Origin of the sequence: uncultured Bacteroides sp., assembly GCF_905207245.1 — a bacterium.
Classification (GTDB): domain Bacteria; phylum Bacteroidota; class Bacteroidia; order Bacteroidales; family Bacteroidaceae; genus Bacteroides.
Genome location: NZ_CAJLKP010000015.1, coordinates 1 through 85457, shown reverse-complemented (window position 1 = coordinate 85457; position 85457 = coordinate 1). Strand labels below are relative to the sequence as shown.

Below are 85457 nucleotides of genomic sequence, written 5' to 3'. Positions count from 1 at the left end.
CAGCGGTCTGCAAAACCGTGTACGGCGGTTCGAATCCGCCAGGAACCTCCAAAAGCAAGAAAGGATTAGAATGAAAATTTCTAATCCTTTTGTTTTTCAACTACTTACGTCCTCTGTGGTGGAAGGACTGGAAGAAGAAATTTCATAGTTTTCAGCTTTTGTTTTACAATTGTTTTACAGTAAAACAGCCAAGAATTGTAATGAAAGCTACGATTAAGATTGAGTTGCGCAAAGATTACGCAACCAAAGAAGGCAAACAAATGGTTTGTCTGCGCTACACTGCTTACCGCCGTTCTACTTTAATAAGTATGAATATAGCGGTTCTACCCAAACATTGGAATAAAGTATCTAATACGGTACGTAGTTCTGAACCTCGTTGTTATTACTACAACAAAGCTATCAGTGAAGTTTATCAAAAGGCTGATTCCATTGTAATGGAGAATTTTTTCACTCCATTACCTATCCCTCAATTCTTGGAACGCCTGAAAGATAAACATCACGGCAATACGGATTTCTATGTTTTCATAGAGAATGAGATAGAGCAGCTAAAACAATCTCGTGCAGCCGGAACGATTTCCAACTATTACAAGCTAATCAATACCATGAAGGAGTGGAAACCTACTCTTTCTTTTGGCGAGATTACTTTGGACTTTATTCAGCAGTTCCACAATCACGAACTGGAAGTTGGCAATATCCTTTCTACCGTCTACAAGAAGCACTCTAACCTGAAATTCCTGATTGGTATCGCTGTCGATAAGGAGAAACTGGCAAAGAACCCCTATGAGAAGTTTGAAATCAAAAAGAATATCAAGGCTCAAAACAATGATGTGCTTACAGAGGAAGAACTCAAAAAACTACAAGCTGTGTACGATAAGAAAAAATACAGTAAAGGAAAACAGGAAGTATTGAGAGAATTTCTGTTTAGCTGCTATACCAGCTTATCTTTTGCAGAGTTCTCTGTACTAACTTACTCGGACATCAAACCGATAACGGTTGATACAGGCGAAACGTACCTTATATTATGTAATGAGCGCACCAAAACCAGCGTGACTTACAAAATCCCCATCGTATCGCCTATAGTGGTGGCTCTGCTTGGGAACGGTGAACCGTGCCAAAAAATTTTCTTGCCTATCTCCAATCAGCTGACAAACCGTTATCTGAAAGATATAATGGCAGATTTGAAGATTGATAAGACAATGACCTTTCACCGGGCACGGCATAGTTTCCGAACTATTGCTGCAAAGAAAGGTATTCGTGACGGGATAGCAGAACGAATAATGGGGCACGCAGAAGGTAACGACATCAAGGATATTTATACGCACTTGCATGATGAGGATATTGTAAAGGAGATGCGAGATAAGTGGGTGGTGTAATATGAGTGCATTTTCCACACTTTCCGCATTTTTAATAAATAATATGCTGTAAATCTGTTACTTGATAATGCAAATGAAGTGCGGATAAAATAAAACTGACGAAAAAAAAGTAATAGTTAGTCTTTTTCTTTTCGTCAGTTTTTCATCTCAAAGTAACAATCTAACATATTGATTGAGATAAGAAATACAAGATTTTTTGTATTTTTCCAAGTTATTTCAAATATAATTCTTACCTTTGCAACCGATAATTTAAAATGTTCACGATTTATGTGTTGTGCTTCCGTGTAAATACCATATTGCGAGTTCGCATCTCTAACCTTTGAGATGTCAATGGTACTAAATAGGCATCCCTTGTCTATCAGAAGTTTAGTGCCTTGTCGGAATATGGGCAATCTCAGTTTTATTTAATTTATTTTTTATCAACTGTATATTGGTCTATCAGTTTACTGATGGCTGGTAGCTGATATAGTAATAATATTTGAGATTATGATTTACCCGAATAATTTTGAACAGAGAATTGGAATTGATACAGTTCGTCAATATATTATAGAAAAGTGTTTATGCCCTCTTGGAGAAGAGAAAGTAACAAATATGAGTTTCTCAACAGACTTTGCCACTCTTGAAAAATGGTTAGAGCAAACAGGAGAGTTTGCGCAGATTATACGAAATAAAGAGGATTTCCCTACAGATAATTTTTTGGATGTCCGTGATTCTTTACACAAGATAAAGAATGATGTTACCGCTTGGCTCTCAGAAGAAGAAATTTCAAACTTAATGAATTCATTGCAAGCAATCAATAATATAGTAAACTATTTGCATGCGGCAAAGACAGACAAAGGGGAGTTTAAATACCCTGCTTTAACTATAATGGCAGACAATATCAAAATTTTTCCTGTAATTATAGATAAGGCAAACTCTATATTAGATAAATCATCACACCAAGTTAAAGATAATGCCTCACGTCAGCTTGCAGATATCCGCAGAAATAAGATAGAAGCAACAAAAGCTGTATCACGTAATATGCAAAATGCTATACGTGATGCCCAGAAAGCTGGTTTGTTAGGAAAAGATGCAAGTATCAGTTTGCGTGGCGGACATATGGTAATCCCTGTTGATGCCGCTAATAAACGAAAAATCAAAGGACGTGTACATGACGGCTCAGGGAGTGGAAAAACTGTATTTATTGAGCCCGAAGCTGTTGCAGAAGCCAACAACCGACTTCGAGAATTAGAAGCCGATGAACGTCGTGAGGTTGTGAAAATTCTTATAGAATTTACAGACCTTATCCGCCCGCATTTATCAGACCTTTCCCATTCATACAACTTTATGGGAGATATTGATTTTATTCGTGCAAAAGCATTATTTGGAGTACGTATAAATGGCATTAAACCGATTTTTGAGAACAAACAGCAAGTAGAATGGGCACAAGCTATACATCCCTTATTGAACATACAGCTATTTCAACAGGGAAAGCAAGCGCATCCTTTAGATATTGTTCTAAACGAAAAAAATAGATTACTAATCGTTTCAGGAGCAAATGCCGGAGGAAAGTCTCTTTGTCTGAAAACAGTTGCACTCCTACAGTATATGTTACAATGTGGATTACTTATTCCTGTACATGAAAATTCACGAACCGGAATATTTGACCATATATTTGTGGATATAGGTGACGGACAAAGCATAGAGAACAGTCTTAGTACATATACTTCACACCTTACAAATATGAAGTATTTTGTGGAGCAATGCAATAATAAGACGTTAATCTTAATCGATGAATTCGGAAGCGGAACAGAGCCACAAATAGGTGGCGTCATTGCCGAAACTTTGCTTGACAGATTTAATCGAAAAGGCAGCTTTGGAGTTATCACTACACATTTTCAAAACTTAAAACATTTCGCCTATGAGACTGATGGTATTATTAATGGCGCAATGCTTTACGATGCTGAACGTATGCAACCCCTTTATAGACTTTCTATTGGTAATCCGGGTAGCTCTTTTGCCGTTGAGGTCGCAACACGGATTGGTTTACCGAAAGATATTATTATCGAATCCTCCGCAAAGTTAGGAGAAGATTTTATTAATATGGATAGTTTTTTACAGTCTATAGCCCGTGATAAGATTTTTTGGGAAGATAGAAGAAAAGAGATTTTAGGGAATAGTAATTCAGAACTTGGGAAAGAAGCAACTTTATCTGCTACAATGAAGGTCGGTAAACTGACTAAAGAACAATCCTTGAAAAATACCATAATCGAAAAAGGAGATATTGTTAGATTGAAGGGACAAACCGCCACCGGAAATGTCTTAGAGATACAAGGTAAGCAAGTGATAGTTGCCTTTGGATTACTTAAAAGCACTGTTGCTTTAGACAGATTAGAATTAATAAGCAAAAGAAAATCTTAAAAAAGAAAAGATAATAGCGACAAGGGGGTATATTCAGTTTTGAAATTTAGCCCCTTACTATTATATCTCAAAAGAAACATTTAGCTATGTGGGATATTCTTGACACCAAACTATATGCAATATTATCAAATCCTTTGTATAAAAGTAGCTCGGATTCTGAAGGGGAATTAAAAGATGTATATAAAGAATTTATGGAAACATTAATTTTATATTTAGATACAGAAAACGATAATAGAAAACGTATTCGTACGCTCAATATAACACAAGTAGAATTTGAAATGATAAAATCTTTGGAACTATCATATGGAAATAAAGGAGATATTTTAAAAATAGTTTATTCAGATAAAGTATTGTTGTTGATTAACAAAGAATTAGAACTAATATATCGCCAAATGCAATATCCAAAATATTTCATTAATATAGAAACAAAATGGCAATCTCCTTTATATCTGAATCCGAGTGTTATTAATTACACCGATGTTATGGAAAATATTTGTGGGCTTTATTATTCAAACAGCATTAATGGTATTGATGGAAAAAATATTCCTTTTAGTATGTTAGCTAATGGTTTTGAACTTTTATTTAATTTCAAATTTGCGGATATATACAAAAAAAGAGATGAAGTACTTAAGCGGAAACCCGATAAACGTACTGGCTTTTTAAGCCGTATAAGTATGGCTATTAGTCAGAAGAGCAAAGAAAACGGTTTTTTATGAGATATGATTACCTGTTGGTTTTCAATTATATATAAAATATTTATCAGGGAGTAGATGGTCTATTCCCCGTCTTTTTTCAACCCTATTTTCTGAACTTTGCTTCATCAATCGATTGACAAACAAGTATGTATAATCAGAAAAATGAAGCAAATGTATATAGAAAACTACGATTTCAAGGAGTGGATGCAGAAGCTGTTCGATAAGCTGGATGAACTTTGCAAGGATGTGCGTGCATTGCATACTGCCGATAAGGTACTGCCCGAAGATGACAACCTGTTGGATAATCAGGACTTGTGCCTGCTTTTCAAAGTGAGTATCAAGACCTTGCAGCGATACCGTGCCATTGGTGTACTGCCTTACTTTACCCTTAGTGGAAAAGTGTATTACCGTGCTTCGGATGTACGGGCATTCATTAAGGAATGGTTCAATGCTGTTACGCTGCGCAAGTTCGAGAAAGAACACTGCGCCAAAAAGAAGAAGTGAAATAGACAAGCCGAAGTGGTGGGTATCAACCGCTCCGGCTTTCTGCTTCTTATGGCTTCCCTAACTTGTTCGCCTGTTCCTTTAGATGTTTGGCTTGCTCGTCCAGTAGCCTTGCCCTTTCCAGTGCTTCCGCTTGCTTTCGACTTCGGTATTCAAAATCAATCACCGTATCAGTCAGGCTTTGGATAAAAGCGTTATCTCGTTCCCGGCTGAAATTCATTTCCAGCAAATTGATGTCGCTTCCTTCTGCTTTTCCTTTCATCAGGAGATAACGGTATTTTATATCATTGTCCTGTAACTGCTGCATACGTTCTACAAAACGAATGTTCAACGCCAGCGATACAAGGCAAACGATACATCCTGCTGAAAAAAGAAAGAATTTCGGTTGCAGGAACGGAGTTATCCGGCTTAGAATTCTATCGTAGCGTGAAACGGGTTCCGCCTTTTCAGGCTGCTGCGCATCTGCCGGAAATAATACCTTTAACCGTTCCTTAAAATACCTGTGCGAAGTCACAATCATTCCCTTTATATCTTCAAGGTCTTGTTTCTGATTTTCAGACTGCCCTTTCCTGATACTGCCGATTTGGTTTAGAATCTCCTGCACTGCGTTTTCAGGAATAGTGGGCTTGTTTCGTATCTCCAAAATGCGCTGCTCGATAACATCCAACCGGTTTATCGTTTCCTCCCGGCTGGCAGGTGTAACCTGCTGTTCCTGCTTCTCTTTCAGTTCCGTAACCATAGAGAGAAGCCCCTCTAAAATCAAATTCTCTTCCATACGTCTATAACTTAAATTGTCGTTTCTTTTTCTTCTTCTTTTTTCTTAAATCAGGGTTGTCGGGTATTTCATCAGCCGGAGAGGATGAAGCGGAAAACAGACCGCCCAAACCTGTGACAAATGAATTATCTGCTTTGCCGGGCATGGCTACTGGCTCCCGAATGGATTCGCCAACCGACTGCCTGTTGCTTCCGGCAGTAGTCAGTCCTGCATCACCGAAATATTTATCTAATTTGTAATAGCTGAAATTCCGGTCTATCTCCGACCCCTTGAACGTATATTCACCTTTGGAAAAGGAAATGCCTTGTACTTCATCCGTCTGCCCTTTGTACTTGAACTGAATGCCAATACCTTTTTCAGCTAACTGCCGTTGTAGCTGTTGCCAGTTCCGGGATTTGCCGATTTCATTCTTTACTGCCGTGTAAATCTCGTATTTTGATTTGTCCGGTTCTTTCAAACGGTGCTGCTTTACCTGTTCCTTTCTACCTGCAAAGTAAAGCCCGTGTTTGGTTTTCAGCTTCTTGCAAACCTGCTCGTTCCGGTACATATCGTTTTTATCCGAAATTGTTTTTCCGTTGTTGTCTATCCGGTTGAATATGATATGCACGTGCGGATGCTCCCTGTCTTGGTGGCGCACGATGATGTACTGCGTATCGGTGATTTTCATTTCACGCATATATTCCTGCGCCAATTGTATCATCTTTTCGTCCGTCAGCTTTGGCACATCCACTGCCGAATAACTTAGCGCAATGTGTCCGACTGGCTTCTTTAAGCCGGGGTTCATTTCGGTTTGCATACAGAAACTGCGTATGATGTGCCGACTACTTTCCGCTAACACTCCCTCGGCATGAAGTAAGGCTGCCTGTTCCTTACCCAGCACATAGTTTACACAACCCTTAAATCTGCTTCCCTTTTTTATTTTTCCAATCATCCGAAAGTTGGTTTATGATTTCAACGATTCTATTTTTCAGTTTCACCAGTTCCACCGCCACCAGTGCGAACCCTCCAGCATTGGCACGGTGTGCCAGTTGGTTGATGTTGTTGGCTTCCCCTGCCAGCTTACGGATAGTGTCGGCATCCTGCCTGTTCAACCGGGGTGTTATCTCTGCCGAAACAACCGCTTGCCGGACGTACTCGCTGACAGGTAGACCGGATTCTCCGGCTCGCTTCTTGATGGCGTAATATTGAAGTTCAGTCAGCTTCGTGCTGACTACTCTCTTTTGTTTGTCTATCCGGCTCTTTGCCGGGCGACCTCCTAACTTGTTCCTTATCTCTGTCATACGTTTTGCTTATTGAATGGTATCTTTAAAATTGCGACCAACGGGAGAAATTTTCTTTGCTGTCAGGCAAAGCAAGGGGTTTCGGTCTACCGAAACATAACCTTGCTCTCCTAAATCACACCGCTTGCCGTTGGTACGCCTTGCCTATTCTCCTGCCTACAGCCGTCTGCTCCTTTTTCTTTTTTCACTGGGAGATTGTTCGTTTTTCTCTTCCTGCTTCGGTTGCTTGGCAGACTGCGTTTGCTTCTCCGGCTGCGCTGGTTTGTTCGGCTGCTGCATCCTCTCTGTCGGTTGGCTGGACTTTTGGCATAGGTAGTCGTTCAAGTCCTTGTGTCCGCTGTACAGGTGTGAGGCATCACGCACACGCCAGCCGTATTCCTTTTGTATGGCTTGGGTGGCTTTTCGTCCGGCTTCGTCATTATCCAAAAGGCAGTGGATTTTCTCGTACTCGCCTAACGGGTACAAAGCCTTGTCCACATTGGCGGTCGAGTTCAGGATGATGTAATCCTGCCAGTCGATACAGGGATAATCCGGGCTGTTCTTGTGCCGGATAGTCAGGAAAGAAAGGTAGTCCATAGACCCCTCGAACACGAAACAGGCATCGTTCTTCTTTCCTGCGAACCGTATGCGTGTAATGTCTTTGGGAGAGGTGCAGCCTTTGTAGCCGGGATTGCGTAGTTCATACCCTCCTGCATCGTTCTTGAAAGCGAGTGCAAAAAGCGGCTTCCCGTTTACACGGTAATACATTTCCTGCACATAGTCTGACACTACTTCGGGCGCAATGTTCCGGCTTTTCAGATAGTTAATGAGTGCCGGATTCTGTAACGACTGGATTTTACGGATTTCTATCGGGCTGGTAGCCTTTTTCTTTTCTTCCCTTGAAGCATTCCTTTCTGAAATACTTTTCCCTTGAAAAGAGAAAGTATTGGCAGAGTAATAGCCCTGTTCCAGTCGGCTGATAGCCCCGTAAGCATTGCAGCCGTGTTGTTTCATCACAAGGTCAATAAGCGAGCCGCCTTTACCCGTTCCAAAGTCACACCAAAGGTTTACACCGTAATCCACCTTAAAACTGGGTGTATCGTCCTGCCTAAACGGGCTGTGGTACATACTGTAATAAAGTTTATCCACTACGGGCAAGATACCCAATGATTCTAAATAGTCTTTGATACTTATACTGTTAGCTTCCTGATAAGTCATAATCATTATATTCGCCATTTTTTACAGTGGCATAAAGTGTGGCGATTTCTACTTTTATGCGCACATATACATTATTGATAATCAATTAATAATAAGTCAAAATGTGGAAAGTGTGAGAAATGCGGACTCTATTAAATCAGCTTCTTATATCTTCCATGCTTGACATTTTCAAATAGTTTTCCTTTTTTGTCCGCTAAAAAACGTTTGAATGAATCTGCTGAGATATTTTGCTTTTGAGCAACTGCAATGCCTTCGCTTGTAGTGAACTCCACAGGTAAAGCATTATATAACGAAAGTTTATCTGTCGGTAACTGTTCTAACATAGCCGATGAGTTTGTTATACCTTGTACCCTTTTGGCTGTAATGCGGAAATATTCAACGATTGATATTGCACCTTCAACACTTGTACTGTCTATTTCCTTTTTATCGCTTTCATCACAAGCCCATCGTGAGAGCTGTAATATCAAACTAAAGTGGATAACATATATATCCAGCTTGCTATATACGCCAACTAACACTTCATCCATTTCGCTATTGCATAAATCTGTATTCTTATGTTGCCAATGATAAAGCAGTGTACGGGCTTCTGTATTAAAAGGAAGTTGGGTAGGTACAAGTTCCCCGTCTTCATCAGTCACACATTGGATGTCTGTCAGTTTCTTTACAATGGAGTTCCAAAGAGGGACTATGTGTGTGGATAATTCAAGCTCGTTCCAGTACTCTTTTTCAGATTGGGTGAGAAGACAAACAGAATACGGTCGATAAAACCGTTCTCGCTCCTTTCCCCTTTCGCTAGTTCTTTGAGCAGTCCTTTTTGTATCGTACCAATTACAGATATAAAAGAATGTTTGATGAATGCGGAGTTCTTATTTCCTTGTCTATCAAGTATAATAGGTTTTTCACTGAATACGGATAGCCAAAATTGTTCTTCCGAACCGCTATTATAGCGATTGAAATTTTTTTAGCCATGACATCAGTTCGTCCACATACAGGCAGATTCCTCTTTTATTATCCTGATGAATGGTGATAAGCCGTTCAGGAGTAATATCCGACACAATAAACTTTTTCAATACGGGTTCTGTCGCTTGCTCCTTATCTTCTTTCTCTTTTTTACAAGCAAGAATGTATTTTTCATATTCTCTTCGCTCTTTCTGATATTTTACAGATGATTTAATATCCAGTTCAAACAATGGCTGCATGGCAAAACTAAGCGGATGGCTCTTGTTTACTCCTGAACGTCCGATGATTGCCATGTACAAGATGGCACGTTCATTCCAGCCTTCCTTTACCTTCGCTACAAAATTGTTGCCTATACCTACGGATAAGGTAAAGTATATAGCGGAAGCAATAAAGTCTGTAGGATAGTTCAGAGTGGCTTTCGTTTCGTTTATAATTTCCCTTATCAATTTAGGAAAAACAGAAAAGCTATCCTCCTTTTTTAGCTCTGATATGCAGATATTTGTTTCTTTGGGTATTGTCATGTCAGTTCGTTTGTTGGGTAGCGTCCCTTTGCAGAAACGCTACCTTGCTTTTTCAAGTGGTGGATGAAAAAGAATCTTCAATTCAACTTTTAGTTTAGTAAATAGCTTTACTTGTTGTTGTACTCTTTAATAGAACTCTCAAAAATACGGTTATCAGCAGTAGCCTTTAGTACGCCTGCTGCCACAAGGTCTGAAATTTTCTTGTGTGAGCGTCCCATCATTCTGGCTACTTGATTAATACTATAAGTCTTCTCTACATCCGATTCAGGAGGCTTTGGCAACTTCTTATCCAATACTCTTTCCATTATCTTTTCGATAGCGGATTCTGTAGTTACAATTACCGTTTCCATACTTCTACTTTTTTAGTTAGAAAATCTGTTTATTATTTGAACACTAAATTTTATTTCTTATCTTTGATGCTGCAAATATAGAAATAATATATTTAAAGCTAAACTAATAGTTTGGTGTTTGACTTTTAAATACACTTATATGGTTCATCTTGAAAGAATAAAGGAGTTGTGCGAAAAGAAAAACGTAACAATGAAACAGGCTGCTGTTGAATTGGGTATGACAGAGCAGAGCTTGCACAAAATCATCAAGGCAAACTCTACTAAAATAGATACATTATTAAGTATGGCTCAATACTTTAATGTAGAACCTGCTTATTTCTTTGATAGCTATTCTACTGGCACATCAGATGGCGTTTGTATCAGTAAAGAAGAAATGGAAGGGCTTATTAAAAAGGTGATAGCTTACTCGATTCATGGCTTTGGAATGGTGAAACTTGAATGGGATGCTAAAGAACAAAAGTTTAATTCCTATTTCGATGTACTAAAAAAACAGTATAGTCCTGATGCTTCGGATTTAAAATATATATCTTCGATGCTTGAAACAGATATTCATATCACCGACAAGACTACTCCTAAAGATGTGGCACGGGTATTGATGACTAAAGATGAATTTGATTTCACTTCTACCTATTATTACGGCATCCGAAAAATGGAAGTACAGGAAGAACTTCAAAAGCTCACAGCCTTTTTGGATAAGCATAATATTCCTATCTCTGATTCCATTAAGAAAGATATTGATGAACTTAAAGGCAGGATTAAGTATTATGAAAGTAAGAGTATTATAGGAAATAACAAGATTTGACCATAAACTATGGAACAGATATTTAATAAAGAGCAACAGGAAAAAGCGCAATTCATTTTGAATCATCCTTTGGCAAAGCTATCGGATTTGCGCTCAAATGAAATAAAGGACTTAACCGTTGTATGGTGCTACTATTCCGGTAAAATAGAAGGCAATACCTATACTTATGTAGAAACAGAAGCATTGCTTAAAGATGGCATCACCTCTGAAAAGAAATATGAGGATGCCAAGATGTTGAAAAATTTATATAATACTTTCATCTCTGAATTGGAATATATCAATAAAGGGAAAAATCAGGAAGTGATAGATGAGCGTACTTTATTCAGAGTGCATCAATCTATATCTACAGGGTTGGTTTCTGATGAAGAATCAGGCTTTTTAAGAACAAGGGCTGTCCGTATTAGCGGCACGGAATATATACCGCCAAAGGATTTGCATGATATTCGGGCAAAGTTGAATGAAATACTTTATCAACAAGAACAATATACAAATCCATTGGAGCGAGCCGTTTATCTTCATTGCAACATAGCCAAACTACAACCCTTCATTGACGGAAACAAACGTACCTCCCGAATGATGGAAAGCATTGCATTGATGAACGCTGATATTATCCCTGTTTATTCTTCAAGGGATGCTGATATACTGAACTACAGGAAAGGGCTGATTGCCTTTTATGAAGCAGGAAATTATTCTCCGTATGCCGATTACTTCCTGAATAAGCAAGTAGAACGAATTAGAGAAATAGAATAATCATGAGTGAAGATATAAATGTTATGCTGAAAGAGGTAGATGTTCTTAAAGAACAGCTATCGGCTTTGCGTCCATTGCCCGAAGAAGCTTTGAAAAAGATTCAGGATGCTTTGGATATTGAATACACCTACGAAAGTAATCGTATAGAAGGTAACACACTCACTTTACAGGAAACAGCCCTTGTAGTGAACGAAGGCGTTACTATTTCGGGGAAGTCTATGCGCGAACATTTAGAAGCTATCAATCATGCGGAAGCTATCAGCTACATTAAAGATATTGCCAAACAAGATATAGAGATAAGCGAACGAACCATCAAAGAAATACATGCCCTTATTCTTCATGGGATAGACCGTGAGAATGCCGGAAGGTATCGCACTGTTCCGGTTATGATTTCAGGTAGTACGCATATGCCGCCACAACCTTATCTGATAGGGAAGCAGATGGAAGATTTCATTCTCCGTTTCAAGCAAATGGAAGCAGAAAAGGTGCATCCTGTTCTTATTGCTGCCTATTTACATGATGAATTGGTGCGGATTCATCCGTTTATAGATGGTAATGGGCGTACCTCTCGTTTGCTGATGAACTTGTATCTTCTTCGTCATGGCTATGTTATTATCACCCTAAAAGGTAGTAATGATGCCAAAGTTAGCTATTACAAAGCATTGGAAAAGTCGCATACAGAACATTTGATAGAAGACTTTCAAAAATTAGTTATTGATGCGGAAATTACTGCTTTGCAGAAGTATTTGTCTATTATGCTTTGAGTTGATTTGAAGTATGAGACAAAGAAATTAATTGTATAGCGTAGGAGGGAGTTAAAATATTAATATACTATTTTTCAGATTGCTAAGTACTATCTAATTTAATAAGTGAAAGTATGAAATACAATATTTCAGGAGTAGACAGAGAGCTTGCTAAAAAAATGCAAGGTAGGGAGGGAAAAGAGCTAAAATTAACTCTTCTAAAAAAGATTGCAGAACAAGAGGTGATGCTAAATTTGTTTGAGCAAAGCATTAGTCACTGTAATCAACAAATTCAATATTGTATTGATAAGGTTAATAATGAGAAAGATGCTTCAAAGAAACAATGGTATGAAACCCAGAAAATTGTATTTGATGACAATAAATTGATTTGGAACATTTCCGGATTTGTGACTTTGATTTCGATAGATGTTAAAACGATACAGGTAGGAATGTACTTTGCGGAAACAGAATGGCATAAAAGATTCTATGCAAGGCAAATATGTACTATTATGTATGAATCATCTAAAGATATATTTGAATTATTGGGTAAAAATTTTAAAGATCTTATATCTAAGAGGATTGATATAACATCGTTTGAGTTAGAGCTTAAAAGTATTCGTTCTCGGTTAAACCTGTTTCAATCGACGAATTCCACATACTTACATACAGTAAGGAATAATACTGCTGCTCATAAAGATCAAGATGTTTTGAATCAATTAAATATTATCACCAATATCAACTGGTCGGATATAATGAAAACAACTATGGAATTTGAAAGCATAATTAATGACTTAGGAATTTTTCTGCAGAAACTAATAAACTCTGGATTGGATAATCTTAAAAAATCCCCTTTAGGACAAGATCGAATCTAACTAAAATTAAAAAATAGAATAAATCTTTCCATTTTTTCTTTGCAAATCAAAATTATCAGTTTATCTTTGTGATAATTAATAAACGATTTAAACAGAGTATTTGTTTTACAATTGTTTTACAGTAGCGGAACTGTAAATATTCTAATCAATTGAAAATAAAAGGATTATCTTGTCAGTTTAAAATCCGCCAGGAACCTCAAAGAAAAATCCGAAATCTTCTCGAGATTTCGGATTTTTTGTTTTAAATCATAGTGAGCTGAATCTTTCAGTTCTGAACGAACTTCACGTATGGTAGAGAGTATCATCCTGATGAATGCTGATATTATTCCTGTTTATTCTTCCAAAGATGCTGATATCTTGAACTACAGAAAAGGATTGATAGCATTTTACGAAAAAGAAGATTATAGCCAATATGCTGATTGTTTTCTGAATAAGCAAATAGAGAGGATTTATGAGATTGAAAAATGAAATCCTATGCCATCCATGAACTTTAATCATTCATGGATACCATTCCATCCGTATGCTTGAATATTCCTCTATCAATCAGAATTTGTATAGCCTGTTCCGTTACCATATCTAAGTTTGCACCTTTTCTGCTGAAACCCAGAAGTTGGGAAGTCAGCCGTTTTAAGTCCTCTATCGGCATCGAAATCTGTTGCTCTATGGCATAGCGAGCGGCACTCATTACCTCTAAAACCGGAATGTCAAGAATATCACGTTTGGAATTGATGCGGTAAAAGTCAGCGTCTTTCGCCTTCTCTTCGCTTTCCCAGTAGATAATGGAATTTCCCGATAAAGGGTCTTTGTATGTATCTTTGAGAAGAGAGTCAATAAATCCTTGTAACCGGATAGTCACTCTTGCTAATTTCCAGATACGTAAGATTCTTTTATATAACAAAGTATTTGTTATAGGCTGTTCAATCCGTACTATTTGCTCAAGCTGCCTTTTTACCTGATAAGATGAGGACATTACCTTATCAATATCCGTACTATAGCTTATTTCAGGCAAATCAGCAAAAACATACTCTTTCTCACGGCTATTCACTAATTCTATAACAGGTTCGTTTTCTATGCTGAATGCTTTCAGAACAGCAGGTTGTATCGGAAGGGGTGGCTTTTCTTCTGCTTTTACATTCTTTACATCCTCCAGCTTTTTGATAATTCGTTCTATTACATTCTCTTTATGTTCGAACCAATCGACGGACCACACCCGCATGATATTCCAATGAAGCGTCTGCAAGACGGTGGGTTGCACAATCTCGCGGTCTCTGGTAGTTTTTGTTTCATAATAATTCTTGCCGTCACACAATATTCCTAAGATATATGTATCTGGTTGTTCCGGGTTTACAATAGCCAAGTCAACCTTAAAGTTTGAATGCCCAACAAGAGTGTCCACTTTATAACCGCGTTGAGTGAGCTCCTGAGCTATTAAAGTTATCAGATTACTTTGTTTTTGATTTTGAAGTTGGACTGCCGGAATAGGAGATGTGCCACGTTCTGCAAATTCCAGAAACTTTTTTAATCCTTCCACACCTCTGGACTTGGTACGTTTCAAATCTATTTGCTCGGAACGCAAAGTAGAGAAGATAATCATCTCATAGCGGGCACGGGATACAGCTACATTCAGGCGGCGCTCACCACCCTGATTATTTAGTGGGCCGAAATTCATAGATACATTACCATTTTTGTCCGGTCCGTATCCTATAGAGAAAAGTATGACATCCCGTTCGTCACCTTGCACATTTTCCAGATTCTTAATGAAGATAGGTTCATTACTTTGGAAAGCCTTCTCTTCTAATTCCGGATATTTGTTCAATTCCTCTATCAGCATGTCTTCTATCAGATTCTGTTGTACCTGACTGAAAGATACTACGCCTATGCTTTTTTCGGAGAGCTCCGGTGTTTGCAAGCGATGGAGTATTTCTTTCACAATAGTTTCCGCTTCCGCATAGTTACTGCGTGTACGTCCCTTGTCATACGCTCCGTTGACCTGAACCAAACGTACTTTTGAAACCCTGTTGTCTACGGAAGGAAAAGTATATAATTGCCCATTGTAGTATTGGGAGTTACTGAAAGCAATCAGGCTTTCATGTTTGCTACGGTAATGCCAGGTCAGATAACGGGATGGAATTGATAGTGAAATACAGTCATCCAGAATACTTTCCATATCATCAAATTCAGCTTCTTCTTCATCGACCTGCGAAGAGGAGAAGAAACTCGTTGGCGGCATTTGTTTGGGGTCTCCTACCACCACTAATGCTTTACCCCGGGCTATCGCGCCGACAGCTTCACTGGTGGGCATCTGGGAAGCTTCATCAAAGATGACAAGGTCGAACTTTTCTGCATCCAGGTCAATATATTGTGCTACTGATATCGGGCTCATCAACATGCATGGACACAGTTTGGGCAACAAGGTTGGTATCTGGTCTATAATTCTCCGGATGGACGTACCACGTCCTCCATTGGAGATGTTTCTTTTCAGGATTCCTATCTCGGAACTGGATGCAGCTTCCATTGTTAGAGAAGGTATCTTTGCTGCTAATCTGCAATATAGTTCTTTTTTGCTCAGCTCCTGGAATTCCGTAGTCAGCGACTTATACTTATTAATCATTTCCTCAAATAGCAATCCGTTGAAAAGTCGCAAAGTCTCGTCTGCATCAACCGTTCTGATTGCTAATTGATGATAAACACCTTTCATATATGCATCTGCCGCCTCTAATCCTGTTTTATGCTGATCGGTAATATAGTTGATAACTACGGTAAGATATTGGGACTCCAGTTCCCTTTTACGGATGCACCATTGTCCCCAATCCTTAATCAGATTGAAATGTGCCAGCCATGTATTAAGCAAGAACGGTAATTTTATTTCAAGGTCGTTGTCGGGCATTTGCATGTAGCACAGACTTTCCATTTCATTAAGAGTGGTATTTAGTTCACTGGAGGTGTTGACTGCCTGCTTGAATATGTGTTCATTGGATTGCTGGAATGTGCTCCAATCCACGTCAATCTTGCTCACAAATTGACTAAGGACTTCTACAAATGGCTGTTGGGTTATTTCTGCATACTCTACTAAAGTACTGTAAACCATTGGAAGAATCTCCAATGTGGAAGTAATATCATCCCATTTTTCTTTATTTTTTCTTCCTAAGAAACCAAAGAAGGATGACAACTCGGAAGACTGTTCCTGAATTATCTTATTATTTTTTTGATAGGTGTCGAGTTTATCTAAAAGCCCGGGTATCTGTTCAGCCTGCAAATTCGTATTGTAGAGCCTTAGCCTCTTGAGATAGGAACGTTTTGCGAAGAATCTGGGTAAGAACCATTTCGTCCCAATTGTTTTCCATTCTTGTTGAAGAATAAACGCATTCTCTTCAAGGATTTGAGGTGCATAGTCTTTACTCAACTCTGCTTGTGAAGCGTCTCGTTCACGACCTGATAAAACGATATCTTTCCACTCTTCTATCAGGTTGGTATTTCCGCCTATCTCTAATAATGATTTATTCAGATATGGAACCGAAAGAAGTAAGTCGCTTATTTTGCCCATCCAGTTGATTCCTTCCCAGTTATCCGGTATTGAGATTCCCAGATTACTTGAAAGAGATTTTCTGTTGGTTGTAATTAGATTGAATAAATCTATGAGATGCCTGAATCCATCTTGCAGCTTTTGGCAATTTTCTAAGGAAGTATTATGCGGTTCTAATCCTTTTAGTGGATGTTCCTGCGGATGCCCTGTTATCTGAAAGACCGTATCCAATTCCTGTATCTTTTCGCAAAGTGCTGTAAGTTTTTCTTTTGTAATACCATCCAATAGGGAAAAGTCAATGGGGAGTTCATCCCCTTGTATAGACAGATAGTTTGTTATGCAGTCGTAAAGAGAAAAGCCGGATATATGAGGATGATGTAACGCCTCCATGTAGTCAATCAGCTTTCTTCTTCGCTCAAACAATTGTGTTGAAGTACTTTCAAACTCAGCCGGAGATTGGATATGAATAGCTTCTATGGCTTTTTGAAGTTGAGCCAGGAAGTGAGATTTAGTAACCTTATTGGAGTGTAATTCCAGACAGAACGGATCCAATCCTATTCTGGTCAGACGGTTTTGTACAACAGAAAGTGCCGCCATTTTTTCTGCAACAAATAGTACGCGTTTTCCTTTGTACAAGGCATTCGCTATCATGTTGGTGATAGTCTGCGATTTTCCGGTTCCCGGAGGACCGTGCAATATAAAACTCTTCCCTTCTCCTGATTCTATGACAGCCTCCAGTTGGGAAGAATCCACATCGACAGGAATGGAAAAGGTGGTAGGTTTGCAATTCTTATCTATCTCTCTGGCGTCAACTTCCGGAGTTACGTCCTGCCATTGGATACGGTTTTCCATCAGGCTGGCTATGATGGCATTCTCTTTCAGCTTGTCCGCATTGCTGTGAATATCATTCCACATGACAAACTTGTTGAATGAGAATAGCCCTAACATGGATTCTTCTACTACATCCCAGCCTTTCATGTTACGGATGCAGGTGCGAATTGCGGCAAATATTTTTTTCAGATCTACGCCGCTGTCGTCTTTTGGCAACGGGTTAAGTCCGGAGAGATTTATTTCAAATTGTTGCTTCAATAATTCCACCAGGGTTATGTTCAGTATAATCTCTTCATCTCTTGTGCGGATGATATATCCGTTTGTACCACCACGTCGTATGATGTCTACCGGCAGTAGCAGGATAGGGGCAAAGCGAGGCTTCACACTCTTTGTGGATTCGTACCATTTCAGGACACCTAAGACTAAAAACAACGAATTGGCACCATTTTCTTCAATGGCAGTCCGTGAAGTTCGATATACGAATTTGAGTGAGTTTTGCAGTTCGCTTTCGGTCAGATAGGAGCGAATCTTTTTGTTTTTCAGTTCACTGATTACTAATTCCTCCAGATTCTCTTTCCAGAGTGAAGAGTCATATAATCCTGTCTCACCGGGTTCTATTTTACTTTTGGCGGGGCTGGCTAATATCTGATAATTCTCTCCGGCTTGAAGGTGGTCTTCCAGATGGTCGATAGCAAAAGAGATGAAAGGTATGACCCTTCTGCCAAGCCTGATGTTAATCAGATTATTGCGAAGGGAGAAATCCAGCAACTTCCTTTCCCATATAACCTGCTTGGTAATTTTATCCTTGCTGTCGTCCAGCTTTATTTCATATCGGTCCAGTTGATTTACTTTTCTGGTTGCATTCTCATGTTCTATTCCGTTGTTTTCTATTTGCCACTCACCGTTATGGTTTATGCGCTGTGGCAGTGGACGGATTTTATCGAGCCTGCACCTGTATACATCAATGAATAGTTCAAACTTACTTTCTTCTTTGAGTTCCCTTTGAGCTGTTGTTACCGCCTCTTCAAACGAGATGTTCTGAGAAGATGTAATTGCGGTTGTTTCTACCAATACAATATCGCTGATGCCATTTGCACTTCCTTTTAGTAAGAAAGAAGCATCGTCTCCCACAGTCTGGTGATAGATATCGTCTGTCAGCCATGCACCTACAAATATATGCCCTTTCAATAAAATCAGAAGGGGATGAATGCCGTTTGCTTCCAGGCAAGAAGCATAAAGCAAAGTCAGGTCTATGCATGTACCCAGTTTACTGGTGAGTACATTATCTACTAAACGAATACGTTGTCCCATCGTTTCAAAACTGGCCGGAACCGTGGAATATATCAAAGATTCAGAGCGTAGAGCTTCATAGATGGCAGCCACCTGAACCCGTACGCGATTGGGATCTTGTGTCTGATATTCATCTAAGGCAGAGTTACCCGTCCATTTCTCAAGAAATTGTGAAGCCTTTACGCTTATTCTTGAAAGTATAGGGTGATTGGGAGTGACAAAAGTGACTAAAAGTTCGGGCATAATACCGACGCCGGTCCATTGGTCATAAGCCATCAGTTTGATGGGAAATGTTTGTTGATGGGCTATTTTACCGGAAATGGTAATGGTCAGGATGAAGTGGGTATCGATGCCTTCTGTCAGTTCTATCAACTTTTCGTTTTCGGGGGATATTTCCAGACTACTGATTTGTACATTTTGTCCTTTTGGAATTATCTCCAGAATGCTTTCCGAGTGCTTTATCAGTTCTCCGTCTATTGAAACTTTGATGTGGTTCCAGTCAACTGCATCATTATTCATTAGTTCGCAGAAATTGCATGAAGGCACATGATTGTGGATCATTGCATAATTAATACATGGCAGGTATTCTAAGTGAATTGTCCCATTGAAGGTGCCTGTAATTGTGTTGCCGTTTTCCATTATTGTTATAGAATTTAACTGATAAAAGGGGTGAGCCCATACTATCACTCCCGGATTCAAAGGTATGAATATATTGTTAATAATCCAGCTTTTATTATGAATTTAGTGAGATATTTTCCGTTTATTTAGTTCAAAAAGGGTTCACCCTCTTGTCTATCGTTCTGATTTTTGTGATATTTGCAACTCCATAGAACAAAAGACACTGTTGAAGTGTTTATAAACATACAAATTTTATATCTATATGTATATTACCCTCATTATTTTATTTCTTTCTGCAATATTTTTTATGAGCGGCAAAGTACGCTCAGATTTGGTGGCGCTTTGTGCCTTAGTGTTGTTAATCATATCCGGCATTCTGACACCTGAGGAGGCACTGACCGGGTTCTCCAATTCCGTAGTGATAATGATGATAGGACTGTTCGTTGTGGGCGGTGCTATTTTCCAGACAGGATTGGCGAAGATGATAAGTAGCCGTATCCTGAAATTGGCCGGTGACAGTGAGTTGAAGCTTTTCGTCCTTATCATATTGGTGACTGCCTTTATCGGTGCCTTTGTCAGTAATACCGGAACGGTGGCTTTAATGCTTCCTATTGTAGTCAGTATGGCTATGAGTTCACAAATCAATGTCAGCCGCTTGTTGATGCCGCTCGCATTTGCCAGTAGCATGGGGGGGATGATGACGTTGATTGGTACGCCACCTAACCTTGTTATCCAGGAAGTGTTGACTTCTGCGGGATATGCACCGCTCACTTTCTTCTCATTTACCCCTGTAGGTCTGGTTTGTGTAACTGTCGGATTGATTGTATTGATTCCGTTGAGTAAGATGTTCCTGACTAAGAAGGGAGATAAAACCCGTAAAGGGAACAAGAATAAATCACTGAAAGAACTGGCAGGAGAGTACCAATTGTTCCAAAATTTATGTCGGGTGCAGGTAGAAAGTCAATCACCTTTAGTCGGAAAAACCATACAAGAGTTGAACATTCCGCAGCGCTATAATGCGGGAATTATGGAGGTTCGCCGCCAATCTTCTTCTTCCCGCCGTCATTTCTTCAAGACGATGAGCCAAGAGATGGCTGCTGCCAATACGGTTATTCAGGAGAATGATATTCTTTATGTGCTGGGCGACTTCTCTAATGTAGAACGCCTTGCCAAAGAAAATGCACTGAAATTGCTGGATACACATACGGCGGAAGGTTCAGTAGAATCTAAGAGTGAAGAACTTGAGTTCACAGAAATCGGTATTGCTGAAATCGTATTGATGCCTGCTTCCAATTTGGTAAACAAACCGGTGAAAGATTCCGGTTTCCGTGAGAAATTCGGTGTGAATATTCTGGGTATTCAGCGCAAACGCCAGTACATACTGAAGAATCTGAAAGATGAGAAAATGCATTCGGGAGATGTATTGCTGGTGCAGGGTACCTGGGAGAATATAGCCCGGTTAAATGATGATCCTTCAGATTGGGTAGTACTCGGTCAACCTCTGGCTGAGGCCGCAAAAGTGACGCTTAACCATAAAGCACCTGTTGCTGCAATTATCATGTTGGGAATGGTAGTGATGATGATGTTCGATTTCATACCTGTTGCTCCTGTAACGGCGGTGATGATTGCAGGCTTGTTGATGGTGCTTACCGGCTGTTTCCGCAATGTGGAGGCGGCATATAAGACCATTAACTGGGAAAGCATTGTCCTGATTGCCGCTATGATGCCCATGTCGTTGGCTTTAGAAAAGACCGGAGCATCCGACTTAGTTTCTAAATCATTGGTGAACGGGCTTGGTAGTTATGGACCATACGTGCTGCTGGCAGGCATTTACTTCACTACTTCGCTGATGACAATGTTTATCAGTAATACGGCTACGGCGGTACTTTTGGCTCCGATTGCCCTCCAATCCGCGATACAATTGGAGTTGAGTCCTTTCCCGTTCCTGTTTGCTGTTACTGTGGCGGCAAGTATGTGTTTTGCCTCTCCGTTCTCTACTCCGCCCAATGCGTTGGTGATGCAGGCGGGACGTTATACATTCATGGATTATGTTAAAGTAGGTTTGCCTTTACAGATAATTATGGGAATTGTGATGATATTTGTGCTCCCGTTATTGTTTCCGTTTTGAGTAAAACTTAAAAAATAGATGATTAATGAAAACAGTAAAAAGTTTGATTTTTATTCTGTTCGCCCTTTGTAGTCTGTCAGGCAAGGCGCAGGAGGTGGCTGCCGATGATGTCGGCTACATAGTGAAAGTGGGGGAGATGGCTCCCGATTTTACCATTACCCTGACAGATGGTAAGCAAGTCACACTTTCCGAACTTCGTGGTAAGGTGGTGATGTTGCAGTTCACGGCCAGTTGGTGTGGCGTTTGCCGTAAGGAGATGCCTTTCATAGAAAAGGATATCTGGTTGAAGCATAAAGGCAACTCAGACTTTGCCCTTATCGGCATAGACCGTGACGAACCGTTGGATAAGGTGATTGCGTTCGGTAAATCAACCGGTGTTACTTATCCGTTGGGATTGGACCCCGGTGCAGATATCTTTGCTAAATATGCGCTACGCAAAGCCGGAATCACCCGCAATGTACTTATTGACAAGGATGGTCGCATTGTGATGCTGACCCGCTTGTATAATGAGAAAGAATTTGCCTCACTTGTGAAGAAGATAGACGAAATGCTGGCAAAGAAATAAAGAAACAGCAAGCTAAGTTGACCTTATTTTAAGGTCAACTTGGCTAAATAATCGTAGTGTTTTCCCTCTTTCACCAATTCTGTCTGGAAACCATTCTCGGCAGCATAAAGACTAAGAGTCTGGAAGTCAATGTAAAGCCAGTCAAACGGCTCTCCCTTAATATCTTTATATTGCATCTGAAAATCTACTTCTCCATAATAATCCCCTGCCAGGTCAATAACAAAACTTCCGTCCTCTTCCTCAAACAGATATCGCAAATCACTGGAATCCATAAGAATGCAGCCACCAGGGCGAAGCAGCAACTTCATTTTCCTGAAAAAGGTGGGCAGATTCTCCAATTTCCCGATGATACCCGAACCGTTCATCAGCATTAATATGGTGTCGTAGGACTCATAGAAATGTTCGTCGAACAGATTGGTCTGTGTGACATGCCATATACCCCGTTGCTGCATCACTTCTACTGAAAGAGGTGAAATATCAATGGCATGCACATCTTTGCCTGCCTCCTGCAAAGCAAGGCTGTGACAACCGCTTCCGGCACCCACATCCAGAATTTTGCCCGTAGCCAATTGCAGGGCGCTCCGTTCCAGAACGGGCATTTGTTTTTCCGTACGGAATAATTCTTTCACCGGTATTTCGTCTTCGTCAAATAGCGAAGAGAAGACTCGCAGGCGGTCGGCCTTATGTAGTTTAAAGTAATCAGCGATGGCAGCGCCCATCGGGTCTTTGCCAGCAGAAAGCAGAGCGGTATTCATTCTATTCAATCTTTAAAAGTTGGCGCAAAGATACGAAAAATGCCATCCATTGGCTGAAAAAAACTATCTTTGTCCCAGTTTATAACAGAATAACAAAAAGAAGCCGAATATATGAGTGTAGAAGATGCAATGATGGGCGGTATTGTCTTTAAAGGAAAGAAAGACAAACCAAAGGAAGATGGAAAAGTAAAGACTAAAGCCAAGAAGAAAGCGTATGTTACCGGAAAACATGGTTCCGGTGCTGCCAAAATGAAGGCGGATATACGGAAGAAGAGGGCGAATCGTCATAAATAAAATGATAAGATGGTAAGATGATAGGATTACATTCCCTCGTCTTACCATCTTATTATTTTACCATTCTATTTTATCATTTCGTTGGTAGTACTTCAATCCAGTAGTCATCCGGGTCGTGAATGAAGTATAGTCCCATAGATGTATTTTCGAAACATACCCATCCCATCTCTTTGTGATATTGGTGGATAGCATCATAATCACCTGCTACGCGAAAGCATAGATGGCTTTCGTTCTCTCCGAGTTCATAAGCTTGCGGATGCCCTTTGAGGCATGTCAGTTCCAGTAGGAAACCTGTGCTGCCGTCCGTCAGATAAACCAGTGTAAAAGAACCGTCTGAGGCTTCTTTGCGATGATGCTCTTTTAGTCCCAATGCCTTTTCATAGAAAGCAATGCTGCGTTCCAAGTCGGTGACATTAATATTGAAGTGGTCGAATTTAGCTTTTATTTCCATGTTGATTAATATTTAATGATGAATGAAGAATTGCTCTATGCAGCATAACAGCGCAGCTCAATTCTTCATTCTTCATTTATCACTATTTCACGAACGCTTTCACAATCTCACCCACATACATGCGTGGCTGACCATCCATAGGAGCTTGTGAAGGCATTTTCTTACATTCCAGAACAACAGACGGTTCTGTCTGATTGGCCGGATAGAAGCGTACTGTATATGTTTCGGCTTTTTCCATTTGCTCGTAAGGCTGATCGGGAGAGAGGAAGCTGAATATGACAGACTTGCCTGACGATTTGCCCAATGAACCACCGGCATTAGCCGTCATCATGGTCATGTTGAATGCATCCGATCCGATTACGAGTACTAACTTGCCTGCACCCATCTGGATAGCATTGGTGGGTAATTGGTCGGGAGCTACTTCCTTGTAGCCCGGTGTTGCATTTGAAGCAACAGGAGTAGCCGGAGTAAGCGGAGTGGCAGGGATAACCGTAACTTTTTCAGCCTCTGCCGGAGCTTTCACTTCAACTGCCGTCTTGGGTGCAATGACTATCGGACCGGAGTTGATAACACTCTTTTCTTCTTTCTTTTCTTCCGCCTGGGCCGTTTCAGTTGCTTTCTTAGCGGTGGAAGCACTCAGAGCTTCGGCTGCTCCCATAGCAAGGTCGTCTACAAAGTCAACTGTTTTTCTGCGCCATTTGGCAAGTCCGCGTACTAATTTGGTTTTTGCCTTGTTCAGCGCATATTTGTCTACAATCCATTCTTCCGCCGTATATTTTTCTTTTCCTTCGCGGTAGACATAGCGGATTTTCTCTACTTCCATTGTACACTTTTCGGGCGCACAGACAACAGAAAGCTGATAGAGAACCTTTGTACGGTCCAGTGATAGAGCGCTTGAACTGAACACAATCCATTCATCGCCCGTACCTACAATTTGTCCTTCTTCGAGGTTGGTATAGACTACGCGACTGGTGTTTTCATTCTTTTTCAACCGTGCTTCCATCCAGTTCTGCATGCGTTTGAAGATTTCTTCCTGAGACATGCCGGGAATGCTGAATTCTTTGGTGAATACTACTTTCCCATCTACTTCGGGCACTGCACCCGCCAGATACTTGCTGTCATCATCTTTGTCTTTATTCTGGTCCGCAAACACGGTTGCCGGCAGACAGACGCATAACAGTACTAAAAGAAATTGTGTCAAATTTTTCATAATAGGTATGTTTTATTGAGTTATATCGAAACTTTCGCCCCTGTGGGTTATGGACAGGAAACGGCAACCTTTGCTTTCGGCAAATTCCCGGAAAGCATTTCCGCCCTGATATTCCTCGCTGAAGTGCATAGGTACAAATATAGCGGTTTTTATCTGTTCCACGAATTGTTCCGCACCTCTCATATAATCTTTTCCGATGCGGTTGTCCACAGGAAACATGGCTACGTCTACCGAAGGGGTGGTTTGCCGGAGGTATTTCACTTCGGCAAGGAAGTCGCCTTCCGCTTTCCGGATTTCCTGTGGGGTGGACTCTTCGCTCCAATGCCAGTTATTCAAGTCTCCGGCATGAAACAGCCGGATGCCTTGCAGGTCAATCAGGAACGAGATTCCTACGTCTGTGGAACCGAATGCTTCGATACGGATATTCGGGTCTTCGTACACATCACCTTTATTAATATAGGTGGCATCCTCACGCGCAGCGCGGCGATGTTTCAGGATGTCTTTTGAGAAGATGTAGTGAATATCCGGGCGTTCGGCTTTCCATAAAAGAACTTCGCGATTAAAGTGGTCGGGGTGAAAGTGGGAAGAGAGCACATATAGTTCTCCCGGTCTTCCCAACAGATAGTCATGAACGATACCTTTATTATATTCCGTTTCAGAGGAATCTTTATAGTAATCGATAATGACCGTCACTCCGTCCGCTTCAATCGCGAAGCCGCTATGGTAAATGTAATCAAGTTTCATGCACAGGTTCAATTATAGCGCAATATTACGAAAAACACTACACAAACCTTGGCTTTTAGCTGTTATTTTTATCTAAAAGACTTACATCGGCACTTCCATCAGCAGGATATGCGAGTCTTTCAGTGTTTCCAGCTCAAAGCTGTGAGTGTCATATACACCCATGCCGTCGCGGCGTGAGAGCACTGTATCGTCCACCTTCACTTCACCTTCAATCACGAAGATGTACACACCCGCATGCGACTGGTGCATGTGATAGCCAATCTTTTTGCCTGCTTCTATCTCTCCGATGGAGAACCATGCCTGTTGCAGCATCTTGGCAGGAGCGTCACCGTCCGGTGAAACAATCAGTGTCAGTTCGTTCTTGCGCAGCAACGGTCGGATGTCATAATCCTGATAGGCCGGTGGTGTGTTCAGCTTCTCCGGCATTACCCAGATTTGCAGGAATTCTACCGGTTCGGTGTCACTGCCGTTCATTTCGCTGTGATAAATACCGGTACCGGCACTCATGGTCTGTATATCGCCCGGTGTGATGGAGCGGCTGTTCTTCTGGCTGTCGCCATGTTTCAGCTTTCCTTTCAGAGGGATGGAGATAATTTCCATGTTTTTATGTGGATGGGTACCGAAGCCTTTGCCTGGTTCTACACGGTCGTCGTTTAGTACGCGCAGGGCACCGAAGTTCATGCGGCGCGGGTTATAGTAGGTGTCGAAGCTGAAAGTATGGTGGCTGTCGAGCCAGTCATATAGAGCACGTCCACGGCTTTCCGCTTTGTCTATTACTTTTTTCATAATTAATTCCTTTCTTTTAAATGGTTGATATGTATAGATAACAAACTGGTTTTGAAAAAGTTTTGTGAGCTAAAAGCTACTTGAGCTACAAGCTACAAGTAGCTACGCTATATGGGCGCGATCATACCGCAAGGACTTGTAGCTTGTAGCTTTGTAGCTCGTAGCTATATCACTTTATTTTCCAAGGCTTTTCCGCTTGCAAAGTCTTTGATATTCTGAAGTGTGGTAGTGGCGATATTCTCCAATGCCTCACGGGTGAAGAACGCCTGATGTGAAGTGACGATGACATTGTTGAAGGAAAGCAGGCGTGCCAGTACATCATCATCGATGATGCGGTCCGACTGGTCTTCGTAGAAGTATTCGCCTTCTTCTTCGTACACGTCCAGTCCGGCGGAACCGATCTTCTTGTTCTTCAATCCTTCTATCAGTGCGTTGGTATGAATCAGTTGTCCGCGTCCGGTATTGATAATCATTACGCCCTCTTTCATCTTGCTGATGGAGTAGTCGTTAATGAGATATTTGGTCTGCTCGGTGAGCGGGCAGTGCAGGGAGATGATGTCCGAACTGTGGTAAAGTTCGTCCAGCGTGGTGTACACCACTTGATGCTCACGGGCAAAGTTATAGTCGGGGTATAGGTCATAAGCCAGTATGTTCATGCCGAAACCGCGCAGAATCATGATAAGTTTCTTGGCAATTTTTCCCGTACCGATGATGCCGACTGTCTTGCCATACATATCGAAACCAAGCAGTCCATGTAGGGAGAAGTTTCCGTCACGGGTGCGCCAAGTAGCGCGTGGAATTTTCCGGTTCAGCGACAGCATGAGAGCCACGGTATATTCTGCTACGGCATAGGGCGAGTAGGCGGGTACACGTACCACTGTGATACCACAATCGGCAGCCGCTTTCAGGTCTACATTGTTATATCCGGCACAACGCAGTGCCAATAACTTCACGCCATTGTCCGCCATCATGCGGAGCACTTCCGCGTCTGCGGTGTCGTTTACAAATATGCAGACGGCATCCACACCCTGTGTCAGTATCACATTGTGTTTGTTCAGGTGCCCTTTATAATAGCGGAGCTCAAAATCGTACTCTTTATTCTTCTCATTGAACGAAGCCTCGTCATAGGGTTTGGTGCCGAAAAAAGCAATTGTATATGCCATAATTTCTGAAATTTTTAGAATTTAATATATAGTAAGTATGTTCTCCCAATTACTTTATATATTAAGAGTATCTGTCATGCTGAGCGTAGTCGAAGCATCTACTCTCTTTGTGTTTCTATAGGGATGAGATCCTTCGACAAGCTCAGGATGACAGATACTCAATATACGAATTAATTATGCTCATTTACTTGGTATAAGCTAATGATGATGGCATACTTAGTATAAATAACACGTGTGTGAATGATAAGGTTCAGAAGTAGCAGGGGGGGACGGGTAGCCTTCCCTGTCAATTGCACACTTGCGGCAGACTAATTCTGCTCTTGCAAGAAACTAATTTCCGCGCCGCAAGAAACTAATATTTTCCTTGCATCTAATTATTCGTACATCAATTGTGTTTGTTTCTTACAATAATTATATTAGTTTCTTACAACAGATATTGTAAGAAAGTTAAATAGTTATAGTATGAATAGTTAGATGCAAGGAAAATATTAGTTTCTTGCGGCGCAGAGATTAGTTCCTTGCATGTTTGAGATTAGTTGGTTGCGAGATTGTGATTCGTTGTTTATGATTACGCGATTGTCTCCTTCCGGTTCTGTTATACATCCTCCATATCTTTTCTTTATCAGTTTCATTAGAAACAGTTTCTTTTTTCAATTAAATTTTGTCTGTGATGCATCTTTTTGCACAAAACACTTTCTGATGTGCAATATTATTGTACCTTTGCGCCCGCTAACAATTAAAAAAGATTTAGATGAGAAAAATTAGCTTGATTAGCTTTATGATGCTAATCGTTTCAACTTCAACTTTTGCAGGAGGGCTGCTGACGAATACAAATCAGCATGCTGCTTTTCTCCGCATGTTATCCCGCGGTGCTACAACAGAAATAGACGGTGCTTTGTCCAATCCGGCAGGTCTGGCATTTTTACCGGCTGACGGCTTTCATATGTCTTTGAGCATTCAGAGTGCTTTCCAAACAAGAAATATCGATGCTTCGTGCGAAGGTTTGGGGCTGAATAAGTATTATGAGGGTAAGGCATCCGCGCCTGTTATTCCCAGTTTGTTTGCTGCTTATAAGATGGGTGACTGGACACTTTCCGGCTTTTTCGGCATTACTGGCGGTGGTGGAAAAGCCTCGTTTGATGATGGTCTTCCCATGTTCGATGCTATGGTGATAGGCGGATTGGGAGCCCAAAAAATTCCGAGCAATGCCTATTCGCTGAAAAGCTATATGGATGGCAAACAGTACATCTACTCTGTACAGTTGGGTTTGACTTATAAGGCAACAGACTGGCTTTCTGTTTTTGCGGGTGGTCGTATGAACTACTTTACCGGTGGCTATCAGGGTGCATTAAATGCCAGTGCTGCTATGGATTTGCCTTCGCCTGCCGGAGGAACAATACCTGTCGGCACGGAACTTATCGGCATCGACTTGGATTGCAGCCAGACCGGATGGGGATTTACTCCGGTTATCGGCTTGGATGCTAAGTTGGGCAAGCTGAACATTGGTGCAAAGTATGAGTTTATGACTAACCTGAACATTGAGAATTCCACTAAAGAGAACTCGCTTCGTATGATTGGTGCCGCTGAAAGTGAATTGGCGGATTACAAGCATGGTGTGAACACTCCCAATGATATTCCTTCCATGCTATCTGTAGCTGCTGCTTATGAATTTCTTCCGGTGTTGCGTGCATCTGTAGAGTATCACTTCTTTGATGATAAGAGTGCGGGAATGGCCGGCGGCAAGCAGAAGCATCTGACGAAGGGAACAAACGAGTATCTGGCTGGTATTGAATGGGATGTAGTCAAGCGTCTGACTGTGAGTTTCGGTGGTCAGATTACAGACTATGGATTGTCTAACGACTATCAGAGCGACACCAGCTTTTCTTGCGATTCTTATACTTTGGGCTTTGGAGCAAAGTTGAAGTTGAGTGAAAAAGCTAATCTGAACGTGGGTTATATGTGGACAACCTATGAAGATTATACGAAAACTTCTCAGAATTATAATGGCACCGGATTGAGCGGTACGAACGTATACAGCCGTACTAACAAAGTGTTCGGTCTTAGCATCGATTACAGTTTCTGATTTCATAATTACTTATTTATATAGCAGAAGCCGTCTTGGGTATATTATACTTGAGACGGCTTTGTCATAAAGTATATCCCGAATATTTCTTTTCAATAAAACTTTTAAGGAAACGAGGATTTTTTACGGATAATATTATGTACTTTTGTTGTTACAATATCAAAGAAAGGAGTGATTATGAAAAAATATCCTGATTCCGAAGAACAAAAGCAAACGGTGAATGAACCTGCTGCGGCTTACGGGCCCGATTTAAATAGCCTGAAAGTGGAAACAGTGCAATCTGTAATGCAGATTGAGAACCCGAGAATCGTACAGGAAATACGGGACTATGCCTTGCGTCTGATGCAAGAGGAGGAAGAATATGATTATCGGAACGCTCCCTGCCAGTTTACGGTAGAGGAGTTGAAGGAGGAGTTGAGGAAGTCACGGGAAGATAGTAAAGCGGGGAGAGTATACACTACAGAAGAGGTTCTGGCGCGTAGAAGGCTATGGTAATGAATGTAGTTTGGACTGAAACTGCTCTAAATAGTTTAAAAGCAATTTATTATTACACTCTGTCGTGGAGCCAGAATGAAAGAATGGCTTCAGTTTTGAACGACTTACTTGTGAAATCATGCTTAGTTCTTATTAAGAATCCCTACGCCGGTCCTCTGGAATCATCTTTAGAAGATCAGGTAGAAGTTTATCGTTCCCTTGTTGTGCATAAGTATTATAAACTAATCTATAGGGTACTCGAAGAAACTCAAACTGTGGAAATTGCCGCAGTATGGGATGTTCGTCGGAACCCCAAAACATTGAGTGTTTAAAGATAAAGAAAGACAAAACATATGGTGCAAATCTCTTAGTTACTATACTATTGATATTTGCACCATTCTTGTTTCTTTTGCTATTTTAATCAATACTTTATCTTAGAACGAATACTGCACCAACAGATTCATTCGGTTGGCATGATGCGTAGAGTTACTGAAATCCGTGCGCCAGCCACGTAAGTATTCCGCCCCTACCTGCATATTGGGAGTTACATTCCAAAATACATTCGCTACAAGATACTGTCCGTAACGGTAGCTGCTTGGTCGGTCGTTAGGATAACCATTCTCAGAATAAAGCCGTGACATACTGTAAGTGCCGGATACGAATACCTTCGGACAGATGTTATATTGTGCTCCCGCAAACCAGCCTAACATAGGCAATGCCTGCATCTTACCCTCTTTTTCCGGGTCAGGAACAATGTCCACATTCAGGTTGCTGATGTCATTCAGATATTGTCCGATACCTTTTCCGTAAGTGGCTTGCCCGAAAATCTCCCACTTCTTGCTGAGATTGAAAGAAGTGGATGCCTGTACACCCCATCCGGTCACATCGGATGCTTTGTCGCTGAGCGTGCTGGTATAGGTCATGCTACGAACAAGGCCGCCTACACGGAGATGACTGTTTGCTCCCCAGCCATACTGGGCGTAAGCTGTGAAGTCCGGCATGCGTTGCTGGGCAACAGTAAGCTGGTCGTTGGTAGTGCCGTCTACGCTTGGTACTTCTATAGAAGCATGAAAACGCCAATTCTTCAGGCCTTTGTACGTGTAAGCAAGTTGGGTGGCACGGTAGAAACTGGCGCCGTTAGGACCTTGGTAGTCGATGGTGGAAGGCAAAGCTGCCAGGTCCATGAAGCCGCCGTATGTGTAACCTACGGTGAAGTTAAGGAACGACATGTAGGCATTACGCAATTGAAACGCTTTGTCGCCACCCCGGAAGTTACCGGCTGTGTATACCACAAAATCACCCAGCAGCCTGGTGTGACCCACCAGTTTCAGGAAGATAGTGGAAGTGCGCGCATCCATCTGGAACTGATTTTTCACTTTGCTGGAGTTGGGGATGTCGGCAGGGATAAAGTCTATGTTATCCACAATGCCCCCAAAGTCATACTCGGCTGTGGCGCGTACATATCCACCGATACCGAGGGCAAACTTCCCTTTCTTGTCCATCAGTAGGAAGCGGGGAGCTTGTGGGTCGTGGATATATCTGAACTGCGACTCGTTCATGATGCGAACGATTTCGTCACCTGCTTTGTCGAGGGTGACCATGACGATCCCGTTGGGAGCTTCGTCATCAATAACTACTTTTTCTTGCGCTTTGGCTGCGGAGGGAATAAGTCCGGCACCGCATAACAGAAACATTACTTTTAAGATTGTCTTCATTTAAGTTAGGTTTTGGTGAATGCCCATTGAACAACTTAAATGAAAAAAGGTTGAGAAGAAAGTCGAATTTACGATTTCAACTTCGGGCGGCTACTGCTCTTTATACCGGAGGTTTTCCGCCTCTTTGCGGTAGTAGAGTTTTTGTAGTTCGTGGGCATCGTATGTCTCTGCCGTATTATAAATTTCTGGTATATTATAAGATTTGAATGTGTTAAGATACATTTCCGGATTTTCTTGTGGAAGAAGGAAAGCTTTGCTTACGTTGCCATCTCGGGATACGTGGGCAAAGTAGGGACGTCCATAAACCCGGTCATCTCGTTTGGAGGCAAACACTATCCAGTGGGAATTGCTGCTCCAGGAATGATAAGAGTCGGAATAACGTCCATTGGTCTGCTTCATTTTATCAATCTTTCCGGTGGAGAGCTCCAGCATCCAGAGGTCGGTTTCAGGATGCCAGATAGGGAAGGTGCCATAATCGGACACGGAGAATAGCAGGTGTTTTCCGTCCGGTGAGCATTTGGGGAAGCTGACGGATTTACCTTCGGCTGAAGCTCTGAAAACCTCATGGATACTGTCGCCCAATTGTCCGGTTTGGGGATTGAAAGAGATGGAGTAAAGGTCATAACGCATTTGGCGTGTACTGTCGGGCTGAGGCAGATAGGGAGCACGGCAGAAATAGATGGTATGGTTATCGGCAGAGAAGCACGGAAAGGTTTCCTGATAGTTTTTTCCGGTGATGCAGGGATTATCGGTTACGGTTCCTTGTTCAAAGTCTATCAGGATGAGATCGCTGCATTTGTCAAAAACTTCCAGGCGTTCGGTGCGGTGGCTGTGCAGAATAGGGATGATTTCGGCAGTGGTGAAGATGCCGAAACGACCGTCCTGGGATATTTCTCCATAGACGGCACCGGCTGTGCGGTCTGTTTTTGTATTGATTTTGCGCAATTGTCCGTCGCGACTGTAGACCGTACCTCCTTTGCTGCCACGCACATGCATGAATGTGGTGGGATTGGCAGCACGGTTGGATGTATGGCAGTTTATGCAACTGTGGTCGGTTATATTGTTATCGGCCAGCAAGCGAGTACTGAAATTCTCTACATTGCGTTCGCAGATTTGCAGCATGTTCCATATTTCATAAGCCGGCTCTATCAATCGGTAGCTTAGACAACGGTCGATGCTGTCGGGCGAAACGTACCAATAGAAATCTTTGTAATGTATCTTTTGCTGGGAAATCTCTGCATAGACGGATATTGACAAGGTATCGCCTTTTTCATCCGCAAGCATCTGTTTCCATCGTTTCATGGGGAAACATAACTTGTGTGAGTGACTGTCATATTGATATTCTTTCTTTCCCCGGACAATGACGGAGATGGTTACTGCATCTTCCAACAGGAAATTCAGGGGGGCGATGTTGCAAGGCAGGGTGATGTCTGTATAATCAGGAAACAGGGGTGGCTGTACGGGACAGTCAGTATAGTCCTGTAATGAACGTTTTTCGCAAGAGAAAAGCGTCAGGGCTGTTATGAGTATGATGATAGTTCTTTTCATGGTTTCAGTTGTGCATAATAATAATAGAACCAATATGTTTTTCCGAATTGCTTTTCCAAAGCGCGTCCGTCTCCTTGGGCTTCCTCATGTATGGAAAGGTATTCCAGACAGTCTCTGTACACTGGGGCAGAGATGCGATAATGTTTTAATTGTTCCTGCGGATTTGCATTCTCGTCCATACACGCTATCAAGGCTTCCTGATAGAGGCGGGGAGGGGTTAAACCGAAAGTCGGATAATAATAACAGTCGTAATCTTTCTTGAAATGTTCCAGATCTTTGTTTAGCAAATGGAAACATAGCAGGTAGTCGGCAGCCATCTTGTTCTGAGGATTGTTTTCAATCAGATTAGCCAGTGAGGTGCGCCATTGGTTGGCGGAAAATAGTGTATCCTGTTGTGGAAGCATCTGGCGTTTGTGGGTCCAGTAGGGGATGGAATCACACTGTCCGGAGTTGATGATTTCCAGCCGTTCTTCTGCCCATTTCCGGTGTAAGGATGTGTGGGACAGCATACGCAGGTATTTATGGGCTACGGCATAATCTTCGTTGATTATAGCTATTTCTGCCAGTCGCCGCATCATGCGCGAGGAGCGTTGATGAGGAGTGAAAGTCATGGCAAGCATAGCTGAATGTTGGGCTTGTGCCATATCACCGCATTCCATAAGGGCATCGGGGCTTGCCATGCTGTATATGTAGCCCGTTGATTCGTTGATTTGCAATAAAAGTCCGTATGAAGCGGGTTGATAATGCTGCATGAGTTCATCGCAGAGCTTTCCTTGGCGGGCATAGGCGAGATTAGTATAATAAGCACTGAGATAGGTGGGGTGGGCATTGTCCTTATTGAGTTGGAGGACTTTATCCCAATGGCCGAAGTAAGCTTCGGAGGAGAAAGCAAGTGTTTTCTCTTCGGAAGCATTATATGCTTTGCTTAAGGTAGCTGCACTCAGGACAAAGATTACGGGCAATGCAATCCATCGCTTATCCAACCGGGGGACGAAAGCCGGCAAAATGGAGAATAGCAGAAAAAATTCCGTCAGGAGGAAGGCAAAGGGTTGGCGTAGCATGTAGTTGCTTATCAATGGATAAAAATAGGACTGTCTGGGGGTAAGGTAGTAGAAGTAACTGCCTCCAATGGGTATGAGGATGGAGAGTATCAGTAGAAAAAGAGGGAACAGACTGCTGTTGGAATGTTTGCGTTCATAGGCAATGGCTAAAAGGGTATATGCAAGGAAATGGGCACCTATGGAGCAATAGAGCAAGATAAGCATGGCTGAATGGAGTATGCTTCTTGTTCGTGCTGATGTGCTCAATGTTGGCAGTGTGAATGTCCAGATGCTGAATAGCAGTCCAAGGGACATAGAGAGCGGATATTCCAGATGACAAGACAAGGCCCATTCGGCGATGATGGGTAATAAAGCCCAAAGGGATGTGTGGCGGGTTATACCTGTCCGGGCTAATGCTATCCGGAGTCCCGACCAGGTGAGCAGGAATGTGAGGGTCAATATGCTGCTTCCTCCTCCTGTCCACAAGAAAAACTGGGTGAGGTAATCACCACAGATTTCAGTAAGGAATGCCGGTTTTTGCAGGTACGTTTGCAGGAAGTCGGATTGAAGTATACATAAAGTTATCTGTTCTTTATAGTACAGATGGTATGGATATAGCCAGAAGAAGAATATCCAACAGGCTATAAAGAATAGGGAGACGAGGATGATGTCTGTTCGTTTTCTCATGGTGCGGGCCTCCATTTTTCTATTCCAAGTTCCTTTAATTCACCGGTTTGCTGTTCATTGAACATGCTTTCGAGAGTCACGAATAAGTATCCTCCCAATGGATTCATATTCTGTTTGATGAAACAGAAGGTAGAGTCGCCAAAACTTTCGTAGATGCTTTCCCGCTGTTTCTTCAAGGTTGCTGTAATTGTATCGTTTCCTTTATGCTTATTGATTTCTTGTGATAGTAGGGCCGCTTTTTCCCCGGCGGTTTCCATTAATTCTTTCCAATGTTGCAATTGGTTGTTGAGTGGAGTGCCGGTGCCGGAACTGTTTGCGCCCATGTTGACGTGTAGCGTTCCTTCTTCTGCTATGATGAGCAGGCGTTGTACGTAAGCATTCGCCCGCCGGCTGATAGTAATATCATAGATGGAAGAATCTGCCGGAATGGAAAAGGAGAAGGTGCCGTTTGTGATATAAGCGGAATCTACTGTCTCGGGAATAGGATGAGGACGGGGAACCAGATAAATGATCTGCTCGTTGTGATCCGAAGAAATCGCTCCTTCGATATTCATCATTTTTCTGTCCGCCGTGTGGCAGCCGCTGATGATAAATAATAATATCGTAAGATAAAAGAAATGTTTATTCATATCGGTATGTTTTTCTGTTATCTTTTGGAATAAGGAGGTTGTTCCTTTTTTATATATTTCTTTTCGCTTATGAATGAAGATCGCAAAATCATTCGGATAGCGGAACAACCTCCTGTATTGGTGTTAAGTTAGAGTGTTATAGGTTGGCCTTGGCCCATGCTGTGATGAGTTTATTCTCACCGGAGTTCCAGGCTTCCTTATAGAGATCGCGGACAACATCGAGCCACTTCAGATTGCGGGTTTCCTGTGAATCGCTCGTCCCTACGGCAACGGTACCGCCGTTTGCTGTATATTCTTCGCGGAGGGTGCCGCAAATGCGGGCATATTTACCGGTATATGTATTTAAGTCACTGTTGGTTACTTTGACAGCGTAGTTGAGTTGGTCGTCGGTGCAACTGTAGTTTCCGGGGTGTGTCGGGTCTTCAGTAGCCCATTTGGACTTGTCTGCTGCATATACGGTTACACCGTCCTTGAAGAGGTAAGGGTAGTATCCGGTACCACTCATATCCTCATATACAATGCCGCAGACGGGGAACTGAGCTCCCGACTGGCCTTGTATATGTTTCAGCACGGTTGCCATTGCATCTGTATCAGCGCTGTTCTTGGTTTTCCATACTGCGGTGGCAATCCAGGTTGCAAGCTTTTCGGCTGTGGGATTGAGCATGTACACCATTCCTTTTTTGGCTACGCCGGTTTGAGCGTCTTTACCGGTTGTATATTCGTATAGTTTCACTGGGTATCCTTCGTAATTGGGATAGGATGTGGTTTCCTCTATCAACGTACCCGCCATATACTGGCCGCTACTAATCATCTTTTCACAGTTGGCAACGAGTGCTTTGTAGCCTTCTGAATTGTTTAGGAATTCATTCAATCCGGGGTCCGAATCGTTTTTCATCACTGCATTCCAAAGAGCGTTGCGCAATGTTCCTTTGCTGTCATCGCCGTCGTAGTCCCAGAACATCATGCCTTTCATGCCTAATCCTAAAAGCCATTCGCCTTTTGCGGCGATGCTTCTGGGATTGTCATAGCCGCAATAGAATACTCCGTCTTTGGTGACGTATGGAACGCTGCCTTCTGCATCCCAGTTGTCGATGACATATCCGCTGCTTTCGCTTAAGTTGACGATGTCTTTGTAGTTGACGGAACCACCGCTGTTGAAATGCGCTCTTCCGTAGAATGGGATACCGAGAACTAACTTGCTGGCTGGTACGCCGGCATTCAGGTATTCGTCAACGGAACGTTTGCAATCCCAGGAGGCGCTTGGTTTGTTCAGTGGTGATTGATGCCCGGGAGCTCCGACGAGGTCGTACGTCATGATATTGACGAAATCCACATAGGGGTCTACAGCTTTTACATCAATGTATTTCCATCCTGCTCCTTGGGGTTGCTTGTTTTTGCAATATCCGGCATAGGTCAGCAAAATACTGCTTCCCAACGTCTCACGCAAATCTTTCATGAGCAGAGTGAAATTCTCCACATCAACCAGTTCGTCATAAGCATTGCTACCGAAGGTCATACCGGGAAATTCCCAGTCAATGTCAATGCCGTCGATGCCTTCTTGCTGGACAAACTTTTTGCAATCCTGAGCGAATTGTTTGCGCATCTCCGGACTCTTCGCCAAGGCGGAGAAACCTCCGTCCTGAGAATTGCCGGAGTTAGAAACGCTATTTGTAAAAGAGAGTAATATCTTTAAATCGCTATTCCTTGCCTTCAGTTTCTTCACCTGATCGAAACGTTCTCTGTTACCTTGCAAGTCAAACTTCTGATAGACATTGCTCTTCACATAAAGTTCGGCGAAAGCATAATTGATATGTGTCATGTAAGTTGGGTCGGGAAGCGCTGTACCATAGTAGGTTACATAGCCTAATGCAATGCGCCCATTTACTTTCTCGGCCATGGTGTTCACTTCCGGAGGACCAAAACTTGGTACACCGGTTATATAGTCATCGTCGTGACAGGCACTAAGGCCCAACATAATAGCTATTGCAATAAATATTATCTTTTTCATAAGGCATTATTCTTTGGATTCATAATATACATACCAACCATAGTCGTCCCAGTCACCTCCACCTGTATATTTTTGCGGATGATACAGTGTGATATACTCATCAGTCAATGTAAGTATCCAGAAGACATTTTCGCTGCCTTTTTTCTGACCAAGATCATCATAATTGCTTCCGATAACGGGGATATTGGTTGTCAGTCTGCCTTGAACCAATGTTTCTGGTTGGTCGCGGTCGAAGCCAAATGTTCCTTCGTTCATCAGATTGCCACTCTTGTCATAAGTCTTCACTTTGGTTCCCTGTATTTCGAATACTATCTTCTGATCTCCTGCCTGTGCAAGATTTACTGATCCCCACCATGCAAAATTAGATTCCGGAGTATATCCTGAACTGGTATATTTCCATCCGCCATGTGCTCCCATGTTGCAGACTGAACCCCATTTTACTTCACGGAATCCCCATGCTTTGGTTGCATCAGCGTCCGCTTTGTCTTTGGCTCCGGTAAAGATGCCCATCCACTCGTCAAATACATTGGTTACATTCACGGTGAAAATATCGCTGGTTACAATCTTGCCATTGGAGATTGCTTCATAGTATATTTCATAGGTTCCATTGGCACCATATATGATGGTATCATTGTCGCTACCGGTGATTTTGGTGCCGATTCCATAGTGCCAGACTCCTCCTAATTCGGGACGACTGTTTTTGAGTACCACATATTGATCTCCTTCTACAGCATCATCTTGATTGGGGATAGGCTGTGTGACAGATAATATAGAGGTTAATTCTTCTTTACTGATAGGATCTCCTGCATTCGTGACGTATTTATCGCGTAAAGATTCATCTTCCATAGGATCGCAAGCTGTGACTATAGCCATTGCTGCGAGTAATAATAGTATTGCTTTTAATGTTTTCATATCATTGAGATTTTAAATGGCATTACATTTTTGTCCAATCACTGAATTGTGCTTCAGGGCCCCAGCCGGGATTTTGTTCCAGCATACCATTGGAACGGTCGATTTCAATTTGGGGTATAGGCCAATAACCTTGAGTTGCCTGCAAACGTTTCTTATAGTCGTATTTCACCATTGGTACGATAGCTGCTGCATTGATGATATCAAATCCTGTCTGACGGTTTAAGGCATTTCCCGCCTCTTCCAGAGAAGGTCCGGACCAACGGAGCATATCCCACCAACGTATTGATTCAAAAGCAAACTCCCAGCGGCGTTCCTGCTTAAGTGCGTCCAATGTGTATGAAACAGGAGCCAGGTGTGAGCGCTGGCGTACTTTATTCAGACCTGTTGCATCGCCCGTCAACTCGGAGTGCATCAGCAGCACATCTGCAAAACGGATGTGGATGAGGTCGGCAATGTTCAATAACTGTGGAGACGTTTGGCTGGATATGCCCGGATGTAATGTTTTTCCGAAAGCTTCGAGCACTCCATTGCTATTATACGCATTAATATTGATGTATTTCTTGTTGAAATATCCGGTTTGCTCATAGTAACGGTAAGAAACGGTATACGCAGGTTCAGAATCATCTAACCGGAAGTCGCCTAATATATTGCCTTCGTTGTTGGGGTCCATAGCTTTGTAGGACCAGATAGAACCGGAAATTCGAGGGTCTTCAGTATATCCATCCAGGAATGTTTGTTTATTGGACCACTCTTTCCAATCCTGTACCATACCGGGAGATACCGGACCTGCTCCCCAGCCAAAGTTAAATGGATAACTTTCATTTTTCCAGTCAGCGTCATCACCCGATGGGGAGTAGAACATTGCACAGGTATTGGCGAACCATGTGTACGTCCATGTGGAAGTCAGATTATGCTTATTGGCGAATAGTGTTTCAATAGAAGAATTACCCTCCCAGGCAAGTTTATGTTTTACTGCATATGAATATTGCTTCTGGGATGTACTGCTATTGGTGGCGGAATTTGTGTAAGCCCATAGATTGCGTTGATCGGAAACAAGGGCGTGTCCGGAGTTATTTATGCAGTCTTCCAACCATTTGATGATCTGCTCCTTTGTGATTTCACCTTCCGTCAAAGGCAGAGTCTTTTTATCGTAACGTCCGGTATAGAATAAGAATACCCGTGCGGCAAATGCTTCTGCTGCGTATTTAGTGGCATGCCCCGCCATGGCATTTCCTGCTGGATATATCCGGTTAGGCATCATTTCAATGGCATTTTTGATATCTGATGCAATCAAGGCATAAACTTCGTCAACGGATGCTCGTGGAAGATTTACTGCTTCGATTGTGGTGCGGAGTGGTACGCCGCCGAATATTTTTACTAATTCATAGTAGGCCCATGCACGGAGGAAATAAGCTTCACCGAAGTGGCGTAGGCGTTCACTTTCACTTGACCAACTTTTTACATTGTCAAGGGTGTTGATTGTATTGTTTGCATGATTGATAAGTTGATAACAACGGTCCCATATGCCAAGCCTGCTATTCAGGTTGCCCTGATAGAGTAAGAAGTTGGTGGCACAGTTGCCTGAATAAGAGAGGTTGCCACCTAAGCAATCATCACTGGCCAATTGAGCAGTATAATACTCAGAGGAAGTTTCCGGATCTTCAAATAATAATTTGGCATAGATAGATGTCAACATCTGATTGGCATCTTTCTCTGTTTCCGGAAAGTTTTCAGTCGTTTTCTCTGTCAGCAACTTTGTGTCAAGGAAATCTTCACATGACGTGAGTAGCAGAAGTATTGGTAGTAAATATAGTAACTTTTTCATATTTTCATATTATTAGAATTTGACATTTAAACCGATCATACATGTGCGGGCTTCAGGATAATATCCTAAATCTATGCCTTGTACCCAACCGAAATCGCCACCATAACCGATTTCTGGATCCATTCCAGAGTATCCAGTGAAGGTATATAAGTTTTGAACTGTGGCATAAAGTCTGAGTTGTTGCAGAGGTATCTTTTTGAATATCTTCTTGAAATCAACTCCGATGGTGATATTTTTAATTTTGAGGTAATCACCGTCTTCTACATAAATATCAGATACTTTAGACCAATTGCTGCCACCGGTACTTGCCAGACGAGGCAATTTGTTGGAGGTTCCTTCTCCATGCCAACGCTCCAGGATGTCTGTAGTGAAGTTTTGCAATGGAGAACTTGCATAATCCCTATAGCATTTTAAGATTTGCTGACCAAAAGCTCCATAGGTAGTAACAGAGAGGTCGATCATCTTCCAACTGACATTGAAGGAGAGACCAAGTGTGAAATCCGGGTGGGGATTACCGATTTCTGTACGATCCTCGGAATTAATCACTCCGTCATTATTAACGTCTGCCCAGATTACATCACCAGGTTGTGTCTGAGCTCCATTTTCTTTAGCTCCTTTATACTCGTCGATTTGTTTTTGGTTTTGGAAAATGCCAAGGCTTTTGTATCCATAGAAATATCCTAAAGGTTTCCCTATTTCTCCACGAGCACATTCATCAGATGCATTCCATAAGTTACCTGAAGGACCATGAAGGATACCATCTTCATTGGGGAGCTCGGTAATTTTGTTTTTATTGAATGCAGGAGCTACATTTATACCATAATTCCAGTCTTTGCCTATGTTGTCATTCCAGTGAAGGCCTATTTCAAATCCGGTATTGCGTATAACTCCACCATTAACGGCAGCCGGACTTGAGCCAAATGAATAAAGTACTGGTGGGGTGATAAGCCAATCTTTGGTTAACCGTTTATACCAATCAAACTCAAGTGCCAGACGGTTATTGAAGAAGCGTGCATCGATACCTATATTAAGTTGTTCCTGAGTTTCCCAGGAAAGGTCGGGATTTGTCAGCTTGTATGCGTAGGAACCAATAGAAACTTGATCCATGGAATCGCCAAATGAGTAACCTCCATAACCGTTATTGGCAGTAATACGTGATATATACTCAAAAGTATTTACGGCATTATTACCATTTTGTCCCCAGGATGCGCGTAGCTTTAAGAAGTCCAGCCAGTTGAGGTCCGGCATGAAGCTTTCGTTTGTAATGACCCAGCCGACTGAGAAAGATGGAAAGTATCCCCAACGATGACCACGGGCGAAAATAGAGGACCCGTCTGCACGCATAATAGCTGTTGCCATATACTTTTCTTTATAATTGTAGTTTATGCGACCAAAGAAGGAAGCCATTTGTCCTGCGGCACCGGGTGTTCCTGTTAAACTTTTAATCTTATTTTTATCATCGTATTTTATGTTACTCAGATAGGCATGTTCAAAATCAGAGAATTCTGAACCTTCTGCATTGGCACTCATGGAGTCGCCCATGCCGTATTTCTCAAGACTTTGTCCTATTACTGCGTCAATGTGGTGATCTTTGATGCTGAAGTTATAACTAACTGTATTTTCCCACGACCAACGGTGATTGAGTGACATAGATTGGGTTACTCTGTCATCTTGTGTGGTCAGACTTTGGCTTAATGGGCGATAGCTGGGGATATAAGAACGATAGCTTGAAGCAGATAAAATGTATCCGAATTGCGACTTGATGCGCAAATTCTTGATAGGTTGTAATTCTGCATAGAAGCTGGACTGCAAGTAATGGCTTTTACTTAATGCATGACTTGTATAATAGTCCATATAGGCTATTGGATTTGTTGTATTCTCTCCATATCCTTCTTCTTGTGCATCATCATATAAGTAATAATCTCCCTTACTATTGTAAGCGTGCATCAATGGAGTAGTAGTTAACATGTCACGCGTACCATTCCAGTAAATATCACCAGTAGCGAAAGAACCTGTCGTTTGTTGAAATTTGTAATTAAGTGTCTGGCCTATCTTGAGGACGTCGAGGTTTCCTACCTTTTTAAGGATATGGTTAGAGTTGATACGAGCATTATATCGGTCCATACTAGCAACACGACCAGGTGCTCCCATAGTGGCTTCCTGATTAAAATAGGTAAAGCCGATAGAAAAGTTCGAGCGTTCAGTGCCTCCAGTAAAATTCAGCGAGTGACTTTGAATCGGAGCGTCATTATTTAATATCTCCTTTATCCAGTTGGTCCCATTCCAGGTCCCTTCCTGGATGGCTTTATAATCAGCCGCCGTTAGCCATTTCTCCCAACTCAGGAGTGGGGTGCCATCCATCATATGCATTTCGTCCTCTATCATCATGTATTCTTTAGCGTTTAGCATGGTAGCAATTTTGGGAAGATTCTGAATGCCGTAATAGCCATCATAACTAGCTTCAAAATTACCAGCTTTACCTTGTTTGGTAGTGATAAGAATAACTCCGTTGGCGGCACGCGAACCGTAAATAGCAGCAGACGCGGCATCTTTTAAAACGTCTATAGATTCGACGTCAGCAGGACTAAGCCCGTCGATACTACCATTGACTACTCCATCTACTACATATAAAGGAGAATAATTTCCATTAGTTCCCAAACCGCGGATATTAACTTTAAATCCTTGTCCTAGAAAACCTCCGTTTGAAGTGATGTTTACGCCAGGAGCCTGGCTTTGTAGACCTCCTAATACATCTGTTGTATTTAGTTTAGCAATATCGGTTCCTTTTACTTGTACAGTAGCACCGGTAACCAGCTTCTTTTTTTGAACTCCATAACCAACTACTACAACTTCTTCCAGTAGCTCGGCATCTTCTATCAAGGTTATTCTCATATTTGGAGCTACTTTTACTTCCTGCGTTTTATAACCGATATAAGAGATTACCAAAATAGCATCTCTTTTCACGGAAAGCGAGAATTTACCATCTATATTGGTAATGATACCATTGGTTGTCCCTTTTTCCAGAACACTTGCTCCAATGACGGGGTCGCCCATTTGGTCTATTACTACACCATTGGCAACTTGTGATTGCAATTGTTCTGCAATTCCGGATAAACCTTCTGAATTTGTTTCGATTGCCAGAGTGGTATTGCTTCCTATTAGTAAGGCTACAATGGCAATGGTTGTGAGGATTTTGTTATGCAGTGTTCCTCGTGCGCGATTTTCATTCATGATTTGATGATTTTTGTTTAAAGCTAAATTGGGATTTGAATAAATTAGATAGTGAGATGGACAATAGAATGTCTTAGGTCATTGATTCTTTTCTCATAAGCAATTGTTTTTCTAAGGTTAATATTATAAATAAGGTATTTCAGCGTTTTAAGTCAGAAGTTGTTTCATGTATTGTTCTGATATTGCTACTCCAAATATAATTTGTATTTTCTTCATTTAAAATAGTTAAAGGTATATATTAAACTCTGTTATATATAGTTTTCTTTGCTTAAGAAAGTTGCGTGAATAAAATGAAGATTTAGATGCAACTGGCTTGCATTTTTGAAAAATATATTGATAATGGTTTATGATGTTGTATATTAGGAGTTTAGACTTATTTTTATTGCTTTTTGTGTTTGTTTATTTCTTTGTTTTTAGAAAGCGTTTAAAGTTTGTTAACAAAATCACCTCTCTGATATGAAGTAAATGAGGTGATGGATAGAGTCATATATTCTCTTCTTTTCGTTAAAAAGTATATTATTTGCCGATTTTGGAAACTTATCGTATCTTTGTATCCGGATTAAAAATGTATGATGCCGTGGATAGCGGTCGTGTATTCTAGAACACCACGTAAAAAACAGGAATTATGAAGCAAAAAGTATCTGTACCTTTTATGCTGCTAGGCATTCTTTTTAATGTATGTCTGATTGCAGCCAATCTTCTTGAAACAAAAGTCATCCAGGTTTTCGGTATTACCGTAACCGCAGGTTTACTGGTTTTCCCTATCTCTTATATTATTAATGATTGCATTGCAGAGGTGTGGGGCTTTCGCAAAGCCCGTCTTATCATCTGGAGCGGATTTGCTATGAATTTTTTTGTGGTCATGCTGGGACTGATAGCTGTGGCTTTGCCTGCTGCACCGTTCTGGGAAGGAGAGGCACATTTTAATTTCGTATTTGGCATGGCGCCACGCATTGTAGTGGCCAGTCTAACGGCATTTCTGGTCGGTTCATTTCTCAATGCTTACGTCATGAGTCGTATGAAAGTGGCGAGCGGCGGACGGCATTTTTCAGCTCGTGCCATCTGGTCGACGATAGTAGGGGAGACGGCGGATTCTCTGATATTCTTTCCCGTTGCTTTTGGAGGAATTATTGCCTGGCCTGAGTTGTTGATGATGATGTGTATTCAGATTGTATTGAAATCCCTGTATGAAGTATTGATCCTTCCGGTTACCATCCGCGTTGTGGCGGCTATTAAACGTATTGACGGAAGTGATGTGTATGATGAAGGTATTTCCTATAATGTGTTGAAAATCAAAGATATTTAAGATAATTTGCAAGTAATAATTAAATGATTGTGAATAAAGAAGTTGCATTAGTAGTATTTAGTGGTGGGCAAGACTCTACCACTTGTTTGTTCTGGGCGAAGCATAAATTCAAGAAAGTGGTTGCTTTGAGTTTCTTGTATGGACAGAAGCATGAGAAAGAGGTAGAATTGGCTCGGGAAATAGCCCGTAAAGCCGATGTGGATTTTGAAGTAATGGATGTATCTTTTATCGGTAAGTTGGGGCATAATTCGCTAACAGATGCTACCATGGTCATGGACCAGGAGAAGCCTGCCAATAGTTTTCCCAATACATTTGTGCCGGGGCGCAATCTGTTCTTCCTGAGTATAGCTGCTGTGTATGCCCGTGAGCGTGGCATCAGTCATATGGTGACAGGAGTATCCCAGACAGATTTCAGTGGCTATCCCGACTGTAGGGATGCTTTTATTAAGTCTCTCAATGTAACGTTGAACCTGGCCATGGATGAGCAGTTCGTCATCCATACCCCCTTGATGTGGATTGATAAAGCGGAAACCTGGGGACTGGCAGATGAGTTGGGAGTACTGGAATTGATACGAAGCGAAACTTTGACGTGTTATAATGGTATTCCAGGTGATGGTTGCGGTCACTGCCCTGCATGCAAGCTGCGTCGTGAAGGATTAGAGAAATATCTTAATAGTAAATGATAGTATAGTTATGACTGAACTGAAAGACCAACTCTCCCTTTTGGGAAGAAAAACAGAATATAAGCAAGATTATGCTCCCGAAGTACTGGAAGCTTTTGATAACAAACATCCTGGGAATGATTATTGGGTGCGTTTTAATTGTCCGGAATTTACCAGTTTATGTCCCATAACCGGGCAGCCCGATTTTGCAGAAATCCGTATCAGCTATATTCCTGATATTAAAATGGTGGAAAGCAAGAGTTTGAAACTCTATCTTTTCAGCTTCCGAAATCATGGTGCTTTCCATGAAGATTGCGTGAATATCATAATGAAAGACCTTATCAACTTGATGAACCCTAAATATATTGAGGTGACAGGGCTCTTTACGCCGCGCGGTGGCATCTCCATTTATCCGTATGCTAACTATGGACGTCCGGGAACAAGGTATGAAGCCATGGCGGAGCAGCGTCTTATGAATAGGGAATAATATTTGGGGGGGTGAAAGAAACACCCCCAAATATTACTTTTTAATAATTACCACCTCCGTAGCTTTCAGGATTTCTGTTTCTTCAATCTTTTCCTTGACATATGTCACTTCTACGCTGTCATCTAATAGTACACCACCTATCTTGTTTGTATTAGCATCCATGGTACTGATATTGACTGTATCTCCTTCACCGGTTATTAGAGTTATATTGTTCATTGTGGCATCATAAACAATGCCATTAACTACTTTGGATTGGCTTTCTTGTTTACAAGAGCTGGTACATCCTGCAATGACTGTAAATACAAACAAATAAATGATGTTCTTCATATATAATAGTTTTTCGTGGTAAATATTAGATGCAAATATAGAATTATTTATTGAAAAAATATTGATTGCCGGATTGAAAATATTTTCTGGCGAATCAAATATTATTTTTATGTGTTTTTTTATCAAATCAAATTATGTGATTATTAGTAGTTATGCATCAGGTGCTCCCTGGAGTCAGACTATTATTTCACATATTATGCAGAAAAAGTATAATCAGAGAAATATAAGTATGAAAGTGGAATATATGAATATTCTGATTATTGAAACACCCGAAATTCTGAGATAATATAAAGAAAATCTGTTTTCTACCTATGGAGAAAATCTTCCGAAAGCAGTGTTAATGCCGGGCAATACCCCTTATTGTTGAGGGATGACATGCGAAAATATTGCATTCAAAATATGGGCGGTGAAATCGGAGTTGAGTCTACGTTGGGAAAAGGGTCTACCTTCTGGTTTACACTTCCCCTCAAACTGGAACAGTAAGAGGGGAGAGTGTTTCCTTTATATGACAGCCTTGTTTTCGATTGAATTTTTTAGTCGTATCAAGGCTTCAATATAGTAATAATCTGCATAGATGATGGCAGCATCTATTTCAGAATTATTCGGCAAGTGTCCGGTGGAGTGAAGGAGGAATGCCGGTTTGCTTTTGCCGCATTGATACTTGTCCGAACTCAGGCTTGCCAACATTTTTATAGCTGCATTCTTATATTCTTCTCCCTTTTTGCCGGGCAGGTAAGTGGAGAGTTCAAGTAAAGCCGATGCGGTTACACTTGCAGCGGAAGCATCACGTGGGACATTCGGGATATTGGGGTCATCAAAATCCCAGTAAGGCACATAGTCTTCCGGCAATCTTTCTAAATATACATCTGTTACTTTCTGTACAAAATCCAGATATCGCGGATCTAATGTTTCCCTGTAGACTACTGTATATCCATAGATAGCCCACGCCTGTCCGCGTGCCCACATGGTATTGTCTGCATATCCCTGATGTGTAACTCCTTTTATGAAGTCGCCCGTCAAAGTATCATAAACTGCTACGTGATAGGAAGTGTAGTCGGGACGGAACTGATATTTCATAGTCTTATCAGCGTGCGACACTGCTATATCTGCCAGATATGGGTTTCCTCCGTTCTTGGCAGCCCAGAAAAGCATTTCCAGGTTTATCATATTATCCATGATCGTATTGTGTCCACCGAACATTTCTACATTACGTGGCCATGAAAGTATAGTGCCTACACGAGGTTTGAACAAGGTTGCCAGTGAATCTGCTGTATCCAGAATCACTTGTTTGTATTCCGGATTATGTGTCAACCGATATCCATTGCCGTAGCTGCAAAAGATCAGAAAACCCAGGTCATGGTCGTATGCCGGAATTTGTGACAGGAACTTCAACGGTTCGGTGAATTTCTCTGCTTCTTTCTTTATGGCTGCTTTACCGGTATATTCGTAATCATACCATAAAACTCCCGGCCAGAAGCCACTGCACCATTCATCCTTTGTTGCTTTTCGGCAATGCCAGGTGTTGAGGCTGTCCATGATGTTACGGGGCATCATCGAGTAGTCGATAGTACCTTCTGCCGCTTTTAGTTCTGTTAAAGTGCGTTGTACCTGGGCGTCACAGTAATCCAGCGCCTCATATACATCTACATCCATTCCTTTCTCGGGCATGTTGCAAGCTGTAAACATGCACAAGCATGCACCGAACAGTAGTTCTTTTGTTTTCATATAATCAGTCTTTTTATTTATCTATGTGAAACCAATCGGCATCTACCCATCCCCGTTCCTTACCATAAGGAGTGGTACTGAATAGCCCTACTTTGGCACCTATCCATTTTCCCTGACGGGCTGTGAAAGGCATACCTATTGCTTTATATTTCTTACCATCCAGGCTGTAATAGAAGTGGCAGATACCGCCTTTCTCTATTTTTACCTGTAGATAGATATCTCTTTCGTAGTTGGGAAACAAACCTGCTTCGTACTTTCTGCTGGCAGGTAATTCTGCCAGGCGAGTGACTGTTTCGGGTGTCTTTTGCTCTGCATCCTTGCAAGTCACTTGTTTCAATATAAACTTATCGCCCTCTTTCTCTACTCCGAGGTAACAATAGTCCCAACCCATCACAATCAATCCGGATTGCTGTCCGTCCATTTTGGCGGAAACTTTTAGTTTGGTAGTTGCTGTGAACTCTTCTGCCATGAATTTCTGCAATAAAAGGTTTGGCACTTCCCAGAAATTCACAAAGTTTTCGGAGAGAATATGTCCGTAAATACGGATGAATCCCAGGTCGGAAGTATATCCGAATGTATCCTGATAATTGGCATGCCATTCCCATTGTAGGCCTAACTGACGGGTATTGAACTTGTCACTGTCCGCAGGTGTTTCTACCGGGTAATTCTTGCCTACATTGGGCTTTTTATAACGGGTTACTGGTTCGCCACAACCATCGCCGTCCTTATCTTCTCCAATTACAGGCCAGTCGTTTACCCACTTCATCGGGTTCAGGTGAACGACACGCCCATACATGGCTTTATCCTGAAAGTGAACGAACCAGGATTCCCCTGTCTGCGTATCAACCCATGCGCCTTGGTGGGGACCATTGATGCCGGTAGAGCCTTGCGCCATGACAATCTTCTTCTCATAAGGACCGTATATATTCCGCGAACGCAATACTAACTGCCATCCGGTTGCTACTCCGCCTGCCGGGGCAAAAATATAGTAGTAGCCATTCCGCTTATAGAGTTTGGGGCCTTCAATTGTATGGTTGATTCCATCATTACCATCAAAGACCAGTACCGGATCACTGATCACTTTTGTTCCTTCTGCATTCATCTCACAAATTGTGATAACACTGTTCAGTGCGGCACGACTTCCTGCCCATGCGTGTACCAGATATACTTTTTCATCTTCATCCCATAGTGGAGCAGGGTCTATCATGCCACGACCGGCTTTTACCAATATCGGTTTCTCCCATTCTCCGGCCGGGTCTTTGGTCTTTACCATGAAGATGCCATGATCCGGATCTCCCCAATAGATATAAAACTCTCCATTATGGTGGCGGATGGATGGTGCCCAAACACCTTTTCCATGCTGGGGAGCATTGAAGAACTCGATGGGTTCTATCTGTTTCAGCGCATAGCCTGCGTATTTCCAGTTAACCAAGTCTTTGGAATGGAGAATGGGCAAACCGGGAGCACATCCGAAGCTGGAAGCCGTCATATAAAAATCTTCACCTGCCGCACAGACATCCGGATCGGAATAATCGGCATGCAGCACCGGATTGATGTATGTGCCATCCTTCTGATCAGATACCCAGGCTTTGGATACATATTGGGCGTCCGCCTGCCAGCAGGCAGCGCATAGCAATGTCGTAAGCAGAAATATCTTTTTCATCTTTTTATTTACCTTTTAAAATATCCTGAAAACAAAGATTTTACCTAAACAAACTCTTACCTTTATCTACTGAAAATAATCTTAATGTGTTATTTGCCTATTAATACGAGCGAATCTGTTTATTCACTCAATGAAATATCATATTTTATAATCTTTCTCCTTTGTACTTTTTATACTTCTTCATTTCCTGTCTGTCTATAGGTACCAATCTTATGGCAGCTCCACCACTGGGTTTCAGCTGGAACTTCATAGTTTGTGAAGCATTGACAAACAGATAAGTACATTTTACTTGTGTACTTGTTTTTATCTTTTCTCCTCCATCCGTATAGATGCAGGCGAGATAATTTTTTTCTTTATCAAGGAACGTGAGAGGTATTTCTTCTTCAGAACCTTCATTGTTGGTCATTGCTGCAACAAACCATTCCTGACCTTTTCGGCGTGCCATTGTTATGTTTTTGCCGGGAGTGCCATCCAATACTTTCGTATCGTCGAATACGGTTTGCAAGTTCTCAAACCATTCTATTTCCGGTTCTCCGTGATAGAACGATGGTTTGTCATACCAGAAGATAGTTTGTAGTGGGCTGTAGAACACGAGCGATGCTGCCAGTTGGTGAGCATGAGTCGTTTTCAGCCGTTTGTCGAAATAACAGATCGTATAGTCGGCTGCACCGTTTATCATACGAGTGAAGGGGAGCGTGACGTTATGAGTTGCATCGGGAAATTCTTCGTTTCCACAGATACCTTCCTGAGTCAATAAATTCGGATAAGTACGGCTGAAGCCTGAAGGACGATATTCATCATGGATATTCATCAGCAGATGATTTTCTGCCGCTAAACGAACCATATCATGGATCCAGGTTGCCCAGCGATGGCTGGCGTATTGTACGAAACCGGATTTCACCCCGACAATTCCCCATTTGCGGAGCAATGGGAAAAGTTCACGCATTTGTTTCATAAGTGCATGCTGGTTTACGTACACCCAGACGCCAACCCCTTTGTCCTTGCCATAAGCTATTACACGAGGCATATCCAGTTGGGCAACCACCTTTGTGGCATCCCCGTCATGTGAAGCACAGGGCATGTACCATTGCCAGTCGAAAAGCATATAAGGGATATTATGTGCTGCACAGAAGTCGATGGTTGCAATAGCGCCTTCGGTTGTGATAGTTGCTTCGCGCATAATCTTGCCTGGTTTCACCCATGCAGCGGCATCGGAAATTTCACACGGCGGATTCAGATTCTGGATGATATCATTGTGTTCAAGCAATTCACCCGGTTTGTCGGCTGCCATGACTATTTTCCAGGGAGTGGCATAATAAGTCACCACATCCACGGGGCTATACATTACAGAAGTCAGTGTGTTCTTCTTATCTGTGGAGGCAAGGTATTTGGTCAGGCACCAGTCGTCTACATCAGCATCTGCCAGTGCGGCCCATTTACCATTCGGGAGTTCCAGCGTAAGGGCACGTTCTACCGGATGTTTGATATCATCAATGTTCAGGTACTCAAAGAAAGCCTGTGCCCATTGTTCGGTCCATGCTTTTGTACCTGCCGGTAAGGCGTATTCTGTGAGATCACCTACTACTTTATGAAAGATAGCCTTCGGGTGTTCCGGGAAGAAATAGCGGAAAGCTACTCCTTCATTATAGGCGCGCACCTCAATGTTGAGCCGGTAGCCGGAGTTATCTTTTTGGGAGAGATAAAGGGTGCCGGCCCGGTAATGATCTCGTACACTACTACGTTCACCGTAAAGCGGCTGCCAGGTGATGTCTGTTTCGGGTTGGTAAGTCACGGAGTCTACTTCCAGATTGTCCATCCAGCAGGCAGACTGTTTCAGGTTTCGTGCTCCCAGAGCCATTTCCCATATCCGGTTGTCCAGTTCCAGTCCGGCACGTGATTCATTGACTACAGGTTGTGACTTGTAATCTACCCGATAACAAAGCTCGTTTACCGCGGGTGAAACCTGCTTTTGGTAAAATACTATTTCATGTGTTCCGTCAGGAGATGCTAGCTTCAGTTCCTTGCTATTGTCCGCAAAGAGGGAAGGAGCGAGAGCTAACATAATAATTGCTGAGCCGATAGTCTTCATATTTTTGTATTTATTTTATTTCTACTTTTCTATTAAATCCCAGTATATAACATAACGTTGGTGATGTAAGTCATACAGTGGCTTTAGAACATTGCCCTGTGATGCTTTAAATATCAGTTCCTTACCCGTACGTTGTAAACTGTGTTCGGGGTGTTTCCGGTTTATTTGTAATGTAGTATTCAGTTCGGCCGGGATATGATAATTGTAAGTATAGTAATCATTGTATAATGCCGGATCAGAGAATGGTGCCGGAGATTGCATACCTTCTGTTCCTGATTCACCGGCCAATACCAGCGGTCCGTATAGCAGGGTTCCCTTTTGTGGATTGTCTGGCGTTGTTTCCAGTTGCAGGCTCATCGGATAATTAGCTTCAATACGATCACCGTCTTTCCATTGGCGGGTTACGGCAATGTATGATCCCGGTTTCTGTTTTACCGATACTTTTTTTCCATTGACGTTTACTTTCACATTTTTACTCCATGATGGATAGCGCAGATAAATCGTAGTGGTGACAGGCTTGTCCGTTTGGATGGTCAATGCTGTGTTTTCTTCTGCAGGGAAACTTGTTTCTTGGTGCAGAGTTATTCCTTTCGCTCTCCAGTTTACTTCTGACGGGATAAAGAGGTTTACGTAGATTCCCTGGTCATTGTGATAATAGATAGCTTCTCCATATTTAGCATGGCTTTCGAAACCACTGCCTACACAACACCAGAAGGAATTCTCCTGGGTACTATAAACTTTGTGCGAGCCGGAGAGCAAAGGCAAGAAATAGGATACCATTCCCGTTTCAGGGTCTTGTTGCCCAAGGATATGATTATAGAGTGCACGTTCGTAGTAGTCGGCAACTTTGGCATCTCCTGTCCAGCAAAACAGGTGGCGACTGAGTTTCAGCATATTGTATGTACAACAAGTCTCACCGGTATATCCGGTCAGATGTTTGGATAATTGTTGTGGATCGAAATAATGCTCTTTATCACTGCTGCATCCCGGTGCAAAGGTATGATGGTCTATCATGGTATGCCAGAAAAAATCAGTCAGTTTCCGACTACCATTATCCTGCGTCAACTCGTAGTTGCGTGCTTCGGCAAGAACTTTTGGGATAAAGGTATTCGTGTGCTTTGTTCCTAAATCATCGCGTTGTTCTTTCAGCGGATCGATAACATCATTGTGATAGAAAAATTCAGCAAGCCATTGATAACGCTCGTCGCCGGTGATGGCATAAAGATTATAAAAAGATTCGTTCACACCGCCGAATTCATTCTGTATCATCCTTTTCCGGGTGGCTTCATCCAGTGGTTTAAGTTTATTATAAGCCCAGTCGCCCATGCGGGTAACTACTTCCAATGCCTGTTTGTTATCTGTATAGAGGTATTGGTCGATCAATCCGGAGAAGAGCTTGTGTAATGTATACCAGGGTGCCCATACACTTGTCCCACGTATGTTCCGATTAATCAATTCTTCCGGATATGCACTGAGATACCCGTTTCCCAAAGCTGCTTGTACTTCTGCCAGACCTGTAACAAGGCTGTCACCTTTCAACTTGAATATTTCACTTCCGGTAGATGCGTACATGAGCGCATAGGCTGATAGTAAATGCCCTGTTGTATGTCCACGCAGTTCGCAGTCCAGTGATTCCCAGCCGCCCAGTTTTTTTACGGTCATATATCCGCCTTCACGTCCGGCAAATACTCCGGCATTGTTGCGGAAACTGTGCAGCAAACGATTGGTTGCTATGGAGGTCATCCAAATAGAATCACGCATCATATTGTCGCGAAAGCGGCTTGGCAATAAACGTACGTCTTTTAAGTCGAAACTTTCTACCTGCATCGGTGCGGTTGTCATTTTTTTCATTTTCCCGGTATGCTGTCCGGGATAAATGGATTGAGCGGAAAGACCGGTTGATAGAGCCGCACAGATTGTTATTAGGATTAAACTCTTATTTCTCATAACTTTTTTATTAATTCTTTCTTTATATATACGAAGGAGAGAAATATATTACTCAAATATCTTCCAGCTTTTCAAATGAACGAATCCATTCCACAATTACTGGTTCATTACTGATATTCCCAAAATTGAGAATAAGAGTAATGTTTGTTGGCCTTTCTGTGAAGTGCGTTCCATTATTTGACAGATAGTCTGTAATCTTGAATACATAGATATCTTTTCCTATCTTTTTAGCTTTATTCGAATCTAATTTCCAAAACTCCGGAGCACTGGCAACGCTATAGCTTAATTGCAACCAGTCTTTATTTGCGGATGCTGGAATCTTGGGTGCCTTTACAGCAATATACGGATAGTTTCTTGCGTGGTAGGAAATCCTTTTCTTTTGCATATTTACTCCGGATGATACGAATGACATAAGATTATCTACCTGTTTATAAGAGCAATTGGCGAAAGTCCATCCTTCCAGTTGAGAAAGATTCTCATTTATTTGTCCGGGGACTTTTCTTTCATTTGAGTCCTTTCCCAAATAGAACAACAGGCTGCCGAAGCCTGGGTTGTCACAAGTAAATCCCGGTCCTTCAGGACGTATCATGCCTAATACAATTTGGGTATATGGCATTTCTAACCCTTTGCGTTCAACATAGTGATTGTATGCTATTTCAAATAATGAGCGGAAACGTCCCATTCCTTCTTCCCCTAACGTAGTCCAGTTTGAATATTTTCCGGTTATATCTTTCCAGGTAAAGAAAGGTACCTCATAGCCCAGATTGGATTTGGCCAAGTATTCATAACCTTTCATAAGGCGATTGTCCAAAGCACTATACAAATCCTTGCCTTGTGTCCAGGCTATTTCAGCAATTTCCGAGAGGCATCCTAATCCTAACATAGCATGTTGCTGGTCACGTCCACTTTCCTGTATTTGGCCGGATTCTGCTACGTAGTTGGGAAGAGTTCCATTGTCATGGCCTTTCAGAAAAAACTCTATGGCGTCTTCATACAACTTTTTATCGTTTAGAAATACTCCGAATGCCATTTGTGCCTTCGTTACTGCAATTCCCCAGTTACCGTTGGTGTAAGGTTTGGTATTGTAGAAAGTAGTAAGTATAGGTTGGAATACATTTCGGAACATGTTTTCTACTTTGGGCGTATCTTTTACATCCCATCCGTTGGCATATTTATCTGCTGTATATGTATATCTCATGATTTCTGCTGCGTTTACCAGCATAAATCCTTGAAGGCCGGCACAAAGCGGATCGTCCGGACCTTCTATTTTCTTTAGGGTACTTGCATACGCTCTGATAATCTCCATTGCTTTGTCTGCATGAGGCTCTTTTCCTGTGACTATCCAAAGAATGGCATTGTAATAAGCTGCATTAAAATCTCGTTCACAAGGATCTTTGGTATAACCATATTTACCGGCACGGCTGATAGTTTCGAAAGGTCCTTTTATGCGATAATCAGCTTTTCCCTCAGGCATTCCTCGCATGATGTTGAATGAACCGTAAGCCGGTTGGGTCTCATTTCTAACAAGTTCCCGGATTCTTTTTAATGAGGACTCAGAATGAAGTAAGCCCGGATGAATAAACTCTTGACTGTTTATATTCAGCATATAAAAGAGAAGAATAAATAACGGAATAAATTTCTTTTTCATCATATTCTTAAAATAATAAGGTTAATACATATTAGATAGAAGTCAATATGTATTATATAGCTTATTATGTGCGAATTTACCTAAAGCAGTATTATACTTTTTAGTTTTATTATGGAAAATCATTCTATGAATAGTGTATTATGAGGTTAAAATGTGTTTTCAGGCGGAAATAGATGAATTTAGTTACGATCCATATTGAGTAAAAGAGCTTGCTTATTCGTTTTTATTTTAAATGCTGGTCTGGAAGAACTATAATTTAATAACATTGAAATATGAATTATGGTATGAAAGCATCTTTAAGGCGGTTGATATGTAAAGTAATAATATAAAGTAGAATTCTGAAATGAAAAAATTATTTGTAGGCGTATTATGTGTAGCTTTGTCTTTGAGTGTACAGGGCAAAGAGGTGAATATGACATCACCGGATGGAAAATACCAGTTTACGTTGAGTGATAGCGGTGGACAGTTACACTATTCTTTGACTTGGAATGGCAAACAGACAGTAAAACCTTCCTTATTGGGAATCAATGCAAATGTAGAATGGCGGGATGGAGTTGAAATAGGAACTGTGGATAGTAGTCGGAAAGATACGATCTGGCATCCGGTTTATGGGGAAAGAAGTGAAATTAAAGACTGCTATCATGCATGGAAAATAGTTGTCAACCGTCAGAACGGACGTGATAAGCTGATTCTTGATGTCCGTGCTTATGATGAGGGAATTGCCTTCCGTTACCATTTTCCGGGCGGACAATATCTGAAGATTACAGATGAGTATACAGAATATACCATGCCCGAAGGTACTAAAGCTTATTTTACCCCCAAAGCCCAGACCCCGTATTCTTATCTGCCTCTTGAAAACTGGCCGGGTGAATCGGACCGTCCGTTACTGCTGACACTGGCAGATGGAGGATATGTCTGCCTAGCTGAAGCCCAAGTGGTGGATTATGTACGTACGAAGTTCAATGTGTCACCGACTAAAAAGAATACGATTATATCGGCTATGTATGGTCCGGTAGAAGATATTGCTCCTTATTCTACTCCGTGGCGTGTAATCATGTGTGCTGACAATCCGGGTGAGATTTTGGAACACAATTATATTCTGTTAAATTTGAATCCGCCATGTCGGATTAAGGATACTTCCTGGATTAAACCAGGAAAAGTGATGCGTGAAGTGACCTTGACCACAGAAGGTGGAAAAGCTTTGGTAGACTTTGCTGTAAAACGGAATCTGCAATATATCCACTTTGATGCCGGTTGGTATGGTTTTGAGTATGATAAGGCTTCAGATGCTACTACCGTAACACTTGATCCGCGTAGGAATCCGAAAATAGATGCTCTGAATCTGAAAGAAGTGGTTACTTATGCGAAGCAGCATGGCATCGGAGTTATACTCTATGTTAATCAGCGGGCTTTGCAGCAACAGTTGGATGAGATACTCCCTTTGTATAAATCATGGGGAATTTCGGGAATTAAGTTTGGATTCGTGCAGGTAGGTTCACAGGTGTGGACTAAATGGATGCACGAAGCCGTGAAAAAGTGTGCTGATTATGGGCTGATGGTAGACATTCATGATGAATATCGTCCGACAGGTTTTAGTCGTACCTATCCTAATCTGATGACTCAGGAAGGTATTCGCGGCAATGAAGAATTTCCGGATGCCACTCATAATGTTACGTTGCCTTTTACCCGCTTTGTAGCCGGAGCAGCCGATTATACGATATGTTACTATCGCCAGGACTTTGGCAGGCTGAACGTTGAAAAAGATAATTATGGTGTTCCCCGTTCTAAGTCCATTCAGACTACACCGGCGCATCAATTGGCATTAGCAGCTGTCTATTATAGTCCCCTGCAATATATATATTGGTATGATAAGCCTTCGGATTCGCAGGACGAACCGGAATTAAAGTTCTTTGATGATGTGTACACCACCTGGGATGATACGAAGGTTTTACAAGGTGAAGTCGGTGAGTTTATTACTGTGGCTCGCCGGAGAGGAGAGGAATGGTTCATAGGCTCAATTACAAATAATGATGCACGGACGTTACCGGTTGATTTGAGTTTTCTGCCTGCAGGAAAAGATTATGTAGCTGAAATTTATACAGATGGCGACAAATCTATTCCTACACGAACGAAAGTCAGAGTCTCAAAATTCCGTGTCAATGCCAAGACTGTTCTGTATTTTAATCTGAGGGCTTCGGGAGGTTCTGCCATTCGTTTAGTGCCTGAAGTGACTAAGGATAAATCTTTGAAAACCTATAAACAACAGAAGTTGTGATGAAACATGTAAAAGAGATAGATAAAAAGTTACGGTAGTGGTGTGGCAGTATGGTAGGAGTGCAGCACCTAAGATTCAAACGGCCGAACCTATTAAATAAACATCCTCTATTGGGTGGTTACAGTTATTTCAGGATGTAGAAACTACGTTCCACCGGTTCGGCCGTCTGTACTTTACCAGCAATACCATATTGCCAGGCAACTACTGTTACTTTTACCGGAAATTTACTGCGGGGTGGGATAGGAGTGAATACAATTTGCTCTCCTTCTATTTCAGCCGGACCTTCTTTGATGTAGTAAGAGACGGGCAGTCCACAATCACTTGTGGCTTTTAAAGATAAAGAAGCGCTTCCCGCTTTCACATCGGGTAATCCTGGAAATAATATATACTGCCTTTGTCCTTCCGCATTCCGGTAGGGGATGCGGATACTGACTTCCTGAACAGTATTTTTATACTTCCGGTCTCCTGTTTGGCTTGCCAACAGACATATATCACCGGTACGGCGCAGATTATTCATACCCATCCGATAGAAAGATACCATAAATGTGGTGTCATTTACCTTTTTTACTGGTCCACAGATGCGACTGATTATCGGTGTCGCATCTGTATGCTCATCAGATAGTTTGGTTCTCAGGGAATCCGTACATACGGCTTTCAGGTGGAAAGTGATTCCATCGGCTTCCGGATTGAAGCGAGGCTGTACACGTACATGCTGTTTCTTGTCGTATGTCAGTAAACTGTCGTTTTGCTCAAAACCCAGATACTGTTCTTTCTTTCCGCAGCTTTGCGTATATCGTGCTTCAGTCGCTTCCGCTATTTCACGGTCAAAATACCAGAAAGCATCATGAGGATCACCTTTATATTGTGAATAGGGGGCGGCTTTGACTCGCTTCTTCTGATCGGGATGCCAGCGTTCTGCCAGCCAGCCTTTGGTTGGGTTTACCGGATTCAGTTTTACTTTACCGTCTTTCGTTACTTCATCCGTCAGCCGTTGATTGATAGCTTTTTCCAGAAATAGAGCAATGTATGCGGCTGTTTCATCTGCCACATCGAAATGTCCCCGTTCTGCGTCACACAGAAATGAGATACAACTTTCAGGATACATCATGCGGAAGGCCAGTGCCGGATTTACCCGGGCTTCCCACCATTCATATTCTCCTTCAATCATCAGTCCGGGTATTCCATCGATATTACGGGTACGTCCCCATTCCAGATTCTCACGCCCGTAGCCGGTAAGATTCGTACGCGGAGCATCGCCAGGGAAATGATAGCCAAAGTACGTTCCGGATTCCATGCGGCAAAATTCCAGGGATAAGTAGCCATAGCCGAATGGCCTATGGGAACGATGGGGACATTTTTCAGTTCACTATATCCGCTGACGTCTGCCAGGGAAACCATCATTTTCTCAAATATCTGTTGTGTACCTTTCGATACATCCCATTGCTGGTCGATACCGGGAGTTATCCATACAAAGCCGATTCCCAGCTTCTGCATCTTTTCGCGGAAAAGGGGATTATCAAAAAGAGTTTCTTCGCTCATATTGTGTTGTCCTACAATAATTGCTTTTACCTGCATACAGTCAGCGGGTATCCACAAGAAAGCTGTAGGATTCCGGTTCGTTTCATTAGAGACGAACCCGTCAAGAGTCACAGACCATTGCCATTCCCCTGCCCGCAAACAGGGAGAGAGGAACAGCAAGAGGATGATTGAAAAAAGCAGTCTATATCTATTCATGGTTCTTTGTTTTTTACAGTATTAATACGAACGAAGAATAAGCCTGTTTTTGCTGTATTTCGATGAGTCTTAGTATTCGTTAATAATCGTTCATTTAGAGGCTTCTTTCAGTTGTTCCGTCAGCTTATCCATATCTTCCGGGCTGGCTGCCGATGGGAATTGCAGTACTCCTTCTTTATTGACAATGGCATAATGCGGGATCGACAGCATACCGTTCCGCCCGAACTTCTCATAAATTTCCATTTTGAAAGCTTCGTTGATGATGACATGCTCTCCTTTTAAGTTATAGTGCCCTGCCATTTTTTTCCAGAGCTCAGCTTTCTGGGGAGTATCGATGGAAACATACAATAATACGATATCATTTTCGGCAGCATATTTCTGCAAAGGTTTGATGTGTGCGAACGATGCACGACAAGGACCGCACCAGGTAGCCCATACATCGATAAAGATCACTTTACCCGGGTATAAGTCAGTAATTTCCTTAAAGGTGCGTACACTGTCCGTATTCAATATATGAATGTCTTTCGGAAGTTCAGCTTCATTGAACGCTTTGTTCTTCTGTATCGCTGTTTCTAATTTCGGCATTAGCACGCTTTGTGGATGTAAAGTCTTGAACTCCTCATACAATGCAGGAATACCGGTTGCAAAATACTCACGGCTTTCGTCTTCCAGAATGAGAAGTCCCATTGCAGTCTCCTGTACCCGACCTTTTAGATTCGTTTTATACCAATCAAATAACAACTGATTGCGTTCATTGTCATCATTCGTGCGCCTTTCATGTTTCATGAAAATATCTATGCCTGCCATATTCGATACGACATCTGCAAATGCAGGAGAGAACACGCTTTCAGCCTGACCGACGTTTGCAAAATCCAACATCTGGGCGTAAGCGTCGTCCCATTCCTTCTTGACCGTTTCGGAACCTCTCCGGTAGTTACCGAAGTATTGATTCATATATGCCATCAAAGCCTGTAAGCGTATATCCTGTATGGCTCTCTGCCTGAACTGATCGTCCACCCCTGCCACTTCTTTTTCTAATGTAGTGGCGTAGTCTGTCAGCTTCTGATATACGGATGAGGCAACCGTATCCTTACCGACGTTAAAGATATCTCCCCGGCGTGCACGCAGATTAAATACGTTTTCATTCAGATCAGTCAACTTCTTGAGGATTTCATTTTCTTTCGTCAAGCCGTCAACCGGATTCAGCTCATTAGACTTGGAAGCGTCGATATCAAGCGTCTGTTTTCCCGGAGCAAGATAGATACTGCCTAAGTTTCGCTCACCATATAGAAAAAGAGACAGCTTTTCGTTCCCGTTTACAGGTAAGGTAATCTGATACGTACTGTCGGCATTTAAACGTAAAGTATCAATCTTGTTCGATAAGTAAATACCATCAGTAGTGATGTTATATACAATGGGAGCGCCGGATGTATTTGTTACTTTGCCTTCTAAAGTAATGCTCTTCTGAGTACATCCGCTCAGGAGCATAGTCGTTGCTATGCCGCCAAGGCATAAAGATTTGATGAATTCCATTATTTGTTTTTTATTTGGTTCATAATCTGAGACGCTGAAATAGTGATAAGGTTACACCGGGACAATTATTTTCTGTTATTTCTCCGTGATTGTTCATTTTATCTTAATCCCTTTTATAAAATCATTGGTTACTACTCCTTTCAGGTCCTTCATCCGTTCTCCATTGATTACTACATTTTCAAATGTCGCATTTTTCACAAGCCGTTCTTTATCCAGTCCTTCGATGACAGAGGGATTTTCGCCGATTCCCGTATAAGTGATGTTGCGGAAGGTTATTCCGTCGATGCTGTTACCCGGTGCTTTGTCGTACTTCTCGTTGAAGCGTACTTTTACATAGAACAGTCGTCCTTCCTGAATGCTTTCTACCCGGATGTTCTCAAACAGAATGTTGCGAACGTGGTTCTTGTCACCGCAGTCTATCGCCATGCAACCTTGGTAGGGAGGGTCGTCTTCATCGTGTTCCAGAATATCTATGTTACGGAAAATCAGGTTCTCAATCACCTCTCCCGTAGGAGAGTCTGGGTCGCCATGACCGCCTACGTTGATGGGATGTGCTACATCTGCCCAAAGTATGGAGTTCTGCACAGTGATGTCGCCTGAGCCGCCCCACCAGTTCCAGCGGTGGTTATAAAGGGCTATGCAGTCATCCGAGTTACGCATAAAGACGTTGTCAATAAGTACATTGCGGCAACACATCATATCAATGCCATCACTCCAACCCTTGCAACTGAAAGATTTCAGGTTCCTGATTGTTATGCCTGTAGCTCCACCGCCGAAAACGGTGTAATGGTCAGGATTAACTACCGTGATACCGTCTATCAATACATTCCGGGAATCTGTAATCTCGATACCGCGGATGGGGTGATCTAATATTCCCCGCCCGATGATGCGCACGTTCTCTGCGTTATCTATCAATAACTTAGCCTTAACTACGGCACCCGGAGCCAGATAAACAGTCGTATTGCTCGGTATGCGAATTTGGTTATTCGGTAAGTCTTTCGGGCGATGTACGCCGGGGCCGAAGTACATGACTCCTTTTTCCTCCTTCTCATACGTCTCCGTCTCCAGCGGATTGGCAAAGAGGTGCAGGTTGTGCAGACGTTCACCGTTGAACTCAACAGATAGGTACTGCGGTTTATCGAGCGTAAAGAAGATGGTATTCTGTACCTGTTTATATTCCACCCGGTTGTTTAGCGGGCGTATGGCTGTTTCGCGCAGGGTGCCGTTATTCTTCTTCACCATTACTTCCACAGGGCTGCCCATGTCAAACTGTACCATAGAGGCATCCTGAACTTTGTCCATATCTACCTGGACATTGTATTCGAACAAGTTCTTCCATTCGCCGTCGGGGATGCGGACGCGAACTGTGTAGTCGTCATTGTGTGGCATGCCTGGGCGCAGGCTTGCGGGGTAGGTGACTAATTGGGCATGTGCTACACTCGTTGCAGCAAATAATAATGCTACGGCTATTTTCAATATCTGTTTCATAAATCTTTGATTTTCTGACTTTATATCATACGAATGAAAAGCGAAGTCTACTCAATCCTTCCTTAGTATCTGTTGTGAGAATGATAGTTATCAGGAAAACAACAACGGTTACCCTATACATAGAATAACCGTTGTCCGTTCCATCACAAGCAAGTCGAAACCTACTTCTTCAATGTAATAACCGTATACGAATATTTAGGGAATACATACTTGGCATTCTTGCGGGCAATAGAAGCCTTTGAAGACTTAAACACTACATTGTCCTTATTCTCATACGTATTATACTCCGTCAGTTCACAATTACCGATGGTCTGCACCTCTGCGCGGCTACCGAAGCGGAAGTTCTCAATATTCAGAATTGCTGCCTGAGGTTGGTCGGACATATTGGCTACATAGATGGTCATTTCCGTCTTTGCATCATTTATCTTAGCTGTTACGTCCAGGCTTTGGTCGCTGCTCGATGATTGTACCACATTTGGTTTCCAGGTCTTCATCATCATCTCATCGATGTGGGCGGAAGGTTGAAACCATATAGCATCGGGCGTGTAATGAATGCGTCCCTGATCCCACATATATTGTAGTCCGTGTGGTTGGAAGGTATTTGCGGTACCCAGCATCTGGAAGCAATCTCCGTAACGTTGCAGGGTATTCCAGTTGTGCGCATGTGCCAATCCGCGATCCCAGTCACAACGGCTGCCGTTCTCTTCCATCGGATGCAGGTTTAGCTTGAAGCCGGGATAATCCTTAGCCAGTTCCCGTTGCAGGTTGATACCCATTTCATTCAGGAAGGCATCTCCTCTGTCGGCAAACTCGCGAGCTCCCGAGTAGTGAGGGTCCCAAGCCAGCTTGTCGCCTTTACCTTGAGCAACGAACCATCCTGCCAATTCGGAAGAAAGCTCGTATTGTCTACCCAGGTTCTCTTCCTGCTGACGAATCTGTTGTTGCATCCGGCGTATTTCTCTCTCTTTACCTGAAGGTGCCTGTTCGAGTTCAGTCAATTGTGTACGTAGGCGTGCAATCTCCTGCTTCTGCTGCTCCGTGCCACCTCGCTTATATCCATTGCCTCCAATATTCAGCGAAGTCATAATCGACATATTGGGATCAGCTTCCCACGCAGCCTTTGCAAACTTCTTCATGCACTCTACATACCCTCTGGAGATGCCACGTTCATTATCTACCTGAATATATTTAAGATTATAGGGCTGAGGGTGTCCGTCTGCTGCACGCAAGGCTCCCCACTTCGAGCTTATCGGTCCGTTGACATACTCTACGAAGTCGCGGATATCCTCGTAACTCTCGTTCATGCTCATACCGATGATGGCTGTTGCATTAATGGCTTCGGCTGCCTGAAGCATCTCAATGAACCCAAAGCTATGGGTAGCATAAGGATTAAAACCACTACGGAAGGTAATCCGGCGTTCGTCTATCGGTCCACGCATCAGTTTCCAACGATAGAGATAGGTGTCCGCACCAACGTCTACCATAGAGCCATTATAGCGGAAGGCGGTGATGCCTTGCTTCTTCAGTGCATCAGTGAATTTAGTTTGAATAGGCCATCCACCTTCAATGCGTCCCCATGTGCCCGGTTGCAAGAAGGCAAATCCGAGGTCAACGGTGCCGGGAGCTTTGAGTGAGATGCCGAAGCTGCCATTAATAGTAGCCCCGTTCGGTGTCAGTTCATAAACAACCTTTTCATAAGAACCGTCACCTTTCAATTGATAAGGCTTTTCAGCTAGGATATTGTTGTTCTCATCACGAAGGGATACATAGATGGTAGTCGGTTTATCAGCTTTTATCCGCAGGATGCCATCATAAGACTTCCCGTTTTCGAACATAATCCCCGAGCGATAAAGGCCATGATTGGTAATACCGACCTCACCGTTTCCGGCGGCGAAAGAGATGCGTTGTGTCTGGCGTCCCATATAAGCCTTTCCGTCACGTATCAATTCGTATTTATATTGAGGATTTCCGGAAGTCAGCTTCGACCAGTATTTTGAAACCTGTTCGTTGCCATTGATCCGTGTCATCATAATCTTCTGAATGTTTTCGGGAAGAGAATCATAGACCAGAAAACGACCGGGGAACATCCATCCCGAAAGATTCTCAGGTGCGCCATATCTTCCGGCAGAATAAATGTCATTAGAGTTGAAATCATATTTCTCACCAAGATTATTCCAGTTGATCCTACTGTACACATTAGATTGATTCAAGAGATGCGGAATACGTCTTTCATCCAGCACGACGTAGATTTTAGAATAGTCTTTCCGCTCGAGGTTTAGGAAATCCACATCAATGTTTTCTTCAAAAGCTTCCCCATGAATCAGCTGGCTGAACATTCCTCCATTAGTCTGATTGTTGAGGTCTTCGATATTAGTACCGTTAAAACGTTTGGTAACGGTTGCGATCTGCTTTCCTGCATTGATGTCAATGCGAATAGGAGTCTCTGGTTGGGCAGATAAATTGCCTGCTGCCAACAAGGCCATTAAAGCGATAAATGTGTGTCTCATATGGTATAATTATTAGTGGGATAAAGTCAATCCTCAGTGTATCAAATAGATTTCGCCTCTAAATATACGATTATTGTTTGAAATACACTCAATAAATCGGTGGAATTGTTTGTTAATCTTCGCAATTGAAGTCAGATTTAGTATTACTTGCTTTGGATTTGGTCCCCAAAAATCGTTTTTTTCCACATATACATAAAAGTCCAGATAAAAGATGTCTTTTCATTTTGTTATAATTTACAATGTAGGCACTATTTTTATTATAGAATCGTTTTCGTCAAATTCCAGCTTATCAATACATACTTCCCTATGGAATCCGGCTTTTCTTCCCATGGTCACAGCATCCGGAAATTTGAAACGGTGATAGACTATGTGCCATTCATCCTTACCCGGAAGTGGCAGTACAGAATGATGTCCTGTACCGAAAATTCCCTGCTCAGGCTTTTTGCATAGTATGACTTCACTTTTAGATGCATCAATAGGACCGACCGGAGACTTGGCACGTACATAGCGTACCTGATATTCCGGACTGCGGGTATCATTTTTAGACCAGGTGAAGTAATAGTATCCGTTTCTGTAAAATACATGGGCTGCTTCGCTATAGTAAGCATCATTGTCTATCAGAATCCGTGTCGTATTCGGTTTGATTGACACCATATCTTCATTCAGTTCACATACAGCCATATAATAATTTCCCCAATACAAATACGTCTTGCCATTTGCAGGGTCCGTAAAGACATCCGGGTCGATGTTCTGTCCCTTATTCATACCTCCGGGGCGTACTTTGTCGATCAGGGGTTTGCCCGAATCTATGAAAGGCCCTGTCGGGCTATCGGCAACGGCTACTCCGATCTGTTGTTCTGCCGTATAATAGTAATAATACTTATAATTGCCATCCGGCTGTTTCTTCTCAATGATGCAGGGAGCCCATGCATTCTTCTTAGCCCAGGATACATCCTTTAAATCCAGGATAACTTCTTCTTCTTTCCAGTTCACGAGGTCGTCCGAGGAGAACGCCTTGAAAGCTGTACTTCCCCAGTTCGGTATTCCGTCAGTTGTAGGATAAATATAATACTTTCCTGTTTTTTCAGAATACATCACTTCCGGATCGGCATAGAATCCCGGGAGTACGGGATTCTTTCGGATAGAAGCCGTAGATACATACTTTCTTTTATTCTTCTGCCAGTAGCTTTCCAGCCTTTCCGCTTCTTCCATTGTCAGATGAATGACTGCGCCATGCTTGGGAGCTGTAAAGTTGGTGGTTTTCATCACTTCCTCGTTAAAGCGTCCCAGGTTTTTAAAGTTTACGAAATCGGACGTTTCAATGAAAGCGAAATTATGTGGAGTAACACTATATACGTCATACATCAATACCCATTTGTCTTCACCGATACGTTTCCATACGTTGGGGGCTTCACATGCTTTGGGCTCAAAATCATACCATCGCGGGTCGAACTCATAATTTCCGTTCGCTCTGTCCGAAACAGCATGTTTGATACCCGCCGGACCATCATGGGCAACATAAAACAGGTGATATTTGTCACCCACTTTCGTAATGTCTCCGTCAATGGCCGAAGTCTTTTCGTTCGGATATTCGAATAGAATCTGGGGCAGTGTTTCAATGGTGTCGAATTCATCATTCACATAAACATAGTATAGCTTGTTTGCCTCATTGCGGAAACGCATGGTGAAGTAAATCATCAGTTTGCCTTTTTGTGCATCGTAAGTCACTTCGGGTGCCCAGGCACAACCAATTTCACTCATCCCTGCCGACATTTTATCGAAGCGGATATTCGTGCGTTTCCAGTTTATCAGATCCCATGATTTCATGAGTACCAGTCCGCGGTTATTTCCCCAGCCATATTTGCCGTCCCGTTCCCATTGGGTGGTCCGGTAGCCGTCTCTTTGCGCAAAGACGTGTAAATCTGTCATTGCAAGATAGAAAGCTCCGTCCGGTCCGCGATAGATATGCGGGTCACGTATTCCTCGTTGATAAGCAATCGTATCCCCGGCAATCACCGGTTCACCATCGTTCAAGGCTGTAAAAGTATATCCGTCATGACTGACAGCCATGTACAGACCGTGAGTTTCATCTTTATGAAAAAACATCAGATACGCACTCATGTCTTTCTCTTGCGGAACGGCATTCCGGTAACGGAATTGACTGAACCCGGCATCTCCTTTTCCGCAAGAAAGTAAACCTGCACGCAAAGCAAAGAATCCTTTGTATTTATTATGGTGCATATCCGAGACGTCTACATCTTCTGCCAATACAGTCCAGGCATTACCGTCTTTGCTGACCATCATTTTCACTTTATTCCCCTGATTTAGCAATTTCACCTTAAAGTTTCGTCCTATCTTATTGGGAATTGTTTCGGTCTGTTCCGCATTTCTATATACAGTGAAGTTCTTCCCGTCCGATACCACGCCTGCAAAAGCCTTTTCATTGTAGAAGAGCACTAATCCGGCTTTATTGCCTTTGCCTACCTGTACATCGACCTGGGTTTCGTAACATTTATCTTCGGGTGTAACGAGCAACAAACGACCGTCAGCCGGTGAACTGCCTTTAGCATTCATCCATAGTGTATTATTCTTGAAGGAGAGCTGACCGGGAGCATACTCTTTCCAGAAAGTCCACTGCATGCCTAAACTTGTTTCCGTAAAATCATCATTCAGATTTAATCCGTGTTTGATGTTCGGATCAGAGGGTAGGGATGTGGCAGTCTTGGTGGGGCGGAACCATCCATCAGGACTATATTCCATTGGCTCTATCAAAGTCTGCCGTCCCAGGGTGTGATAACCTTTCGCATAAGCGTGATACACCATCCACCAATTACCGTTGACATCATCTATCAGTGTGCCATGACCTTTTGACCACCAGTTGTCGGTGGCACTGTACGTATGTACCACCGGATTGTAAGGAGAGTTCTCCCAAGGGCCAAGGATGCTTTTGGAACGCGCCATTACGCACATGTGACTGGTGGCAGGTCCGGCTGTACCTCCTTCGGCGGAAGTCATATAATAATAGCCATCCTTGAATAGAAGTTTGGGAGATTCCAGATACATATCATCTCCTTCTGTTTCCCAGTTTTTGGGATATACCCATCCGTCGTAAACCTTCTTGTTTTCACCTGTTATTTTTAGCCCGTCATCGCTCAGTGGTGCTACCCAGCCATTATTGGTAAAAAGATAACGGCGTCCGTCTTCACCCACTACATGTCCCGGGTCAATTCCCCTGACATCCAGCTTTACAGGCTTACTCCACGGACCGCGGATGTTGTCGGCATAAATGACGTAATTTTCGCCTTTGGAAGTAGGGTAGTAGATGTAGTACTTATCTTTATATTTCAGCAAATCGGGAGCCATGGCCGAACCTTCGTATTCGGGACATGCACGACACACAGGTTCCCAGTTCACCAGGTCTTTTGAATGCCAGATTAAAAATCCCGGTGCATAGAAGAAAGGGGAGTGAGTCATGTAATAATCTTCCCCCTCGCGCATGATGGAAGGGTCGGGATAATCACCCGGCAAAATCACTTTCGGATATTCCTGTGCGTCTGCCGGCATTGCCGTTAAGGCAAGCAGAATAAGTAGTAAGAGTTGTTTCATGATATACATCTGTACTAAAATTATATTTAAAGTTATTATCTGTTTTCGGTTCCTTTCTTCTTGTTAATACGAATTGAGAATGAATTGCACTTACTACCAATTGAAATAATATGGCTATCATTTGTTTTTCCGGCGGAAAATGTATCTTTGATAGCAATTGGAATGAGTGACTAATCGCTTTCATTCGTAGTTTATTGAAATAATCAATAGATACTTCATGATGAAAAAGACATTATTAACGTTGGTATGTACCTTTATTGCTTTATGTGCATCCGCCCAAAATACCTTTCAGTTGAAGACTTCGGGCACAGGCCCGCAATTATTGGTGGTTCAATATTCCGGTGAGGACAAACCCGAAAAAGGGAAGAAGTTCTTATTTAATATTTCCGTAAACGGTACTCTTCTTTATACGGAAGGATTAAACCGAAACCGTCACGGACTGTTTGAGGTAGTATATCCCATTCCGGATTCTGTCTTGCAGGGCAAGTCTTCCGCACTTGTTCGTTTTGAAGCATATGACGAGACGGCATCCGTGGGCAAGATTTATGATGTTTCCATAGTTCGTCAAAAGTTGGAGACCGGAATCTTTACCGACAGAAAGAACTGGCAGGGCTTGGCTAAAGACTGGACGTGTCCTTCTGATGGCACTCTTGTCTATACGGAACCGGACGGTCCTCAACACCCTTATGTCAATCAGTCCGTCATCGACCTGATGTCTTATTACGCTCTGGAAGTTAATCTGAAACTGACTGGTGTGGACAATATTCCTGTGGAAGTTTTTGCTTCCGCCAAGAATCTGAAAGCAGGAACGGACTTGAACAAGGAAAATATATACGATACCCGGCGTGCCCGTTTCACTCTGCAAAGGCAGAAGAATGGAGAGTGCAGGTTACTTATTCCTTTTTCCGTTTTTGATACTCCCAAAGCGTCACAGAGCACTATCCGGCGTATAAAGTCCATTGCCTTCCGCCTGTCCGGTGAAGGTAGGGGCAAAGTTAAAGTACTTTCCACCCGATTGCTGGAAGGAAATTCTGTGAAAACAACAGCTGACTGTTATTCAAGACCCGGTGAACCCGGCGATACCATTATTTATCCGGTGACCGTCACCAATTGCGAACCGACATCGCAGTCTGTTTACTTTTCCATTCAGAAATATGGTTGGGAGGCTTTTCCTGCCACCGTTGAACCTGCACAGTTGGAATTAGCCTCCGGTGAAACCCGGAAAGTGAATGTATGCGTGATAGTTCCACCGGGTATCCCTGCCGGAGGGAGGGAAAAACAAACTTTGCAGATTCTTCCTTCTGCCAATCCGGCTGCAGTCCGGACATTAACGTTTACCACCCTGCGCAGCATGCCGCATCCGTTTACCATCCATACGGCTGAAGGATGGGATGAAGTGCGAAGGAAAGCTGAAAATTACGACTGGGCGAAAGACCGCAAAGAGCGTTATATACAGGATGCCAAAGCATGGATTGTGCCCCTGCGTCCTCCTTATGTGGCTAATGGAGACGGTATTCCTTATCTTTGCGCCACCACCCATGAACATGGTTTGATGAATAACGCCATAGCTTGGCAACTGACCCGTAGCCCGGAGTATGCCCGCAAAGTGAAGCAGTTCTTGTTGATGATAAGCGATTATCAGAACGGTTTTCCGCTTACCCGGAAAGCTTCCCACCAGTCGTCTGTTCAGGAAGGGCACTTTTTCCAGCATTTGGCGCAGGCATACGATTTGATTCAGGATGCCGGAATACTGACTGATGCGGAATGTACGCAAATTGAATATACGTTCCGGCTCTATATAGACTTATTTCTCCGTTATAAAAGTACCGGGGGCGCCAACTGGGCTGTATCCCAACTGACAGGTGTTTTCTTTTGCGCCCTCGCCATTCAGGATTTCCAGCTTGTGGATGAAGTGCTTTATGCTCCCTCCTGTCTGATAGATAAATTCCGTACCTACACTATGCCCGATGGATGGTGGTACGAGTGTACCGTCAGTTACAACCTGTGGGTGGCAAGTGAATATGTACAGATAGGGCTGGCTTTGAATCCTTTCGGCTATTCCTTATTAACAGAGAAATTCCCGGTAGATTATAATCTTACCCCTGAATATGACAAGGTAGGAGCCAATGAAGATGCAGATCGCCGTAATTTGCATCATGGTCATAGTTTCCGTATTCGCGGTCCTATTCATCAGCCTTATGTCACCATCAAGATGATGTCCGATGCCTTGCTTCCCTTCCTTGATTATCGCGGTTGGATATTCGGTATCAACGACGCTACGGAACGTGAAGTGGGTGGAGACAGTTTCGAAATGGCCTATTACGCTTTTCGTGATCCGCGCTATGCGGCGTTCATACGTATGACGCCTAAAAGGAACGATTTGATTTACGGTGTACCGGAACTGCCCGATGCGGAACCCGCCGAAGTGCGCGGAGCTTATGCCGACAATGCCGGAGCACTGATGTTGCGTTCCACTCAAAAGGATGCCCGCGAGAAGATTCAGGCTGTATTGAAGTATGGAACCCATGGAGGTTATCACGGACATTTCGACCGGACCGGATTACTGTCATTGATGCGCTACGGACGTAGCTTCTACAATCCCGAAATGGTATGGTACAGCTATGCCCCCTACATGTACAACTTCTATGTGCAGACCAGCATCTCCAAAAACATGGTTACCGTCGACTTGAAACAGCAGGAAGCTGACGATAGTAAGCGTAGCCTGTTCCATACGGGCGATTTGTTTCAGGCGGGTTGTGTAGAAGGCACTGCCGCATGGAGTTATCCGGCATACGGCGGACTCCGCCACAGCATGAAAGGTCCGAGAGATTTTAAAGAAAAGACGGAATGGGAAGCCCGCTATTTCCCTATCCCCGATAAGCATCCGGAGTTCGGTGTACTGACCGGATTTACCGAACCCATTTTCCAACGCCGGTTGATGGTGGTTACCGATGATTATGTTGTTCTTGCTGACTATGACAAGAGCATGGAGGACAAGCAGCACCGTTTCGACCTACTGTTCCAGGTGAAAGGCTTGCTGGGACTTACTGCGGATCAAAAAGAGCATATCTCTCATACGGCACAGCTCGGCACTGACCCTTTAAGTGCCGCCCCTTTGGTGACGGATGTCAACCACTATTCCGTAACAGGAACTTTGAAAGCCAGCTTCCTGACGAAGTTCGGTCCGGATGCCGACAACCGTGGAACGCGCATATCCGGTGAAACGGGAAATCTTTATATGGACATTTACAATGCCTGGCCCAATACCCAACGCACAGCTTTCACTGGGCGTGCTCCCGAAGATCACGGAACGCAGCGCAACCTGAAGTACATGGTAGAGGGAGATGGTAAACTACTTGCCGAAGGTAGTTTCGGTGCTTGGATTTTGGGCGAAGGAAAGGTGGATGTTGATATTACGGGTATCCGGAAACTAACTCTGTCCTCTGCCACTCAACATGCTAACCGTTCTAAGACTCTGTTCTGGGCAGAAGCCATTCTGGAAACGAAAGACGGTAAGCAAATTCGCCTTGCCGATCTTCCGGTTGTCAAGAACAACGTGCAGGATAATCCTTTTGGGAATACCAGAGACTATGCCGATGGGCGCATCAATATTAGTGGAGAAAATTACCGTTGGGGGCTTCCTGCCGAACCTGTGAATGCAGGTTTTGAAACTCCTGCTCAATATACTTTTGATTTGGATGGGCTTCAGGCCGTCCGTCTGAAAACCGTTATCGGTGGAGATTATCCTCTGGGTGATGAGGCTGAAAGGCGCATTACTTTCGGAGTGCGCATGGACGCTGCTCAGGTTCGTTACCTGACTGTCATAGAGCCTTTTGAAAAAGAGAATAGTGTACAGTCTGTATTTGCTCCTTCGGCAGATAGACTGATTGTAACACTGAAGGATGGCAGGGAACAACGGTTCTATTTTTCAGGAATGGAAGAGGAGGGAGGTGTACCTGCCGTAAAGATGGAAGAATGGAAAGAAGGTGTGCTGTTGCGTGAAGAACGTACAGTATGTGATTAAAAAAAGAATGCGGAGTTCATCACGAACTCCGTATTCACAAGATGAAAAGGATTGTAAAAACGGGGTATATATTGGTTAGATGAGAGATTTGTTCTTTTTCGTGATAAACAAGTGACAGAGAAAATGCCAGACTCCTCCTTTCTCAAGCATCATGTTCTCATAATCTTTCATTATTTTCTTATATAACGCGAGAATTTCATTGGTATAATTCATCATCTTTTCAAAATTCTCTTCCAACTCTGCTTCCCGTTGGGTATGATGATAATTTATTTCTAATAAATCGTCGTTGATTTTTTCTAAGCGCGCTTTCTCTTGATAAAGCCAACTCAAATGCTCTTTTTGCACTCTCTCCATAATGGCATCGTCAGGACAAGACTTTAGTGAGTTAAATTCAAGAGCCTTATCAAGCTCGTCAGTATCTACTAACGGATTCTCGTCTTCGTAAGGTTCTGTGCCTATAGAAGAGCATGTCAGATAACGTAACCTAATCCATTCCCGGATTTGCTCTTTCGGTATGCCATATTTCTCAGCTACTGACTTTGTAGATAACCAATTAGCCATATAGTGTTTGATTATAAGTTTAAAATCAACCCTATACGGCTATAATGGCTTTATATTATAAAGGTACGGGGCATTACTCAATCCCTGTTAGTAGGTATGTGGATACCCTGAACCACGGAAGAGTAAGCCCGTACCAATAACTGATACAGGCTACGCTCGTCCGATGGTTCATTAAATTTCCACATTTTACTAACATCGGAAGAGGACATGTATATATACAAGATACATCATGTCGCACGTTCAGTTGCAAAGATACGTCTTTTTTCACATTTAACAACGAAATCATGGATTTGTTTCTCCATTTTGCGTAACTTTTCTGTTTAGTAGCACTTAAAAAAATAACTTGGTACTATGATCTTTCTGAGGCTGTAGTGTTCTGTAATGATAATCTACGAGTGGAGGGCAAATTAGTGTATGCTCCCATTTACATGGTGATGTTCCTTGAAAAGAGCAATGTGGCACCAGCTTATTCCACGGAGGGATAAATGCGCATCATCTTTGGAATGTATCAACTGTATTTCTTGAAAGTTTGAAGTATACTTAAAACTTTTCTTTATCTTTGTAGAAGTTTGAAGTATACTTAAAACTTTTAGCATATGGAATTTCCTAAGACACTGATTAAAAGAAATGGCTATATAGAAAGAAATCCCTCAAAGTGATGTTTATAGAATTAATGCAGAAATAGGATACTGGATTGGCGAACAATATTGGAGAAATGGATATGCAACAGAAGCTGTTAAACAATTAGTTGCACTAGCTTTTAATCAATTAGGCATCAATAGAAATGTATGTAAATATTTTTTTTTGAGTATAATGTCGCATCAATGAGGGTATTAGAGAAAATTGGATTTGAGAAAGAGGCAATTATTAAATTGTCCGTCATAAAAGAAGGACGAATATTTAATGAATACATATATAGCATTATGAATATATGAAAGATGAAGCAATAAAACATATAATTAGCAGGTGTAATCTAAATGAAATAGTTGATATACTGTCCGATAAATTGAGTGGTTCAGAGTTAAACTCTTTGCTATTAGAGGTGTTTGACAGGCGTATCACCAAAGAAACACCATCTTCCTTATTGAGTAAATACAGTAAAAACAAATTGGCTAAACCTGCACAATTAGATTTTCTGGAATTTAAAGAGGAAGAATTGGAATGCTGTAAAATAATTGCGAATAACAACTATGAATTAATTGAGTTATCCCCTGTTGCTCAATTAGGTACAAGTAGTGTAATGGCAACAGTAAATCAAAAAAAAGTTCTTACAGCACTAAGAAACACGGAAGTTCAGTCCGACCCAACAAATGCAATAGCTTTGCATTATGCTTCATTAAAGAAAAGTAATGAACTGTCTGATAAAACATATAATTTTGGTAATGTATCAAGAGTTATAAGAACTCAGGTTTTCTCAAACCCAAATTTTACACCTCATTTTCCTCTTTTGTGCCTAATCTCGTGCGGAATGGATACGGGTAGTTTTGAATTTGAAAGAACTGAATTACATAAACATTTAACCATAACACAGAAGGTCTGCAAAGAAGTCTTTGGGTTTGAAAATGTATTCTTTGAAATTATACCCTGCAAAGGATATGATGAAAAAAGTCAATTGGTATCAGATATCTTATTTTATACTAAAAATAGCGGTTTGGATATTCGTATTGCCAAATCAGATTCACATAATAATTATTACTACGGCATTAGAATTAAAGCTAAGATTATTATTGATGGGGTAGAACATGAAATAGGTGATGGAGGATTACTTAACTGGACTCAAAACTTATTGGCAAATAAAAAAGAACGTATGCTCACAATGGGGATAGGGATACAATTATTGCACTTGTTTAAGAAACAAAAATGTTGAAATCTAAAGTTGTTGTGTTGCTGTCGCATGTTGCACCTCAAAAAGTAGACACTGGAAGGTAGAAAAAAGATAAGTCTTGCTTTGGTTTTAGTACAGGAAAATAAGATTTTTCCTTTGGTTTTAGTCTGAAAAATGCATCTTTTTGCTTTGGTTTTAGTATTTATGTCTTATCTTTGTGCTGATTACTAATGATTTATATATGTTTCAGAGATTAGCACTTAAAGCCCTTCATCAATGGGCAGAAAAAGAAGGACGTAAGCCTCTGGTGCTTAGAGGGGCAAGACAAGTGGGAAAGACTACATTGGTCAAGATATTTGCAGAAGAGTTTGATGTATTCATCAATTTGAATCTGGAAGAGAAGGTAAATGCCGCCTTGTTTACTATGGAAGTTTCCTTTGAAGATTTATTGGCGGGTATTTATGCTAAAGCTGGTATTAAGATGGAGAATCAACGGACCCTGATTTTCATAGATGAAATACAAAATGTTCCGGATGCCGTAAAGGTTCTTCGTTACTTTTATGAGAAACGTCCTGATCTCTATGTGATAGCTGCCGGATCATTGTTGGAAAGTCTCGTAGGTAACCATATTTCTTTTCCGGTAGGTCGTGTAGAATATATGGCGTTACATCCATGTACGTTTACTGAATTTCTGGGAGCATTGGGAGAGAATATTCTGGTGGAGCAAATAGAACAGTTGGAAGTGCCGCAGTCAGTACATAGTTATGTGATGGATTTATTTAAAAAGTATATGATTGTGGGAGGGCTTCCTGAAGCTGTGGCGAATTATGCCAAACGGAAAGACTGGGTGAGTTTGAATGAGATATTTAATTCTTTATTGTCCGGCTACAAAGATGATATTGAAAAGTATGCACAACGTCCTAAAGAGCAAGATATCCTTCGCTATATTCTAAATTATGGCTGGGGATTGGCCGGGCAACGCTTCCAGTTCTCCAAATTCTGTAGTTCTTCCTATAAGTCGGCAGAAATGGGTAATGCGTTCAGAACTTTGGAGAAAACTCTTTTGTTGGAACTGGTCTATCCATTGATTTCCACTTCATTTCCTATTCTTCCGGATTTGAAAAGAAGTCCGAAATTGTTGTGGTTGGACACTGGATTGGTTAATTATGTGGCTGGAATGCAGGAGAGTTTGTTGTTCACTTCTGATACAGATGAATTATGGAATGGACATATTGCTGAACAGGTAGTAGGACAGGAATTGTTGGGGGCTTCTTTTGCCTTTGGAGTCAAACGCATGTTTTGGGTTCGCGATGCCCGTAATTCACAAGCGGAGGTGGACTTTGTATATAAATATAAATCACATTTGATACCTGTTGAGGTGAAGACGGGGGATAATTCTAAGCTGCGTTCTTTGCATCAGTATATGGATGAGTCCCAAGAGGACATTGCTTTACGTCTATGGAACGGACCCTTGACTTCCGATTTGATACGTTTGCCTTCCGGCAAACAATACACATTATATAATGTGCCATTTTACTATGCCGGACAACTGGAAACCTTTTTCAATAATAAGTTTGCATAGTTTGTCAGCACTTCAGCACAACTCCATTTAATCTATTGAAACAGAAACGGTTGCCTTGTGATGGCAACCGTTGTGATAAGTGACGGCAAACCGTTTGTCGTCACACTGAAAAATAAATTATTATAACTTTTCTACCCGGTATACAATGCCTTTGCAAGTTCGCTTATATTCCAGGTTATTCTTCCGTAATATCCTTCCGAAGTGATTTACACGTTTCCATTCTTCCATTTCATTCAGTGCTTTGCTGAGGGTTGTTTCAAACAATAATGTGAAGGTCTGCGAGGTTTCGTAACCCGGTTTCAGTCTTGACAATGGGTTCTTTTCCGTCAGTTGGCGTTGCCGGAAAGTTTCTTCGCCGGGCATACCGAAGGGCTGCTCAAGGCAGAAAGGAATGGCTTGCCGGTTGAAGTAGGGATATGCATCAAGCGTCATGCGGCAGCTTTGCGTCATAGAAGGCTCTCGCAGCGTGATGGGAAACGGCAATATGGGCTGGTAGCATTGCACGGCCATGCGGTAGGCATGTGCGTGAAAAGACTCCATGTTTTCTTCTTTCACCGGTAAATTTCCGTCCGGCAGGGCGAATTTCACCCAGATTTTCACACTCCGTCCGCTGCTTCCGGCAAAAGCCGCCCAGGTTTGCGGTAACAAAGCCGCCTGCCGTTTCACCAGTTCCACTTCGGACAATCCGGCCAAATGGTTTACCTCCAACATCACTACGCCATTGTAGTGTTTCAGTTTTCGCCCGTTGTCTCTGCTTCTTCCGAATTCCACGGAGGGATAAATGCGCGGTAACTTGTCGATGTGTTCATAGTATCCTCCGCTGTCAGGATTTGTGTAAAGGAGCATGGAGCGCAATCTTGTGACGTGTTCCTCTTTGGTTTCTGTTTTTATCCGGTCTATCCACGCGTCAGCTTCGCAGGTGCTGAGGGTTTCTTTTCCACTCTCCCGGTCTTCTCTGATAAGAGTTATTTTCATCCGTATATGTGTTTTGAAAAAATTGAGCAATAAGGGTTATTCCTTAGCGGCCGCAAGGTACGCATAATATGCGCTGAAAACAAATTATAAATGCCTATTATGATTCTATTTATCCTTAAATGCTGTCGTCCTAAATGCATGAGAAAAATTAACGAATTCTTAAGGGAAAACTTGCTTTTGCCTTATTGATTTCGTATCTTTGCTTACTCTAAAACTTCGTCCTGCAATTGCGGGCCCGACGGTTTCGATATGGGAACCGGACAGCCCGCAACTGCCCACCGGATAGCCCGCAATTGCAGGACGAAGTTTTGGAGTAAGCATAAGAACATTTAACCTAAGCCAAAAGCACAAAAACGACAGACTATCTGCACATTTTTCTGCCTTGTTTTGGCTTTCAATCACTAAAGAAGAACAGTATTAACCCTTTAAACAAAAACAAAAAACAATGGCAGCACAGTATGACTTCCAAAGACGGCCTAACCCGAAGGGTGATGGCGAATTACAACCCTTGTATCCCCGCATCGTGAATAAAGGTACGACCGGGTATCGTATTATTTATCCGAAGGACATCATGTTCGGTTGGGTAATATGGGATACTTCTCGGCAGGCCTGAAGGGGTGTCCGGTGATGGACCCGAAAGAAATCCATGCGCAGACTATCTTTTTCGGCAAAGTACATTTCCGCGTATCACCCGATTTTCGCAAGCGGTGTGCCGGTTTTATAGAGCGTGCCAAATATGGTTTCCGTAAGAGTGCGGAGCTTGGCGGTGCCGAGCGTTACCGCCGTTTACTGGTGTTTTTGGAGACGCATCCCTTCATTACCCGCAAAGATTACAGCAGTATCACGGGACTTTTGAAGAATAAAGCGCTGAATGACCTCAATTTGCTTGTGGAAAAGGGATATTTGAGCACAATCGGGCGTGGTTCGCATAAAGTGTATGTACGTGCTGAACCACAGGAATTTAAACCGGAAAACATGTAGATATATAGAAAAAAACAGTGCTGATAAACCGTTTGTCAGCACTAATCACAACGGTTGTCATCACAAGGCAACCGTTTGTTTTATTGTATATTAGCTGTCTTAGTGCTGGAGTGCTGACAACTATTGAAAAACTTTCATTGTATAGAAATTCCTTGGAAGAGACGTTCACTTACCTGCTTGCTTAAGATTGAATTCGAGGCATAGTAGAAAAAGTCATATCTGCAAAAATAATTGTTTCTGTGTAATTAAGAAAGGCGTTTTATATAAGAAATTAGTTTTCGATTCTACCTCAACAAGAACTTTTACTATCTTTGTATCGTTATGTGCGCCATAAAGCAAGAGGTTTAATAATAAAGAATAGCAGGAGGACTAAAGATGGACCCATTGGAATACATAGTACCCGACAGAAAACGCATCCCTTACGGTATGATGAACTTCGCAGACATTCGTCTCGACAATTATTATTATGTGGATAAGACCCGTTTCATCCCTATGATAGAGCAGGCGGACCGTTTCTTTTTCTTCATTCGCCCACGCCGTTTCGGCAAGAGTCTCACACTGAATCTGCTGCAACACTACTACGATGTGCGTACCCGCGACAAGTTCGAGGCCCTGTTCGGTGACCTTTACATCGGGCAGCATCCCACGCCGGACCGCAACAGCTATCTCGTACTTTATCTCAATTTCTCCGGCATCACCGGCGAACTGAATAATTACCGTAAGGGATTGGATGCGCATTGCGGCATTACTTTTGAGAACTTTTGCAAGAAATATGCCGACCTTCTGCCGCAAGACACTTTGGAAGGGCTGCGTGCAGTGAGTGGGGCCGTGGAGCAATTAGATTACCTTTATCAGGCTTGCGAGCGTGCCGGACAGAAGATGTATCTCTTTATCGATGAGTATGACCACTTCACAAATGCTATTCTCGCTGACCCCGAAAGCCTGCACCGTTACACCAATGAGACGCACGGCGAAGGTTACCTGCGCGCCTTCTTCAACAAGGTGAAGGCGGGAACCTATTCCAGCATCAAGCGTTGTTTTATCACAGGAGTAAGTCCTGTGACGATGGACGACCTCACCAGTGGCTTCAATATAGGCACCAACTATTCCCTCACATCGAAATTTAACCAGATGATGGGATTTACGGAAGAGGAAGTGCGCGAGATGCTGACCTACTATTCCACAAACAGTCCTTTTAAACATAGTGTAGACGAGCTGATAGAGATAATGAAGCCGTGGTATGATAACTACTGCTTCGCACAGGAAAGCTACGGTGAAACCACGATGTACAACTCTAACATGGTGCTCTATTTCGTGAAGAACTACATTGACAATGGGAAAGCACCGCTCGACATGGTAGAAGACAACATCCGTATCGACTACGAAAAGTTGCGCATGCTCATCCGCAAGGACAAGGAGTTTGCTCATGATGCCTCCGTCATCCAGACCCTTGTGAGCCAGGGCTTCATTACCGGTGAACTGAAAAAAGGTTTCCCCGCTACCGGTATCACCAATCCCGATAATTTCGTGAGCCTGCTCTATTATTTCGGTATGCTCACCATCAGCGGTATGCACCGGGGAAAAACGAAACTAACCATCCCCAACCTGGTGGTTCAGGAACAACTTTATACCTATCTCTTGAACACCTACAACGAAGCTGACCTCAGTTTCAGCAGTTATGAAAAGAGCGAACTCGCCAGCCAGCTCGCTTACGACGGCAACTGGAAAGCCTATTTCGACTACATCGCCGACTGCCTGAAGACCTACGCCTCGCAGCGCGACAAACAGAAAGGCGAGTTTTTCGTCCACGGTTTCACCCTTGCCATGACCGCACAGAACCGTTTCTACCGTCCCGTCTCCGAGCAGGACACGCAGGCAGGTTATGTCGACATCTTCCTCTGCCCGATGCTGGATATCTATTCCGACATGGAGCACAGTTATATTGTAGAATTGAAGTATGCCAAGTACAAAGATCCCGAAAGCCGCGTGGAGGAACTACGCCAAGAAGCCATCGCCCAAGCTAACCGCTATGCTGATACGGATACAGTGAAGCGTGCCATCGGCAGCACCCGGTTGCACAAGATAGTGGTGGTGTATAAAGGGATGGAAATGTGGGTGTGCGAGGAAGTTGTTTAATAGTTCTCCTGTTTATCCGTTTCATCTATAAAAACTTCCTATTGGTCGATTTTCTTGCTGGCGGGATTAAACTGTTTCATGTGAAAAGAGTCATAGATGCATATTTGGTGAATTCAATGAAAATATAACTCACTTTTAAATGCATTAGAATTATGAAGAAGCAAATTTTAAGTTTGGCCGTTGTTCTGTTTATGGGCTCGGCAGTATGTATGGCGCAGGATAACAGAGGTGGACGTCCTGACATGTCAAAGCGCATCGAACAGATGGTAACTGACCTGGGACTGAATGAGACTCAGGCTAAAGAATTCAAGGCAGTAATGGAGGAAATGAGACCAAACAGAGATGCTTCGGGCGAAAGACCTTCACGCGAGGAAATGGAGAAGAAGCGTAATGAGGCAGATGCGAAACTCAAAAAGATTCTGACCGACGAACAGTATAAGAAGTATCAGAGCATGAGACCTCAGAGAGGACAGAGAAGAGGGAAATGAGTTTAATGAAAAATGAGGAATGAAGAATGAAAAATTTTGCTGCGCTATGTAAATATGCCTCGCAAGGTGAGACTTCATTCCTCATTAAACTTTATTTCCGGAATGTCACCTCTTCCGTATGTTCGCCCACAAAGATGCGTGCCATATCTCCGGTCTTATACCATTTAGGCTTATTGGGCATGTCATCATAAATCACTTCACCATTTATTTGCAAGTTCTCAAAACGAATGTTTTTCACTTTCCGTTCCTTGTCATAGCCGATAATCATGGAAACTTCCGCATTCTTTCCCGTGTAGGAGATGTCCTTAAACAAAATGTCTTCAATGCCTCTGCCGGGGGCTGTGCAGTACTTCTCGTTAAAAAAGATGCGCAGGTTAACCAGTTGTCCTTGCCTGAAATCCTCAATCCGGATATTCTCAAAACGTACGTTACGGATCAGGTTGTTATCTCCCGCATTGATGGCGAGGCAACCTTGATAATCCAATTGTTTCTCTTTATGATCCAGAATATCTATATTGATATAATTCAGGTTTTCCAGAACTTCAGGATTCTTTGTGTTTCCATGGATACCGATGAATATGGGGTGTGCCACGTCCGCCCAAAGGGTGGAGTTCTGCATGGTGATATTCTTGCAGCCGCCGGTGAAGCCCATACGAGTGCCGTAGACTGTGGTGCAATCGTCGGAATTGCGGCAGAATACACCGTCATAGAGTACGTTGTTGCTGGCGAAGACATTCAGTCCATCGCCCCAACCGTAGGAACTGATGACTTTTACATTCCGTATCGTCACGCCGTCTGAGCCTCCGGTGGGACACTGGGTACTGATTACACCTTCTATCGTTACATTCTTGGAATTGACAATGCGAAGTCCGGCCCAGCGGTCGGGAATCACGATTCCTCTTCCCAATATTTTCACATCCTGTGCATTGACTACCTGGATAAGACCTTTCACTACTGCACCTCCTGCCACATAGACAGTTTTACCGGATGGTACATTTAGCGTGTCACCCGGGAAAGTATGTATGCCCGGACCGAAATAAATCAGATTCTTATCTTTTATTTTCTTAGGTTTATTCTCATCTATCGGATTGGCGAACAGATGAAGATTATGGAAAATATCTCCATTCACTTCTACCGACAAGTTACGCGGACGATCCAGTTTGAAGGTCATGGTGCTGCCGGATATGGAAGGAGTGATTTGGTAAGAGAGTGGACGAACGCGCCCTGTCTGAATAGTGCCATGGTTGAAGGTTACCGATACTTCCACTTCACCGGAGAAGTCGAAATAGCTCATGGAGGCTTTTTCTACCTGATGTTTAGTACCGCGCACTTCATCTACTTTAACCATGTAGGTATCTACCGGTTTCCAGTCTTTTCCTGCTTCCCTTACCTGAACGGTGAAGTCGTTCATGAGTTCGGCTCCTTCCGGTGCAGGATAGGTTACTAATTGGTTCTGAGAATTTGCATTGTGGGTGGTACCCAACAGGATGCTTGTAATAATTATAAATCTGCTTAGTTTCATTTTTATGGTATTATGTTTTGGTTATTCAAAGATACGAATGATGATGGAAATATATTCAATACGATAAGGGAGAATAAGTTATAATAATAGAAGGTGCCCGTGATGACACCCTCTAAATAGACTTTATGGAATATCAATTAAAATACAAATATAGATATTATTGCTGGACAGGTATACTAAACCTTTCATTTCTTGTTCCAAAATATACATCTACATCAATATAACCATATTGGTCTACATCTGTTTTATATAATTTGATATTTCCACTGTAATCATATTTTCGACCATTTATCCAAAATTCAAAATTAGGATTCACTGAAGAATAACATAACGGACCGTTGTCTTCCAAATAAACTAATTGAGCATTCAATTCACTTTCTTCATTAAAATTCAATTTGAAATTGGAGGTTCCGCTTGACTCTATGATAAGATATTGAGATTCAGAATTACAACACAATATTCCATAAGAAGATGAAGGATAACAATTATATGTAATAAAAGAAACTGGCATATTAGAAAGAATAACATTATACTTGTTATTTCTAATTGTTGCAGTCAATGTATATTGCTGCAGTCGGTAATTGGGATACCAATTCGTTAAAGTTAAATCTTGATCTATAAACTCTCTTGTTTCTGTTTTGGTGTCCATTGCATAAAAAGTATTTGAATATTCGCAATTGACACTCCAATGGTCAATTGAATATTCCGGATGCAAACCTCTCACTGTATATACGGCATTATTTTCAAAAGTTGTATTACCTTCTATTTTAAAATTCATATGATAAGAATACATATTCCAGCCTGCTAACCAATCGTCTTTAGATAAAGTTCTTTGTACACCTTTATAAGAAGGATACATTACAGCAGAATAATCGTTTGAATGACCAATACAAAGAACATGACCAATTTCATGAAGTGCCACGCTCATTAAGTCATGTGTATTTCCAGTAGTGTCAAACGAATAATTCTCATTAAAATGAAGTTGTTGTTTTACAACAATATGAGTATTTCTATTATAAGTTGTAACAGTATGTGCCAATGCACTAGCATCAAAAGAACAATTATCTTCATGAGGAGAATTTCTGAACCAACCAATTTCAATATCTGCATCTTTCTTTGAATTAACTTCGTAAAATGATACATCTAGATCCCTGCTCCATTCCCAGAGAGCAGCCTGCACAGCACTTCGAGCAGCCAAAGCGTCTATTTGTGAGGAGTTATTGAGAAAATAATACTTAAACAATTTCTTATTCCAACGATAATCATTCAGTATATATCGCAAGTTGGTATCATAGATAACCCTTGTTTCATACTCCGTAGAATCATTTTTGTTACTATATATAGCCGATCTTGTTGCTGGTTGGTTTCCTTCTAACAAGAAGTCACTTTCATTGTTACATGCACTAATCATTGTTGCTAATAATAGCAAAATAAGCCCCTTTAATTTATAATGTTTCATTCTATAAAGATTTTAAATTAATAAATATAGCCTGCAATCAATCATTTAAGAATAATTGCAGGCATGGTTGAAACTGTATCTTATTTCTCTTCTTTAATAGCTATGCTATTCAGAAGTATTAGATAGCATTTCTTGTTTGTTGCAGCTCCGGCAGGACGGTAATCCGTTTTCATGCCTGTGCCGCCAAAAACGACATCTGTTACATTCCCTAAGGCTTTTACTTTGTCCTGATCTACCTTGCGGTCTACCATGAAGATGCAAGTTTCATAATTAAGCGTATCGGCTTTTATATATTCATCCAATACATACATGCCGGATGCATCGTCTAAAGAAACACGTGCCGTACGGTTACTGACTGTTACAAAATCTTGAGAACTAACGTTGGGATCGCCCACTTCATCATCATCGCAAGATGCCAGAAACGGCAACATAAGCATTAATGCCAGAATATATTTTAAAATTTTCATAAAGCTATTCTTTTTAATAAATATATTATTCAAGTTTAATTCACACTATCACCACCCCGGGTTCTGCTTCAGATTTGTATTCAGACGCATCTGATCCAGAGGAAGAGGGGTCAGATAATCACGCTGTATAAAGTTCAAAGTAGTCGGGTCATTGGCTATTGAACGACCATAATCAGGGTCATTTTTACCGGTTCCTTCGTAAATACCATACCTCAAAGGATATTTCTCGGGATAGTAGCAAGGCTCACCGAAATATTGGGCGCTATTAGCCTTTTCAGTTTCGTAAGCAGTACCTAATACATAGTGTCCCAGCTTCTGACCAACCAGATTGATGTGCGCAATGCCCCAACGTTTCAAGTCGTCCATGCGATGACCTTCACCGAAGAGTTCGCAAGCACGTTCGCGGCGGATCTCGTCCAACATATTCATCTTTTTGCAGACTGTCTTATTCTGTTCGTAATCCCAATAGCCTGCATCCCATACATTGGCAATCAAAGCATTGGTCAGCGGTGCTACACGGGCACGGGCGCGATTCTTATTGATAGAGAAATCTAGGTCCTCGTCGGAGATATTTCCACCATTCAGTTCGCAAGTAGCTTCGGCATAGATGCAATGTACTTCGGCCAGACGGAGATTGGGATAGTCGGCAGATTCTGTATTACTCGGACGGTTGGCACCCTCAATCAGATACTTACGGCTGGCATAGCC

61 protein-coding genes and 5 pseudogenes are annotated in these 85457 nt (G+C 42.3%); 26 read left to right on the top strand and 40 right to left on the bottom strand.

Annotated elements, in window-relative coordinates; all coding sequences use genetic code 11:
• The first annotated feature begins 200 nt into the window (after window positions 1–200).
• The 4 genes from QZ135_RS07160 (at window position 201) to QZ135_RS07145 (ending at window position 4972) form a co-directional block, all read left to right on the top strand.
• Window positions 201–1373, top strand: a complete 1173-nt coding sequence (locus tag QZ135_RS07160; RefSeq protein WP_294607206.1) for a site-specific integrase — start codon at window positions 201–203, stop codon at window positions 1371–1373.
• A gap of 486 nt (window positions 1374–1859) precedes the next feature.
• Window positions 1860–3773, top strand: coding sequence for a MutS2/Smr-associated SH3 domain-containing protein (locus QZ135_RS07155; RefSeq protein WP_294607204.1), 1914 nt, complete (start codon window positions 1860–1862; stop codon window positions 3771–3773).
• A gap of 86 nt (window positions 3774–3859) precedes the next feature.
• Window positions 3860–4489: a hypothetical protein gene (locus QZ135_RS07150; protein ID WP_117574143.1), complete on the top strand. Its 630-nt coding sequence runs from the start codon at window positions 3860–3862 to the stop codon at window positions 4487–4489.
• A gap of 150 nt (window positions 4490–4639) precedes the next feature.
• The gene (locus tag QZ135_RS07145; RefSeq protein ID WP_294607212.1) at window positions 4640–4972 is read left to right on the top strand and encodes a helix-turn-helix domain-containing protein; all 333 of its coding nucleotides are present in this window, start codon (window positions 4640–4642) and stop codon (window positions 4970–4972) included.
• A 49-nt stretch (window positions 4973–5021) separates the two neighbouring features.
• On the opposite strand, the gene QZ135_RS07140 is transcribed toward QZ135_RS07145, so the two are convergent.
• The 8 genes and pseudogenes from QZ135_RS07140 to QZ135_RS07105 form a co-directional block, all read right to left on the bottom strand.
• Entirely contained in the window at window positions 5022–5747 is a 726-nt protein-coding gene (locus QZ135_RS07140; RefSeq protein ID WP_294607197.1) for a hypothetical protein, read from the bottom strand.
• A gap of 4 nt (window positions 5748–5751) precedes the next feature.
• Complete coding sequence (locus QZ135_RS07135) at window positions 5752–6678, bottom strand: relaxase/mobilization nuclease domain-containing protein (RefSeq protein WP_294607195.1); 927 nt, start codon at window positions 6676–6678, stop codon at window positions 5752–5754.
• Entirely contained in the window at window positions 6644–7027 is a 384-nt protein-coding gene (locus QZ135_RS07130) for a MobC family plasmid mobilization relaxosome protein (RefSeq protein ID WP_294607191.1), read from the bottom strand. Before QZ135_RS07130 ends, QZ135_RS07135 begins: the two co-directional genes overlap by 35 nt.
• A gap of 156 nt (window positions 7028–7183) precedes the next feature.
• Window positions 7184–8224 (bottom strand): toprim domain-containing protein, encoded by a 1041-nt coding sequence (locus QZ135_RS07125; protein ID WP_294607209.1) that lies wholly within the window; start codon window positions 8222–8224, stop codon window positions 7184–7186.
• A 131-nt stretch (window positions 8225–8355) separates the two neighbouring features.
• Window positions 8356–8862 carry a hypothetical protein gene (locus QZ135_RS07120; protein ID WP_294607188.1) on the bottom strand — a complete coding sequence of 169 codons (507 nt, stop codon included), beginning with the start codon at window positions 8860–8862 and terminating at the stop codon, window positions 8356–8358.
• A 47-nt stretch (window positions 8863–8909) separates the two neighbouring features.
• A pseudogene (locus QZ135_RS07115) lies at window positions 8910–9119 on the bottom strand (DUF3987 domain-containing protein); the annotation flags it as partial.
• 46 nt (window positions 9120–9165) lie between these two features.
• A complete protein-coding gene (locus QZ135_RS07110; protein WP_294607186.1) occupies window positions 9166–9705 on the bottom strand; it encodes a DUF3987 domain-containing protein in 540 nt (179 codons plus the stop codon).
• Window positions 9706–9812: 107 nt separating this feature from the next.
• Window positions 9813–10055, bottom strand: coding sequence for a hypothetical protein (locus tag QZ135_RS07105; RefSeq protein WP_005847908.1), 243 nt, complete (start codon window positions 10053–10055; stop codon window positions 9813–9815).
• A 139-nt stretch (window positions 10056–10194) separates the two neighbouring features.
• On the opposite strand from QZ135_RS07105, the gene QZ135_RS07100 reads away from it, so the two are divergent.
• From QZ135_RS07100 to QZ135_RS07080, 5 genes and pseudogenes are all read left to right on the top strand, one after another.
• Window positions 10195–10857, top strand: a complete 663-nt coding sequence (locus QZ135_RS07100) for a helix-turn-helix transcriptional regulator (protein WP_057327337.1) — start codon at window positions 10195–10197, stop codon at window positions 10855–10857.
• Between the two features lie 9 nt (window positions 10858–10866).
• Window positions 10867–11607 (top strand): Fic family protein, encoded by a 741-nt coding sequence (locus QZ135_RS07095; RefSeq protein WP_294607179.1) that lies wholly within the window; start codon window positions 10867–10869, stop codon window positions 11605–11607.
• Window positions 11608–11609: 2 nt separating this feature from the next.
• On the top strand, window positions 11610–12371 hold the full coding sequence (locus QZ135_RS07090) for a Fic family protein (protein ID WP_294607177.1): 762 nt from the start codon (window positions 11610–11612) through the stop codon (window positions 12369–12371).
• Window positions 12372–12484: 113 nt separating this feature from the next.
• Window positions 12485–13222 carry a hypothetical protein gene (locus QZ135_RS07085; RefSeq protein ID WP_294607174.1) on the top strand — a complete coding sequence of 246 codons (738 nt, stop codon included), beginning with the start codon at window positions 12485–12487 and terminating at the stop codon, window positions 13220–13222.
• 270 nt (window positions 13223–13492) lie between these two features.
• Window positions 13493–13690: pseudogene (locus QZ135_RS07080) on the top strand (Fic family protein); the annotation flags it as partial.
• A 22-nt stretch (window positions 13691–13712) separates the two neighbouring features.
• Here the strand turns inward: QZ135_RS07080 and QZ135_RS07075 are convergent.
• Window positions 13713–19505: a DUF3320 domain-containing protein gene (locus QZ135_RS07075; protein WP_294607171.1), complete on the bottom strand. Its 5793-nt coding sequence runs from the start codon at window positions 19503–19505 to the stop codon at window positions 13713–13715.
• Window positions 19506–19746: 241 nt separating this feature from the next.
• Between QZ135_RS07075 and QZ135_RS07070 the strand changes: the two genes are divergently transcribed.
• Window positions 19747–21612 (top strand): SLC13 family permease, encoded by a 1866-nt coding sequence (locus tag QZ135_RS07070; protein ID WP_294607168.1) that lies wholly within the window; start codon window positions 19747–19749, stop codon window positions 21610–21612.
• A gap of 25 nt (window positions 21613–21637) precedes the next feature.
• The gene (locus tag QZ135_RS07065; protein ID WP_294607166.1) at window positions 21638–22177 is read left to right on the top strand and encodes a TlpA disulfide reductase family protein; all 540 of its coding nucleotides are present in this window, start codon (window positions 21638–21640) and stop codon (window positions 22175–22177) included.
• Between the two features lie 23 nt (window positions 22178–22200).
• On the opposite strand, the gene QZ135_RS07060 is transcribed toward QZ135_RS07065, so the two are convergent.
• Window positions 22201–22932: a class I SAM-dependent methyltransferase gene (locus tag QZ135_RS07060; RefSeq protein ID WP_294607163.1), complete on the bottom strand. Its 732-nt coding sequence runs from the start codon at window positions 22930–22932 to the stop codon at window positions 22201–22203.
• A 111-nt stretch (window positions 22933–23043) separates the two neighbouring features.
• On the opposite strand from QZ135_RS07060, the gene QZ135_RS07055 reads away from it, so the two are divergent.
• The gene (locus QZ135_RS07055; RefSeq protein ID WP_294607161.1) at window positions 23044–23226 is read left to right on the top strand and encodes a hypothetical protein; all 183 of its coding nucleotides are present in this window, start codon (window positions 23044–23046) and stop codon (window positions 23224–23226) included.
• 73 nt (window positions 23227–23299) lie between these two features.
• On the opposite strand, the gene QZ135_RS07050 is transcribed toward QZ135_RS07055, so the two are convergent.
• From QZ135_RS07050 to QZ135_RS07030, 5 genes are all read right to left on the bottom strand, one after another.
• Window positions 23300–23677 carry a VOC family protein gene (locus tag QZ135_RS07050; protein ID WP_294607159.1) on the bottom strand — a complete coding sequence of 126 codons (378 nt, stop codon included), beginning with the start codon at window positions 23675–23677 and terminating at the stop codon, window positions 23300–23302.
• An 82-nt stretch (window positions 23678–23759) separates the two neighbouring features.
• Window positions 23760–24887 (bottom strand): DUF4468 domain-containing protein, encoded by a 1128-nt coding sequence (locus QZ135_RS07045; protein ID WP_294607157.1) that lies wholly within the window; start codon window positions 24885–24887, stop codon window positions 23760–23762.
• A 12-nt stretch (window positions 24888–24899) separates the two neighbouring features.
• Entirely contained in the window at window positions 24900–25631 is a 732-nt protein-coding gene (locus QZ135_RS07040) for an MBL fold metallo-hydrolase (RefSeq protein ID WP_294607155.1), read from the bottom strand.
• Between the two features lie 81 nt (window positions 25632–25712).
• A complete protein-coding gene (locus QZ135_RS07035; protein WP_007213364.1) occupies window positions 25713–26417 on the bottom strand; it encodes a pirin family protein in 705 nt (234 codons plus the stop codon).
• A 164-nt stretch (window positions 26418–26581) separates the two neighbouring features.
• A complete protein-coding gene (locus tag QZ135_RS07030; RefSeq protein ID WP_294607153.1) occupies window positions 26582–27580 on the bottom strand; it encodes a 2-hydroxyacid dehydrogenase in 999 nt (332 codons plus the stop codon).
• Window positions 27581–28331: 751 nt separating this feature from the next.
• Between QZ135_RS07030 and QZ135_RS07025 the strand changes: the two genes are divergently transcribed.
• From QZ135_RS07025 to QZ135_RS24900, 3 genes are all read left to right on the top strand, one after another.
• Window positions 28332–29663 carry a hypothetical protein gene (locus QZ135_RS07025; RefSeq protein ID WP_294607151.1) on the top strand — a complete coding sequence of 444 codons (1332 nt, stop codon included), beginning with the start codon at window positions 28332–28334 and terminating at the stop codon, window positions 29661–29663.
• Window positions 29664–29840: 177 nt separating this feature from the next.
• Window positions 29841–30158 carry a hypothetical protein gene (locus QZ135_RS07020; RefSeq protein WP_294607149.1) on the top strand — a complete coding sequence of 106 codons (318 nt, stop codon included), beginning with the start codon at window positions 29841–29843 and terminating at the stop codon, window positions 30156–30158.
• On the top strand, window positions 30152–30469 hold the full coding sequence (locus tag QZ135_RS24900; RefSeq protein ID WP_365978576.1) for a type II toxin-antitoxin system RelE/ParE family toxin: 318 nt from the start codon (window positions 30152–30154) through the stop codon (window positions 30467–30469). Before QZ135_RS07020 ends, QZ135_RS24900 begins: the two co-directional genes overlap by 7 nt.
• A 102-nt stretch (window positions 30470–30571) precedes the next feature.
• On the opposite strand, the gene QZ135_RS07015 is transcribed toward QZ135_RS24900, so the two are convergent.
• From QZ135_RS07015 to QZ135_RS06980, 8 genes are all read right to left on the bottom strand, one after another.
• Window positions 30572–31852, bottom strand: coding sequence for a DcaP family trimeric outer membrane transporter (locus QZ135_RS07015; RefSeq protein WP_294607147.1), 1281 nt, complete (start codon window positions 31850–31852; stop codon window positions 30572–30574).
• Window positions 31853–31942: 90 nt separating this feature from the next.
• Window positions 31943–33400 carry a hypothetical protein gene (locus tag QZ135_RS07010; protein ID WP_294607145.1) on the bottom strand — a complete coding sequence of 486 codons (1458 nt, stop codon included), beginning with the start codon at window positions 33398–33400 and terminating at the stop codon, window positions 31943–31945.
• Window positions 33397–35127 (bottom strand): DUF6057 family protein, encoded by a 1731-nt coding sequence (locus QZ135_RS07005; protein WP_294607143.1) that lies wholly within the window; start codon window positions 35125–35127, stop codon window positions 33397–33399. The genes QZ135_RS07010 and QZ135_RS07005 overlap by 4 nt, the downstream gene beginning before the upstream one ends.
• Window positions 35124–35756 carry a DUF4369 domain-containing protein gene (locus QZ135_RS07000; protein WP_294607142.1) on the bottom strand — a complete coding sequence of 211 codons (633 nt, stop codon included), beginning with the start codon at window positions 35754–35756 and terminating at the stop codon, window positions 35124–35126. Before QZ135_RS07000 ends, QZ135_RS07005 begins: the two co-directional genes overlap by 4 nt.
• A gap of 136 nt (window positions 35757–35892) precedes the next feature.
• Complete coding sequence (locus QZ135_RS06995) at window positions 35893–37764, bottom strand: glycosyl hydrolase family 18 protein (RefSeq protein WP_294607140.1); 1872 nt, start codon at window positions 37762–37764, stop codon at window positions 35893–35895.
• 6 nt (window positions 37765–37770) lie between these two features.
• Window positions 37771–38676 (bottom strand): hypothetical protein, encoded by a 906-nt coding sequence (locus QZ135_RS06990; RefSeq protein WP_294607138.1) that lies wholly within the window; start codon window positions 38674–38676, stop codon window positions 37771–37773.
• Between the two features lie 22 nt (window positions 38677–38698).
• On the bottom strand, window positions 38699–40501 hold the full coding sequence (locus QZ135_RS06985; RefSeq protein WP_294607136.1) for a RagB/SusD family nutrient uptake outer membrane protein: 1803 nt from the start codon (window positions 40499–40501) through the stop codon (window positions 38699–38701).
• 12 nt (window positions 40502–40513) lie between these two features.
• A complete protein-coding gene (locus tag QZ135_RS06980) occupies window positions 40514–43732 on the bottom strand; it encodes a TonB-dependent receptor (RefSeq protein ID WP_294607134.1) in 3219 nt (1072 codons plus the stop codon).
• Window positions 43733–44357: 625 nt separating this feature from the next.
• Between QZ135_RS06980 and QZ135_RS06975 the strand changes: the two genes are divergently transcribed.
• The 3 genes from QZ135_RS06975 to queF are packed head-to-tail and all read left to right on the top strand — an operon-like array spanning window position 44358 to window position 46187.
• Entirely contained in the window at window positions 44358–45038 is a 681-nt protein-coding gene (locus tag QZ135_RS06975; protein WP_294607132.1) for a queuosine precursor transporter, read from the top strand.
• A gap of 29 nt (window positions 45039–45067) precedes the next feature.
• Window positions 45068–45721, top strand: a complete 654-nt coding sequence (gene queC / locus QZ135_RS06970; protein ID WP_294607130.1) for a 7-cyano-7-deazaguanine synthase QueC — start codon at window positions 45068–45070, stop codon at window positions 45719–45721.
• A gap of 10 nt (window positions 45722–45731) precedes the next feature.
• Window positions 45732–46187, top strand: coding sequence for a preQ(1) synthase (gene queF, locus QZ135_RS06965; protein ID WP_294607128.1), 456 nt, complete (start codon window positions 45732–45734; stop codon window positions 46185–46187).
• A 33-nt stretch (window positions 46188–46220) separates the two neighbouring features.
• Here queF and QZ135_RS06960 read toward each other — a convergent pair whose 3' ends face one another.
• The 6 genes from QZ135_RS06960 to QZ135_RS06935 all read right to left on the bottom strand — a co-directional run bounded on the left by QZ135_RS06960 (window position 46221) and on the right by QZ135_RS06935 (window position 55589).
• The gene (locus QZ135_RS06960; RefSeq protein ID WP_294607126.1) at window positions 46221–46514 is read right to left on the bottom strand and encodes a hypothetical protein; all 294 of its coding nucleotides are present in this window, start codon (window positions 46512–46514) and stop codon (window positions 46221–46223) included.
• Window positions 46515–47015: 501 nt separating this feature from the next.
• Complete coding sequence (locus tag QZ135_RS06955) at window positions 47016–48239, bottom strand: glycoside hydrolase family 88 protein (RefSeq protein WP_294607125.1); 1224 nt, start codon at window positions 48237–48239, stop codon at window positions 47016–47018.
• A gap of 13 nt (window positions 48240–48252) precedes the next feature.
• Complete coding sequence (locus QZ135_RS06950; RefSeq protein WP_294607123.1) at window positions 48253–49902, bottom strand: glycoside hydrolase 43 family protein; 1650 nt, start codon at window positions 49900–49902, stop codon at window positions 48253–48255.
• Between the two features lie 145 nt (window positions 49903–50047).
• Window positions 50048–51991: a glycoside hydrolase family 97 protein gene (locus QZ135_RS06945; protein ID WP_294607122.1), complete on the bottom strand. Its 1944-nt coding sequence runs from the start codon at window positions 51989–51991 to the stop codon at window positions 50048–50050.
• Window positions 51992–52012: 21 nt separating this feature from the next.
• Window positions 52013–53938 (bottom strand): glycoside hydrolase family 127 protein, encoded by a 1926-nt coding sequence (locus QZ135_RS06940; RefSeq protein ID WP_294607121.1) that lies wholly within the window; start codon window positions 53936–53938, stop codon window positions 52013–52015.
• Between the two features lie 52 nt (window positions 53939–53990).
• The gene (locus QZ135_RS06935; protein ID WP_138292650.1) at window positions 53991–55589 is read right to left on the bottom strand and encodes an alginate lyase family protein; all 1599 of its coding nucleotides are present in this window, start codon (window positions 55587–55589) and stop codon (window positions 53991–53993) included.
• A gap of 340 nt (window positions 55590–55929) precedes the next feature.
• On the opposite strand from QZ135_RS06935, the gene QZ135_RS06930 reads away from it, so the two are divergent.
• Window positions 55930–57861 carry a glycoside hydrolase family 97 protein gene (locus tag QZ135_RS06930; protein ID WP_294607120.1) on the top strand — a complete coding sequence of 644 codons (1932 nt, stop codon included), beginning with the start codon at window positions 55930–55932 and terminating at the stop codon, window positions 57859–57861.
• Window positions 57862–57985: 124 nt separating this feature from the next.
• Here QZ135_RS06930 and QZ135_RS06925 read toward each other — a convergent pair.
• The 5 genes and pseudogenes from QZ135_RS06925 to QZ135_RS06905 all read right to left on the bottom strand — a co-directional run bounded on the left by QZ135_RS06925 (window position 57986) and on the right by QZ135_RS06905 (window position 68729).
• Window positions 57986–59595 (bottom strand): annotated as a pseudogene (locus tag QZ135_RS06925) (hypothetical protein).
• Between the two features lie 90 nt (window positions 59596–59685).
• A complete protein-coding gene (locus QZ135_RS06920; protein ID WP_294607118.1) occupies window positions 59686–61128 on the bottom strand; it encodes a TlpA family protein disulfide reductase in 1443 nt (480 codons plus the stop codon).
• Between the two features lie 93 nt (window positions 61129–61221).
• The gene (locus QZ135_RS06915) at window positions 61222–62616 is read right to left on the bottom strand and encodes a glycosyl hydrolase family 28 protein (protein WP_294607116.1); all 1395 of its coding nucleotides are present in this window, start codon (window positions 62614–62616) and stop codon (window positions 61222–61224) included.
• A gap of 161 nt (window positions 62617–62777) precedes the next feature.
• Complete coding sequence (locus QZ135_RS06910; protein WP_230372608.1) at window positions 62778–65123, bottom strand: alpha-L-arabinofuranosidase C-terminal domain-containing protein; 2346 nt, start codon at window positions 65121–65123, stop codon at window positions 62778–62780.
• A gap of 234 nt (window positions 65124–65357) precedes the next feature.
• The gene (locus QZ135_RS06905) at window positions 65358–68729 is read right to left on the bottom strand and encodes a family 43 glycosylhydrolase (RefSeq protein ID WP_294607112.1); all 3372 of its coding nucleotides are present in this window, start codon (window positions 68727–68729) and stop codon (window positions 65358–65360) included.
• A gap of 217 nt (window positions 68730–68946) precedes the next feature.
• Here QZ135_RS06905 and QZ135_RS06900 point away from each other — a divergent pair, with 217 nt between their 5' ends.
• Window positions 68947–72753, top strand: coding sequence for a hypothetical protein (locus tag QZ135_RS06900; RefSeq protein ID WP_294607110.1), 3807 nt, complete (start codon window positions 68947–68949; stop codon window positions 72751–72753).
• A 75-nt stretch (window positions 72754–72828) separates the two neighbouring features.
• On the opposite strand, the gene QZ135_RS06895 is transcribed toward QZ135_RS06900, so the two are convergent.
• Entirely contained in the window at window positions 72829–73314 is a 486-nt protein-coding gene (locus QZ135_RS06895) for a hypothetical protein (protein WP_294607108.1), read from the bottom strand.
• A 645-nt stretch (window positions 73315–73959) separates the two neighbouring features.
• On the opposite strand from QZ135_RS06895, the gene QZ135_RS24895 reads away from it, so the two are divergent.
• The 3 genes from QZ135_RS24895 to QZ135_RS06885 all read left to right on the top strand — a co-directional run bounded on the left by QZ135_RS24895 (window position 73960) and on the right by QZ135_RS06885 (window position 76721).
• Window positions 73960–74142 (top strand): GNAT family N-acetyltransferase, encoded by a 183-nt coding sequence (locus QZ135_RS24895; RefSeq protein ID WP_365978585.1) that lies wholly within the window; start codon window positions 73960–73962, stop codon window positions 74140–74142.
• 103 nt (window positions 74143–74245) lie between these two features.
• Window positions 74246–75181, top strand: coding sequence for a hypothetical protein (locus QZ135_RS06890; protein ID WP_294607106.1), 936 nt, complete (start codon window positions 74246–74248; stop codon window positions 75179–75181).
• A 199-nt stretch (window positions 75182–75380) separates the two neighbouring features.
• Window positions 75381–76721 carry an AAA family ATPase gene (locus QZ135_RS06885; RefSeq protein ID WP_294607104.1) on the top strand — a complete coding sequence of 447 codons (1341 nt, stop codon included), beginning with the start codon at window positions 75381–75383 and terminating at the stop codon, window positions 76719–76721.
• A 210-nt stretch (window positions 76722–76931) separates the two neighbouring features.
• Here the strand turns inward: QZ135_RS06885 and QZ135_RS06880 are convergent.
• Window positions 76932–77696, bottom strand: a pseudogene (locus QZ135_RS06880) (BT4734/BF3469 family protein); the annotation flags it as partial.
• 445 nt (window positions 77697–78141) lie between these two features.
• On the opposite strand from QZ135_RS06880, the pseudogene QZ135_RS06875 reads away from it, so the two are divergent.
• The 3 genes and pseudogenes from QZ135_RS06875 to QZ135_RS06865 all read left to right on the top strand — a co-directional run bounded on the left by QZ135_RS06875 (window position 78142) and on the right by QZ135_RS06865 (window position 81301).
• A pseudogene (locus QZ135_RS06875) lies at window positions 78142–78677 on the top strand (DNA-binding protein).
• A gap of 375 nt (window positions 78678–79052) precedes the next feature.
• Window positions 79053–80813 carry an AAA family ATPase gene (locus QZ135_RS06870; RefSeq protein WP_294607102.1) on the top strand — a complete coding sequence of 587 codons (1761 nt, stop codon included), beginning with the start codon at window positions 79053–79055 and terminating at the stop codon, window positions 80811–80813.
• A 152-nt stretch (window positions 80814–80965) separates the two neighbouring features.
• Window positions 80966–81301: a Spy/CpxP family protein refolding chaperone gene (locus QZ135_RS06865; protein WP_294607100.1), complete on the top strand. Its 336-nt coding sequence runs from the start codon at window positions 80966–80968 to the stop codon at window positions 81299–81301.
• A 91-nt stretch (window positions 81302–81392) separates the two neighbouring features.
• Here the strand turns inward: QZ135_RS06865 and QZ135_RS06860 are convergent, their stop codons facing one another.
• The 4 genes from QZ135_RS06860 to QZ135_RS06845 form a co-directional block, all read right to left on the bottom strand.
• A complete protein-coding gene (locus QZ135_RS06860; protein ID WP_294607098.1) occupies window positions 81393–82823 on the bottom strand; it encodes a glycosyl hydrolase family 28 protein in 1431 nt (476 codons plus the stop codon).
• A gap of 157 nt (window positions 82824–82980) precedes the next feature.
• Entirely contained in the window at window positions 82981–84282 is a 1302-nt protein-coding gene (locus QZ135_RS06855) for a matrixin family metalloprotease (RefSeq protein ID WP_294607096.1), read from the bottom strand.
• 80 nt (window positions 84283–84362) lie between these two features.
• Window positions 84363–84749 (bottom strand): hypothetical protein, encoded by a 387-nt coding sequence (locus QZ135_RS06850; RefSeq protein WP_294607094.1) that lies wholly within the window; start codon window positions 84747–84749, stop codon window positions 84363–84365.
• A gap of 48 nt (window positions 84750–84797) precedes the next feature.
• Window positions 84798–85457, bottom strand: a 660-nt coding sequence (locus QZ135_RS06845) for a RagB/SusD family nutrient uptake outer membrane protein (RefSeq protein ID WP_294607092.1), incomplete at its 5' end; no start/stop codon positions are given.

Bases quoted from the DNA above. Each gene is read 5' to 3' on its own strand.
- QZ135_RS07005 (WP_294607143.1), bottom strand. From the start codon at position 35,127: ATGAGAAAACGAACAGACATCATCCTCGTCTCCCTATTCTTTATAGCC.
- QZ135_RS07130 (WP_294607191.1), bottom strand. From the start codon at position 7,027: ATGACAGAGATAAGGAACAAGTTAGGAGGTCGCCCGGCAAAGAGCCGG.
- QZ135_RS06940 (WP_294607121.1), bottom strand. From the start codon at position 53,938: ATGAGAAATAAGAGTTTAATCCTAATAACAATCTGTGCGGCTCTATCA.
- QZ135_RS06980 (WP_294607134.1), bottom strand. From the start codon at position 43,732: ATGAATGAAAATCGCGCACGAGGAACACTGCATAACAAAATCCTCACA.
- QZ135_RS07055 (WP_294607161.1), top strand. From the start codon at position 23,044: ATGAGTGTAGAAGATGCAATGATGGGCGGTATTGTCTTTAAAGGAAAG.
- QZ135_RS24900 (WP_365978576.1), top strand. From the start codon at position 30,152: ATGGTAATGAATGTAGTTTGGACTGAAACTGCTCTAAATAGTTTAAAA.
- QZ135_RS06910 (WP_230372608.1), bottom strand. From the start codon at position 65,123: ATGAGACACACATTTATCGCTTTAATGGCCTTGTTGGCAGCAGGCAAT.
- QZ135_RS07155 (WP_294607204.1), top strand. From the start codon at position 1,860: ATGATTTACCCGAATAATTTTGAACAGAGAATTGGAATTGATACAGTT.
- QZ135_RS06950 (WP_294607123.1), bottom strand. From the start codon at position 49,902: ATGAAAAAGATATTTCTGCTTACGACATTGCTATGCGCTGCCTGCTGG.
- queF (WP_294607128.1), top strand. From the start codon at position 45,732: ATGACTGAACTGAAAGACCAACTCTCCCTTTTGGGAAGAAAAACAGAA.
- QZ135_RS06890 (WP_294607106.1), top strand. From the start codon at position 74,246: ATGAAAGATGAAGCAATAAAACATATAATTAGCAGGTGTAATCTAAAT.
- QZ135_RS07075 (WP_294607171.1), bottom strand. From the start codon at position 19,505: ATGGAAAACGGCAACACAATTACAGGCACCTTCAATGGGACAATTCAC.
- QZ135_RS07100 (WP_057327337.1), top strand. From the start codon at position 10,195: ATGGTTCATCTTGAAAGAATAAAGGAGTTGTGCGAAAAGAAAAACGTA.
- QZ135_RS06995 (WP_294607140.1), bottom strand. From the start codon at position 37,764: ATGAAAAAGATAATATTTATTGCAATAGCTATTATGTTGGGCCTTAGT.
- QZ135_RS06975 (WP_294607132.1), top strand. From the start codon at position 44,358: ATGAAGCAAAAAGTATCTGTACCTTTTATGCTGCTAGGCATTCTTTTT.
- QZ135_RS07090 (WP_294607177.1), top strand. From the start codon at position 11,610: ATGAGTGAAGATATAAATGTTATGCTGAAAGAGGTAGATGTTCTTAAA.
- QZ135_RS06935 (WP_138292650.1), bottom strand. From the start codon at position 55,589: ATGATGAAAAAGAAATTTATTCCGTTATTTATTCTTCTCTTTTATATG.
- QZ135_RS06915 (WP_294607116.1), bottom strand. From the start codon at position 62,616: ATGAAACAGATATTGAAAATAGCCGTAGCATTATTATTTGCTGCAACG.
- QZ135_RS07110 (WP_294607186.1), bottom strand. From the start codon at position 9,705: ATGACAATACCCAAAGAAACAAATATCTGCATATCAGAGCTAAAAAAG.
- QZ135_RS06850 (WP_294607094.1), bottom strand. From the start codon at position 84,749: ATGAAAATTTTAAAATATATTCTGGCATTAATGCTTATGTTGCCGTTT.
- QZ135_RS06945 (WP_294607122.1), bottom strand. From the start codon at position 51,991: ATGAAGACTATCGGCTCAGCAATTATTATGTTAGCTCTCGCTCCTTCC.
- QZ135_RS07040 (WP_294607155.1), bottom strand. From the start codon at position 25,631: ATGAAACTTGATTACATTTACCATAGCGGCTTCGCGATTGAAGCGGAC.
- QZ135_RS07010 (WP_294607145.1), bottom strand. From the start codon at position 33,400: ATGAAAAGAACTATCATCATACTCATAACAGCCCTGACGCTTTTCTCT.
- QZ135_RS07000 (WP_294607142.1), bottom strand. From the start codon at position 35,756: ATGAATAAACATTTCTTTTATCTTACGATATTATTATTTATCATCAGC.
- QZ135_RS06895 (WP_294607108.1), bottom strand. From the start codon at position 73,314: ATGGCTAATTGGTTATCTACAAAGTCAGTAGCTGAGAAATATGGCATA.
- QZ135_RS06860 (WP_294607098.1), bottom strand. From the start codon at position 82,823: ATGAAACTAAGCAGATTTATAATTATTACAAGCATCCTGTTGGGTACC.
- QZ135_RS06905 (WP_294607112.1), bottom strand. From the start codon at position 68,729: ATGAAACAACTCTTACTACTTATTCTGCTTGCCTTAACGGCAATGCCG.
- QZ135_RS06870 (WP_294607102.1), top strand. From the start codon at position 79,053: ATGGACCCATTGGAATACATAGTACCCGACAGAAAACGCATCCCTTAC.
- QZ135_RS07015 (WP_294607147.1), bottom strand. From the start codon at position 31,852: ATGAAGACAATCTTAAAAGTAATGTTTCTGTTATGCGGTGCCGGACTT.
- QZ135_RS07085 (WP_294607174.1), top strand. From the start codon at position 12,485: ATGAAATACAATATTTCAGGAGTAGACAGAGAGCTTGCTAAAAAAATG.
- QZ135_RS07095 (WP_294607179.1), top strand. From the start codon at position 10,867: ATGGAACAGATATTTAATAAAGAGCAACAGGAAAAAGCGCAATTCATT.
- QZ135_RS07135 (WP_294607195.1), bottom strand. From the start codon at position 6,678: ATGATTGGAAAAATAAAAAAGGGAAGCAGATTTAAGGGTTGTGTAAAC.
- QZ135_RS07160 (WP_294607206.1), top strand. From the start codon at position 201: ATGAAAGCTACGATTAAGATTGAGTTGCGCAAAGATTACGCAACCAAA.
- QZ135_RS07065 (WP_294607166.1), top strand. From the start codon at position 21,638: ATGAAAACAGTAAAAAGTTTGATTTTTATTCTGTTCGCCCTTTGTAGT.
- QZ135_RS06855 (WP_294607096.1), bottom strand. From the start codon at position 84,282: ATGAAACATTATAAATTAAAGGGGCTTATTTTGCTATTATTAGCAACA.
- QZ135_RS06885 (WP_294607104.1), top strand. From the start codon at position 75,381: ATGTTTCAGAGATTAGCACTTAAAGCCCTTCATCAATGGGCAGAAAAA.
- QZ135_RS07140 (WP_294607197.1), bottom strand. From the start codon at position 5,747: ATGGAAGAGAATTTGATTTTAGAGGGGCTTCTCTCTATGGTTACGGAA.
- QZ135_RS07060 (WP_294607163.1), bottom strand. From the start codon at position 22,932: ATGAATACCGCTCTGCTTTCTGCTGGCAAAGACCCGATGGGCGCTGCC.
- QZ135_RS07030 (WP_294607153.1), bottom strand. From the start codon at position 27,580: ATGGCATATACAATTGCTTTTTTCGGCACCAAACCCTATGACGAGGCT.
- QZ135_RS06930 (WP_294607120.1), top strand. From the start codon at position 55,930: ATGAAAAAATTATTTGTAGGCGTATTATGTGTAGCTTTGTCTTTGAGT.
- QZ135_RS06900 (WP_294607110.1), top strand. From the start codon at position 68,947: ATGATGAAAAAGACATTATTAACGTTGGTATGTACCTTTATTGCTTTA.
- QZ135_RS06865 (WP_294607100.1), top strand. From the start codon at position 80,966: ATGAAGAAGCAAATTTTAAGTTTGGCCGTTGTTCTGTTTATGGGCTCG.
- QZ135_RS07070 (WP_294607168.1), top strand. From the start codon at position 19,747: ATGTATATTACCCTCATTATTTTATTTCTTTCTGCAATATTTTTTATG.
- QZ135_RS06985 (WP_294607136.1), bottom strand. From the start codon at position 40,501: ATGAAAAAGTTACTATATTTACTACCAATACTTCTGCTACTCACGTCA.
- QZ135_RS07105 (WP_005847908.1), bottom strand. From the start codon at position 10,055: ATGGAAACGGTAATTGTAACTACAGAATCCGCTATCGAAAAGATAATG.
- QZ135_RS06990 (WP_294607138.1), bottom strand. From the start codon at position 38,676: ATGAAAACATTAAAAGCAATACTATTATTACTCGCAGCAATGGCTATA.
- QZ135_RS06960 (WP_294607126.1), bottom strand. From the start codon at position 46,514: ATGAAGAACATCATTTATTTGTTTGTATTTACAGTCATTGCAGGATGT.
- QZ135_RS07145 (WP_294607212.1), top strand. From the start codon at position 4,640: ATGTATATAGAAAACTACGATTTCAAGGAGTGGATGCAGAAGCTGTTC.
- QZ135_RS07045 (WP_294607157.1), bottom strand. From the start codon at position 24,887: ATGAAAAATTTGACACAATTTCTTTTAGTACTGTTATGCGTCTGTCTG.
- QZ135_RS06920 (WP_294607118.1), bottom strand. From the start codon at position 61,128: ATGGAATTCATCAAATCTTTATGCCTTGGCGGCATAGCAACGACTATG.
- QZ135_RS07150 (WP_117574143.1), top strand. From the start codon at position 3,860: ATGTGGGATATTCTTGACACCAAACTATATGCAATATTATCAAATCCT.
- QZ135_RS07025 (WP_294607151.1), top strand. From the start codon at position 28,332: ATGAGAAAAATTAGCTTGATTAGCTTTATGATGCTAATCGTTTCAACT.
- QZ135_RS06955 (WP_294607125.1), bottom strand. From the start codon at position 48,239: ATGAAAACAAAAGAACTACTGTTCGGTGCATGCTTGTGCATGTTTACA.
- QZ135_RS07125 (WP_294607209.1), bottom strand. From the start codon at position 8,224: ATGACTTATCAGGAAGCTAACAGTATAAGTATCAAAGACTATTTAGAA.
- QZ135_RS07035 (WP_007213364.1), bottom strand. From the start codon at position 26,417: ATGAAAAAAGTAATAGACAAAGCGGAAAGCCGTGGACGTGCTCTATAT.
- QZ135_RS07050 (WP_294607159.1), bottom strand. From the start codon at position 23,677: ATGGAAATAAAAGCTAAATTCGACCACTTCAATATTAATGTCACCGAC.
- QZ135_RS07020 (WP_294607149.1), top strand. From the start codon at position 29,841: ATGAAAAAATATCCTGATTCCGAAGAACAAAAGCAAACGGTGAATGAA.